Genomic DNA, 114,579 nt, shown 5'->3' with positions numbered 1-114,579 from the left:
GGAATTCACATCGCTACTTACACGAGATGTGCGGATTCCGCAAAGTCTGCTAATTATTTGGTCGCTTTTGCGCGGATTGGCACCGTTCCAGACGAAAACGCCACACAAAATCCAACGACTTTGTGTGGCTGTTTAGCAGGGTGTATAGCTTTAGAAATCTAGGTTTTCGACGCTCAACGCATTGTTTTGGATGAATTCGCGACGTGGTTCCACCACATCCCCCATCAATTTGGTAAAGATGTCATCCGCCTCAGCGACGTCCTCAACCTTAACCTGCAACAATGTGCGGGCATCGGGGTCCAGCGTTGTTTCCCAAAGCTGATCCGGGTTCATTTCGCCCAGACCTTTGTAGCGTTGCAATGTCAGCCCGCGCTCACCTTCGCCAAGAATCGATTTCAACAGGTCAAGCGGACCGTGGATCACTTGTGACCGATCTTTGCGCACCAACGTTGCAGGCATTGTGTAGGTTTCTTGCAAACTCGCGGTAAAGCTACCGGTTTTACGGGCCTCACCGGACCGCAGCATTGGACCGTCCAAGGTGCGGACCTCTTCGACGCCGCGCAAAATACGGGCCAAACGCACGCCTTTGTCCTGCGTGATACGTCCGTTCCAGCCACGTTCATATTCCAACGCAATCAGGTCCAAACGTTCCGCAACCTTATTGGCCACGCCCTGCAAATCAGCATCAACAGCGCCGGACACAAACGCGCCGGCAATTGCCGCCTGTTCCAGAATTCGGCGTGGATATTGCGTTGGAAACGCATCCAAAACGCGCTTTAGCTGGCGCGCCTCGTCAACGACACGCCGCAGATCCGCGCCCAGAATCTCTTCTCCGGATCCCAATCGCAACACGGCACTTTCCGACCCTTGTTCAACCAGATAATCGTCCATAGCGGCCTGATCTTTCAGGTAAACTTCGGATTTTCCGCGCGAAACTTTGTACAATGGTGGCTGCGCAATATAAAGATGACCATTCTCGATCAACTGCGGCATTTGCCGGAAGAAGAACGTTAGCAGCAGCGTTCGAATATGCGCCCCATCAACATCCGCATCCGTCATGATGACAATCTTATGGTAACGCAGTTTTTCGATGTTGAACTCGTCACGACCGATCCCCGTTCCCAGCGCCATCACCAGATTGCCGATCTCTTGTGATCCGAGCATCCGGTCAAACCGCGCCCGTTCAACGTTCAAAATCTTACCTTTCAGAGGCAAAATCGCCTGAGTCTGCCGGTCGCGCCCGGTCTGCGCGGACCCGCCCGCAGAATCCCCCTCCACGAGGAAAACTTCGGTTTTTGATGGATCCTTTTCGGAACAATCTTTTAGCTTTCCCGCCAAAAAATTAACGTCCATCGCTGTTTTGCGGCGGGTTAAATCACGCGCTTTTCGCGCTGCCTCCCGTGCATGGGCGGCTTCTAGAATCTTACTGACAACGATCTTGGCTTCTGTCGGGTTCTCTTCAAACCACTCGGTCAGCTTTTCGTTCATTAGGCTTTCGACCGCGGGACGCACCTCGGATGACACCAACTTGTCTTTGGTCTGAGAGCTAAACTTTGGATCCGGCACTTTGACCGACAAAACGCATGTCAAACCTTCCCGTGCATCATCCCCGGTAAAGTTGATTTTCTCTTTTTTGGCGATGCCACTGGACTGAGCGTAATTGTTAATGGTCCGCGTCAACGCACCTCGGAAACCGGCCATATGGGTCCCGCCATCACGCTGTGGGATGTTGTTGGTAAAGGGCAGGACACTTTCGTGGTAACTGTCATTCCACCACATCGCGACCTCGACGCCGATATCGTCTTTTTCGCCACGCACATAAATCGGCTCAGGCATCATTGGGTTTTTGTGACGGTCCAAATACTTTACGAACTCGTTTACACCACCGTCGTAATATAGCTCGCTGCGCAATGCTTCTGCTGGACGTTCATCCTCTAGGATAATGCGCACACCCGAGTTCAGAAACGCCAATTCCCGCAAGCGTTTTTCCAACGTCTCAAACGAATATTCCAGGTCCGAAAACGTATCGGTCGATGCCAAAAAACGCACCTCTGTGCCGGTCCGATCACCGCAATCGCCGACTTCGACCAGATGATCGGTCGTGACACCGTGACCAAAGCGCGCCAGGTGCTCTTTTCCGTTGCGCCACACACGCAGCTCCAACCAGACCGACAGCGCGTTCACAACCGAAACGCCCACGCCATGCAGACCGCCGGACACTTTGTATGAATTGCTGTCAAATTTACCGCCAGCATGCAGTTGCGTCATGATAACTTCGGCGGCGGAAACGCCTTCTTCTGGGTGGATATCCACCGGAATGCCGCGACCGTTATCGCTGACAGAAACACTGGAATCGGCGTGAATTTTAACGTTCACCGCATCCGCATGGCCAGCCAGCGCTTCGTCAATTCCGTTATCAACGACCTCATAGACCATATGGTGCAGACCCGATCCATCATCGGTGTCCCCAATATACATGCCCGGGCGTTTGCGCACAGCCTCTAACCCCTTAAGAACCTTGATAGATTCCGCGCCATACTGCTCAGAGGCTTGATCGTTATCGGACATTCAGTACTTCCTTCGTAATTTTGTGATTTTATACGAAGTTTTGGGGGGGATGTCACGCGCAACCCCCACATTTTGCGGCGGATACCGGTTCGTTTCGCTCATACAAACGGGATTGCCAGACCCACCAAAATTAATAAAAGCCCGGCGGTGATATTCGTCCGTTTTAGCGCCTGTGGCGAGCTAAGCATTGACCGCGCCCGATCGATAAACACAGCCAATATCAAGTTCCCAACCAAAGGCACCAATGCCGACAATCCCGCGATCAAAACGATGTCTAATGTGGTAAGGTGCGACAGGTCAAAAAACCCGGGCAGCACCCCCATATAAAACAGCACGGCCTTTGGGTTTCCAAAGATCACGGCCAGTCCCGCCAAAAATCCAGCCACCGCGCCCGGCCGGGTCAATCGGCTGTCGCTGGAAATGCTTTTGTCCGCTGATTTTATAATCAGATAGCCCATGGCCAGAAAAATAATCGCGGCGATCCAACGCAAAAGCTCTAGGAAACCGCCATAAATCGATAGGATCCAACTGACCCCCAACACGGCCAATACCGCCCAAACTACATCACCAATGACCACCCCCAAGGCCAGCGGCCAAGCGGCCCGAAATCCCCCCGCAAGAGAACGAGCGATCAGGGCGACCCATACGGGACCGGGCGTTAAAAACAACGCAAATAACCCACCCGCATAAAGCAATAAGTCAAACGCTGAGAGGGTCATGTCAGCGTCGTTCCTTGATCCACCTGAGACAGCCCATTTTCATCCGTGACATGAACATATTGGGCGCGGTCCCCTAACCCTTCGTACAATTCCATCCCGGTGCCGGTCATCCAAGCCTGCGCGCCCAAAGCGCAAATTTCATCATAAAGCGCAGCCCGACGATCAGCGTCCAGATGCGCGGCAACCTCATCCAAAAGCAACAAAGGCGGTGCCCCAAAATCAGCGGCCAACGCACGGGCATTTGCTAAAATCAGGGACACCAACAGGGCTTTTTGCTCTCCTGTCGAGCAATCTTTGGCAGGGACATCTTTGGCGGCATAAGTCGCGGCCAAATCGCTGCGATGCGGACCAACCAAGCTGCGCCCCGCTTGAATATCACGCGCTCTGGACTGCGCCAAAGCGTCGCGCAGATCCTCTGCATTCTGGGGTGCCTCACCTTCGACCTGGATCAAGGACAGGTTCGCCGTCGGAAAGGCCGTTTCTGCCTCGCCTTGCGCATCCTTTAGTTTTTGCAATGCATTCAAACGGTTAGAAGTTATGGCAGCCCCAGATTGGCCCATTTGCAATTCCAATGCACCGTACCAATGCGGGTCGCGCACGCAATCCTTCAACAACCGGTTTCTTTCCCGCATTGCACGTTCATAGATCAAAACCTGCTCTGCATGCCCCGGCTCAAAACTGAGAGTTGCCCGATCTAAAAACCGTCGCCGACCTTCTGCACCTTCGATCCATAGCCGGTCCATGGATGGAACCAGCCACAAAACCCGTGCAATCCGCCCTAACATCGTCTGAGCCGCTTGTTTCCCGTCTATCCGGACCTGACGTGCGGCTCCATTTTCTGAAACGGTTTCGATCTCATAAAATTGTTGCAAGCTCTGCAGCGTTGCCGTCACTTTCCAACCCAACGCTTCGGGCCTGCGGGTCATGTCTTGGGCAGAGGAACGCCGCAATCCCCGACCCGGCGACAGGATCGACACTGCCTCTAGTAGGTTGGTTTTTCCCGCACCATTGGGGCCAAATAAGGCAACAGGACGCGGATCAAGCGTCAGCTCTGCCCGTTTGTGGGACCTGAAATGTGACAGGCCCAGAGAATGCAAAAAGAGGGACGTCATATCCCTCTCCTTACGTTTCTGTCGAATTTATCGTTCAGGATCAAACCCTTAGACGCGCATTGGCATGACAACATAGACTGCGCTCGTATCATTACCTTCGCGCATCAGGGTCGGGTCGCCCGAAGAGTTGAACAGGAACACTGCATTTTCGCGATCCACTTGGCTGGCAATTTCCAGCAGATATTTCGCGTTAAACCCAATTTCCAGACGTTCATCGCCATAGGCCACGGCCAGCTCTTCTTCGGCGGCCCCGCTATCTGGCGCATTCACAGACAAGGTTAAGCTGTCTTCGCTGAGCGAAAGCTTTACCGCGCGCGAGCGTTCAGATGAAACTGTTGCAACGCGATCAACTGCTTTTGCAAATTCAGCGGCATCGACTTCTAATTTGCGGGTGTTTCCAGTTGGAATGACCCGTGTGTAATCCGGGAATGTCCCGTCGATCACTTTAGAGGTCAGGGTAATGTTCGGCGTGGCAAAGCGGATTTTGGTTTCTGACACAGACACGCTGATTTCCATGTCATCGTCATCCAGCAATTTGCGCAATTCACCCACCGTTTTGCGGGGTACGATCACGCCCACCATATCAGCGGCCTCTGCGGGCAATGGCGCATCAATGCGTGCCAAACGATGCCCATCCGTGGCCACAGCGCGCAAAACGCGGCCGTCTTCGCCATCGGAAACGTGCAAATACACGCCGTTCAGGTAATAGCGGGTTTCTTCGGTGGAAATCGCAAACTTGGATTTATCAAACAACCGACGCAAAACCGGAGCTGGCGCGGCAAAGTTGGCGGCATATTCCGACGATGCCATGACCGGGAAATCCTGACGGGGCAATGTCGCCAACGAAAAGTTTGACCGCCCCGCTTCGATGGTCAACCGACCAGAAGCACCATCTTCGGACAAAGTCACCAACGCGCCATCTGGCAATTTACGGACGATTTCGTTCAGCGTTACAGCAGAAACCGTGGTTGCACCGGCTTGTTCAACAACTGCGGGGGCTTTGTCGACCACCTCGATGTCCAAATCCGTCGCCCGGAATTGCACCTCGGCGCCCTCGGCTTCGATCAAAACATTGGCCAAGATCGGGATCGTGTTGCGACGCTCCACGACTGATTGCGCTTGCGCCACTGCCTTGAGCAGCGTTCCGCGTTCAATTGAGAATTTCATGTCTCTCGCTCCGTCCTAATCCGGCCCTGTTCAAATTGGCCCCGTGCAATTTCGGCCTTTTACCGACACCAAAGGCCGGATGGAAAACTTACCTGTTTCCCAAGCCGGCTCAAGGGCTTTTGTCAGACTGTCTAAGAGTGTTGCAGCGGGGTCAAGTCGCTTAGGCTTCTAATGCGCGGCGCAACATTTCCAAGTCATCGGCAATTTGACTATCTGTGGTTTTCAATTCTTCGATTTTGCGCACACCGTGCATAACCGTTGTGTGATCCCGACCGCCGAAACGACGTCCGATTTCGGGCAATGACCGATTGGTCATCTGTTTGCACAACCACATTGCCACCTGACGGGGCCGCGCAAAATTACGCACACGTTTTGGGCCAATCATATCCGACAAACGGATGTTGTAGTGATCGGACACTTTGCGCTGGATTTCTTCGACGGTGATTTTGCGATCGCTGGCGCGCAAAATGTCCGACAGGCAATCCTGGGCCAGTTCCAGCGACACTTCGCGACCAACCAAAGACGCGAATGCATAAAGCCGGGTCAGCGCACCCTCTAGGACACGCACATTGGTCGAAATGCGGTGGGCCAAAAATTCTAGAACGCCGCCTTGGATTTGCACCTCTGGGTAGGTGGCTGCAAATTGCAGAACCTTTGATTGCAAAATGCCAAGTCGCAATTCGTAGTCGGTCGGATGCAGGTCAACAACCAGACCACATTGCAGACGCGATTTGATCCGGTCTTCTAGATCTTTGATTTCACCGGGGGCGCGATCCGCAGAGATAATGATCTGTTTGCCCGCATCAACCAACGCGTTGAAGGTGTGAAAGAACTCTTCTTGGGTGGAATCTTTGCCTGCGATGAACTGAACATCATCGACCATCAGAACATCGACGGACCGAAACAATTGTTTGAAATCAATCATTTTCCGTTCGCGCAGCGCGGTGATGAACCGGTACATGAACTGTTCCGCACTTAGATACAGGACGTTCAATTCCGGCTGGCGCAGGCGCAATTCATTGGCAATCGCATGCATCAAGTGGGTTTTACCAAGCCCGACACCACCATACATAAACAATGGATTAAACGTCACGGCGCCGCCTTCGGCAACGCGACGGGCCGCTGCGTGGGCCAATTCGTTTGGCTTGCCGACCACAAACGAATCAAACGTAAAACGCGCATCTAGCTGCCCGCCAGACACCAGACCTGAATTGTCAGACTTGGCAGCTGGGGCCGCGGTTTCAACCGCTGGTTTGGATGTTGCAGGTGTTTTGACGGGACGATTTGCCGGGGTGGTCAAAAACCGCAACCGTTCAACCAGGGCACCCGATTTATTCAGGTGATAGATGATCTGATCGCCGAAATTCTGAGAGACATAATTGCCAAAGAAAGGGCTCGGGACTTCGAACAAAGCCACTCCGCCTTCAACACTGGAGATCGCCAGAGGCTCAATCCAACTCGTGTAATTACTCGCACCCACATACGCTTTTAAGCCTTCTTTGACTTGGCCCCAAGAATCGCCGTTCATAATGTCCCCGTGTCACTGCCGTCCCAAGGTGAAATTCTCACCCACTATTTTGCAATCACTCATCAGCAAAGCATAACCGGTCACGCGAACTGACATTCGCGTGTGGTCAAAGCTGGGGGCAAGTTGGACACATGTCCAAACTTCGCCCACCCTGATATAGACATGGCGCCCGGCACACCGATTACTCGGCTGTTGCGCAGACTAGGTTGCCGCATCTCAAAGATGCAGCGCACCCCCCACATGAATCTCGGTGACTGTCCCTCGATCAGATGCAATTCGTTGATTGCAGCCTCTCATACATTGTCGCCGATCTTCCCCATGTTCCCCCAGGAACGAGTGAATCGCAGGCACAAACTAGCAAGTTGAAGGAGCCTGCTTCAACAGAACATCACACTTGACTCTAACTTCATGCAAAAAGAATCTCTCGCATATGCAGCAGCCCTTAGAAATATAAGGTTTAAGCGCTTTGACATGAAAAAAGGCGCGCCGGATGGCACGCCTTTCGAATCTCTTGGGTGATGCAATTGCAACACGATTCCGTAAGGTCAGATCAACCTAGGGCTTTAACGCGCGCAACCAAACGAGACATTTTGCGAGACGCTGTGTTTTTGTGGAATACGCCTTTGGTAACACCGCGCATCAATTCTGGCTCAGCCGCACGAACAGCATTTGCTGCGGCGTCTTTGTCACCAGAAGCGATGGCTTCTTCTGCAGTGCGCAGGAATGTGCGGATGCGCGAACGACGTGCTTTGTTTACGGCAGCGCGGCGTTCGTTTTGACGGGCGCGTTTTTTAGACTGTGGAGTATTGGCCATGAGTTCATTTCCAGTTCGGGTGTTTCAAAATTTCGCCGCGTGCACGACACCCAACCTGGATCAGACCAACCAGTTGATTCTTGCCAAAGCGGGCATCACACGCATGTATCGGCTGCCTATACGGCATATTGGCAGCCGTGCAAAGTCAAAAAATCCGCGTTATTTGTCGCGGAATTGCGGTTCACGTTTTTCTTTGAACGCCGCCATGCCTTCGGATTGATCATCCGTCGCAAAAAGAGAGAAAAACAATTGGCGCTCAAACAGGTTGCCTTCGGCCAATGTCGTCTCATAGGCGCGGTTCACAGCCATTTTCGCAGCCGAGGCCGCCAGCGTGGATTTCTCTGCGATCTTATGAGCTGCGGCCAACGCCTCTTCTTTTAGCTTTTTCACTGGCACAACCCGGCTCACGAGCCCGGAACGTTCCGCTTCTGCGGAATCCATGAACCGCCCCGTCAGGTGCATATCCATTGCTTTGGATTTGCCCACAAACCGGGTCAATCGCTGTGTGCCGCCAATACCAGCGATCACCCCAAGGTTAATCTCTGGTTGGCCGAATTTGGCATTTTCCGCAGCAATGATGAAGTCACACATCATGGCCAATTCGCATCCCCCGCCCAGCGCATAGCCAGACACAGCTGCGATGATTGGTTTGCGAACACGACCAATCCGGTCGCCTTCATTGCCAAAGAAATTTGCCTGATACATTTCAACAAATGATTTCTCAGACATTTCAGAAATATCGGCCCCGGCGGCAAATGCCTTTTCGGAACCGGTTAATACAATACAGCGCACTTTGTCGCTGGCATCCGCCTCTTCCAATGCGGTGCACAATTCAGCCAACAGCTGGCTGTTGAGCGCATTCAACGCATCTGGTCGATTAAGGGTAATTACGCATACGTCGTCGGATGTTTCGACGATGATGGTCTCATAGGCCATGGTTTGTCCCTGTTTTCCCGTCACAGTCCCCAAGGCTTAACAAACGATTACCTTCATGCAAGCTATCTTTGGCATTGCGAACACCAAAATGTGGATCGACCGGATTGGACGAATCGCTCAATCACTGCGCCGCAGCCGGGGGTTAAACAGGGGTCACCTTCGCGTCCGTAAACCCGAAATGCGTGTTGAAAATAACCCAGTTCGCCATCTGCTTGACGATAATCCTTAAGCGAACTTCCACCCGCTTCAATTGCCTCTGAAAGGACGTCCCGAATGATTGGAACAAGGGTTAAAATTTGATCGGATGAAATCGCTCCGGCTTTGGTTTTTGGATCAATTTGCGCCCGAAACAACACCTCGCAAACATAAATATTGCCCAATCCGGCAACGATTCTCTGATCCAGCAACGCTGTTTTGATCGGCATTTTCTTACCTGATAGCCGTTCAATCAGATACGGCCCGTCAAAGGTGTTGCCCAACGGTTCAGGGCCGATTCCTGACAGTAATTTGTGCTGATCCAACACATCCGTTGCGGCCAAATCCATCGCCCCGAACCGGCGCGGATCGTGAAAGGTCACGCGGGCACCGTTTTCCATATCAAACACAACATGATCATGTTTTTCGATGTCGGGATGTTCATGATGGAACTGCCCCAATGGGTCCCCCGAAACAGTCATCCGGCCCGACATTCCCAAATGAATGATCAGGGTTTCTTGCCTATCCAGATCCATCAAAATGTATTTCGATCGCCGCCGTAGCCTTAAAATGCGCGCGCCGGTCAACCGCTCTGCCATGTTTTGCGGAAATGGCCAGCGCAGATCGGGGCGGTTCACACTTGCCTTTGTGATGATACCACCTTGCATTGATGGCTCTAGCCCGCGACGGACTGTCTCTACCTCTGGCAATTCGGGCATGGCGTGCTTTCCTATTGACGGGTTGCGTTGTAACCCCTGATTGGCCGCTATAGAAAGGCCACGAAGACATAGGATCGCAAGCCAAATGACCAAATCCGTGCACGATACCGACAACAAAACCACCCATTTCGGCTTTGAAACCGTATCCGAAGATCAGAAAGCGGGCAAAGTTCAGGGCGTTTTCACGTCTGTTGCCAGCAAATATGACATCATGAACGATGTGATGAGCATGGGCATTCACCGCGTTTGGAAAGATGCGATGATGGATTGGCTGGCCCCACGACCCGGTCAAAAGCTGTTGGATGTCGCAGGCGGAACAGGGGATATTTCTTTTCGGTTTCTGGATCGGGCGGGATCAGGTCATTCAACGGTTCTGGACTTAACAGAATCCATGTTGATCGAAGGCCGCAAACGCGCCGAAGCTCAGCAAATGAGCAAAAGCTTGGATTGGGTTACGGGTGATGCGATGGCATTGCCTTTCGCTGACAACACATTCGATGTCTACACGATTAGTTTTGGCATTCGGAATGTGACGCGCCCCCAAGAGGCCCTGAACGAAGCCTATCGGGTGCTGCGCCCCGGTGGACGTTTAATGGTGTTAGAGTTTTCACACATTCCCAATGACAGCATGCAGAAACTGTATGATTTGTATTCCTTCAATGTCATTCCCCGCATGGGTCAAGCCATCGCAGGGGATCGGGATAGCTACCAGTACCTGGTTGAATCTATTCGAAAATTCCCTGATCAGGATACGTTCCTAGATATGGTAAAACAGGCCGGATTTGGCAATGCAAAATACCGCAACATGACGATGGGCATTGCTGCTTTGCATTCTGGATGGAAACTGTAGATGCGCGGCCCTCATAACCTACTTCGCCTCATTCGCACGGGTGCCACGCTTGAACGCACCGGGGCTATGCGCGAAATTATGGAAGCCTTTGACACACCAAAACTGGTTCGCGTCGTCGTTAGGGGATTGGTCTGGCCGGTCCAATGGCTGGGCTATCGCGGGGATCAATCCGTGCCGCCCGTCACCCGCGCCCTCACCGCTTTGGGTCCTGCGTACATTAAGTTTGGCCAAGTATTGTCGACCCGCCCAGACGTTGTTGGATCAGAACTGGCGACGCAATTGACCGTGTTGCAGGACAAACTGCCCCCATTTTCAACGCAGGACGCAAAAATTGAGGTCGAACGCGAACTCAATATCACGTTGAATGAAACTTTTTCGTCTTTCTCAGATGCCGTTGCGGCCGCATCCATCGCCCAAGTTCACAAGGCGGAAGTCGCCGCAACCGGCGAACATGTCGCTATCAAAGTTTTACGACCAGGAATCGAACGCGCGTTTCAGCGAGACATCGATGCGTTCTATTTAGCGGCGCGGGCGATCGAAATCCTGTCCCCGTCATCACGGCGCCTACGCCCCATGGACGTTATTACCCATTTCGAAGGGGTCGTTGCTGGCGAATTGGACCTCAGATTAGAGAGCGCCGCCGCATCTGAGTTTTTGTCTAACACTAAAAACGACCCGGGCTTTGATCTCCCTAAAATCGACTGGAACCTATCGGCACGCCGGGTGATGACCCAGACTTGGGTTGAAGGGATCAGCGCGGGCGATATCACTGCACTTGACCTCGCGGGCCATGACCGCCCCGCATTGGCAGAACGAGTGCTGCAGTTGTTTCTGAGCCATGCTCTGAGAGACGGTTTTTTTCATGCTGATATGCATCAAGGGAACCTAAAAATCTCGCCCGCAGGTGATATCGTTGCTTATGATTTTGGCATCATGGGGCATATCGACGAATATACCCGGCGCGTTTATGCGGAAATCTTGTTTGGCTTTATTCGTCGAGATTACCAACGCGTTGCAGAAGTCCATTTTGAGGCGGGTTACGTTCCCGCAGACCAAGATGTCGACGCTTTTGCACGCGCTCTGAGAGCCGTCGGAGAGCCCATTTTTGGGATGGATGCCAGCCGGATTTCGATGGGGCGACTTCTGACATATCTATTTGAAGTCACAGAACGTTTTGGGATGGAAACGCGTACTGAATTGATCCTGCTTCAGCGAACTATGGTGGTTGTAGAAGGCGTCGCCAGAACCCTTGACCCCCACATCAATATTTGGGAAGTCGCCCACCCAATCGTTGAAGATTACATCAAAGATCGCATTGGCCCCCGCGCAATGGTTCGGGATATGAGCAAAGCCATTATGGTATTGGGACGGTTTGGTCCCAGGTTGCCAGAAGCCATTGAACAATTGCTCGTCCAGAAGTCACAGCTTCAACAACCTGCACAGCCCAAACCTATTCTACCTGCCGTTTTCTGGGCGTTGATTGGCGCAGGTATCACAGTAATGACAATGCTCGCATTGACCTAAACCAAGAAATTACGATCCATTTCTAAGTGCCGTGACACCCGACGCAGCAACATGAACGCCACTGGACAGGAGTAGAACCGTTTGATGGCCGTTGCTTTGAACTTCCATCACTTCCGTGTAAACTTCTACAGGGTCCTGCGTCACCAAATCATCGCCACTAAAATTGGCAAGCTCAAAGCTGTATAGACCCGTTGGCAGAGGCGTACCGTTGCTGTCCAAACCGTCCCATTCGTAGGGGTCAGTAGTCGCAGGAATCTCTCGACGATCAACCTCTGATCCCCATCGGTCCCGAATGACGAGCTCTGTTCGGTCGGCAACCGTCAGCGGATTGGGAGAAACAGTAACGCTATTGGTACCATCCCATTCAGCAGGTGCGATTGCACGTGCTTCTTTTCCAACCCAAGATGCCATGTCCGACATTCCTGACGCCGCCAATTGACCAGACAGAGCGCTGAGCAAGTCATTGGTCAAAACTTGCTGTTCGACCCCGGAGAATGTCGCGAGTTGAACCGCGTAATCGGATGAATCCACTGGATTGAGCGGGTCCTGGTTTTGCATTTGAACAGTCAGCATTTTCAGAAAGGTTTCGAAATCTGAACTAACTGACGAGGTTGCATTCGTCGTTGCTGAATGGGTCGTGGTGCTCGCACCAGCCGAATTTACTTCCATCGTGGGATCCTCTTAAAGTCTAATGTCTAAATCGGACAACAATGCCCGCTCGGTTGGAACTTCATCGGGTGCATCACCAGGCTCAACGGAGCTTTGTGTGTGTGATTGCTCGCTGGATTCACTATCACTGTTTTGTGAACCTTGTTGTCCGAACGCAAAATCAATTGATGTATATCCAAGCGCCCGAAATTCCTCAGCGAGCACATCGATATGGCGGCGCATCAAATCAGTGGTTTCGGGACGCTCTGTATTAATCGTCAAAACCAACGAGGTCTCCGTTGCCGAAAGGCTTAGCTTAACCCTCCCCAGCTCTTCTGGATTTAGGCTAATCTCAGTTGTTCCAGTTTGCGAAACTGAGATATTCGCAGCGATCTGGCGCGCAACGTTCGATGCCAATTGTGGATTATGAGACGATGTATTGACCGAGTTTAATCGCGCCTCTGCTGTCTTAATTTCAGTGTCAACCTGTGTCGCCTGAGCGATTAACATGTCGGAACTGGCTTCGACGTCCACTGGGGCCAATGGTGAAAACGCAACATTCTGGCTCATCGCAATTGGCGTGGCGACGGCAACGTCCGGACGTTCAGGAAGCGCGGTCGGTGTTTTTCCCACTGGGCGTTCATTTACCGCATCGCGCAGTGTACCAAACTTGATTTCTTTCCTCTCAGGTTGCTTCGCATCCACGATAGGCACTGGGTTTGCCTTACTGGTAACCAATGGTGCCGAAGGCATCGTCGCGCTAGGCGTCGAATTCTGGTGTTTGTTATCTATCGGCGGATTCAAAGGCGCTCGATCATATGTCAAATCTGTGTCAGCTGCTGACTGTACCAACGGGGCCGGTATTGTTTTGCTTTGCGTTCGTACTGGAATAGTGTTGCTAATTAGGTTCGTCGTCTCCGCTCGCACAGAACCGGCAACCTGTCTTTCAGCATTTTCCGCTCGACCTGACTGAGGAACAACATCCATTTTTTCATGACGCAGCCCACCCACTTCAACAGGTTTTTCAGCGGATATCGGCTTGACCTCTTGCGCAATCGGAGTCGCGTTTTGAACTGAAGGTTGATGCGATCGCTTTCCCAAAACGTCTGTCATCAATTGAACTGGCGAACTCGGTGATTTGGCGACTTGGGCAATCTGCTCTTCACCCTTTGCTGACGACAGACGCGGTTCATTCATAGACGTTTGCGATGCGATCTCACCCGGCATCTGCGTCCCAAGAAGGGCATGAAACCTTTGCTGCGCTACATTGATCCGGACGGGCACAGCATTTCCGTCTTCTACCGGTGCCGCAATAGCTTTACCAATTTCTACAGCTTGAACAGAATTCTCCAACTTTCGCGTGGCTAATTCTGATGTTTGACCTCGCTGATCGCCCGGATTGCCAAAACTCACATCCTGTGACTTCGTTTCACCTCTTATGGCAATAACCTCAGAATGATTTGCCTTCAGAATTGGAAAATCTTGCCGCTCAAAAGTGGTGAATTTTACCGGTTCATTTGGATTAGATGTCTGAGCAACTATTCCTGATGCATCAGTGGCTGAATGACGTCCAATGAGATTCGTCTCAGTTTCTTCGGGTTGGTTTGGCTGAGCGACCGGATCGCTATCGTTTGACACCGTTTGCATCGGAGCCAATGGATTTGGTTGCTCTTCTACGGTGGAAGTAGGGACTGAATTCTGTTCACCACTTAGCGCGATATTTGCCCCGATGGGCATATATCGCGGAGTATGCATATCAGGTTGGGCCACCAACCTGCCCTCAGAAGCGTCCTCGCTGGAGCGATCGTCGCCATCGATATCTGGCTCTTCGACCATTTCTGCATCGGGCAATTCTACCTCAGGTACGGGCTCAGGTACGGGGAGGACCGGAGTACTTTCTGCTTCAATATTCTGCAGCACAGCCAAAAAACCGGTATCGCGCAATGTTTCATTCACGGCACTTATCGGGTTGATGGTCCCCTCTGACGAAAACGGAAACACCAGACTGTTCGGCCCAATTATCGAGGAAGTTGATTCGCTTGCCATTTTATATCCATGCTTCAATTCATAAGCAGAATGACTCAAATAGCTTACTCAATCTTTACCAGTTTCAAGACACACTCAATCAAATGTAAGAATTTGGAGCACGATATGATTGTAGGTGATTCTAATAATGGATCGGTAAACGGCATCGTCCCCACCACGAATAATGACGCCCAATTGCGTGAAGCAGCGCTCCAACTTGAGGCCACTTTTCTTTCAGAAATGCTAAAATCTGCCGGGCTTGGCGAAGCGTCAAAATCATTTGGCGGAGGTATAGGAGAAGATCAATTTTCTTCTTTCTTGCGACAGGCCCAGGCCGAAGAAATGGCAAGAAGTGGCGGTATAGGATTGGCAGAATCCTTGTTCAACTCCCTGAAAGAACGCCAAAATGGATAAACGCGTGGTAAAAGATCTTCTGAACCTATTGGATGAAGAACGAGAAGTGATTCTAGAAGGTCGCTTTGAAAAGCTTGAATCATCAAGTGCACGTAAATCAGCTTTGTTTATCAAACTGAATGAAGTGTCCGCAGACGAACGATCCCTGACAATGCTCGCCGCAACGGTATCTAGGAATCAGGCGTTGCTTCGCGCAGCCATGCGCGGACTGGCCGACGCCAGCAAACGAATCAAAGACGTGCAACGCGCGCACGGAACATTGTCGACCTATAATGGAAATGGGCAAGTTTCCAATTATACACCAACAAAGCCAGCGTTTGAAAAGAAGGCCTAAAACTTTAATCAAAACCGCTGAACACGAAGCTTTGCTGTTAGTAATTCATTTATTGCTTCCCCCCAAACTCAACCTGCATCCGATTGGGATGGCGCTGATCTACCATAGTAGATGACCGCAACTGTCAGAATGACGTGTCCTGCCGCTTTGAATGAGCGGTCTATTTAAATCCGGGCGTTGAAACGCCCTTGTAAAAGGAACTCAAGAATGTCCAGCATTCTGACCAACAATGGCGCAATGGTCGCGCTGCAAACTCTGAAATCCATCAACAACCAACTGGGTGATACTCAGGGTATGATCTCAACGGGTAAATCCGTTGCATCCGCCAAAGACAACTCCGCGGTTTGGGCGATTTCCAAAGTGATGGAATCTGATGTCAAAGGCTTCAAAGCCATTTCTGACAGCCTTGCACTGGGTGAATCTACGGTTGCTGTTGCCAGCAACGCGTCCGAAACAATCACTGACCTTCTGACGCAGATGAAGGGCAAAATTGTTGCTGCACAAGAAGACAACGTTGATCGCGGTAAAATCAACGATGACGTTACTGCGTTGAAAGATCAGATTAACTCTGTTGTTTCAGCGGCGCAGTTCAACGGTTTGAACCTGATTGATGGGTCTCAAGGTGCAACAATTGATGTTTTGTCCTCTTTGGATCGTGATGCGTCTGGTACTGTAACAGCGTCCAACATCAGTGTGTCCACCCAGGATTTGTCCACAGGTGGTTACACTGCAGCGGCGGTGTTTACCGGTACGACTGGTGTTTCAACCAGCGCTGATGTGTTTGGGATGACAATTGATGACGGTTCAAGCGACTCTGTTGTTATTGTCGACCCCACTTTCGCCGCAGGTGATAAAATTTCTTTGACTGTGGGTGAAGAGGAGGTTTCGTACACCTTCACCGCAGATGACGTTGCAGCTACCACGCCAGAAGATATCGCAGCGGTTGGATTGCGCGCTGCATTGCAAGCGACTGGGCTTGCGATCGATGTGGATTTTAGTTCTACGGGTACATTGGATATCACCAACAACACTGGGAACGACCTTACAATCTCTGGTCAGTTTACCAATGCCGGTTCTGGTGGCCTTGGTGCACTTGCAGCGATTGATGTTTCAACGGCTCTTGGTGCATCCGCTGCGTTGGGGTCCATCGAAACTTTGATTGACACAGCGATTTCTGCATCGGCGTCCTTCGGTTCGGTACAAGGTCGGATTGAAACTCAGTCTGATTTTATCTCCAAACTGACCGATTCTTTGAAATCCGGTATCGGGTCAATGGTAGATGCGGACATGGAAGAAGCTTCAGCCCGTCTGCAGGCTCTTCAGGTCCAACAACAGCTGGGTACCCAGTCGTTGTCGATCGCCAACCAGGCGCCTCAGTCTATCCTGTCGCTCTTCCGTTAAGGGCAACCAGGGAGGCGTCCGCGCCTCCCTACCCCTTAGACCTGCGATAAAATCGCAGATGCCGCCACTCCGTCCCGAAAGGACACCGACGTGAACGCCATTTTTCAAGCTCAACAAGCTTATGCGCCAAAAAACTCTCCTTTTCGCACAGGGCGATCAGCAGAAGTTCAACTCTTTGGCCAAATCACCAATCGCTTACGCAAAGCATCACAAAATCTTCCCGCTTCCTTTCCAGACCTTGTGACCGCGTTGCACGAAAACAGACGTATGTGGCACCATTTTGCCGCAGAAGTTGCGGATGATGACAACGCCCTTCCCCGGGATCTGCGCGCTAGGTTATTCTACCTCGCTGAATTCACGGATCATCACTCCAGACTGGCCCTTAAAAACGAAGCAGACGTTTCGCTGCTCATTGAAATCAACACCTCTGTTATGCGTGGTTTGAATTCACAGGAGGCAAGCTAATGTCCGGATTGGTCTTAAAGCTTGGTCCCAAAGAGCGCATTCTTGTGAACGGAGCGGTCATTGAAAATGGAGAGCGGCGATCCCGCCTCTCTGTTTTGACGCCAAACGCAAACATCCTGCGCCTTCGCGACGCAATTCGTCCGGACGAGGTCAACACCCCAGTTCGACGAGTGTGTTACATTGCTCAGCTCGTTTTATCCGGTGACGCCTCAGAAGAAGAAGCTGAGCTGCAACTCATGCGCGGAATAGAACAGCTTAGCTTGGTTCTAACCGACACCGACAGCAAACTATACTTAGACGCTGCGACTCAAGCCGTCCAAGAAGGCGAGTTTTATCGTGCATTAAAACAATTGCGTGCACTTCTTCCGAGAGAGGAACGTTTGCTCGCGACAGCCCCGAGATTGTCATGACCTATCAACCCGTTGTTCCCATTTCCGGTTATGCTGGCTGGCGATTCCTAAATAGAACGTTGGATATGCAAAAGCAGGCTTTCGAAGAAAGCAGCACCATTGTCCGAAAAAGCGACTATTTCCGTGAGAACATAACCAAGATCAAGTCCGCAGAGGAGTTGGTTGGGAACCGCCGGTTGCTAGAAGTTGCCCTTGGGGCCTTTGGGCTGGATGACGATATAAACAACAAGTTCTACATCGAGAAAGTTCTTTCTGAAGGAACAATCAACGATGATTCCCTTGCAAATAAGTTGTCCGACAAACGCTATGCTGCGTTTTCAGAAGCGTTTGGATTTGGAAATATGGGGGGGGCAGGTCGCGTACGATTTGACGGCTTCGCCGATGAAATCCTAGAAAAATACGACGACAGACAGTTCGAATTGGCGGTAGGGGAACAAGATAACTCAATGCGGTTAGCACTAAACATGCCATCCGCATTGGACGAAGTTTTGTCCAACTCATCGACGATTGATGGCCAATGGTTTTCATTGATGGGGAACACCCCAATCCGAACGATGTTTGAAACTGCACTTGGTTTTTCAAGTAGCTTTGGGTCATTGGACATTGACCTCCAACTTTCGAACTTCAAAGAACGCTCTGAAAGTGTTTTTGGCACCAGTGACCTTTCTGAATTTCAAGACAGCGAAATGCAGGAAAAACTCACACGCTTGTTTTTGGTGCAGTCAGAAATCAATGCGATTGGCAACTTGGGAAGCAACTCAATCGCATTGACTTTGCTACAGTCTGCACCTCGATATTATTAAATCTACCTTTGACTGGTTGGATGCAACGCACGGCGTAATTCCGCAAAGCTGGCTGTAATGTTGGGCTTTTGTGCCATTCCAATAAACGCATCCAGCTGTGGATAGATTTGAATGGCTTCATCCACCTTTGGATCTGTACCACTCACATACAATCCAGACTGGATCATCAATTCAGAACGATCATACGACCCCAAGGTGGAACGAGCAGTAGAAATAAGTGCGTTTTCAGTGTCTGTCGCAACAGAAGGCAACGATCGCGACACTGACCGCAGTAGATCCACGGCCGGAAATCGACCTCGTTCTGCAATTTCTCGATCAAGCACAACATGCCCGTCCAAAACCCCACGTAACATGTCGGCAACTGGCTCATCCATGTCAGATCCTGCGACCAAAACGCTAAAAACTGCCGTTATGTCACCTTGGTTATGCTCTCCTGGGCCGGCGCGCTCGCACAGGCTTGCAATCGCGGGACCGGTTGACGCCGGATAACCGCGCAAAGATGCAGGCTCTCCACCTGCAACAGCAAGCTCGCGATGTGCCTCCGCAAATCGAGTTACTGAATCCACAAGCAATAAGACCTGTAAGCCCTGATCCCGGTAAAACTCTGCAACTGACATTGCCGCCCATGCACAGCGCCGTCGGATTTGAGGCGCGCGATCAGATGTTGCCGCCACCACGACCGACCGTGCAAGCCCTTCTTCCCCCAATACCGTTTCAACAAAATCTCGAACCTCTCGACCGCGTTCACCGACCAGGGCAATTACAATTACATCGGCCTGAACGCCCTTGGCAAAGTTTCCCAACAATGTTGATTTCCCCACACCTGAACCTGCGAACAAACCGATACGTTGTCCTTTCGCAAGAGGTAACAAAGTGTCAAACACTGCGAGCCCGGTCGGCAATCGTTCCCCCATTGCGCGTCTATGATTTGGCGCGGGCGGAGAAGCCTGCAACGGCCGTTTCTGTGTTCCCGGCAGCAAGGCACGTCCATCAAGAGGATTCCCATCGGGATCAATCACCCGACCAATCCAGTTCATATGAGGTCGAAACGGAGCGGGCGGGTCAATTCGCACCATGTCGCCGACACAAACACCATCAACCGGACCTTCGGGCAGCACAATCGCACGCCCTTCAATTAGCTTGATGACTTCGGATCGAATAGAAACATCGGATAAAATCCGCGCTCTATCCCCAAGTTTTACGCGGTCGCCAAGACCTTCTACTGCAATTCGCCCACCTGACGCGCTCACGACTCTGCCCACGGGATGGACAATTCGATGGGCGCTAATTGCAGCTGCGGTTTGTTCAAAAAGACATTCTGTCATCGTGCTATTCCTTCTGCCGACAACTCGATCTTAAGGAATCACCCTTAAAGCATAATTTATATCGCTCGAGGGAGAAGCCCCGATGTTTAAAAACCTGGAAGTATTCCGGACAGCAATGTCCCTCGCTCAACATGCCGGCCAAAATCAGGCCGTTGTTGCGCGCAACATTGCCAATGCCGACACACCTGGATTTCAGGCGCAATCTGTTTCGCATTTTGCAGAAATATATGATGCGCCCATGCAAAGCGCGTTACGCCAAACACGCGCCGGTCATTTCGAATCCACGCACACAAATGCGACTTCATTTCTTACCAATTCTCAATCTGAATCCTCCCCAAATGGAAACTCAGTTTCCGTTGAGGAAGAGATGCTGAAGTCCGTCGAAATTCAGCGGGAACACAGCCGCGCACTCGCCATTTATCGCCATTCACTAGATCTAATGCGCATTTCCATCGGACGGAAATAGGGGCCATTCATGACAGATTTTTCAGATGCACTTGGAATTGCTTCCAGCGGAATGCGTTCCCAATCACAGCGGTTACGGCATGTTTCAGAAAACATTGCCAATGCAGATACCCCTGGATACCGCCGCAAAACGGTTAGCTTTACCGAAGCGGTAGAGGGTGGGCGCACGACCGGAGCTGTAAGAACTGGCCGCGTTCATCTGGACCGGACAGATTTGCCCATGCTTTTTGATCCCTCACATCCGATGTCAGACGACACCGGTCATTATGCGGGATCAAATGTGAACCTTTTGGTTGAAATCGCCGACGCCCGTGAGGCCCAGCGCAGCTATGAGGCCAATGTAAAATTATTTGATCAGGTGCGGCAAATGTCCGCTTCGCTGATGGATTTACTTCGTCGATAGGAGAGTAACATGGAACTAGGTGCTTTGCGCGTCGCGCAACAATATGCAGCGAACCGACCTGCAACATCCCCAAGCGAACAAGCTGCTGGGGACAGCAACTTTGGCGCAGCCGCCAGCGATTTTATGGCCACATTGCGTGCAAGCGAACAAGCCTCGATGGATGCAATGACGACCGGGTCGGATCCACATGCATTGGTTCAGGCTTTGGCTCAGACAGAGTTGGCTGTTGAAACCGTTGTCACCGTTCGTGACAAAGTCGTTGAGGCCTATCAGGAAATTCTGAGGATGCCTATCTGATGAATGAAGCGCTTTTTTATGACACTCTTCGTCAAGGTTTGTGGGTTGCGGTGGTCACCTCGATGCCAATTCTTTCCGTGGCTTTGGTCGCGGGTTTGACGGTTGGATTGTTTCAAGCGCTGACTTCAATTCAGGAAATGACACTGACATTCGTTCCGAAACTCGCGGCGATTGTCGCCGTGTTTTGGGTTTCGATGGGGTTCATGACCGAATCCCTAGTGTCCTTTTTTCAAGACACCCTGATCCCACTGATCGCCGGAGGATAGAATGGAAAATGCTACATATACCGCGCTGACACGACAATCAGGATTGATGCGTGAAATGTCGGTCATCGCAAATAACATCGCAAACGCTTCTACCACCGGTTATCGAACCGAATCCGTCATTTTTTCTGAGCACGTAAAGTCGCTTGAGCATAATCAAGAATCCATTTCGATGGCGACTGCCTCTGTCAGAAACACAATTTCCATTCAGGGCAGCCACACGCTCACAGGTGGGACCTTTGATCTGGCAATCGAAGGCGATGGTTTCTTTTTGATCGACACCCCCCAAGGGCAGAGATTGACGCGTGCCGGGCATTTCACACCAAATGGTGAGGGTGATTTGGTAACCCCTGATGGTTATCCTGTTCTAGATGCAGGTGGCGCACCGGTTTTTATCCCACAAGGCGTTGATAACATTGGCATCGCACCGGACGGAACCCTAAGTGCAGATGGCCAACCCGTCGCGCAGGTCGGCTTGGTAATACCCAATGATCCAACTGAAATGACGCGCGAAGGCGGCACAATGTTCCGCGCAGATGCCGGATACGAAGAAGCGACCGACGGCAGAATGATGCAGGGATTCTTAGAAGAATCCAATGTGGATTCCGTATTGCAGATCACACGCATGATCGAGGTTCAGCGAGCCTATGAATTAGGTCAGAGCTTCCTTGAAAAAGAAGATCAACGACTTCGCAGCGCCGTCGAAGCGCTTGGTCGGTCTAGGTAATGGAGTGAACTTATGAGAGCCTTAAAAATTGCCGCCGCGGGCATGACCGCGCAACAAATGCGGGTAGAGGTTATTTCCAACAACCTCGCCAACATGAACACAACCGGATACAACGCCCGGCGCGCCGAATTTGCGGATTTGCATTACCAACAGCTGACACGTCCTGGTACGATTAACTCTGCGGACGGCACCGTTTTGCCAACCGGTGTTCAATTGGGCCTGGGCGTCCGTCCGACAGCGGTATCTGTTATGCTATCACAAGGGTCTCTTGCTGCGACAGGCGGCGATCTCGATCTTGGGATCGAAGGTCAAGGTTTCTTAGAAGTTACCCTACCCGATGGCCGGTCCGCATTCACCAGAGATGGCGGGTTAAAACGATCTGCAGACGGGTTGATAGTGACTTCGGATGGTTACTCGGTATCACCTGACATCACCATTCCCAGCGACGCGCGATCTGTTTCTATCAACGCAGAAGGTGAAGTTTACGCCTATTTCGCAGATCGCGTAGAGCCTGAACTATTGGGTCAATTCAGCCTGTCAGGATTCACCAACCCAAAAGGCCTAGAAGCCATCGGTTCAAATCTCTTTTTAGAAACGCCTGCCTCGGGGCCATCAACGGTTTCCAATCCCGGTCAGAATGGTTTGGGTTTGTTGCGGCAGGGTTATCTCGAAGATAGCTCCGTCGACGCAGTCAAAGAAATCACTGATTTGATTGAGGCTCAGCGGGGATATGAACTGAATTCAAAAGTGATCACAGCATCAGATCAAATGCTCGGATCCATGGTGCAAATCAGATGAAATTTGTATTTTTCCTTCTTTTTGCCTTCAGCTCTGCGCCTGCATTCTCTGAAACCTTATTGGCGTCACGTACAATTCGTTCGCAAGAGATTATTGGCCCCGAAGATGTTGTTTTGGCGGCCGGAAATTATGCGGGTGGTGTTTCTGATCCTTCGTTACTCATCGGAATGGAGGCGCGCGTTGCACTTTATGCAGGCCGGCCCATTCGCTTGGGCGATGTTTCAACCCCTGCTGTCGTCGAACGAAACGCCATAATCACGCTAATTTATGATCGAGCGGGGCTGGTCATTAGCACCGAAGGGCGGGCCCTCGAACGGGCCGCAGCTGGCGATTACATCCGCGTGATGAACCTAGCATCACGGACAACGATTACGGCGCGGGTCGAAGAAAACGGCAGCGCAACTGTATCAAACTGAGGACAAGCCATTGAAAAAAATTATCCTTTTCGCCCTTATATCAGTAACGGCATGTGCTCGGTTGGAAAATGTGGGACAAGAACCGGAATTTAGCCCCCCTCAAGCCACGCAAGAACACACCGCAATGATGACGCCTGGCTTGCCACTTGCCGCTGATACGGCCCCCATTACGCCAGCAGCGCCGGCATCACTTTGGTCGGGGACCAGGGGATCATTGCTTGGTGAACGGCGCGCGGCCATTCGCGGTGATATCATGACTGTGGTTATTGAAATCGACGACCGAGCTGAGATTTCTAATTCAAGCGCGCGCTCACGTGCTGGATCTGAACAGATGTCCGTTCCGTCACTGTTTGGCATTCCGCAACGTATTGACGAAAACCTACCAGAAGGCGCCAGTATGAGCGCCGCCGTGGGTTTAAATTCATCAAGCAGTTCCAGCGGGGATGGGTCGGTCAGCCGCAATGAAAAACTAACATTGCGCGTTGCAGCAACCATCGTAGATGTCCTGCCCAATGGCGTTTTATCGATATCAGGCAGCCAAGAGGTTCGCGTGAATTTTGAGATGCGGGAATTGCTGGTCACGGGATATGTCAGACCAGAAGACATCAGCCGCCAAAACGAGATTACTTACGACAAGATCGCCTCAGCGCGGATTTCTTATGGTGGGTCTGGTCAGATTACTGACATGCAACAACCAAGATACGGCCAGCAAGTCGCTGATATCATTTTGCCATTCTAAGGACTGACTCGATGAAAAAACTTCTCATTCCATTGATCTTGCTCATCGTCGGAGTAGGGGGCGGAGTCGGGGCAGGATTGTTTCTTTCTCCTCCTCCTGAACCTGAGCTGGCACAATCTGACAACCCCTGCGGAGATGTTCCGCATGTGACCGAGCAAGTGGAACACGCAGCGGCAGAACCAAGTCCCGATCCAACCGAGGAAGTTGAGGGGCGTGAATATGCAAGGCTCAACAACCAATTCGTTGTGCCTGTCGTTGTGGATTCAGCTGTCGATGCGCTCGTTGTTTTGTCTCTTAGTATCGAAGTGCCCGCAGGTGGAAAAGAAGCCGTCTTTGCCCATGAACCCAAACTACGGGATCACTTTCTCCAGGTGTTTTTTGAACATGCCAATCAAGGTGGTTTCAGTGGGGCGTTTACCAGCACAACCAACATGCGCATTCTACGCGAAGCGCTTCGTGACGCCGCATTTGAAATTATGGGGGACCGGATCGTTGATGTTCTAATTATCGACATTGTCCGGCAAGATGTCTGATCAAACGATCGTTTGAACCTACATATTGTTTACTCGGGCCTGCTAGCGATCAGCAAGCCCGAGTGGTTAGATTTTAGGTAAAGCACAGTTCAGCTTTCCGGCTCTAGATCAAGCGAATGCAAATAGGCGTAAATATCATAAGCATCGCTTTCCTCCCTAACTTTGTATGACATCTTTCCGCGTGCACTGGCATCGCCGGTCGCGTCTCTTAGCCACGCCGTCGGATCCTGGATATAGCCAACAAACCCTTCTTCGTCCCAGTGCAATCCTTGCTCGCCCAGAGAGAGAATTGCGGATCCATATCTATATCCTTCAACCGTTCCGATCGGACGCAAAGTCGATCCAAACAAGTTCGGACCAGTGCGCGCACTGCGCCCAGCAAGCGTTTCGCCTGCGTCATTCACAACCACATGACATGCCACGCATTGGCGCGCAAAAAGTGTCTCACCATTTGCAATATCGCCTTGCAATGGCGTTTCGTGGCTTTCCGCTATAGAGTTGGATGCCGCTGTTAACAACGCCCCAACCAGAATCATAGTTTTCATAATCTCGAACCTCTTGAACGATGCGCTAGGTGCTGCTGACAGCAGTTTAGCGACAGGTTTGCGATGGTCCAGCACTTCGCACATCACCATCAACCGTTCGGGATTCGGTATAGCTGCTATAAATAGCTACGCACGAGGCTCTGCGCGATCAACGCCCATCCGTCAGCAATCACAAAGAACGCCAACTTGAACGGCAATGAGACAATTGCAGGTGGAACCATCATCATCCCCATCGACATAAGAACAGCCGCAACCACTAGATCGATGATCAAAAAAGGCAAGAATATCAGAAAGCCAATCTGAAATGCGCGTTCAAGTTCACTTAATAAAAATGAAGGAACCAAAACGGAAAGTGGAGATTCTGGAATTGCCATCCCGGGATCAACATCGCCGCGCAACGACGCGAGCGCCTCAAACGTACCAGGGTCAATCCTATTGCTCATGAACTCACGAAATGGCTCTATCGCACGGACAAATGCCTCTTCTATATCGATGGCTTCTGCAATCAACGGCGCCACGCCATTCGCCCAAGACGTTAGAAACACGGGTTCCATAACAAAATACGTAAGAAAAAGGGCAAGTGTCACAATCAACATATTCGGAGGTGACTGTTGCAGGCCAATCGCTTGGCGCAGAATGGCCAGAACAGTCACAACAAAAGGAAAACACGTGATCATCATCAGTAATCCGGGCGCTAAGCTCAGAACTGTGATTAAAGCAATGAGTTGGACGGATCGGGTTGCCGTTGAACTATCTGCCCCTAAAGAAAGCGACAGATCTTGTGCTGAGGCTGGCAGCGCCAAAGCAAACAAAAAGACTAAAATTAGACTTATGTGCTTCATTTAGCCGAGTTCGCCTTTCAGCGATGCAACTTCAGTTAGTTTTACCGCCAATTGACCGGGTTCACCGCCTTCGGCCTCTTGCAATTCACCTCGCGCAATTAACTTGTCACCAATAAACAATTCGACTGGATCATCGATACGACGATCAAGTGAAAGAACAGCGTTTTCACCTAAATCCAGTAGTTCCCCAATCGATGGGCGCGCGCGCCCCACAGATATAGAAATTTCAATAGGAACATTTCGAAGCGGGTTTGCATCATTTTCATTCATTTGAATATCCACTCTGTTTCAGGTCGTTTTGGCTTTCACGAAGTGCGGAAAGAGAAACAATTATGTTCTCAACAGCCTCAGTCATATCTATGATCGTCTCGTTTTCATTGTGTTTCAAAAGAACCTGACCAACTTCAAATGAGCCATCAGGCTCAAACTGAATTGGCGCGTCAAACTGCGCATTCAAATGGGACTTTAGCGCCGCCACCTCTGATGGGTGAGCCGAAACGACTAGCGCCGGATCTGCGCTCAGATCCCGGGCATTTTGCAATAAAAACTCTACCAGCTGTGGTCCAAGTGATGACTGGGCAAGCGCAGGCAACAATGCTGTGCAAATTGAATCAAACAAAGGTTCCAATGACTTCAGCAGATCGTGACGCGCCTGCGCATAGGTAAAGCTGAGATCTGACAGGACCTGCAGCATTTCAGAGGATATCGCATCCTGCGTTGCTTGGGCTTGGGCAATCCCTGCCTCAAAGCCTGTCGAATATCCGTCCTCATAGGTCAAAGACGGCTCAACTTCTTCTACTTCAGTTGAGGTGAAATCCTCAAATAAGATGGTATTCCCCATGTTAAACCTTCTCTACTTCGTCGGCGGGATCATCCATCCAGTTTTGCAAAATCTGCATAGTTTCATCCTGCCGTTCTTCGATCATCTCACGTAGGCGATCGACTGGATTTTCTTCCATAAAATCGCCACCACCCATCATCATATCTGGGTCGCCAAAGTCGGCCATTCCCAGCATCGGGGCGCCCGGCAGAGCAAGTGGTACGTCTTCTAACGGTTCAGATGCCTCACCCAATTCAGCTTCGGAATCATCGTTCGGCAACGCAAGAGGTTCAGGCAAAACCGTCGCACCACTTGTCAAAATTGGCCGCACCACAAACAGGCCCAAAATCAGGGCAACTATTGAAATGACGCCCAGCTTTATCAGCGACATGACGTCCAAAGGTGCACTGGTTGAGACAATTGGCCCTGCTTCAGAACCTACAGGCTCAATCGGCTCAAAGCTCATGGACTGAAGTGTTATGACGTCTCCGCGGGCTTCATCAAATCCCACCGCCGAGGAAACCAATTCGCGCAGTGCCGTCATTTCATCCTCTGAACGCGGCTCGGTGATTTCGTTTCCATCCTCATCTGTCGTGACGGATTCGTTTATGAGAACCGCAACGCTCAACCTTCTGATTGCGCCCGGTGCTTTGATAATTTCCCGTTGAGTTTCGGACACTTCATAGTTCGTTCTTTGGCGCGTTTCTGAATTTTGGCTCGACGAATTCCCGTCCCCGCCCGCACCATCACCATCGGGTAGATTTGAAGCGACAGTCACCCCACCGCCGCCGACATCTTGGGCGGTGTTTGTGCGTTCTTCGACTTCGGTGCTAATGGCAACGCGGCCATCTGGGTCAAACCGACGTTCGACGATCGATTCGGTTTCCGTCACCGTATCAACCGCAACTTCAACTACAGCGTTCCCATAGCCAACGCGCGCCTCTAGCAGCCTTTGAACGCGATCCCGAATTTGCTGCGCGCGATCACTGGACGAATTTCCTGCGCCTGCTTCTTCGCTAGCGCCGATTAAGCCACCTTCGCCATCAATCACCGCCACATCATCAGGCGCCAGTCCCGGAACAGAAGACGCCACCAAATATCTGAGCGCTCTGGCCTGAGAGACCGACAGATTTCCACCTGCGGTCGCCACCGTTACCGCGGCTGTCGTTTTTTGGTCGCGCTGAAAGCTTCGTGAACTTGGCGTTGAGATGTGCACACGCGCAGAACGAACATGTGGGCTCGCAAGAATCGTTCTTGCCAACTCCCCCTCTTTGGCGCGCCAATAAGCGGCATTAAACATCTGGGACGTGGTGCCAAACCCAGACAGATTATCCAGCAATTCGTAACCTGATCCACCATTCGCCGGTAATCCCTCTCCGGCCAAAGTCATGCGCAAAGAATCACGTTTTGATGTTTCTACGTAAATCGCTTCGCCGCGAATTTCATAGATCACCCCTTGCGCCTCAAGCGAGGCAACAACTTCCCCCGCTGTTTTTGATTCTAGGCCACCAAAAAGCAAAGACATGTCACGGCTTGGACCTAATCGCCCAAGTGAAATGACTGCTGCAAATACAGCAATGGATGCAAGAACTACGATCAATTTCTTCGACGAAGAAAGATTGTTCCAAAGGGAGCTTATGCCGTCCAAGGGATCACCTCTAATTAGAGACGAACTTTCTGTCCGTCTGAATTCCTAAATGATCGAACAGCCTTAACAATCGGTTAGTGGATATCGGTTTATGAATTGTTTCGAACGAATTGAACAAAATGCACGAGGCTTGGCATGTCCGACGAACCCGAGGCCACAGAAGAAGAACCAAAAAAGGCGTCTAAACTACCGCTCATTCTTGGCTTGGTCTTTGCCATTGTCGGGGGTGCAGGTGGTTTTTTTGCTGTGCAAATGGGCCTAATCGGCGGCAGCGATCACGTGGAAGTTGCCGAAGATCATGCCGAAGAACCGCCTCTCGATCCCTTAACACCCATGAGCTTTATCGAGCTAGATCCATTGATGATTGCGATGCCAGGGTTGACTGGCGGATCACATTTGCGATTTCGCGCTAGTCTGGAGGTGCCTCCAGAATATGCGGACGAAGTTCAGGGCGTAGCACCGCGAATCATTGATGTGTTGAATGGCTATTTGCGGGCTGTAGATGTTGCCGATCTTGAAGATCCGGCCGCCCTTTATCGATTGCGTTCTCAAATGCTGAGACGCGTAAAAATCGTAACCGGAGATGGACGAGTTTCAGACTTGCTCATCATGGAATTTGTACCAATTTGAGGATGAAAATATGATCTACATCGCGGATGTATTGCTTGGCGCTGGAGCGTTTGGCGCAGCACTTTATTGTTATGTTTTGTCCCGCAGACTAAGACGTTTTACCGATTTAGAAAAAGGTGTCGGAGGGGCAGTTGCTCTCTTGTCGGCACAGGTTGATGATTTGAACAAAATGCTTGTCAAAACGCGGGCCCAAGCACGTGATTCAGGGACAACTTTGGTTTCCCACACGCAAAGAGCAGAAGCCGTCGCCAAAAGAATTGAATTGCTATTGGCCTCTATGCACGACCTGCCAGACCCAACACCCAAGCCTACGCGATCACCGAATGCGCCTTTGTTTGTGCGCCATCCTGAAACGAATGGAGAATCACGATGAAAAGGCGGCTCCGTCAACGCCGAGGAGCTTTGTTTATCGTCACAGGGTTACTCATGATGTCAGGAATGTTGCGCGTCGGGTCCGAAGCGTCACAAGCGTACGCTCGCGACAGCGTAGATTTACCTGAAGCAGTTGAGGTGAGCGATTCGGAAACCGGGATCTGTGAAGGCGGAGAAAACCTGGAAGGGCTCATCACTGCGTTCCAAACACGGGAAGAACGCATTCGGCAACGTGAAGGTCAACTCGAAGATCGATTGCACGCTTTGACACTTGCTGAACAAGAGATCGACGAAAAACTTGCTCAGCTCACAGCCGCTGAACAGAGTCTGCGCGACACCATTGCCTTAGCCGATAGCGCTGCAGAAAACGACATCGACAGATTAACTAGTGTCTATGAGAACATGAAACCCGCTGAAGCGTCGTTATTGTTCGAAGAAATGGCACCCAATTTTGCCGCTGGTTTTCTTGGTCGAATGCGCCCAGACGCCGCCGCATCAATTATGGCCGGATTAGAACCATCCACCGCATATGCGATCAGCGTAATTGTTGCCGGCCGCAATGCAAATGTTCCTACGGAATAAGAAATGATCAGAAAGCTTTAAGGGTTTTCTGCAATCCTTCTAACCACGAGGAAACGTCTTCCTCAATAACATTATTAAAGTTGGAGTGTCTGAGAATGGTGGGTCTGATTGGCATCGCGATCATCTTTATCATGGTGTTTGGCGGATACCTTTTGGCGGGGGGCAAGATGGGAATTATCCTTAAAACCCTGCCATTTGAGATGATCATGATCGGGGGCGCTGCCGTTGGCGCATTTGTCATCGGCAATGATGTTCCTGCCATCAAACATACGATCAAAGATGTTGGGAAAGTTTTCAAAGGTCCCAAATGGGCTGCAGAAGATTATCGCGACCTGCTTTGCCTGTTATATGAGCTTATTCGGGTCGCTCGGTCGAGCCCTGTTGCGCTTGAAGAACACATTGAAAACCCACCTGAATCGAGCATTTTTGGACGTTATCCCAAAGTGTCTGCAGATTCAGAGGCGGTTGCTCTTATTTGTGACACTTTGCGTTCAGTTTCGATGAATTACGATGATCCTCATCAAGTGGAAGAGGTGCTCGAAAAACGCATCGAAGCAAGCCTGCATCACAAGATGCACTCGACTCATGCATTGCAAACCATCGCAGACGGGCTTCCCGCTCTTGGAATTGTTGCGGCGGTTTTGGGGGTGATTAAAACGATGGGTTCTATTGATCAACCACCCGAAGTTTTGGGAAAGTTGATCGGTGGCGCGCTCGTCGGAACGTTTCTGGGCGTGTTCCTCGCTTATGGCCTAGTTGGCCCTTTCGCCGTTAAAGTCAAAACCGTAATTGAAGAAGATTCGCATTTCTATCAACTCATTAGGGAAGTCCTGGTTGCCAATCTGCACCAACACGCCACGAATATCTGTATTGAGGTTGGTCGCCAGAATACTCCAGGGCATTTCCGGCCAAGCTTTTCAGATTTGGAAGAAGCCTTGAAATCAGCCAAGCAGGAAGCAGCATGAAGCGGCTGTTTCTCCTCTCAGTTCTTACAGCTTTCCCCGCGATAACCAACGCTGAGACTTATGAAATCCGAAGCGGAGATCATGACAGCTTTGCACGTCTTGTTGTATCGATACCAACTGGTTCCGACTGGATTCTTGGCAGGACCAACCTCGGATATGGACTCGAGATAAATCAAGAAAACGTTCTATTCAACACTTCGCAAGTTTATGAACGAATTCAAAATGATAGATTGGCCTCAATTAGTGCTGACGACGGTGAACTTTCTTTGCAACTTGGTTGTGATTGTCATGCAACTGCATTTTTATGGCGCAACGACAGACTAGTCATAGATATCGTTGACGGTCCTCCCCCTGCTTCTTCCGAATTCGAAGCCTTGTTGTATCCCCGAGAGTCTGAGCCTGTTTCAGAACAAAGGCATCTTGCAAGAACACGGCCTGAAAATGCAATTACACTTCCCATTGTAATCTCAAACACAGTGCAAAATAGGGAAACAACAGACTTTTTTCAAAACCAAGCGTTAGAGCCAAATTTTGAACGCGTGGGTGAGGTTGAAGAACAGCTCGTCGAAGGCCTCGCACGAGCCGCCAGTCAGGGGTTGCTCGCCGCTTCTGATTTTCAAAGCATCGAAAATGAACAAATACAGACCAGCCCGGCAGAACAAGCAGAATCAATTGATGTCATCCCCACCAGCGGCGTTTCAACGCGCACAACAATTGAACGCGACAGCCCGATTTACGGCGGCTTCGAGGGCGTTGAGCGCAGCCTGTCTGGTTGTCTAGATAACTCTCAATTTGATGTGAGCAGTTGGCTTTCGGAGGAGGCAGAATTTGATGCTCAGGTTCGCGAGGACCGCCTCAATTTAACCTCTGAATCCGGGTCACTGCAGAGTGATAGCGTAATTCATCTTGCGCGAACCTACATCTATTTTGGATTTGGCGCAGAAGCGCTCCAAGTTTTGGCGCTTTTGGACTCTGATTCAGATGAAACCGCATTGCTATCGGAAATGGCACTAATTGTAGATGGTCATAAGACATCAAAGATGGATTGGAATTCACAACTAAGTTGCAAATCAAGTTCTTCATTGTGGGCCGTTCTTGCGCTCCAAGACATTCCAAGCGACTACAACGTAGACCACGCGGTTTTGGTGCGCACTCTGAGAGCTTTGCCAAAACAGCTGCGGGGGCATCTTGGAACAACATTAGCTGAGCTTCTGGTAGAAGCAGGGGACGGAGACTCCGCAGAAAATTCATTGAAACAGGCCCTTCAAAGCGGTGTTACCGAGCCTGCTCAAATTGGTTTGGTCTTAGCTGAAGTTAGCGTAGAGCAGGGCAATGAACTTGAAGCTGTTGATCAGTTATCAGAGCTCGCAGAAGAGAGCCCTCGACTAACCGCAGATGGTGTGTCGAGGTTAATCGAGTTGTCTCTTGCTGAGGGTCAAAATGTAGATGCCTCCATTTTGTCACTCGCTGAATCGCTTCGATTACAAGGTGCAGAAAAATCAGCCTCTAATCGCTTATTAGCTGCTGAAATATCCGCAAACGTTGCCAACAGCAACTTTACGCGGGGATTTGAGTTGTTGAATCAAGCCGAACACGACTTCCATGAGCCCGAATTTGAGACAACGCGACATAGTTTTTTTCAAGCCTTTGCAGAGAATTCCAATCAAGGCGAATTCTTGGAATTTACCTTCGAAAACAATCTTGATTTCCTCCCCCCGGACGTCGGCAACGAATTTGCCGAGCGTCTAATTTCCTATGGATTTCCTGAGCGTGCCTTGGATGTTCTAAGAACAGCCGCAACACGTGATGACATGCGTGAGAGAAGGTATATTCGCGCTGAAGCTGCGGCTATTGTCGGGGACATAGAATTAGTCGACAGAGTTTTATCTGGCCTCTCTGACACTCGATCTCAGCAAATCCGCGTTAACAGCCTAATCAACCAAGGTGCGTATAAAGAAGCACATCAAACACTAGAGATCGCTGAGTTGGAAGATAACTCAAATCTGGCTTGGAGAGCTCAGGCGTGGAACCGCATTGCGCAATCTGAAGATCAACTCCTTCAAACCGCAGCGGCGCGTATGAACAACGTAAATTTGGATCCAATAAACTCTACTGCATCCCTAACCGCACGTTCGCAATTGCTAGAGGAATCCTCACAGACTCGCGATTTTGTGTCAGCTCTTCTTGCTAGGTATCCTTCCGAAAGCTCCCCAACATCTGATGAATAGCTGAACCCTCTCTATAGATAACCAATTATAAACATTCTCAATTTACTAAAACTATAGATGCAGCAGAAGGTGCAGCTATGGCTTTTCGTCCAAATACATACTTTAATTTACCAAACTCCGACATCAATATGATCAAGGTTTACGCGCAAGTTAGTAAAACAAAGTTGGCCCATCGTTCTTTCGTAACAATACCGGAGGGAAACGATGAATAGTTTTTCGCTGAAAAACCTGTTTCAGCCAACAATCCTTTTGTCCCTGGCTTTGATGGCCATCATCGTAATGATGATCCTCCCAATGCCAGCTTGGGTACTTGACCTTGGATTGGCAGTTTCGTTTTCACTTGCGATTTTGATATTTACCGTCACGCTATTCATCGAACGTCCGCTTGATTTTTCTTCGTTCCCGACGGTTTTGTTGGCATCCTTGATGCTGCGTTTGTCTTTGAATGTCTCGTCAACGAAACTCATCATTGGAGAAGGTCACACCGGCACAAACGCCGCCGGGGAAGTCATTGAAGGGTTTGCCAACTTCGTCATGGGGGGCAACGTCTTTCTAGGCCTTGTCGTTTTTTGCGTCCTGCTCATTGTAAACTTTATCGTCATTAACAAAGGCGCGACGCGTATGGCCGAAGTTGGGGCGCGCTTCGCCCTTGATGGCATGCCCGGAAAACAGCTCGCTATCGACAGCGATATGAGCGCTGGCGCAATCAATCATGAAGAAGCAAAGCTGCGTCGAGAAACCGAACAAGCCGAAACCACTTTTTTTGGCTCACTTGACGGTGCTTCCAAATTTGTAAAAGGCGACGCAGTCGCTGGCCTGCTTATCACGGGCTTGAATTTGATTGTTGGCTTAATCATCGGCGTGACGATGCATGATATGGCGATTGGAAAGGCATTTGAAACCTATTCCATTCTAACAGTTGGCGATGGGCTGGTCAGCCAAATCCCTTCCGTCATTATCTCGATTGCTTCGGCATTGCTTTTGGCCAGGGGCGGTGCAAAGGGCGCAACCGACCTCGCGATGGTATCTCAGCTCGGCCGCCACCCTTCTGCTCTTACTACAGTAGGGGTGTTGATGGCGCTCTTTGCACTGGTGCCTGGATTGCCGTTTGTGCCGTTCATTATCGGTGCAAGCGTGTTGTTTGCTTGCGCATTTTTAGTGCGTCGAAAACAGTTACAAGAAGCCGCATTGGCACAATCCACTGAAGTCGGCGAGGTTCAACCTCAGATTCACACGTCGATGGGCGACGTGCTTGACCTTGACGACATCCATGTCGAATTTGCTCCTGATTTGGTTGAAATGGTACTTGATCAAGGAACCGGGCTGGATGCGCGGATCGCCAATATGAGGAACCATGTAGCAACTGAATTCGGGTTGTTGCTACCTGAGATCCGATTGACCGACAATTCGGCGCTTTCAATGGGTGAATATATCATTAAAATTCAAGGCGTTGAGCAAGCCAGAGATGTGCTTAGACCAGACAAACTCCTTGCGCTACTTTCCGGCCCGGTCGACGACAGCATCGCAGGCGAAGATGTATCTGAACCGGTTTATGGCGCCCCAGCTCGTTGGGTTTCATCGGGCGAACAAGAGGCCACCGCCATTCGCGGCATGACAACGGTTCTGCCCACCGAAGTATTGGCAACGCATCTGCTTGAAGTCATCAAAAGAAACTTTCGGCGGCTTCTTACTCTCAAGGCGCTCAGGCGCTTGTTAGATGAAATGGTCAACCTCTCGGACGCGTCGCGTGCAGAAGCAAATCGGAAAATGCTGGATGAGTTGATCCCAGAACGTGTTTCGATTGATGTTTTGTTATCTGTCCTCAGATTGCTGCTCGAAGAGCGTGTCTCGATCCGTAACCTTGGCTTAATAATCGAGGCCTGTGCAGAGGCACGTCAAATCCACACCACTTCAGAAGGCATTGCAGAACACGTGCGTCAAAGGCTCGGCTTTCAGCTTGTTGCGGAACTTCGCCGCCAAGATGGGACTATTCCCTTGATCCAACTGGCGCCAGAATGGGAGGACGTGTTCACGACCTATCAACTCAACAACGATCGCGGGCCCGCTGATGTCGCGCTACCGCCTGATGACTTCAACAGACTTGCAAATGCCATTTCGGCAAAACTGTCTCTTGCCGCTGAAAACGGGAATTTCCCTGCAATTGTCACTTCAATGCGCAGGCGGCGATTTGTGCGAACGGTTATGTCCGCCAAGGGGATATCGAACCCCGTGCTTTCATTTGAAGAAATCGGTGTCGATGCGCGTCCCGCATTGGTGGGCATGGTTCCTGCTGCATGACGTTTGAATTGCTGCAATTCATCGAAAAATACAATGACAGCGCAGCTGGCCTGTTCCTGGTTTTTCTAAGAGTGTCTGGCGCTATGTCTCTAGTTCCTGCGTTCGGGGACCAAATGGTGCCTGTGCGGGTTAAGCTCGTAATGGCCGTTATGTTTACGTTGGTTGTATATCCTGCCATCGCCCAAACAGCTTACTTACCTATTGACGCTGGAATTGGATTCATCCCAATCATCCTTTCAGAGATTGCTGTAGGGCTCTTTTTCGGTTTGTTTTTGCGTATGTTTATTTTGACATTGCAAATGGCGGGCACAATGGCGGCGCAATCCACGTCGCTGTCGCAGATTTTTGGAGGAAGCGCCGGCAACGACCCCCAGCCCGCGATGGCGCATTTACTTGTTATTTCAGGTGTCGCACTCGCGACATTACTGGGGCTGCATGTTCATATCGCCAATTATTTGATCCTCACCTACGGATTTGTCCCTGCGGGAGAGTTTCCCTCCTCGGAAATTGTCGCAGAAATCGGCATTTCCCAAATCACAACAGCATTCGCGAGCGCCTTCACACTTGCCGCACCCTTTATCATCGCATCGTTGTTATACAACGTGACACTGGGCATAATTAACCGTGCCATGCCCCAATTAATGGTCGCTTTTGTGGGCGCCCCTGCGATTACCGCCGCTGGGCTCGCACTGCTCATGATTTCAAGTCCTTTAATCTTGTCCGTTTGGTCTGCGACTTTCTTAGATTTCATGTCTTCCCCATTTGGTGGCACCTATGAGTGAAGAGGACAGTGACAAGCAACACGAAGCCACCCAAAAGAAGCTCGATGACGCACGCAAAAAGGGTGATTTCCCTAAATCGACCGACTTAAATACCGCTGCTTCATATGCAGGCTTGTTAATTGCGTTGCTCGCCGTCGGGGGCAGCACGGTCAATGCCATGGGGGCCGCTCTGCAGTCTTTGATAGAAGGTGCAAACGCTCTATCAATTCAAGCATTCTCTGCCGGGCATTTTTCTCAAATGGGTGATCTGCTCTCCACGCTTTTGATGGCGCTCCTGCCGCTTTTTATCATTCCAGCTGTCGCAGTTTTAGGAAGCCTGTTTACCCAAAAATCAATTGTTTTTGCACCAAGCAAGCTTGAATTTAAGTTATCCCGGATATCACCCCTTTCGAATATGAAGCAAAAATTTGGAAGATCCGGCCTATTCGAATTCTTCAAGAGCTTTGTCAAACTTTCAATTTATTCCTTTATTCTAGGGTATTATCTCAATGACCAACTCCCTCGGATTATGTCTTCAATTGGCACGTCACACCGGCTGGTAGTTGTCGAACTTGCCAACTTGGTCATCGGACTTCTTTCCATTGTTTTGGTTGTTGCTGTCACGATCGGCATCATCGACTTTTTGTGGCAAAAAGCCGAACACGCGAGGAAAAACATGATGTCTCGCAAAGAGCTAACCGATGAAATGAAAAACTCAGACGGTGACCCGGCGATGAAGCAGCAACGTCGCCAAAAAGCTGTTGAAATTGCAATGAACCAAATGCTGGCTGACGTACCAGATGCAGACGTCATAATCGTCAACCCGACCCACTATGCCGTTGCATTAAAGTGGGATCGAATGAGCCTCGGGGCTCCACTTTGTGTCGCAAAAGGCGTGGATGAACTTGCCGCTAAAATTCGAGAAATCGGAACCGATAATGCGATTCCCATTTTTTCGGATCCACCGACGGCGCGGGCGTTGTTTGCCACCGTTGAGGTTGGAGAAGAAATATTACCTGATCACTATCAAGCAGTTGCCGCAGCGATCCGTTTTGCAGAAAGCATGGCAGGAAAATCAAAATGAGACATAAGGCAGACAAGAAAAAACTGGCGACATTACACAGACTCGCTGATGCGCATTACACTAAAATACAATCTCAAATGTCGATACTGAACAGCCGTGAAGCCGAATTGAACACCTTGTTGGGCCAACTACAAATGTCCATTTCTGGTCGTGCGGCAACAATTGACATTGAAACAGATGCATCCGTTTTCAGTGGTGCTGACCCTTTGTGGGAAGGGTGGGTTCAGGCACGTCGCACAGAGATTAACCAACAAATTTACGCCATTCGTGTGGAAAAGCAAAACTTGCAATTACAACTTTCAAAATCTTTTGGCCGCACAGAAGTTCTTAAAAACCTTCGCCAAAAAAGTTCAAATCGACAATGGGTATCGGAGTGAGAAAGTCACATTGACCCCACAATTGCGACGGTTCATGTAACGCTGCAGTTTAGCAATGCAAATGAAACTATTCCCATCATTTGAAATGGGAATAACATCTCACTTCGGACGTAGATCAAGTCAGCGCTAGCCACTTGTGCCCTTTATTGAACGATGAAATCCGCATGCAGCGCACCACTTGCCTTGATCGTCTTAAGGATATCGATCATATCCCTTGGTGAAACCCCTAGGGCGTTAAGGCCGGCAACAACTTCTGAAAGCGAAGTGCCTTCACGTACTTCAGCCAACCCAATTCCAGGCTCTTCCTCGATTCCAACACGGGTTCGGGGAACAATTACAGTTTCTCCATCTGAAAACGGGTTCGGCTGTGCGACCAGTGGTGCTTCTTCGATCCGCAGGGTTAAGTTTCCCTGACTAACGGCCACACTGCTAATGCGGACATCCTCACCAATGACGATTGTCCCTGAACGTTGATCGACAACAACCCGGGCACGGCGCTCTGGCTCCACTGCAATATTTTCAATCCGTACCAAAGCGTGCGACGGCGAACGCATTCCCGTTGCCTCAATGTCGACCGCCACTGTGCCGGCGTCCGTCATCAACGCGACACGTCGTCCAAATGCTGAATTGATTGCAGTTTCAATGCGTGCCGCAGTGGTGAAATCTGGTGTACGCAATGCGAGTCGAATTTCTTGTAAATTTGAGAAATCGAAGTCAACTTCCCTCTCCACGGTGGCTCCAGAAGGGATCATTCCAGAAGTAGGAACGCCTTGAACTACGCGCGCAGCATCCCCCTCTGCCGACGCACCCCCTGCGATGATTGCACCTTGTGCCACGGCGTAAATCTCTCCATCGGCGGCGTTTAAGGGCGTCATAATCAACGTTCCACCTAACAAACTGCTGGCATCCCCAATTGCAGAAACACTCACATCGATAGGACTGCCCGTCCGGGCAAAGGGAGGTAGCTTTGCTGTCACAAGAACTGCTGCAACATTTCGCGGCCTGAATTGTTCGCCGGTCACATTGACACCGAGACGTTCAAGAATATTCGACATGATTTCTTCGGTGAAAGGGGAATTTCGGAGGCCATCCCCTGACCCATTCAAGCCAACGACCAATCCATAACCTACCAGTTCATTGGTTCGGACGCCGTCGAATTCCACCAAATCTTTAAGTCTGATTGGCGTGGCAAAAACTTGAGATCCGATTAGCAGAAAGACCAATGCTTGAATTAATGTTCTCAACGCAAATACTCCGTGAGAGAAAGCCGCGATAACCTTGCTGTGAGTGTATAATGCGTTTCGAGCTGAATCTGAGTTTGTTCAAGCGCAGTCGCCGTTTCGAATGGATCAGTGGAAACCATGTTGTTCCTCGCAATCGACAGCGCTGCAGCTTCGCTTTCATACTGAACAAGGTTTTCATCAATGCGTTGTTCGCTTTGCCCGACAAGAGCCTGCATGCCGACTATTTCTTGACCACTGCTAAGAAGAAGCTCGCTCGCATGCTTCAACAAAGCGACTTCATTTGCAGAGCCAGTAGCGCCACCCGCATTTGTTGCAATTGCTGCAATTACCGTGCCCTTCAATACATTTCGCACCTCGTCTGAATTTGCGCGAAAGTCGCTTGAGATTTCGGTACCATCACCCAATTTCTGTTCAACTTGGGCTCCGGTTCCCCCAAGATATCCCATCGAAGCAAATCCACCGGTCGGAGAATCAAACCAATCGTCGACTGCAGTGATTACGTCTGATGCTGATGTAAGAGCCCCGATATTCGCCTGGATATCAGCCAACATATCTGATGCATCAGCCAATACCGGTCCATTCGTTTGCGCACCGCCAAACAAAGAACGGCCACCAAACTGAACATTCATCGAACTGACCACTTTTTCAAATGCATCCTGACCATTGCTACTGGCCAAGTCGCGAGTGTTTTGGGAGCTGCCAGAATTGATTGTTATCAGCTTATTGGTCAGATCGGATCGTGCGGTTTCCACTGCGCCCAATGAAAGTTGCATTGCCCCTAGGGTATTTGAAAGTTCCTTCCCCGAAAGTTCAAATGCACCTAGTAGCGTCAGGCGATTGTCGAGGTGAGCCAACCGACCACTGTCCAATCCTACGGCGCGGGCGATATCACTCTTTTTGCCCGTGGACAGCTCATTTGTCAGGGTGTTCATTTGTGTTCGCAACCGGACATTGTTGCGTTGCGTCAAAAAATGTTGCGACATTGTTCCAATGGTTGTTCGAGGCATCTATCAAATCTCCATTAATGTCTGCATCAGCGAATTGATGGTCTGAATAACTTTGGCATTCGCTGCATAGGATTCTTCAATCACGAGCAGGCGCTGCATTTCGTAATCTGTGTCGACACCATTTGCGAGTTCTGCATTTTTCAATGCTCCCCATCGCGCAGATGACACCGCAACGTCACTTTCTTGATTGATCCGCATGGCACCGATCGATGTGTGTACGGCTGACCCGTGAGACGCAGCTGACCCGGTCATACCACCAGTATGTAAGCTTCTCGATTCTTGTAATGCAGATAACCAACCATTTAGCATGCTCGTGTCCCCTACCGGCCCAACGGTCGCCGCTTGGACCCCGTCGCGAAGTCGGGAAAGCAAGCCTCCTTGGTTAGGGTCAATATTGGGATTTATACTAATGCGCCCAGCTAACCCTACGGTGTCCAGCACATCAAATTGAGCCCCACGATCAGTCAAAAGCCCGGCGTCAGTTGCTCCTAGAGACGGGTCAACTGCTGGATCTTGGAACCTCTCAATCAAATTTCTTGCGACCGCGTCCAAATGATCTTGGACTCCTACCAGTTCTTGATCCCTCAGTTCAAATGCCGCGCCTAGGGTCCCCCCCTCAAACGGGCCGGCAGCCTCGCCCGATGGAAAGGGCACGCCATCAATTGTCAAACCTGACAACGCACCTGAACCATACGTCATGTCTGGTGTGATGACGGCGGTTGGAGTAAATTCAATTTCTGCCGATGTACCATCAACCAGCTGAAACCCCGTGGTGGTCATCAGAGCAATTTGACCATTTGAACGATCCATTTGGCGCAAAGGTACGATGCCTGAAATCTCATCGACCAATCTTTGGCGCTGATCAAACAACGCTGTCGCATCATAGCCAGAGTTCAGCGCCCGACTGATATCACCATTCAACGCCTCTACATTTCGCAGCGTGCGATTCAAGGTATCTACTTGAGACGCAATGCTTGCGTCTGCCTCTTCCCGCATTTGCTGAACTGAATCAGACGCGGTGTTTAATGTCGTTGCAAGACTGTCAAACCCCGACACAACCTGTCGTAGCCGCTGATCCGACGATGGATCGCTTGCAGCAAAAATGAGGGCTTGTTCAACCTGACCGACCCGGCTGCCAATTGAGTGAGCGTCGTCAATTCCGCCAAGTGCATCCTCCATTCGAACAAATGCATCATGCAACATACCGTTACGCTGATGGTCAGCGTCAGAAATGCGACGATCCGCCAGCAAGCCACGATCGACAAGCCGGACAACGCCATCAATTCGAACACCAGCGCCATGGCCGCCAACATTCATGCTCGATAATTCGAGCTGCCTTGGACCGTAGCCTTCGGTCATCACGTTGGCCAAGTTCGCCGAAACAATTTCGGCGGCGCGTGCATTGGCGTTCAATCCGCTGAGTGCGTTTTGAAGAGATTGTGAAATACTCATTGTTCAATCCTTTCAGGCGCCGCCTTTTATGGCTTAACGTTTGATATTTGTGGTTTCTTGCAGCATCTCATCCACTGTTTGGATGACTTTTGCATTTGAAGAATAAGCCCGTTGCGTTTGGATCAGTTGGGTCAATTCACCCGCGACATCCGTGGCGGATTCCTCGCGTGCAAATGAAACGATATCCCCAGTTGGCCCATCGCCAGCATCCCACAAAAAGATGTCGCCGCTTTCAGTTGTGGCCCGATAGCTCTGTTGATCCAGGGATTCCAAACCATTGACATTCGGCACGTCGATCAACGGGATCTGATACAGGACGCGGCTGATCCCGGTGTCAAATGACGCGCTAATGAAACCATTTGCGTCCACTTCGATTGCGGTCATGTTGCCAACCGATGTGCCGTCCTTGTTGATCGAAACCGGTCGGAATGCATCCGACAGCTGGGTCAATCCGTCAGGTTCGCCAATAACCCCAATACCAACATCCAATGGGCCACCGGCAACAGTCATGCTGAGACGCCCGGTAACCGGATCATATGGATTTGTCCCGATATTATCGACCACAGATAGCAGCGTACCACCCGCGGCACGCGTATCGTCAAAGGTCAACGTATAATCACCAACGATGGCCCCGCCAGACGCACTGTCACGCAACACCAACTGCCATTCGTTGGACGCCCCGGTCCCAGGGATCGTCGGAATGAATTCAGCAGTGATTGATTCCGATTTCCCTAGATTGTCAAAATACTCAATTGACAATTCTTCGGGTGTACCGGCCGCAGTAGACTCGGTCGATGTGGCCGGCAGATTGACGGTCATTTCCATGAACGTCGTTGCCTCACCTGCAAACTGGTTTGCGTTGATGCGAATGGGTTCCAGCCCGTCGGCGGTGTCTCGCGGCATAGTTGGAATTGTTCCGCTTGGATCTGCGGGCCATCCCATCAGGATCAGTCCACTTTCAGACTTCAAATACCCGTTTTCATCTGTACGAAACGATCCAGTGGTCGACATCAGAAGCGGAGTTTCGCCCGCGCCAACGGATGATTCACTGGTGACAGGAAGCAATCCGCGACCACGAACGGCCAAATCTGTCGAATTACTTGTTGAAACGAGCGACCCGCGCTGGTCGATCATCCGGGATGTTGTGACCCGCACCCCACCAGCAGAATAGGTGCCGTTTCCGCCATCGATCACCATCGAATGAAAATCTGCTACTGATCGTTTATAACCATACGTGGATGAGTTCGCGATGTTATCTGCAATGGTCGCCAAACGGGTCGCGTTAGAGGCAAGCCCCGCAACGCTGGCGTTCAGAGATGAGGAAATCGTCATTTTTCGAGCCTTTCTGCATCAAGAAAATCTGTTGTCCCCTCAGGCTTACGCTGAATGCGCTTAACAGCCCCCTAACAGATAAAATCTGAATAACTCCGCCTTGTTTTTCCTTACTGATCACTGCGTAGAACCACGATTTCGATGCGGTTGTTGCGCGGCGAAGTCGGATTCGATGTCAGGATTTTGCGATCTGCATAGCCAACAACCCGTTCGATTCGGGTGCTTTCAAATTGCGCGTTTTCCAGCAGCATTCGGATTTGTTGCGCCCGCGAGGTCGACAATTCCCAAACCGGGTTTTCACTGACCACCAATGCCCGTGATCGCGTATGACCTTTGATCGCCAGATCGTTTTCAACCATGCTGAGGACCCGTGCAAACATCGACACCAATTCAACTGTGGTTTCGGTTGGCATATTGGTTTCCCCATCAAAGAGGGGCGCGCCCGGCAGGTCAAAAATCTCGACGATCAAACCTTCGTCCGTGAGACGCGTCAGAACGTGCCGCATGGCCCGATCTGAAACAAGGCTTTCTCCACCGATGCCAAGCAGTTGCTGTTCGACATTTTCAAGTGCAGCAACCTGCGCCGGTGTTTGACCACCATCCGCCTGCACATCGGAATCACCGGGGCGTACAGTATCACCCGAGAAATTCCCGGCACCACCGGTGCCATTTTCCGCCAAACTGTCCTGAGAAAAGACACTGCTGCCCCCAAAGGCACCATCGCCCCCGCCAGAAATCCGATTGATCGGAATTGTAGGGGAAAAATAATCTGCGATACCTTTGCGCTGCTGTTCGGTCGTTGCGTTCAACAGCCACATAAGCATAAAAAACGCCATCATCGCGGTCACAAAATCCGCATAGGCCACTTTCCAAGCGCCACCATGATGACCGTCCCCACCGACGACCTTCTTGCGCTTGATAATTACTGGTGCCTCATTTGACATGGTAACCCCACCACTTTGACTTGATCAGCTCCTAGGATGAGAACAATCGGGGCAGAAGTGGGGCATTTGGTTGCGAAAAACGGCCTAATTGGCCCTATCAAGGTTAACAGCACCTCTATCGTGGTAAATATCGTCTTTACCGCAAAATTCAATCAAATCGTATCCGTTTTCACGCATGATTTCAGGGATTTCCGAGCTTTGAGCGTTATTTTCAATCGACCAGATTCGCGGCCTGAATCGCCCAAATGGGAACGCTTTTAGAACGGCCACTTCGCCGCCTTCGATGTCCAGCGACAATAGGTCAGGTGTTTCCAAACCCGCCTCGTCCAGGATCATTTCCAGCGTTTGCGTTTCAACCCGGTGCACCTTTTCTTTGTGCCGGGGATCTGATCGAACGGCGTCCAACAGGCCCGGGTCATAGGTGCCCGACAGCCCGCTCATCTGGGTGTAGCCTTCGCTGATTTCAATAAATTCCGCATCGCCATTTTGGGCCGCGACGGCCACGCCAATGCAGGAACATCTTCGAACTCTGCGGGCCTTTTCCAATTGCGCCGGGACGGGTTCCACCAGAATGCCGGTCCAATTGCGAAACAGTTCCAAAAAGAACGTGTTTGATCCAGTGACCCCATCATAGCCGCCAATATCTACAAAGGTGCCGCCGCGTTTGCCTTTGAATATCCGGTCAATGACCGCGTCCTGACCAGCCTGCGACGAATACCGGTAATCAGGGTTCATCGCGCGTCGGACTTCGTGCAGATGCAAGTTCAGCGCCCCGCGCGCCCGGCTTTTGTCTGCGTTCAACGCTTCTCTGAGCTCTGTCTCAGCGGATTTCAGGCTGGAACGGGCCATGTTTAGATGCGCTTTGACGTTCATGAGGCACCGCCAGTGTAATCGGCATAGGATTTTTCCTCGATCAGGTCCGATCCAAGATGAAGGTTGATCCGTTTTTTCACATCAGACCGTTGGTCATTGGTCACATAAACAGCTCGGGCCAAATCGATAAAGGTTTGCCCAAAATCCCCGGCCGCCTCGCAATCGCGAATGTCGTCTTCGATTTTCCAAAGCGCAGCGTTGACCTGATACAATTCGTCCCACAGGGCGGTCAGGGTTTGCGACGGTGGCAGCTTCGACTGCGCCGTTTTGGTCAGCACAGTTTGTTCATGCCGAACATTGGTCAGCTTTGCCGGGTCGGTGATGTGTTCGGTCTTTAGCCGCAGGATCGTCAACTTGTCGATCAATTCACCGGGCGAGGTTGGGACTAAAATTGTTTCCACCTTCACCGCTCCTTCTTCCAATCTTTAATACACTTAATCAATTCAGGCTGTACCTGATCGAAAACGCTGCCCCAATCATGGGGCGCAGTTTGACGAAACAGCCGCATCGACGGATACCATGGCATCGTGTCACCTGTATGGCCAAAAAACCAAAACGGATCCCAATGCAGCAACGTCCAGACAGGAACGCCAAGTGAACCGGCAATATGGGCCGTTGCAGTGTCAGACGTAATGACCAAATCCATGTCCTGCATCATCGCCGCACAATCGGCAAAGTCCCGATCCGTGCTGGCCGCATCAACGATGAATGCAGCGCTACCATCCGCCTGAAACGCCTCTAATGCGGGACCTTTGTAGAGTGAAAACAGCTGCACATCGTCCAGATCAACCAGTCTGAGGAATTCCTGATGGCCAAACGACCGGAAACTGTTTCCCTTGAACGTCACAGAGCCGCTCCAGACGATGCCGACCTTAAACACATCCTTATAGGGCGCGACGATCTGAGCCGCGCGGTGTTTGGCATCGGTGGGCGTATTCAATCGCGTTGGCGGGGGAATGTCCCCGACGGTTTTCAAACCGACACGGGGCAGGTCCATAACCGTCATCCAGACGTCAAATTTCTCATCCTTTGAGACAACTTTGCCGATCCAATCGATTCCTTCGGCGGTCTCAAACAATCGGGCCATGGGTTTTTCCGCCATGACATGAACGCGCCCGGCAATTTCACGAAGCTGGGGCAAAAATCGCATCATCAGCACCGCATCCCCAAACCCCTGTTCAGGAACAACCAGAACCTTTTTGCCGGTTAGATCGCCCCCGTCCCATTTCGGATAGGGGATCGATATTGGTTTGGCCTCTGCGGTGTCCCAACGGGCTTCGTAATTTTGCAAACCCGCCTCGAATTGACGATCCGCCAGCTGGGCAAATCCCAATTGCAGCTTTATCTCTGCGTCGTCAGGATGCATGCCCAGCGCGGCCTCTAGATGGGTGATTGCATCTGAATATCGCCCCAAAGACCTGAGTGATTTGCCAATCAGCGCCTTTTGTTGCGTGTCATTTGGGGTCTGTTCCAGAATTTCGTGGCGCAGCGCGATGCTTTCTTTGTGGAACCCAACATCGTTCAGGATATTTGCCAGATTATTGCGCACACCGGCCATTTCTGGCTGTACCGCATAAGCGCGTCGTTGGGCACGTAATGCCTGATCATGTCGTTCCGTAGACCGATATAACGCGCCCAGATTGGTCCAAATTCCTGCATCTTTTGGACGCGCACTTAGATACCGGCAATAGGCATCCTGGGCTGCTTTGATATCCCCTTTTTGATGCGCATTGATGGCCCCATGACGCAGCGCCGCCAACTGATCGTTTGATAGAGTTTGCACATCTTATCCTTTAGATCGCCGGATGGGTTTGACCAGAGTTTCAGGGCGACGCTCTTCGGCGGCTTGAAACAGGGAAAACGTCTGATTGACGAAATTCACAGCGCCAGAAATCATGTCCATATATTCAAGTAGTTCTGGGGTGCGTTCCGTTTCGGTTAAGACAACAGCGCGGTCCTGCGGCATGGTTTCGAAATACACATAAAACCACGGATCCCCACGATTGATTTTCAGCGGCTTATCCGTGTCATGCCATTCAAACGCCCACATCAGCGGGCGCGGCCAAACATTGATCGGATACCGTCCGCCAAAAATTGTGCCCGGCAATTGATCGCGTTGATAATGCATAAAGCACGACAATTGCGTCACATAAACCGGCTCATCACTGATCATCACATAAGGCGTCATGACCTGAATGGTTGGCACCCCCGGATAACGCCATTCATGTTCTGGGGTGATGTGAATTTGCTGGGACAGTTTATTGGCGCGAATGCCGCTCATGTTGCCATTCAAATTCCGCAGCGCTGGCTTGCCTTCGTTATCACGGACAAAGGCCAGATGAATATCAAACGGCGCCTTCACCATGAAATAGCGGCTTTCCATGTTGATAACCGCAGGGCAGCGTGACGCGCTTTTGGCATGCGATTTGTTCTGCTCGACGCTGCGTACACGTTCAGGCGGATCGTAAATGATGCTGCCTTTGGTCGTGTTTAAAAACCACCCAACGGTCACCGGACCGGATTTGGGGGCCACATCGCGTGTATTTTCAAAAGAAACTGACAATTGCATTTTATCTATCCTGACCAAGGCATTCGCCTGAAATATCACGTAAATCAATCGCAATCCGGCCGCCATGTCAAAGCCCCCATAGTTGACAGGGCTTCGATTGCGCCGTTTTACTCGGCAAGTGAACGAATGTTCATTTACCTAATAGGGGTTAAATGATGCTGACCAAAGGTGCAGATATCACCGAAACCCGCTCTGGGTTTGGGTGGAACATTCCGACGCATTTCAACATTGGCGTCGATATTTGTGATCGCCCTGCTGCGCAGCATCCCGACAAAATTGCGATTATTGACGTTGATCCGGATTTTGCGGTGACCCGATACAATTTCAGACAGCTGCGCGACATGTCAAATATTCTGGCAAACGCCCTGTCACGGCATTGCCAAGAACAAGACAGGATTGGCGTGCTCTTGCCCCAAGGGATCATTACCGCAACCGCCCATGCTGCGATCCCCAAACTGGGCTGTATCGCATTGCCTTTGTTCACTTTATTTGGCCCAGAGGCGTTACAGCACAGGTTACAGGATTCCGGGACCAAAGTGTTGCTCACCAATGCGATGGGCGCGGCCATGATCGCCAAAATCCGGCCAAACCTGCCTGATCTGGCGCTGGTCATATCCGTTGATGGCCGCGACGATAACGCCATAAGCTATGCCGATTTCACCCACGGAATGGCGACCACTTTCACCCCTGTTCAGACCCGCGCCGATGACCCGGCTTTGTTGATCTATACGTCTGGGACCACCGGAAACCCCAAAGGCGCGCTGCATGCACATCGGGTGTTGCTCGGACATTTGCCGGGCGTCGAAATGAGCCATAATTTTTTTCCTCAATCCGGGGATTGCATCTGGACGCCTGCCGATTGGGCCTGGATTGGCGGTCTATTGGATGTGCTGATGCCCGCATTGCATCATGGCGTGCCGGTCGTGGCCTGTCGGTTTCGCAAATTCACCCCCGAAGCCGCGTTTCGATTGATCCAAGACCACAATATTCAAAACACCTTTTTGCCCCCTACCGCGCTCAAAATGATGCAACTGGCGCCCGCCGACCTCCAGCCGAAATTCCAGCTGCGCAGTGTCGCCAGCGGCGGTGAGCCGCTTGGCAAAGAATTGATTGCATGGGGTCGAACCGTTTTCGGAACCACGATCAACGAATTTTACGGTCAGACCGAATGCAACATGATCGTTTCATCCTGTGCTGACTTGGCCCCCGCAGAGCCGGGGATCATGGGATTTGCTGTCCCGGGCCATCACGTGGACATAATCGAAGAAACCACCCAAACCTGTTTGGGTCAGGATCAGGTCGGAACCATCGCGATCCGGGCGCCTGATCCCGTTATGTTTCTAAAATATTGGAACAATCCTGACGCAACTGACGCAAAATATCTGACGATCGATGATCAGAAATGGCTGCTGACCGGCGACAAAGGTTACAAAACACAATCGGGGCGTATCGGTTTTTTGGGTCGTGATGACGACATCATCAGTTCCGGTGGCTATCGCATTGGCCCTGCCGAAATCGAAGATTGCATCCAATCCCATCCCGCCGTGGAATTGGTTGGCGTTGTGGGCAAACCCGATCCCGTCCGTGGTGCTGTTGTGGCCGCCTATGTTCAGTTATCAGCCAATCACGCCCCCAGCGACGCACTGGCAGATGACATCGCCGCCCATGTCAAAACCCAGCTTGCCGCATATGAATTTCCCCGCATTGTTCGGTTCATTGATCAGATGCCGATGACCACAACCGGGAAAATCATCCGATCACAGCTGCGCCAGCTTGCTGAGAAAGAAGCCAAAGATGACCACTGACGCACCCGTCCTTTTGGATATTTCTCATCATATTGCGCGGGTGACACTGAACCGGCCACAAAAACGCAATGCCGTTGATGCAACTATGTGCGCCGCGATCACGCAGGCCTTTGACACGATCGAGGCAGACCCAGATGTCCGCGTGACGGTGTTGTCTGGAAAGGGTTCTGTTTTTTGCTCTGGGATGGATCTGCGAGCGTATCAACAGGGGCAGTCGGACCAGATTTTGTTTGGGCAATACGGGTTTGCGGGGTTCGTAAAACGCCGCAGACAAAAACCAGTGATTGCCGCGGTATATGGGGCCGCATTGGCCGGCGGATTTGAAATTATGCTGGCCTGCGATTTGGCCGTTGCCAGTGAAAATGCCGTATTTGGATTACCAGAGGCAAAGCTTGGCCTGATCGCAGGTGGCGGTGGCGCATTTCGACTGGCCCAGCGCATGCCGCGGGTTTTGGCCAATGAAATGCTTTTATCCGGTCGGTCTGTTTCAGCTCAGGTGATGCAGCAATATGGAATGCTCAATCACGTGACGTCCGACGGTGAAGTAATTGACAAAGCACATGAAATAGCGACGGACATCGCCAAAAATGCACCTCTCAGTCTGGCGTCCAGCCTCGCATTGTCGGATCAATCCTGCGCTGTATCAGAACCTGATTTATGGGCGCAAAGCGATGCAGCACTGTCGAAATTGGGCCAATCTCATGACGTCCAAGAAGGCATTTCGGCCTTCTTGGAAAAACGTGCGCCAAAATGGCAGGGATCCTAACCCTTTGCGCCCTGCCCGCGTGCATAAACATCTTCGAGGCGCACAATGTCATCCTCACCCAGATAGGACCCGGTTTGAACTTCGATCAAAACCATGGGCACTTTGCCGGGGTTTTCCATGCGGTGCACAGCGCCCAACGGGATGTAAACGGACTGGTTTTCGGACACCAATTTGACCTCATCATCGATGGTCACTTTGGCGGTGCCTTCGACAACAATCCAATGCTCAGAACGGTGGTGATGGCTCTGTAAACTCAGGGCAGCGCCGGGATGCACATGAATGCGTTTCACCTGAAATCTGGACCCAATAACCAAGCTTTCAAACCACCCCCATGGGCGGTGATCCTTGGGAAAATCGGTTGCCTGCGCGGACCCTTTGGTTTTCAGGGCGGCAACGGCTTTTTTGACGTCTTGGGCGCGGGACATGTCAGCGATCAGAACCGCATCATTCATCGCCACCGCCATCACATTATCCAGCCCTACACCAACCAGTTCCAACTGATCGCTGTCGGATCGCAGCAACGTGTTGTTGCAATCAATGGCCGTCGCGTCCCCAGAGGTGACAACGCCGTTTTCGTCTGGTCCAAATTCCCGCCAGACCGCGTCCCAGCCCCCTAAATCGGACCAGCCGCCGTCAAATGGCACAACCGACAGATTATCAGACCGTTCCATAACTGCGTAATCGATTGAAATGTCTTCGGCTTGGCACCAATCGTCGGGTGCCAGACGCAAGAACCCCAAATCAACCTCGGCATTGGTCACGGCATTCCCAACCGGCCCCATCAGAGCAGGCGCATGAGATTTAAATGCCTCAACAATGTCGCGCGCTTTGAACAGGAAAATGCCCGCATTCCACAGGAAATGACCCGCCTCAAGCATTTGAACCGCATGATCATGATCTGGCTTTTCAACAAATTGCTTTAGGTCAATCGCGGTGCCATTTGCGTCCGGTTTTGCGGACAATTCCAGATACCCATAGGCGGTTTCTGCATGGGTCGGCTGGATGCCAAATGTGACCAGCTTTCCGTCTTGGATCGCTTCCAAGCCCTTGGTGACGGCTTTGTGAAATGCGGCTTTGTCCAGAACCACGTGATCTGATGGGGCAACCAACATGATCGCTTCCGGGTCTTTTTCCAGTAAATACAACGCAGCGGCCAAAACGGCGGGTGCTGTATTTCGCCCCTCTGGTTCGATCAATATTGCATTGGGATCGATGCCGATTTCGGTCAGTTGTTCCGTCACAATGAACCGGAAATCTGACCCGGTTAAAATAACCGGCTTGTCAAATTCGATACCGTTTTCGGCCCCGCTTAGCCGATGTGCAGACGCCTGAAACAGGGTTTCCTCGCCCACCAATGGCACAAATTGTTTGGGATAGCTTTTTCGGGACAAAGGCCAAAGCCGCGTCCCTGATCCGCCACAAAGGATGACCGGTGTCACCATGGAAATTCTCCCTACTCAAATGCGCCGCAAGGAAGCAGCCTCGCTGGTCTCAATAACTTATGTTCATGGTCAAAGATCGGAATACGCGCAACCTGTCATGACCGACTTTAGATCATCGTATCCCGGAAATTGAACCAAAATATGACCGAATTGACGTCACCAACCGGTTTCGGAAGACGGTTTTATCACCCTGTTGCCGTTCCGCGGATGATCAGTTCTGCTTTGAAGCTGAAAACTTGGGCGGGATGATCAGCCCCTTTGAGGGCGATCAGATCAACGGCTTGCTGCGCCAAAGCGTCCACCGGAATTTGCACAGTCGAAATCCCGCCATTGATCCACACGTAGTGGCTTGGGTCCCCATACCCAACAAACGCCAATTGATCCGATCTCGCTTGATCCGAACCCATATAGGCGTTCAATGCCCCGTTAGAAATTTCAAAACCACCGCAGACCAACGCTGTGGCTGGGCTGTTTTGAATGATATCCCTTGCCTGATCACGCCCCATTTCAAAAGAAGGTTTGCCCGTCCGAATGAGATCGGGGATCTTGGTCAATCCAACCTGTTCCAGTCCCTTTTCAAAGGCTGCAAGCCGACTGCGACCAGAGGACAATTCAGCGTCTGCCCCGATATAGGCGATCTGCGAATGCCCCTGCTTTGCAAGATGTCGCACAGCGTTTTCCAAGGCCGGACCGTCATCCACCAACACTGCATCGGCGTCTTTTGTCATGGTCCGTTGGCGGATCAATTGCACAACGCGCATTGCGTCAAAATGCGCCGGTTCAACATGTGACTGACCGGGGGATGGCACCATGACAACAGCCTGCGCTTGCACTTCTCTTAGACGATCCAGTGCCAGTTCTTCGACGGCTTTGTCATCGTTGGTCAAATGGATGATCAACTGAAATGCATTTTGGTCACAGGCCAGCGCCATCGCATTTGCAAATCGGGCGTAAAACTCATTCACAATATTGGGCAATAGCAAGCCAACAATTTGGGTTCCGTCCCCCCGCATCGCCATGGCCGCCGCGCTTTTGACATAACCCATATCACGGGCGTGTTTCAGAACAGATTCTCGGGTTTCTTTTTGAACATTCGGATGATTCGACAATGCCCGGGATACCGTCATATGGGAAATTCCCAGATCCTTAGCGATGGACTTGATAGTAACGCGACCTGACACCTTAACCCCTTTGAATTTCGAACCTTCTAGCATTTTAGCACAACCCATCTTGACACAAAATCAATTCCAACGCAAATTGTTCACGTGAACAAAAACGCCGATGAAAGACGCAAATGACAACGCAACTCAATGATCGATGCCTGCAATTGGTCCGGGAATTGGGCCTGGGATGTGTCGACGAAGTTTCCGACATTACCCCCCTGACAGGCGGTGTCGCATCAGACATTGCCGCCCTGACGCTGCGCGGGCGCCGAATTTGTGTGAAATTTGCGTTGCCCAAGCTGAAAGTTGCAGCAGATTGGTACGCCCCTGTGCATCGCAACGCGGCCGAATATGCGTGGCTGGAAACAGCCGCCAAGATCACGCCGAATAGTGCGGTAAAACTGTTCGGCCGTTCAGAAAAGGCCCACGGATTTGCGATGGAATTTGTCGCGGGGCCAGATGTGTACCTATGGAAAACCGCGCTGTTGGATGGTCAGATTTGCAAAGGCGAAGCAGCCCGTATCGGCGGCATGATTGGCCAAATTCATGCAGCGTCCACCAAGCCGGGTTTTGAGGATACGCCATTCCAAAACCAAGAAGATTTTCGCGCCTTGCGGATCGAACCATACTTATCGTTCACCGCCTCAAAACATCCAGATATTGCGGGCGCTTTAACCAAATTGGCCGACAGATTGTTTGTCAGCAAGCAAGTCCTGACCCATGGCGATGTCAGCCCGAAAAACATCCTGATCCGTCCAGACGGGCCTGTCATTTTGGACGCGGAATGCGCGACCATCGGGGATGCAAGTTTTGATCCGTCTTTCTGCCTCAATCACCTCGCGCTCAAAGCGTATCATCTGCCGAATTCCCGTCCCGGATTGTTGGCTGAAATGCTGGCGTTCTGGCAGGGATATATGCCCCATATTTCGTGGGAATCCCGATCCGATTTGGAAACCCGCATCTGTCTGCTTTTACCAGCGTTGATGCTGGCGCGGATCGACGGGAAATCCCCGGTAGAATATTTGTCTGAACGAGAACGTTCAAACCTGCGAACCATCGCAATAGATATGATCAAAGCCCCTGAAACAACGTTGTCAAACTTCGTTTCCACGCTCGATCACCACATGAAGGAACGAAGTGTATGACCGTCATTTCAGACGTCAAAGCCCGCCGCGTATGGGATTCGCGCGGGAACCCCACCATCGAGGTGGATGTGATTCTACAAAACGGCGCACGAGGCCGTGCGATTGCACCCGCCGGCGCGTCCCGTGGCACCAGAGAAGCAATCGATTTGCGCGATGGCGGACCGGCTTTGCGGGGTATGAATGTCAGCACAGCCCTAAACGGAATTCAAACCCGTATCGCGCCAGCGTTGATCGGGATGGATGTGCAGGATCAGCAGGGTGTGGATGCGGCAATACTCGCGCTGGATTCATCCCCCCTAAAAAGCGATCTGGGCGGCAATGCCACGGTTGCAACGTCGCTGGCGGTCCTACATGCCGCCGCGGCTGACGCCCAAAAACCGCTGTGGCGCCATGTTGCGGACCATTATGGCTGCGTTCCCTCATTGCCTCTGCCGGAAATTCAGATTTTTGGCGGTGGTGCCCATGCGGGCCGTCGCGTCGATATTCAGGACTTTATGATTATGGTCCCCGGCGCGGATAGTTTTGACGACGTTATGGAAATCACAAACGAGGTCTATTTTGCCGCCGGGGATATCATGGCCAAACGCGGAAAACTGGCCGGAGTTGCAGATGAGGGAGGCTGGTGGCCCAACTTTGACAGCAACGAAGAAGCATTGGAAACACTGGTCCAAGCGATTGAACTGGCGGGCGAAAAGCCCGGCGAACGGGTCGTGATTTCACTTGATATTGCGGCCTCTGAGTTTGGAAAGACCGGGGATTATCGGCTCGCTCTAGAGGATCGCCAGCTGGATAGCGGCGATTTGATTGATCTGTTGGGGCGCTGGCTGGATGCCTATCCGATTGTCTCAATCGAAGACCCGGTGGCAGAAGACGACGTTGACGGTATGCGTGAATTTACTGCCCGTTTTGGCGATCAGGTACAAATCATCGGGGATGATTATCTGGTCACCAATGCAGCATTGGTGGATCAGGCCATTCGCGATCAAACCTGCAACGCCGTGTTGGTCAAAGTGAACCAGGCCGGCACGGTCAGTGAATCCATCGACACCTTTCATGCGGCTCAAAAACAGGGTTGGGGCGCTATCGTGTCTGCCCGATCCGGGGAAACCGAGGACGTTTCTATCAGCCACTTGTCAACCGGATTGGGCGGTGGCCAATTAAAGGTTGGGTCGTTTACGCGATCTGAACGCATGGTCAAATGGAATGAATGTCTGCGCATTCAAGATGAGCTCGGATCGGCGGCTTTTGTCGGCGGCGCACCCTTGGCTCAGACTTGGTGGGGCAAAACAAATCAAAAGGACGCACAGAAATGAAGCTTGCACGATATGGGCCCCGAAACGCACCCAAAACCCCATGTATATTGGACCAAGACGACGCCCCAAGGAATGCATCTTCGCTGGTTGATGACTTTGGACCCAACAGCCTGTCACCCGATTTGATCACAAAGCTGCAATCGGTTGATCCAATGACACTGCCGCTGATGGATGTGTCGGATATGCGGCTGGCCCCGCCGATTTCGCAGCCCAAAAACATCTGGTGCATCGGGTTGAACTATTCTGACCACGCGGCCGAGGCAGGCATGGACATCCCCCAAGAGCCGATCCTGTTCAACAAATCCAGCGGCACCTTTTGCGGGCCAAATGACGACATCTTGTTTTCCCCCAAAATGACCAAACTAGATTGGGAAGTCGAGCTGGGCATCGTCATCGGCAAACCCGCATTGAACATTTCCAAATCAGAGGCAATGGATCATGTCGCTGGTTTTGTGTTGGTAAATGATCTGTCTGAACGCGCATGGCAGCTAGAACGGTCCGGCCAATGGGTCAAAGGCAAATCATTCCCCAACTTCTGCCCCACGGGGCCGTTTTTGATCACCCCAGACGCAGTTGGCGATGTCCAAAGCTTGGGCATGTGGCTGGATGTAAATGGTCAACGGATGCAGACCGGTAATACCGGCACGATGATTTTCGACGTGGAAACCATTGTCAGCTATATGTCCGAATTTACGCGACTAGAGCCGGGCGATCTGATCTGCACCGGGACCCCGCCGGGTGTCGGCGCAGGCATGGATCCACAGACATGGCTTCAGGTCGGCGATCAAGTGTCCCTTGGGATCGATGGTTTGGGTGAACAATCCCAAACCGTTGTCGCATTATAGAGATCGATGCGATGACTGTTGCCCCCCCGTTAAAACTTTTGGGAAAAGTTGCTGTCGTGACCGCAGCAGGCCAAGGGATTGGCCGTGCCGTGGCCGAACGATTGCGGGACGACGGGGCAACGGTTTTTGCCAGTGACCTGAACGCTGATTTAATGGCTAATCTGGCTGGCGTTGACAAAACCCAGCTGGATGCGACCGACGAAACCGCTGTGCAAACCTATTTTAGCCGGTTTGATCACATCGACATTCTGGTTCACGCCGTTGGATTTGTTCATCAGGGCACTATCGAACAATGCAGCATCGAAGATTGGCGTAAAACCTGTACCATTACGATGGATAGCGCGTTTCATATCGCCAAAGCTGCGATCCCCCACATGAAGGAAAACGGCGGCAGTCTGACCACAATCGCCTCGGTTGCCAGTTCCCTGAAAGGGTTCCCCAAACGGGCCGCTTATGGGGCCGCCAAAGGGGGCGTCATTGGCCTGACCAAAGCCATGGCCGCAGATTATTTACCAAATAAAATCCGATGCAATGCGGTGTGTCCGGGCACAATTGACAGCCCAAGTTTGCAAGACCGCGTTCAGGAATTGTCGCTAGACTTAGGCAGCATTGAGGCCGCGTGGAATTTCTTCTTAGAGCGCCAGCCATCTGGCCGTTTGGGGACCCCAGAAGAAGTTGCCGCAATCTGTGCATTTCTCGCATCTGATGATGCGGCATTTATCACAGGCCAATGTCTGCAAATCGACGGAGGAATCACAATTTAACATCGCACGGCGTTTTTTTGACGCGCGATGTTCACGTGAACGAAGAATTACGAACGGGTTAAACACCCACCCCAAGTGAATGCGTCATACTGATGAGGAGGATCAAATGACACGAATTTTGAAAACAACATTGGCAAGCGGTGTCGCCGCAATTGCCTTGGCCGCATCCGGAACAGCGATCGCTGAGCCAAAGACAAACATGTTGCACCAATGGCATTCCGGAGCAAATGCCGCAGCCATCAATGTGCTGGGCGAAATGTACACCGCAGCCGGAGGACTTTGGAATCAAACGGCAATTCCGGGCCACACATCCAACACGATTGCACGCCTGCGGTCCGATGTGATTTCTGGCACGCCCCCATCAGCGGTTCAATTGAAAGGTCCGGAAATTGGCGAATGGGCCAATACAGGCCTGACCGCGAACATGAATGATCTGGCGGCAACCGAAGGCTGGGATGATGTTGTCGCGCCAGAACTGGTCAGTGTCATGAGCCCCCATGGTGAATGGGTGGCCGTGCCGATGAACATCCACCGTATTGACTGGATGTGGGCCTCTAAATCCGCGATGGACACAATCGGCGCGACCGAAATGCCCAAAACTTGGGATGAGTTTAACGTTCTGGCCGCGCAAATGGCCGATGCAGGGCTGATCCCTGTTGCCCATGGCGGGCAGGATTGGATCGACGGCACTCTGTTTGAAATTATCGTTCAAGGCATCAGCACCGATCTTTATCGGGCAGCGTTTATTGACCTCGATTTGGACGCGCTTCAGGGCGATGACATGATCGCGGCATTTGACCAATTGCGTCTGATGGTTGGCTGGATGGACCCGGCATTCCCTGGGCGCGGCTGGGAAGAACCCTTAAACATGATGGTCACAGGCGAAGCGGGTTTCTATTTCCATGGGGATTGGGCGATCGGCACCATGAACGCTGCGGGTTACGAACACGGTGTGGACTATCTGTGCGCTGGTGCGCCGATGAATAGTGGTGAACCCGGTTACATCCTGAATTCGGATTCCGTTGTGTTCTTTGAACAGGATGATCCAGAATATATCGAAGGACAGGCCCTGCTGGCGTCCACTATTATGACCCCAGAGTTCCAGCGCGTATTCAACGTTGCCAAAGGGTCCATCCCCGCGCGCATGGATGTTGAATTGGGTGATGAATTCAACCCATGCCAACGTCTGAACCTAGAGGACCTGCGCGCGGCGGCTGAATCAGGCACCGTGGTGCGGTCCATGGCCCACAACATGGCCGTGCCAGAAAAGTTTCGCAAAGCGATGTTCACGGTCATTTCCGAATTCATCACCAGCGATATGAGTTCTGCCGATGCGGCCCGCCAAATGGCCGAAGCCGTCATCAACGAATATTGATCTAAGGGCTTGGGATGGCTGGATTTCTGGCCATCCCGAACAATCCCGTCCTGATCGGAGATCCCAATGTCACATGCCTCTGCCCCGCCAACGTTTAAGCCGCGCCCCAAAGGTCGCGCTGCGCGGATTGCCCAGATCATTCCGTTGGCCGTGCTTTTGCCAACCATCGTTACGACGGGCATTTATATTTTCGTTTTTGTCGGTTGGAACATCTATTTGTCCTTGTCGACGTCCACGCTGCTGCCGGTATATGATTACGCCGGATTTGACGCCTATACGCGGCTCTGGCGCAATCCCCGTTGGACAACGGGTGTCTGGAACCTGGCGCTGTTTGGGGCGCTTTACATCATCTTATCCACCATCGTTGGTATCTTTTTGGCCATTCTCATGGATCAAAAAATCAAAGGCGAAAACCTACTTCGGTCCATCTTTTTATACCCAATTGCGATTTCCTTTGTTGTGACCGGCACCACGTGGCAATGGATTTTGAACCCGTCGACCGGGCTTGAGGCCTTTATGCGTAATCTCGGTTGGGAAAGCTTCACGTTTAGCCTGATTACCAATCGTGAAACGGCACTTTATGCGGTTGTGATCGCCGCCGTCTGGCATGCCTCTGGATTTGTCATGGTGATGGTATTGGCTGCCCTGCGCGGCGTGGATCACGATATGGTCAAAGCAGGTCAGATTGATGGGGCGGGAATGATGAAAATCTATCGCCGGATCATTTTGCCCGCTATCTGGCCGGTGATGATTTCTGTGGTCATTATCCTTGTGCAATTCGCGATCAAGACCTTTGATCTGGTGCTGGCATTGACCCATGGCGGACCGGGTATTTCGACGACCTTTCCGGCCATGTTCGTTTATGACCGCTTGTTTGCAGCAGGCGAGCTGGCCCAAGGCGCCGCCGCCGCAGTCTGGATGCTGATCGGATTGTTCGTAATCTTTCTACCGGTTTTGACCCTGTCTTGGATTGTGCGTCGCCAAAAAGGAGCAACCCAATGACGTTGGTTTCTGAAAACATCCCGGATTTAGACCGCAAACGCCCGCTTGGAGCCAAGAAAATCCTGGGTCGCATTGCGCTCTATTCAACGTTGTTGGTTCTGGCGGCATTTGTTTTGATGCCTCTGGCCGTCATCGCGCTTAACTCCCTCCGATTTAACGAAGATATCCTACGCGAAAGCTTCATCGGATGGCCGAGCCGTTTAACCTTTGAAAACTGGTCCGTCGCATGGGGCGAAGCCTGCATCAATGCCAGTTGCACAGGGGTTAAACCTTATTTTGTGGCGTCCATGTTGATGGTCGTTCCCGCAACGCTGATTTCAACGGCCGTTGGTCTGATCAATGGATTTGCGTTAACCAAATGGAAAATGCCCTTTGCCGGTCTGGTCTTTGTGGCCATCACGATTGGTGTTTTCTTGCCCCCACAAGTTGTGTTGCTGCCTTGGGCCATTACTTTGGCCTGGTTGGGGCTTTCAAAATCCTTGGCGGGTCTGGCACTGGTTCACATCATTCAAGGCACTTGTTTCACCACCCTATTTTGCCGCAATTATCTGATCAATCTACCCGATGACCTGATCAAGGCGGCACGGATCGACGGGGCGGGATTTTTCCGCACGTTTTGGAAAATTGTGGTCCCATTGTCGCCGCCAATCATCATTGTCACGATCATCTGGCAATTCACGTTTATCTGGAATGAATTCCTGTTCGCGGTGACGTTCAGCTCTTCTGATTATCGCCCGATCACTGCTGCGCTCATGTCTCTGAATGCCGATGATACTGGTGTCAGTGAATACGGTTTTGGCTCTGCTGCTGTTCTGATCGCAGCCATTCCCCCCCTCGTTATCTACTTCCTCGGCGGACGCTACTTTGTCCGGGGTCTCACTCAAGGAGCCGTGAAATAAATGGCCAGTCTCAACATTGAAACAGTTTGGAAAAAATACGGCGATGTCATCGCCCTGCGTGATGTGAACCTCGACATTCAGGACGGCGAATTTGTCGTACTTGTTGGACCATCGGGTTGCGGAAAATCCACGCTTTTGTCGATCATCGCCGGCCTCGAAGACAGCTCTTATGGGACGCTGACATTGGGTGATCAGGATGTGACTGAACTGTCTGCCAAGGACCGCAATATTGCAATGGTGTTCCAGTCATACGCTCTTTATCCAACAATGACGGTGCGCCAGAATATTACGTTTGGCATGGAAAATCGCCACGTGCCTAAAACAGACCAGAACGCCGCCGTCGCTGAGGTTGCAAAGCTGTTGCAGATAGAGCCGTTGCTGGATCGAAAGCCCAGTCAATTATCCGGCGGTCAACGTCAACGGGTTGCGATGGGGCGTGCATTGGTGCGCGATCCGCAGCTGTTTTTGTTTGATGAACCCCTGTCAAACCTAGACGCCAAGCTGCGCGTTGAAATGCGGACCGAAATGAAAAAGCTTCATAAACGGTTGGGGCAGACCATTGTGTACGTCACCCATGACCAAGTCGAAGCGATGACCCTGTCGGACCGCATCGTTGTGATGAATGGCGGTGTAGTTCAGCAATTTGCTGACCCGGACACGATTTATCAGAAACCGGCAAATACCTTTGTGGCCGGGTTCATGGGATCGCCATCGATGAATTTCATTCCGGTCGAAATTTCGGGTAACGATCACCAATTGATGGCGACCTATCACAGCCCACAGGGTGATGTTGTGTTTCCAGTAGGTCACCAACACCCTGAATTAGCTGCATATGTTGGAAAAACCGTCACATTGGGTGTGCGTCCTGAACATTTCTTGCCCCCCGAAAACGCTGGGGCGGATATGATCGCATTAAACGTCAATGTCGATGTCGTCGAACCAACCGGGCCGGATACAATGGTGGTTTTTACCTTATCCGGCCTATCGTTGGTTGCTGTATTGCCAGCCAAGTTTCGCCCCGCAGAGGACGAACAAATTAACCTAGCGCTGAACCTTGCCGAGGCGTGTTTTTTCGACGCGGATACAGGTGATCGGATCGCTGTGTGATGCGAGCGAATTCAGCTAAATATCCAAGTTTGGAAAACGCACGTGTTTTCATCACAGGTGGTGCAACAGGGATCGGTGCGGCGATGGTGCGCGCCTTTGTCGATCAGGGCGCGCAGGTTGGATTTATCGACATTGCTGAGGATGCCGGTCAAATGCTGGCGGCAGCGTTGCCGAAAACATGGTTTCGTGTCGTAGATGTCACCAACACCGATGCATTGCGAGCCGCTGTTCATGCATTCATCGCAGACAGGGGCGGCGTGGATGTGTTGATCAACAATGTTGCCAATGAAACGCGACATGATTGGCGGGATGTGACCGAACGCTCCTGGGATCAAACAATGGCGATCAATTTGCGACCGGCTTTTTTCACCATTCAGGCGGTCGCAGATCATATGATCGCCCAGAAATCCGGTTCCGTGATCAACTTTGGTTCCATATCCTGGAAAGCGAAACACGACGGAATGCCCGGTTACACCACGGCAAAGGCAGCCCTGCATGGTCTTACACGGTCGTTTGTGAAACCGTTGGGCATCGCGCATGTTCGGATCAACACAATCACCCCCGGTTGGGTGATGACCGACCGTCAAATGTCAGACCACTTCGATTCCCAAGGCGCACAAATGCTGGCGCAGAACCAACCTTTGGCAGGCCACATACAGCCTCAGGACGCCGCTGCGCTTGCGCTGTTTTTGGCGGCTGATGACAGCGCGATGTGCACCGGCCAAGAATTTACCATCGACGGCGGCTGGTCATAGCCCCCGGTCGCGATTTCAAGGAGACAACAATGAACACACTTGATCTAAACGGACGTCGTGCCGTGATAACGGGGGGCGCACGTGGCATGGGGTTTGCCTTTGCCAAACGGTTTTTGCAAAGTGGGGCTTCGGTCGCTCTCTGGGATGTTAACGACGACGCCCTGCAGCGGGCCCAAAACGCTCTGTCACAATTTGGAAAGGTGATCCACCACCGGGTGGATGTGTCTGATTACAACAATGTCGAACAGGCCGCCGCAGAAGTTGAAGCCGACCTCGGCGGGATCGACCTGTTGGTCAATGCGGCCGGTATTGCAGGGGTTAACACGCCAGTAACAGACTATCCGCTAGAGACATGGAATGCGGTAATGAACGTCAATCTAAACGGCGTCTTTCACACCTCGCGCGCCATTGTGCCAATCATGCAAAAAGGCAATTACGGGCGCATCGTCAACATTGCGTCGATGGCGGGTAAGGATGGCAACCCAAATGCCTCTGCCTATTCAGTATCCAAGGCCGGGGTGATCGGATTGACCAAAAGCCTCGGTAAGGAATTGGCCACCAGCAATATCCGGGTCAACGTGGTCTGCCCTGCTGTAATCAAAACCGAAATGCTGGACGACGTCACAGAGGAACAAATTGGGTATATGCTCGCTAAAATTCCGATGGGCCGTATGGGAACGGTAGAAGAAATTGCATCAATGGTGGGATGGATGTGCAGCGAGGAATGTTCCTATTCAACAGGGGCTGTGTTTGATTTATCCGGCGGTCGCGCCACTTACTAATTTCCGACGGCACCGTATTTTTGGAAAATATGGTGCTGTTTGGACAGCTTGCGCGCCGCTGCTTGACTTGCTTTGTTTTATATAATTAAAAACAAATATCTCGTCTGACAAGGAAGCCCCGTCCATGCGCACCCCTATTCTTCAGTTTGGTACCAGCCGATTTTTGCAGGCTCATGCCGACCTATTCATTTCGGAGGCGATGGCAGAAGGTCAGGATGTCGGCCCAATCACCGTTGTCCAAAGCTCTGGCGACGTAAGCCGTGCCCAGCGCTTGGACGGATTGGCCCACCCGTTTCCCGTTCAAATAGAAGGGCTGATAAACGGCGAACAATCTTCGACGCTCACCTATGTGAACAGCATCAAACGCACGCTATCAACGGCGGGTGATTGGCAGAAAGTGATCGACGTTTTCGTCAACGAGGCTGAAATCGTTTTATCAAACACGGGTGATGCCGGTTTTCTGGCGCGACCCAGTGATGAAAACCCGGTTTTTGATCAATCCATGTCCTATCCTGCAAAATTGATGTTGCTGCTGCGTCAACGATTTGAACAGGGGGCCAAGCCCATTCAGATCATGCCAATGGAACTGATCACAAACAACGGTGACACGCTAAAAGCGCGGGTGTTGGAATTGGCGAACGGCGCGAAAGCAGACTTTGTTGATTATCTAAATACCGATGTTCACTGGGTAAATTCCCTCGTGGATCGGATTGTATCACAGCCGCTGGAACCCGCTGGGGCCGTCGCAGAACCCTACGCATTATGGGCCATCCAAGACCACGCAAATCTGCGCGCGCCCTGCCGCCACCCGGCGATCCAAATTGTCCCATCTCTTGAAACGATAGCATCACTCAAGCTTTTTGTTCTGAATTTGGGGCACAGTTTTTTGGCCGATCGCTGGATGCAAACAAACGGTGTGCCTGATCTATTGATGCGCGACGTGATGAATATGTCGTCCGAAAAAACAGCACTGATCCAGATGTTAAAATCAGAGGTCGCCCCTGCTTTTGGCGCGGCAGGGCTGGCAGATGAATTCACCCCCTATTTGGCAACAACGCTTGATAGGTTTGCCAATCCGTTCCTGGAACATCGCATATCTGACATCGCCCAAAACCATTCCCAAAAGGTAGAGCGCCGCATGGGCGCATTGCTAAAATGGGCCGCGTCAAAGGGTGACTTTTCGGAAAAACCCACCTTGTCCCGCATCGTCAATCGCCAACAGAAAGCAACATCATGACCTTTCCGCGCAATCCAATTGGCAACACCGGTATTGAGGTGACGACGCTCTCTTTTGGGGGATCAAGCTTGGGCAATTTAGGGGGCGTTGTCAGCGATGCGGATTGCAACGCGGTCATGGACGCTGCGTGGTCATCGGGCATTCGATATTTCGACACAGCGCCCCATTACGGACGCGGATTGTCGGAACAGCGCATGGGCCAGTATTTGCGCACAAAACCCTGGAATGCCTACACAATTTCATCCAAAGTTGGCCGTGTTTTAACCCCCGGCACGCAACAATCCGACGCCGATGGGTTTGTGAACCCTCTGCCCAACGACGTGCATTACGACTATTCCGCCAAAGGGATACTTGCCAGCTTTGATGGCAGTTGCGACCGTCTGGGCGTTTCGAAAATCGATATCGTATTTGTGCATGACATTGGGGATTTAACACATGGCAAACAGGCAGGCGCACGACATCTGGCCGATCTGTTTGACACCGGCTTGCCCGCGTTACACGACCTAAAGGCCCAGGGGCGTATCGGCGCCATTGGGTTGGGGGTTAACGAAACCCAAATCTGCCTAGATGTGATGAAATCCTTCCCGCTTGATGTCATCCTATTGGCCGGACGCCTAACGCTATTGGATCGCGACGCTGAAAACGAATTGCTAGATGTCTGTGCCCAAAACGGAACCCAGTTGATACTGGGCGGTATTTTCAATTCTGGCATTTTGGCCACCGGCCCCGTGGATGGCGCAACCTTTGATTACGCCCCCGCATCGCCCGAAATTCGCGATCAGGTCGCAACGTTGCAGACCCAAGCCGAGGCGGTCGGCCTGACATTGGCGCAGGCATCCATCCAATTCGCGCTGCGTCACCCGGCTGTGATTTCAACGTTGATTGGCACGGGCAAAGTGCGCTCTCTTATTCGAAACTTAGACGCTGCAAAGCTGACTTTGACGCCCGACGCCGTCCAGTTTGTCACACGCTAAAGCGCATGGGCGTTGGCCTTTAGGGAATTTAGCAACGTGAGTTTTGACGTCGTTAAATGCGCCTGCGCCGCGGCAACGGCACGATCCGCATTCCGGCTCATGAGAGCGTCAATATAAGCCAAATGTTCGCGTATGGCGTCTTCGTTGCGAATACGTTCATCGGCCTTGTTCCATTGAAAATGATAGTGGAACACAAGGGAAATGACCTTTTGGAACTCTTTGACAAACCGGTTTGTAACCACGCCATTGATGGCTTCGTGGAATGTCTCATCGAGCTGAGAAAAGTCGTGGTAATCCACGTCGATGCGATCCAACAACGACAGGTGTTGCTGCTTCAACTCGGCCAACTGGATCCAGATGGGATGGTCGTCCGACAGCGTCACCAAATGACGTACCGAGTTCAGCTCTAACACCGTTCTGAAATCTGACAATTCCACCGCATATTCCGCAGTGAAGCCCAGCAAAACCCAACCCCCCCGCGGACGGCGGGCGACAATTCCGAACCGGCTGAGCGACGAAAAAAATTCCTGCAATGTATGGGCGGCAACGGTGAAATTTTTGGACAATTGCGCGATATTCAAAACGGTTCCGGGCGGCACATCCATGCGCAAAACCCAATCCAAAAACCGGCCTTCCAGTTCTTCGATCGTTAATAATGATTCCGGCATCGCCAGTTGGTCATCATCAACCGACCGCCGGGTCACCACCTTTTCGCGTCCGTTCAACGCGATGATGCCTTGCTCGTTTAACTTGGCTAAAACATGCCGGATCACGGTACGGCTGACGCCAAACTGAGTTGCCAGCGCGTTTTCGGACGGTAGAAACTGTCCAATTTTCATTTGGTCACAATGCGTTAACATCTGCCCATGCGCGGTGATAAAACGGGTGTTTGTGCGGGCCATTTACGCTCTTTTCCTCTTAGTCTTTGGGCGGTTTATATCGGTTTTTTTGATCTGTGCAAAAATAATTAAAAACATTTGACGCTGACAAGAACGCTGATTACGGTTTATTATTATTAAAGCCTAAGCGGGCTTTTTAGGAGAATACCAACAATGCCCGACGCCCCAAAACCCCAACGTTTACGGTTCTTGCCAACAGGTGCAACCCTGCACAAGCTGTCTGCCTTGATGACGTTGTTGTTGCTGATTTTGGCCTTTTCGTTCACCAGCCCAGCCTTTTTGTCCATCAACAACGGGCTGACCGTGCTGTTGCAGACCACTGTGATCGGGTTGCTCGCGATTGGCATGACAATGGTCATTATTACCGGTGGCATCGATCTGAGCGTCGGCTCCGTTCTGGCGTTGTCCGGGGTCGTTACCGGATTGGTCATCAAGGCAGGCCTTCCGGTTTTGCCCGCCATGGCGCTTGGGATTTTTACCGGTGCGCTATGTGGGTTTGTGAACGGGCTGGTGATCACCAAAATGCGGATTACGCCGTTTGTAGCGACCCTGGGAATGATGATGATCGCCCGCGGGATTGCACTGCAATTGACGGGCGCCGCACCGATCAGTCGGTTGGGCGACGCCTTTGGGAAACTTGGCAATGGGTCGTTTTTTCGCATCGTTGAAATGCAGGATAACGGTTTTCCCAAGGTCATTTTCCCCGGCATCCCCTATCCTGCGGTTCTGCTGTTGGTTGTGGCGATCTTTGGCGCTTATCTGCTGCAAAAACGTCAAATCGGGCGACACATTTTTTCCGTCGGCTCTAACGAAGAGGCCGCGCGGCTGTCAGGCGTCAACGTGATCCGCACCAAAATCTGGGCCTATACCGCATCCGGTGCCTTGGCGGGGTTGTCAGGCATGGTTTTGATGTCCCGTCTGGTCACCGTGCAACCCAACGAAGGCGTCATGTACGAACTGGACGCCATCGCCGCATCTGTGATTGGTGGCGCATCCCTGATGGGCGGTGTTGGGTCGATTTCCGGCAGCATGATCGGCGCGTTCATCATCGGCGTTCTTCGAAACGGCCTGAACATGGCCGGCACATCCGCATTCATTCAGCAGATCATCATCGGGGTTGTCGTCATCGGCGCCGTTTATATCGATCAGATCCGCAACCGAAACTAACCAAATCAATAAGATCTTCACCAGGGAGGAAACCATGAAGAAACTTATCTCAACCGCAGTCGCGACCAGCGTGATTGCCCTATCCGCATCCTTTGCCACGGCTGGCGAAATTGCAGTGATCGTCAAAACCACCAATTCCAGTTTTTGGCAGAACGTCAACAAAGGTGCGACCGCCGCCATCGCAGGCCATGCTGAACACACAATGACGTTCAACGGTCCTGCCTCTGAATCTGCCATCGCAGACCAAGTGGCGCTGGTTGAAAATGCGATCAACCGGGGTGTGGCGGCGATTGTACTGGCCCCATCCGACCCAGAGGCTCTGGCCCCCGTCGTTCAACGCGCCTACGAAGCTGGCATTCCCGTTGCCATCATCGATAGCGGTTTGGCCGAGGGCAGCGAGCAGTATTACCAAACGTTCCTGTCCACCGACAATTGCGCCGCGGGCGAACAAGCCGCGCAATTGATGATCGAGTCAGCCGGGTCCACAGGCAAAGTGGCAGTGATGTCCTATGTGGCAGGTGTTGGCTCTGAAATCGGGCGGGTTGGTTGCTTTGTTGATTATCTGGGCGACAATTCGGACATCGAAATCGTTGGGCCGTTCTATTCGCAATCCCAAATGGCGACTGCATTGAACCAAACCACCGATATTCTGGCTGCCAATGGCGATTTGGTCGGGATCTTTGGTGCGAACGAACCCACAGCGATCGGCATGGGCCGCGCAATCGAACAGGCGGGCAAAGCCGGTCAGATCACGGCAATCGGCTTTGACGGCAATGCCGACCTGCAGGACATGGTCAAAAGCGGCACATTGCTATCCACCGCCGTTCAGGGGTCATTCCAGATGGGTGAACTGGGCGTGAACGCGGTCGCCGACATTCTGGCGGGCAACTCAGTGACTGACTTTATCGACACAGGCGTCGTGATGGTCACAGCCGACAATATCGACACACCCGTTGCTCAAAACGTTCTCTACTAAACAGCTTTGGTCAGCGTTTTAACGGCGCTGACCATCACATTTCATTTTAGGATTCAGCATGTTAGACGACACACGCCCAGTTGCACCTCTGATTGAGATGTCCAACATTTACAAACATTTCGGCGGCGTCCACGCAGTCGAAGGCGTGTCGGTTGATCTATACCCCGGAGAAGTGGTCGGCGTTCTGGGTCACAATGGCGCTGGTAAATCCTGCCTGATGCGCATTTTATCCGGGGCGATGCTGCCCAACGAAGGCGAAATTCGGGTCAATGGCGAACGCGCAGACCTGCACACGCCACAAGATGCCAAAAAATACGGTATCGAAACGATTTATCAGACATTGGCGCTGGCCAATCATCTGGATGCCGCCGCCAATCTGTTTCTGGGGCGCGAGCTAAAAACCCGGTTTGGCAATCTAGACGAAACCCGCATGCATGCCGAAGCCAAAGACGCCTTGCGCCAGTTGAACCCGAACTTCAAAAACCTCAAAGATCCGGTCGCCAAACTGTCTGGCGGTCAACGTCAGGTCATCGCCATCGCCCGTGCGATCTATTTTCAGGCCAAAGTGCTGATCATGGATGAACCGACGGCCGCGCTTGGCCCGTCTGAAACCGCGATGGTGGCGGACCTAACCCTGCGCCTAAAAGCCGAAGGGATCGGAATTTTCCTAATCAGCCACGACATGCATGACGTGTTTGATTTGTGCGATCGCGTCATGGTGATGAACAAAGGCGCCAATGTCGGTACCTTTAAAATCGAAGACGTCAACAAAGACGATATTCTGAGCCTGATCATCAAAGGCACCCTGCCCGGTGGCTGGACCCCACGGGGGCAGAACACATGAGCACAGACATGATGCAAGTTGGTGTTGTGGTTGCACCCGGTTCCTTTGAAATTCAGCACCGCACCCGTCCCAGCGACATACCTGATGGCTGGGTCCTGATCGACATTTGCGCGGTGGGTTTGTGTGGTACGGATTACCATATTCTAGAGGGCAAACATCCCTATCTGGAATATCCCCGCGTCATTGGACATGAACTGAGCGGGCGCATCGCGGAAACCGGAAACGGATGGGCCAAGGGCGATTTGGTGGTCGTCAATCCCTATCTGTCCTGCGGAACATGCCGGGCTTGTTCCCGTGGCAAACCTAATTGCTGTTACAATATCGAAGTATTGGGCGTGCATCGCGACGGCGGCATGGGCCACCAATTGGCTGTTCCGTCCGGCAATCTTTATCCTGCCGACGGCCTGTCCCCAATTGATGCCGCCATGGTCGAATTTCTCGCGATTGGCGCACATGCGGTCCGGCGATCCAACATCACCAAAGGCGACCGGGTTTTGGTCACTGGTGTCGGTCCAATTGGGATCGGGACCGCCCTGTTTGCGCGGCTCAAAGGGGCCAATGTCGAATTGCTGGACCTCAGTCAGGCGCGGCTGGATATGGCGGCCGACAAATTCGACCTGACCCAAGGGCATAACACAGTTCAGGCCGCAATCGATGCAACTCAAAACCAGGGATTTGATGCTGTTTTTGATGCAACCGGACATAGCGGCGCCATCGAATCCGGGTTCCCGGCCGTGGCCCATGGCGGTTCATATATTTTGGTCAGTGTGGTCAAAGACACCATTTCCTTTAGCGATCCGGAATTCCACAAACGGGAAATGCAATTGATCGGAAGCCGCAACGCGCTAACGTCGGACTTTGACTGGGTGCTCAGCGCGTTTCGTGACGGGCAAATCGATGGCAAAGCGTTGTGTTCCGGTGTGATAGATATCGCCCAACTTGCGGATACATTTACCTCGCTTGCAGCGGACCGATCCGATCTGATCAAGGTCATTGTCAAAATGCAGGACTAGCAAAATGTCGGATACCTTGAAGCTGCACGCATCAGATAACGTTGCCATTGCCTTAAACCCTTTGGTAACCGACGTTGGCGGCATCAAAACCCAGATCCCAAAGTCCCACAAAGTGGCGTTGACCGACATCCCAGCCGGTGAAACCGTGCTGCGATACGGCCAGATGATCGGAAAAGCGTCGTGCTTTATTCCCAAGGGTGCGCATGTTCATGACCATAATCTGGAAATGGGTGCACATGCGGTAGACTATGATTTCAGCGCCGCAGCAGACCCGTTACCCGAAGCCCCCAAATCCCGCATATTTCAGGGCTATCGCAGGGACAATGGCCGATTTGGCACGCGAAACTATCTCGGGATTCTGACGTCTGTGAATTGTTCAGGCTCTGTTGCGCGTTTCATCGCAGAGGCCGCGGAAAAGTCGGGACTGCTGGATGATTATCCAAATGTCGACGGAATCGTGCCAATTGTTCATGGCACGGGATGCGGCATGTCCAATCGCGGCGATGGCTATGACGTTCTGCTGCGCACATTGGCCGGTTATGCAAAACACCCAAATTTTGGGGGCGTTTTATTGGTTGGATTGGGCTGCGAAGTTCTGCAATTGGCGGACCTGATTGGTGGCCAAACACTATCCACCCAAGGCGCTTTGCGGTATATGACAATCCAGCAAAGCGGCGGCACCAAACGCACTATCGACAAAGGATTGGCAGAGCTCGCTTCGCTGGCTGACTTTGCGAATGCCGCATATCGAACACCTGCGCCCGTTTCAGAATTGGTTCTGGGCATGCAATGTGGCGGCTCGGATGGCTATTCCGGCTTTACGGCCAATCCCGCATTGGGGGTCGCGTCGGATTTGTTGGTGCAACATGGCGGAACCTCTATTTTGTCCGAAACATCCGAAATTTTTGGGGCCGAACATTTGCTAACACGGCGCGCTGTTTCACCTGATGTTGGACAAGCATTGATAAACAAGCTGGAGTGGTGGGTCGCATATTGCGATAAACACGACGCAAAAATGGACAATAATCCCAGCCCTGGCAACAAACGCGGAGGGTTAACAACCATCCTCGAAAAGTCACTTGGTGCAATTTCCAAAAGCGGTCAGGCCCCCCTGAATGGCGTGTTTCAATACGCAGAGGAATTGACGGAAAAAGGGCTTGTTTTTATGGACAGCCCCGGCTTTGATCCATGTTCTGTTACGGGGCAAATTGCGTCGGGGGCCAATCTCATTGCCTTTACCACTGGGCGCGGTTCGGTGTCGGGGTACATGCCGACACCTTGCGTTAAATTGGCGTCCAATTCCGAACTGTTTTCGCGCATGCGCGATGACATGGATATAAATTGTGGTGATGTCGCGCATGGCACTTCGCTGGCGCTAAAGGGGCGTGAAATATTTGACATGTTGATCGACGTTGCCAGTGGTGCGCGCACCAAAAGCGAACACCTGGGATATGGCGGAGTAGAATTCGTGCCATGGCAACAAGGTGCGGTTTTGTAGCCAGTCACATTTCTATTTAGTCCAACCCCGATGCTTTTGTTCGCAGAAGTTGGGTAAAGCGTACAGTTTAGACGCGCTGTCAGGACCAAATGGAACTATCATTATCGCACCCTAAGAGGTTAAAACCGCCGGTTTTCTGACCTTTCAACAAGCTCTCCGCTTCAACGCAGATTTCGCGCTTCTTTGCTTAGCTAAGTGGCAGCTTGTTAAAATGATCAGGTCGCGCTCCCAAATCTATTCAACTGGGCGCGGGTTAACGATTGGCCATTGAGTTTCTCAGTCGCTCCAATGCAATATTCACGGTCGCGCGAGAACAGCCGAGATTAACCCGCATATATCCATGTCCCTCAGCGCCAAATTTTTTACCAGAATCTAGCCACAACCGCGCCTTGGTCAGCATAAAGTGATGCAGCTCATCTGCGTTCAGCTCCAAACTACGACAATCCATCCACGCAAGATAAAGAGAATTTGCAGGCAACACCTGCAAGCCGCCATTCAGATCACTGACGCCTTCTGCAAAATATTGGTGATTGGCCCGAAGATGGTTCAATAATCCTTCGAGCCAGATTTCGCCATGACGATAGGCGGCCTCTGTTGCGATCATATTGCCTAAGGAATTTTAGGCGAATGCCTCCCCAAGGCTGGCAAAAGGGATGTGCTTGGTGGTCATGTTCAGGATGAGGTCTTGGTGGATTTCATCTGCGATCACCCAAATGCCATGTCGCGCACAGATCTCTCCCATCATATGCAGTTCGTCCTCGCGCCAGACATTGCCAGTGGGATTGTGCGGGTTTGACAGGATAAAGATTGACGTGTTCGGTTGGATTGCGTCTTCAAATACCTGCGGGTCAAATCGGTATCCGTTTTCCGTGCGAACCCGCGGTGCATCGACGGGGAAACGGCCAGTCAACAGCACATCGTCGCGAAAATGCGCATAGACTGGTGGCTGGATAAGAATGCTATCGCCAGACGAAGAAAAAGCCTGAATAATCGTTTTGATGGCCGTAATAATGCCGGATGTCTGAACAACCCATTCTGGTTCGACCCGCCAACCAAAACGCTTCATCTGCCAATCAATAACAGCTTTCACATAGCTTTCCGGTGCGCAATTTGGCTAACTAAATACGCCGTTTTGCGCGGTCTCAACCAAGGCGTCTATCACAGGCTGCGGGGCACGAAAGTCCATATCAGCAACCCACATGGGCAGTGGATCCGCCTGAGCCTGTTCTTTTGAAAGCATCGTATTCACACCGTCCCACTTCATTGAGTTGGACCCGCGGCGGTCCATTGTTTCGTTAAAACAATGAGAGATATCCTGAGTGTTCATCCTGTGCTCCGAAATTGACATGGCGCTGACTGACACACAAAGAGAGTGCTAGATGAACAAAAATGGTCATTCCTCGCCAACCCTTGAAAACGATGCATAATGATTGATCGACAGCATTTGATGGCTGTTCGCGAAGTCGCGCGCGCTGGCGGGGTGAGTGCCGCTGCAGAGCGGCTTAACCTTAGCCAATCTGCCGTCAGCCATTCGATTGCCAAGTTAGAAAATCGGCTTCAGGTTAAGATATGGCAAAAGAAGGGGCGTCGCGGTGCCCTGCGCATCGGGATGGAATGCCATCCTTGTGAAAAATGGCTCATGCAAGTCGCCGGACCATATCTGACAGAATGGCCGGACGTTAATCTCGAACTGCGCACGGATTTCACATTTGACGGGGTGGCCGCGCTCGCATCGGCGAGAAGGGATAGAATCTACGGATCTGATGCTTCAGCTTGTTGCTGCCGGACGCGGCGTTTCGGTTTTGCCTGACTGGCTCATCCGAGAGGACGCGCATGACATGCCCATATCGATGCTGCGGATTGGTAAAGCCGGGCTACACAAGAGCATCAATTTAGGGACCAGACGCCAAGATTTTCAGAGTGACTATGTCAGTGCCTTTTTTGAAATGGCGCTTCGGGTTGGCCCAACGCATTCGCTGACTTGAATGAACCGCTCCGATTGCGCGTAATCGGAACGGTTCCAAAACCGAGCTGTCGCCACCGGACTTCGAAAACACACAGCGTTTGGCCCGCATACCAAGAGCAACCCCGAAGAATTTTTGGTGATCCAAATCACGGCCATATTTCACGATGCCGTGAGCGCGAAGCGCTTGGGTCTAATTTTCTTGCCAAACCACCTACCTATCAGTAGGCAGTTAATCATCAGATTTAACATGGAGATGATCGCATGAAAATTTATGACACTGAAGGCTTCCCGAACCCCGCACGTGTGCGCATTGCGTTGGCTGAGAAAGGCGCAACAAACGACGTGGAATTCATCGCGGTTGACGTCATGGGTGGTGAGCACCGCACAGACACATTCAAAGCCATGAACCCAGATGCGGTTGTCCCATGCCTCGAACTGGCGGATGGCACACATATATCCCAGTGCAACGCGATCACTGAATATATTGATGGTCACTTTGAGGGCCCATCGCTGACCGGCAAAACCCCAAAGGAACGTGCCCAAGTGTCGATGATGAACCTACGTGCTGAAAACGGCCTGCTGAACGCAGTTGGGGCTTATTTTCATCATGCGACACCCGGCCTTGGTCCTGATCTGGAAACCGACCAATGTGCCGAATGGGGCAACAAACAAAAAGAAGTTGCAGGTCAGACGATGCGCTATCTGAACGAGGTTCTGGCTGACAATGCGTTTCTGGCTGGCAGTGAATTCTCTATTGCAGACATCACGGCTTTTGCGGGCTTGGCATTCGCTGACTTTGCCAAGGTAGAAATCCCTGAAAGCCTCTCAAATCTTAACGCTTGGCGTGCCAAAGTTGCAGCTCGTCCCAGCATCGCGGGTTAAGCCGCCTCCACTCAAGTCGAAAGGACACTACAATGGAACTTAACGCTGACTTTTCGCAACGTGTCGTTGTTCACTCTGATCAGCTTGAGTGGAGCCCATCGCCCATGCCGGGCGTGGACCGGCGCATGCTAGATCGCATTGGCGGCGAAGTTGCACGGGCGACGACCATCGTGCGGTATGCGCCCGACAGCAAATTTTCTGCTCATACGCATTCAGGTGGAGAAGAATTCATCGTTCTTGATGGTGTGTTTCAAGACGAACATGGTGATTTTCCCGAAGGAACCTATGTCCGCAACCCGCCCACGACATCCCACACGCCGGGCTCAGAATTGGGTTGCACAATCTTTGTGAAACTTTGGCAATTTGACATGGAAGACCGCAATCAATTTCGCAAAACCATGGCGGATGAATTGGCCTCACCGGTTGATGGTGTTGCCACGGCCCAGCTGCATAGCGATGACCGTGAAACAGTGACCTACAGCCATGTCGACGCAGGCGCTGCGCTAAACATGTCGGATGTTGGCGGAATTGAGATGCTTATCATTTCAGGATCACTGACCGAAGGCGGTGAATCACTTGGCAAAGGCGCGTGGTTGCGTTTGCCAGAAGGGCAGCCACTGACCGCGATTGCCGGGGCCGACGGTGCCAAAGTTTGGGTCAAGACCGGCCATTTGCCATACGCCAAGCCACCGGCGGTCTAACGGCGGTGCAAATATGCCGGCGCTCGTCATCGGCGCGATCGCTGGCTTTGATCGCCTGTTGTTAACCGCTAGGTGGAAATACATTTTTGTTGAACCACGCATCCCTTTGGGCCATCGGCCGCGGTACCTGGAGGGATCGAAAAGGCCCCGTGATTTGGCAGCTTTTTCAAAGGCGCTTTAGAAGCAGCAGAAAACGTACTAGCATAGCACAAGCCTAACGAGACATGTGGTACAGATGCGAATTGACACAAAAACCGCTTTGCTTAACTCTGCGGAACGGGCGGCGCGCACGCTTGGATTTGATGGGTTCAGCTATGCTGACCTTTCAGAGGATGTCGGCATTCGTAAGGCCAGTATCCACCATCATTTCCCGACCAAAGCCGCCCTGTCTGTCGCTTTGATGGAACGATATTACAATGATCTGAAAGCGGTCTGCGAAGAAATCGACCTGAGCCAGGATTCGGGCGGCGCGCGGCTTACAGCGTTGATCGACCGTTATAGATCCGCTCTTGATGGTGGCAAAAGCCTCTGCCTCTGCGTATCCTTTTCGACCAGCCGCGAAAGCCTGCCCGCTGAGGTTATCACCCAAATTGGCCGCTTTCGCGAAATGATTATTGCATGGGCAGAAACAGTGTTTGTGGCTGGGCAAACTGACGGAAGTATCGCCAACGTCACGGACCCGGCGATCGAAGCGGCAGCGGCACTTCCACTTTTAGAAGGTGCGCAGCTTGCGGCAAGGGTGGAAGAAAACCCAGCATTGTTTGACAGTGCTGTGCGTATTTTGACCCAACGTTTGTAGTCATCTGAGCAGCAAATCAGCGCACAAAGGGCAATGCCGCCCGGTCGCATGGCAGGAACATCTTAGGGGTTCCTCCTGTTGAGCCGTGCTTAGCGTTCGGTCTAGGTCGCCCGTATCATATCGGGCGACCCAATTGGTGCATAATTAGGACGCGGCTTCGATCTGAGCGACGGCTTCTTCTGTCGACCAGACTGCGTTTGCCATGTAGCGGAAGTTGATCAATGCGGCGAGGTATCCGTCACCTTCGGGCAGCATGGCGGCTGCGGTCGCATCACGGACGACGGCCACTTCGAATCCGTCTTCTAGAAGTTCACGCATATGAGATTCCGTACACAGATTCGCGGACATTCCGGCGAGGATCACTTGATCAACACCTTGCTTGCGCAATTGCAACGACAAGTCATTTGTGTCGTTGCCGTACACTTTGTGCGGCGATGTCACGATGGTTTTGCCGTCGTTGATATAGGGCTTGTATTGCGGCATCCAATCGGCGCCTGACCCTTCGAACCCATCAAGGTTCAGCGGACCGGGGCGGTCAAACATACCGATATTGTGCATCAGCTTTTCCAGCGCGCCTTCAAACTTCCAACCGTGATCGGTGGGGTAGTAATAATGCGGGGATACGGCAACAGTCAGGTCAGCAGCCTTGGCGGCTTTAAACAAGGTCTCAATGTTGTTGACCGTGTTATGTTCCTCAACGCTGGCACCAATCACGCCCCATGTCACGCCATCTGGGTGCAAAAAATCGACCTGCGGGTCCGTCACAACAAGTGCTGTTCGGCTAAGGTCCAACTTCATTGTTGATGGAGGCAATGCGGGTTCAGCAGGTGGTGCGTAGGGACTGGCAGTTTGTGCTTGGGCTGCGGTTGTTGCGGCGACCGCGGTTGCAGCAGCAACCGAAGTTGCGACACCGCCGCGCAAGGCGGCCCTGCGCGTCATTCGACCATGGTTGTGATTTGGATCATCGCATTGACACATAATCTATTCCTTTCAGTGGTTGTGTGACATCAAACTATGGCCCCCTATGTGCCTTTCCGTCTTTGATCCGTGCCTTTGACCCAGAATGGGTGCCCTTTCGTCCACAAAACGGTTAAAGATTTGACATGAGATATGATCACATTTTCGACGAGCTTGAGATAAAGACCGATCCGTTCGCTCTGTGCGAATTAAACGGAGCCTGCAGCCTTGGGCTGGGGCGGGAGGCTTCGGCGACGCTGCACTATATTTTATCCGGAGATGGAGAGATCACGTTCAAGTCGCGCCCACCATTGAAAGTCGCGCGCGGTTCGCTGGTTTTCATTCCGGCATTGCAAAAACATAGCTTAAACAACTTTGGAACCGGCGGGGACCCCGCCCCTGATTGCAAACCTGCTGAAATGAACCTGTCACGTTTGATGGCAGGAACTTGCGAAACGCAGGTCGGGCAGATGACCGCGCTTTGTGCACATATTGGCGTCGGGTTGCGCGGTGTGACCGACATCATAGACCTGATCAAAGAACCGTTGGTGGAACATGTTTCATCGTCCCACAGAATGCGTCCAACGTTGCAAATGTTGTTACAAGAACTGTCTCATCCGGGGCTGGGAAGCCGCGCGATGATCAAGGCTTTGCTAATGCAATGCATGATCGCGATGTTGCGTGAACGCTTATCGTCACAGGATGCCGCATTTCAATGGATGGCCGCACTTGCCGATCCATCGGTCTGGAATGCGCTTCGGCTCATGCTGGATGCTCCGGGCGACACGCACACCGTCGAGAGCCTTGCAGATAGCGTAAGAATGAGCCGATCTGCCTTTGCCAAACGCTTTGCTGCTGCCTATGGGTCTGGTCCGATGGAGCTATTGCGAGAGCTGCGTATGCGCCGCGCTGGCGTTTTGCTGCGTGATACAGACCTGCCCGTAAAACGTATCGCTGAAATGGTCGGTTTTGCGTCCCGCAGCGCCTTTACCCGTGCTTTCGAAGCCCAAGCCGGGCTGTCACCACGGGCATTCAGAGCTGCGCAGCAACCCTAAGATAGTTTTGGGCGTCTTCTGTATCTGTCAGTCACGCCTTTTAGTATGAATCGGGACAGGTCCAGCACATTTTATCATTTAAGACATCAATGAACGGGCATTGATCACTACAGCAAAGCCAGTGCTGTAACGTATAACCCGTACCCACATAAGCAAGCAGCCCCTTCTCGGCGTGAAAGTGTCCAATCCGTTCTAAGCATCAACAATGTTGCAGCACTGACAGCTAAGAGGAGCGGTACAGAGAATGTCAGAAGCTCGGACGGCACTGCGATGCCAACGAACAACGCTGGGACTCCGATACATGCAAGGATGTTGAAAATATTGGATCCGATAATGTTCCCAACCAGCATTCCACCTTGATTGCGTCGCATACAAACAAGAACCGTCGCCAACTCTGGCAAACTGGTGCCCAGCGCAATAATCGATAGGCCAATAACGGCTTCGCTAACGCCGAGAAACTCTGCAAGCCCAACCGCGCCATAAATGGAAACTTCTGACCCCAGTGCTATGCCGATCAAAGCCAGCAATATAATTCCTGCAGTTTTCAGGTGCTCGTTTTGCCGCAGCTGCCCGGCCTCTTCGGCGTCTGTTTCCAGATCGTCAGACCCATCGGATGTTTCTGCGAGAATATCGTTTTTGACGAGCAGGTAGAGATATCCAACCAATGTAAACAAAAGCAGCGCACCACTTAAGGCACCAAGATAGCTTTGAGTGTAGATAAGCACGACGAAAACGATGGTTGATATCGCCCAGACTGATCCATCACGCCAGATTAATGCTTGCGTGATGTTAAGAGGACCAATCATCGCCGCAATGCCGAGAATGAGTAATGAATTGGTAATGTTGCTGCCGATTATGTTGCCAATCGCCAATCCACCGCTGCCGTTTAAACTTGCACCTGTTGTAAATACCAATTCAGGGAACGACGTCCCGAATGCAACAACGGTCAGCCCGACAACTATTGGGGATAATCCAAATTTCTCGGCAATCTCGACACTCTTGTCGACGAGTTTGTCCGCAGAAAAAACAAGAAGCCCAAGCCCAACAATTGTCAGAACGGCGTAATAGATCATCATTTGCTCGCTTGATAAACAGTTCCGACCGGATGGTCACAAATGGGGTCGCGCGGTATACGCGCGCCCCCGGTTAGGTCCAAACGCCTTTACTCGGCCCAGAACCACGCTTGAGGCATGAAAACATTGGCCGGGCTCGGGAACTGCCCTGTGCTCTTCATGCCTTCCATGACATTCATCAGATCATTCTTTCGCACACCATATGTCGATGCGTTCTGTGCAATGCCGAATGCCTCGAACTGTTCCGCTGCAATGTCAGCCAATTGATGGTAACGGCGGATTTGCTCTTCTGGATCTGCGGTCGCATAGATCGTTTCCCAAATGCGGTAGCGTTCCATGACGTGCTCGGGCGGCTCGATTCCGTCCTGACCGTCGGTTTCGTACCATGCAGTCCACAAAGGTGCGTGACGCGAGCTGCTATCGATCGGCAGAAGTGCAGACGGAAGTTGTCCGGGCAACCAGGTCGCGTTCCCGCTATCGGCCGTCATGTCATGATCACCCTGACGGGACCGCTGACGGTGAACAGAACGATCAACAACGTTGAGGTTGATCTGAATGCCTAAAACCTCTTCCCATTGCGGTTTTACGATCGTCATCATGTCGATGATATGGGGGTGGCCGTTTCGAATATCGATCAAGAATTCAGCAGGACGGCCATCCGACAACAGGCGAATACCATTGTCGTCACGCTCTGTTAGGCCCAATCCGTCAAGAAGCTCGTTTGCTCGGTCCGGATCATATTCCAAATGCTGGGTCGAAATCTTTTCATGGTGAAGAGGGCTGTCTTCGAATGGACCTGTTTGCCAAGGAATGCCAACACCAAGAAGTGCCGTATCAATGACCTCTTGACGATCCGTGCCAATGGACAGCGCAATCCGGAAGTCACGTTCATTAAACAATGCGTGGATTACGGGATCCTTGTGGTTCAGGTTCGGCTGAATCCAGTTATAGCTCCCACCAGCGGCAGTCACTTCATATAGCTGATAGTCACCCGCTTCGCGGTTCTCTGCCAGAACGGGCCGGTTGCCTGGGGCATCGATGCGACGATACTGAAAGTCGAAGTCGCCAGAAATCGCAGCAATCAACATGGCTTCGGCATCCTGATAGATGGTCGCTTCCATGTCGCCGATATAGGGCAACTGGTTTCCTGCTTCGTCAACCTGCCAGAAATAGGGGTTGCGCTCGAACAGGACTGTGGTTGTACCGCCCCGCAATGGTGTGGCCAGAACCCAAGGGTCCAGAACCGGACGTTCTGTATTGATCCACCGAACTTCGTCGCGCACATCGCCACATTTCCGGTACATCAGGTCTTGCCAACTTTCGACGTCTTCTTCGGCAAGAAGCGCATCCAAATCGTCATTGTAATCCGGGTGGAACTGGCTGCAATAATGCGCCGAATAATGGTTCAGTCGGGCCCCTTCTTCGCGCGCCATTTGGCCTAGAAAGCCACCATTTGGATGCTCAAAACGAATAATAAACGTATATTCATCAACCACTTCTAGGCTTAACGGTTCGCCACCTGATTTGTAGCGGGTCGAAATTTCTTCCCATTCAGGATTAAGCAAGAGATCGTTGATACTAAAAGCGATATCTTCGGTGGTGAAATCGTGACCGTCAGACCATTTCATGCCTTCGCGCATGTTGAATGTGAATTCGCGCGCATCTTCGGATACTGAATATTCACGAATGACGTTTGGAACCAGATCCGATAGGTTATGGTGCCACCGCACCAGCCCGTTTGTGCCAACCGCTTGGCGCAATGTGCCTTCATCCGATACACCACGCATCCCAAATCGGATCTTACCTCCATAGGTTCCGACTTCGCCGTAATTGATGACTTCCGGCTGCAGAGATGCACGATCTTCAACCGGAGGCAGCGCGCCTTGAGCAACCAATTCTGCCAGCTCGGGCGCCTCCCCGGTCGCCTGCGCCAACGCGCCCGTCGCGGTTAACACCGAGACTGCGGTCATAATTAATCCGCGTCTAAAATCATAGGTCATCGATTTCCTCCAAATGAACTTCCCAGATCGGCGGGCCAATCTGTGCGCAGAACCAGCTGCATCGTCCTCGGGATCGCTGGCCACGCAGTTTCGACTCACCCGTCTCCATATTAGACTGGGTGCAATTTTTGCATTTTTCAATACTAAAATGCAAAAAGAACGTCGACATTCATTTTTTTCTGAGTAAACATACAGGTGTTCAGTGCTAGAAATCAGCAGCAAAAGTTTTTTTATACTCTAAAAACCAAATCTGCCGCGCTGGATAATCGAGTTGCCGCATTGAGGATGTGATTGCGCGCAACTTCAGGGAGGAAAAAAATGTTCGTCTATATCCTGCGTCGCCTTGGCTGGTCGATACCGTTCTTGTTCGCCGCCTCGTTCCTTGCATTCACCATTATTCAAACGCCCCCGGGCGATTATGTTGAAAGTTATGCTGCAAAACTTGAGGCTGACGGCCGTCAGGTTGACGAAGCGCGGCTGCGGTCGCTACGTGATCGGTTTGGGCTCGATGAACCGATGCTCACGCAATATTGGAAGTGGATAAAGGGGATATCGAGAGGCGATTTTGGGCTCTCGTTTCAATGGCAGCAACCCGTATCCGAGTTGATCGGAGATCGCATGATCTTATCGGTGATACTCGCCACGTCGACGCTATTATTCACCTGGGCCTTAGCATTACCCATAGGAATTTATTCGGCCGTCCGACAATACAGTTGGGGTGATTATTGCGTTAGCATCATTGGGTTCATTGGTCTGGCGACGCCAAATTTCTTGGTCGCGTTGATCTTGATGTATGTCGGTGTTGTTCATTTTGGAACCAATGTGACCGGGTTATTTTCGGCGGAATATGTGAATGCCGAATGGTCTTGGGCCAAGTTCGTAGATTTGGTCAAACACTTGATTATTCCGGTGGTGATCATTGGGACATCGGCTACTGCCAGCCTTATCCGTATTATGCGCGCCAACTTGTTGGATGAATTGCATAAACCCTATGTGACCACTGCGCGCGCCAAAGGCCTGAGCGAATTCAAGACCATCCTCAAATACCCCGTCCGCATCGCCCTGAACCCCTTTGCGTCAACGATCGCATGGGTGTTTCCGCAGATTATCTCAGGCTCAACTGTGGTGGCGGTCGTATTGTCGCTGCCAACGGTTGATCCTCTCATGCTCGACGCTTTGTTGACACAGGATATGTATTTAGCCGGTGCCTTCATTTTGCTTCTCAGCGTCATGTCCATCATCGGGATGATCGTGTCAGACATTGTTCTGGCCATGATCGACCCTCGCATTCGGTACCGCTAACATGACAAATTCTGTTGACCATACCGACCCTCGTCTTCCTGTAGATATCGCCGAAGCTTCGCAGTGGCGGTTGATGTGGCGGAAATTCAAGAAACACAAGCTGGCGCTCATCAGTCTCTATTTGGTAGGCTTTTTGTACGTGGTTGCCCTGTTTGCTGAGTTCTTTCAGCCCTTTGAGCCTGATCTGACGTCGCGTAGCGATGTGTTTCATCCCCCTCAGATGGTGCAGTTCCTGGATCGAACAGAGGATGGAACGCGTTTCCGCCCTCACGTTCTGGGCACCAAACTGATCCGGGACCCTGAAACGCTTGCCACGTCGTATGAAATAAATCCGGATGAAAAAATCTACATTTCGTTCTTGGGCAAATCAGAGCCCTATCACCTCGCCGGATTCATCCCCATGCAGCGGCGCTTGATCACATCAACCAACCCAGACGAACGGTTCTACCTGTTTGGCGCCGACCGTTTGGGCCGCGACATGCTGAGCCGTTCCATCGCAGGCACCCGCATTTCAATGTCGATCGGGCTTGTTGGGGTCGCCATCAGCCTGTTCTTGGGCACGTTGATTGGTGGCATGGCCGGGTATTTAGGGGGCTGGTTTGACTCGCTTTCAACCCGCGCGATCGAACTGATCCTTTCCATGCCAACAATCCCAATCTGGCTCGGGCTGAGCGCCACAATTCCTGCAAACATTGATCCATTGGTCCGATATTTTGCGATCACGGTGATCCTGTCGCTAATTGGCTGGACCGAACTTGCTCGGGTCGTAAGAGGACGATTCCTAGCGCTTCGGACAGAGGATTTCGTCACCGCCGCACGCTTAGATGGGGCGCGGCCACGAAGGATCGTTTTCCGCCACATCATGCCGTCGCTTGTCAGCCACATTATTGCATCGGTTTCTCTGGCCATCCCCGCGATGATCCTCGCAGAGACTTCGCTATCCTTCTTAGGGTTGGGGCTTTTGCCGCCCTCGATATCTTGGGGCGTCCTGCTCAAAGAAGCGCAGAACATTCGGTCAATTGCTCAGGCACCTTGGCTGTTTGTTCCAGGTTTATTCGTTCTGGTCGCTGTGCTTGCCCTGAACTTCCTTGGGGATGGCCTGCGTGACGCGGCCGACCCCTATTCACAAGATCAGTAAAGAGGATGACAGCCATGACCGATCAAAAGGGGCTCGGCCAAACTCCGATACTCGAAATCAAGAACCTGGTAACAGCGTTTGAAACACGCCACGGAACCTTTACCGCCGTTGATGACGTCTCGCTTTCTTTGGTGCCCGGCCAAACCCTGTGTTTGGTCGGCGAAAGCGGGTCCGGCAAAAGCGTGCTGTCACGATCCATCCTGCAATTGGTAGACAAGCCCGGACGCATCGTATCCGGCGAAATTCTGCTGCATGAAGCGCATCCCGACCCAGAGAACCCAAGCACGCAATCGCTTGATCTGGCCCAGTTGGATGCCCGATCTGGCATCATCCGGAACATTCGTGGTCGCGATATCGGCATGATTTTCCAGGAACCAATGAGTTCTTTGTCACCCGTCCACACGATCGGCAGCCAAATTACCGAAAGCCTCACTTTGCATGAAGGTCTCAGCAAAAAAGAGGCGCGCGGCCGCGTGATCGAAATGTTGCGGCGGGTTGAAATCCCAAATCCAGAAAAGGCGATCGATCAGTACCCGTTTGAGTTTTCTGGCGGTATGCGGCAACGGGCCATGATCGCTATGGCTCTGATCTGCAACCCTAAAATCCTAATTGCCGACGAACCAACGACCGCGCTGGATGTCACAATTCAGGCCGAAATATTGGATCTTTTGCACGAATTGAAAGTGCAAAATGACATGGCAATCCTGTTCATCACCCATGACATGGGCGTGGTCGCAGAAATTGCCGATCACGTCGTGGTTATGCGCCACGGCAAAGTGGTCGAAAACGGAGACGTGCAAAACGTTTTCGAAAAGCCACAACATGACTACACGAAATTGCTGCTTAAATCCGCGCGCGATTCCCAAACGGCGTCGCCAGATCGGATTGCCCAACGCAAAATCCGCCCCGTCGGGGACCCCATCCTAGAGGCACGCGGGCTGCGCAAAGAATACTACGGTAAAACCGGTTTTTTTGGCATGACTAAAACAACCTTGGTCGCTGTGAACGATGCCGATTTTACGCTGCACGAGGGTGAAACACTTGGTGTTGTCGGGGAAAGCGGATCCGGCAAAACCACGCTTGCGCGATGCATTCAACGGGTACATGATTTTCAATCAGGTGAATTGATTTACACGGACAGAACCGGCCAAAAAACCGAAATTTCGAAGCTGAATGATGCTGAGTTGCAGCCCACATGGCGCGATATGCGAACCGTTTTTCAGGATCCGTTTGCGTCACTCAATCCGCGTATGAATGTGTCACAGATAATCGGCGAAAGCCTGTTGCTGAATGGCATGACATCAAAGGCTGATCGTCGCAAACGCATTCTGGAACTGTTGGACCTGGTGGGCCTGCCATCCTCAGCGCTTGATCGGTTTCCTCATGCGTTTTCAGGCGGGCAACGGCAACGGATCAGTATTGCGCGTGCCATCGCCCCCAATCCGCGGATCATTATCGCGGACGAGGCGACATCAGCGCTTGATGTCAGCATCCGAACCCAAATCATGGACCTGCTGCAAGATCTGCAAAAAGAGCTTAGCCTGAGCTATGTATTCATCAGCCACGATCTTGGGCTGGTGCGGTATTTTTGCGATCGGGTCTTGGTCATGTACAAAGGTGATATCGTCGAAGCTGGCGACGCCGAGCAGGTTTGCAGCATGCCAAAACATGACTACACCAAAGCGCTCTTGTCGGCGGTACCAATCACCCATCCAGAACAACGCGGGCATCGACAACGGGTGCGATACTCTCCCCAATGATCGAAAGGTTGAATTGGAGGCGTCGCAAACTGGGTTCGCATAAACCTTTGAATTAATAGGAACAGTGTCTCAGGGCGCCCTTTTCCCATACCGTCCTTTTGATCTATGGTCAGCGTTGCATCTGACCCTAAGCGCTGGCGCCTAGCAGATGAATGCGAAGTACCGGTTTCAAAGCTTTGATTGATGCAAATGGCACCAAAATCCACAGGGTTTTTGGTGCCATTTTGGTCAAATCACAGCCCGTTCGATCACCCGCTCTCCCTTGGCAAACCGCTCATACAGAAACGGGGATAGATCCATTTCCCGGAACTCACCGTAGATGATCTGTTCAGCGACACCGCGCCCTACGGATGGTCCCTGTTGCGACCCATGACCGGATGACCCGTTGGTAAAGTGGAAATTCGAAACGTCGTCATGGGGTCCGATCACCACGTTGAAATCAAACGTGTTAAAGTCGTAATGCCCCATCCAAAAATCGACAATCTCAACATCTTTGAACTGCGGAATGCGATTTGAAATGATCGGATATACCTTGTCCTGCCAGATTGTTTCTTCGGCGCTGAAATCGTCCTGCGCAACGGTGGCATCGTCCCCCAATGGCGGGCAGCCAACCAGATAATCATCCCCAAACTGCCGGAAATGCACACCTGTAGGATCAATGGTCAACGGCAGATCGCGGTCCAATTTCTGTTTGGCGCGAAAAATAAATGTGTAGCGACGTTTGGGTTGAATATCGAGCTTGAGCCCCGCCATATCCGCGACGATCCCAGCATAGGTGCCGGCCGCGTTCACGACGGCACCGGCCTTGATCACCTGACCGGATGCCAAGGTCACGCTAGTGACTTTATTGCCGTCGCGGCCAATCGCGTGCACTTCGTTTTCTACAAATTCAGCGCCTTTTTCGATCGATTTGCGCAGCAACCATTCAACCATCAACGGCGCGTTATAAAAACCCTCGTCCACCGTGTTCAGGCTACCTGCTTCGATGTCGGTCAGGTTATAAAATGGATAGGCTCTGGCAATGTCATCCGGTGCAACCATTTTGGTCCCCGCCCCGGCTGCTGCCTGAACGCTTTGATCCCGCTGCAACACCTCTGTCAGGTCAGGATTATCCGAAAGATACAGATACCCAAAGTTGCGGATTGTCAGCTCTGGTATGGCGGGATCCCCACCCAAATTTTCGCGGAAATTGCGCACAAAATCGGCGGCATGCTGACCAATTTTTACGTTGATCGGATTTGCAAATTGCTGACGCATGCAATTGTTCGACGCCGCCGTTTGCGACTGCAGATAGGATTTATCCTTTTCTACAATCAGGATCTTGCCGCTGAAATCCGGGTTCGACGCCAAAAACCAAGCCGTGCAGGCCCCCATGGTTGCGCCGCCAATAATAACCACATCATAGGCGTCATGTTTGGGGATGCTATCAACGTTTGGCAGATCAATTTTGAACTGTTTGTCATGTGAAGTTGGTTTCATGGTTTGCTCTCTTGTTAATGTAACCGGATCAAACGGACCGGGTGATGCCGCCATCAACGCGGATGTTTTGACCGGTGATATATGCCCCGCCTTCAGAGGCGAGAAACGCGACCGTTCCGGCGATCTCGTCGTAAGACTTGCCATAGCGGCCCATCGGAATTCTTGCTTTGAAATCCGCATTTTCTGGCAGGCTATCAATAAAGCCGGGCTGCACGTTATTCATGCGCACATTGTCGGCGGCGTATGTGTCGGAGAACAATTTGCTAAACGCCGCCAACCCCGCGCGCATCACTCCTGAGGTCGGAAATACCGGATCAGGTTCGAACGCGGCAAAGGTGGAAATATTAATGATCGTCCCAGATTTTTGGGACTGCATGATGGGGGTGACCAACCGGGTCGGTCGCACAACATTCAACAAATAGACATCCAACCCAGCATGCCAATCATCATCTGTCAGCTCTAAAACAGGCGCGCGCGGGCCGTGCCCGGCTGAGTTGACCAAGACGTCAATGCGCCCCCATTTTTCCGTAGTTGCGTCCACCAAACGGGACAAATCGTCATTGGATTGATTTGACCCTGTTATGCCGATCCCACCCAGTTCATTGGCCAACGCTTCGCCCTTGCCCGACGACGACAAAATGGCAACCTTGAAGCCGTCGGCCGCCAAACGGCGCGCGCTGTCAGCTCCCATGCCACTTCCTCCTGCTGTGATGATCGCCACTTTGCCGTCAGTCATTTTAATCTCCATCAATTCGAATGCGGTTTCTAACGGCACCATGAACTGTGGCTTGTACTTTGACTAATCAGATATTCTGCTTTATGAGTGTAGAAAAACTGTAGGCTTGGATTTTTGCTATGCGTGATCTTCCTCCGCTCAATTCTTTGAAAGCATTCGAAGCAGCTGCGCGGAACCTGAATTTCAGTCACGCCGCCCAAGAGTTAGGCGTCACACAGGGTGCTGTTGCGCAGCATGTGCGATCTCTGGAATTACTGTTAGAAATCAAACTATTCAACCGTCATGCCCGCGGGTTAACCCTGACCGATGAAGGTCGCAAATATTTTCCGGCTATCCGGCGGGCCTTCGACATGATATCCGAAGCAACAGGCGGATTGTCACCACAAGATACCGTTGTAACGATCAGTTCCACACCGTCATTCGCCACCAAGTGGCTAGTACCAAAACTAAGTTCTCTGGCGCGGGACCATCCCGAAATCAGGGTTCGTTTGGACGCGTCCAACTCGCTTGCCAACTTTCAGACGGATGGGGTCGACATCGCGATTCGACAAGGCAAGCCGCCATTTGGGCCAGGACTTGTTGCGACCCCATTATTTCCGGCCAGATTGGTTGCAGTCTGTAGTCCCGATCTCATTTCTGGGGCGGCGCCTATTCATGGTCCTAATGACCTGTTGGGGCATGTTTTGTTAGAGGATACGCACGGGCAATGGCCTATTTTTCTAGAAGCAGCATTGGGGGAACAAAACGTTTCCGGGATTAGGACGATGACCTTCAGCCAAACCTCTTTGGCCATTGATGCCGCCATTGCACGTCAGGGGGTTGCGCTCGCAAATCGTGAGCTGGTCAAAGCCGATCTGCGGGCCGGGCTGTTGGTTCAACCCTTTGAATTTTCAATGACATCCGAAAATGGGTATTATGTTGTTGCCCCGCGCGCACCTAGAAAAGCGTCCGTAGTTGCAACTCTCAGCGCCTGGCTATTCGCGCAGGTTTCATCCGCGTAACAAGGTCGGGCAGCATAAAAAGCCGCCACAGGTGACCTGCGACGGCTTGGGTTTTCTCAGACGTTTCAGCTTAGAAAATGAAATCGCTTGCGGTGTAGTTGGCCAATGCGGTGCCTTCGATCAAAAGGTTCAGCCCGCCGCCATTAAACGACACTTCGGTTGGGCCCGACTCGCTGGCCCCGGCCAAGAAGTCAGCGAGCGAATTGATCGTACTGTGACCGGAAAAATCAAACTGGTCCTGCCCCGCCGTAAAGTCGAGGATGTTTCCTGTGCTTGCGCCATCCACAAACACAAACACATCCGCGCCATTGCCACCGGTCATTTCCTGAAAGTTGGACACGCCTGTATTGGCGATCAAACGATCATTGCCATTGCCTCCAAACATCGTATCGATCCCGCCACCACCTGTGATGGTATCGTGGCCGTTGCCGCCGCTTAGCTGATCATTTCCGGTACCGCCATACAGATTATCCGAACCGCTACCGCCATCTAGCTGATCATTTCCACTGCCACCAAACAGTTGATCCGAGCCACTGCCGCCATAGATAAAGTCGCCGCCTTCATCCCCAAACAGGGAATCGATGTTGCCCCCACCTTCGAGCGTGTCAGAACCAGTTCCCCCATAAATGAGGTCATTCCCCCCCTGACCGCTAAGAGTGTCATCCAAAGCACCGCCATAAATGTCGTCCGATCCGGCATTGCCTAAAATCGAGTCAGCACCGCTGCCGCCATAAATTGTATCAAGCCCGAGCCCACCATCAATGGTATCTGCCCCAAGGCCGCCATCAATCCGATCGAACCCGTTGCCACCCAGAATGGAATCGGTTCCATCGCCCCCCAAAATGCTGTCGGACCCGGCCACACCGTTGATGACGTCTGCCCCCGATCCACCTTGGATCGTGTCATTGCCACCACCGCCATTCAGACTGTCATCACCGGAGCCGCCAAACAGTTCGTCAAACCCGGCGCCGCCATTCAACGTATCGTTATTCGCCCCACCATATAGATCATCCGCGTTGCCCTGACCGTTTAGCGTGTCATTGCCATCGCCTCCGTTCAGGATGTCATTGCCCGCGCCCGCATTAAAGACATCATCACCGTCAGTGCCCGCGACCTGATCAACAGCGGAAACCGTGGTGCCGGGGATGTTCAACAGCGGAATCGCGGCGCCTGATTCAAACCCGCTTCCTGCGGTTGGCGTAATGACGTCGTCGCCCACGGCACCTGCAAATGCGTTGAACTCTGCCAACGACGCAAAGCTCGGAAGCGGATCGCCCCCCAATTGAAGATACCAGTTATTTTCATTTGTTTGATCAAACGCCCCCATCAGAAAACTGGTTCGCGGTGTCCCCGCATCATCCCAAGGGATTTCATAAATTTCCATGTCAAACGGGCCAGTTGGGGTAAAATCAACAACCGTGCCATTTAGCCGAATTTCCAAGGCATTGATCACAAGGTTCGAAAACGGAAACCCTGAATCCCCGGCAAAGTCACCATTGTGAACATGTGACACTGTTGTCGTGCTGGCAGGAGTTACCAATTCAAATGTCGCTGGCGTGAAGCTGCTATTGGTCTGTAAAAAACCGGTCATTGTATATGTGGTCAATTGAAATACTCCGTCAGAATGAAACCTGAATTGATAAAACCTGTGGTGTTTGTTTACCTTTTCTAAACTTTTTCAAATTGTCCATCCTTCAATGCCTAATTCGTTAACCCCTAAAAATAAGCGATATGCGCTGGATTCCTGGCCGCAGAAGTGTCGATCGCCAATGTGTGCGTCGTTTGATCGGCGACAGTTTGGTTGACATGTCCACCAAATGCGGTGACTTTTCCAGCGAAAGGAACCCAATGGACGATCCGTTTAACATTGATGTCGAATTGGGGTTTTTGTTTGCGCAATTGCACATAGCTTTAAACGCCCAAGCACGCAGTGTGATCGCACGCCACGGAGATTTAACCCTCGCTCAATGGCGCATCATTCGTCTGGTCGCATCCGGACAGTTCCAAGGATCCACCGGCATTCGCAAAGCAGCCTGCATCGACAAAAGCCAATTCAGTAAAACTGTGCATCTCCTTGAAAAAAATGGTTATTTGCTGGTGTCGGAACATTCAGACGACAAACGGCAATTCAATTTGGCACTGACCCCAAAAGCGGAACGCGCCCATACCAAGCTGGTTCCTGATCTGAGCAAACGCAACGCCCATTTAATGAACGCCCTGCCGCCCGAGCAGCGCAAAACCATTGTTCAAACCATAAAAACCCTGATCACAGCCGCGGACGTTTCTGATTTTTCATCACACTCTGCCCCACCAGACCAAGACAGCGAAATCCACCTGTCCTCAAAGGAAACATGATGCAAATTCAATCCCGTGATGCCGTCATCAAAGCGTTAACAGACTTGCTTGGGGATCGTCTGTCGACGGGGTCTTCGGTTCTGGCGCTACATGCGTCCGACGAAGGATACCAAGCACCAGCCACCCCTGACGCAGTGGCGTTTCCCTTATGCACCCAAGACGTTTCCGACATCATAAAAATCTGCGCGGCGCATCATTGCCCGGTCATCCCATATGGTGTCGGCACATCCCTAGAAGGCCACGTTATCCCCTATTCCGGGGGCGTGACCATCGATATGAGCCGCATGAACACGATCCTCAAAGTCAATGACAGCGATCTGAATGCGGTGGTGCAACCCGGCGTCACGAGAGAGCAGTTAAACACCGACCTGCGTGCATCTGGTCTGATGTTCAGTGTCGATCCCGGTGCAAATGCAACTTTGGGTGGCATGGCGGCCACGCGTGCCTCGGGCACCAATGCCGTGCGATATGGAACCATGGCGGAAAACGTGCTGGCCCTCGAAGTGGTGATGGCGGATGGCCGGATAATCCGCACAGGCAGCAAGGCGCGCAAATCGTCAGCCGGGTATGATTTAACGCATCTGTTTGTCGGCTCCGAAGGCACGCTTGGGATCATCACCGAACTGACCGTTCGACTATTTGGCCAGCCCGAAGCGATTTCATCAGCGACATGCGCGTTCGATACGGTCGCAGATGCAGTGAATGCGGTCATTTTGGCCATTCAGTCCGGCCTGCCAGTGGCGCGGATCGAATTGCTGGACGCGACCCAGATGTCAGGTATGCAAAAGGCCTATCCTGAATTGGATTTCGCAGCTCAGCCGCAATTGTTTCTGGAATTTCACGGCACGGATTCCGGTGTGACTGAGCAAACAAAAACCTTTGCCGAAATTTCACAGGAATTTGGCGGCTCGGCCTTTAAATGGGCAACCAAGGCCGAAGAACGTAACGCTCTGTGGCGTGCGCGTCACGAAGCATTCTACGTCGGCAAAACCCTGCGCCCCGGCAGCACCGCCTTGGTGACAGATTGTTGCGTCCCTATTTCTGCACTGGCACCCTGCATCGAAAAAGCACAGGGATTGATCGCACAATCCGGGCTGATTTCACCCATCGTTGGCCATGTTGGCGACGGAAATTTCCACATGCTGATCCTTGTTGAACCCGGCAATCTTGATGAAATGAAACGCGCAGAAAACCTGGCCCATCAGGTCAATATGACTGCGTTGGAATTTGGGGGAACCGTGACGGGCGAACACGGTGTTGGTGTCGGCAAAAAGAAATACATGGCGGATCAACACGGTGATGCCTTTGGGATCATGGGCGATATCAAACGGGCGATGGACCCCCTCAACATCATGAATCCCGGCAAAATCGTCGACACGAATTAGGCCATCGGCCCAGCGGATTTGACTGGTAATCATCGGTTCACGCGCCATGTCAGGCTCGGGGTTGAAACGACGTAGGGCCCGGTTCAAATCGCAAAATTTCCGGGGCGGGATAAAAAATCTGTCACACATTTGGATCGGCATGTGTCTAACTATGTAACGTCACCAAAGGCGGACAAACACATGACCCATATCACCGGACCCACAATTCAATTGGCCCAAGACGGGAATGCCACCGCCCTAGAAGACATCATTCGTGGCATCCAGAAACAGGTGTATCAGTTGGCCATTCGCATGTTGGCGGATCCTGATGCGGCGCAGGATGCAACTCAGGAAATTTTGATCCGCGTTGTCACCAAACTATCGACATTTCGCGCGGAATCCCGATTTGAAACATGGGTTTATCGGGTCGCAACCAATTACCTGATCCGGGCGCGAAAAATCCGGGTCAATGACCCAAACCTGACTTTCGATGCCTTTTCCCAAGACCTGATAGACGGGCTGTCCGACGATAATAACAAAGCGCCAGATGAGCATGTTATGCTGAACGAATTGCGGATCAAATGCACCATGGCCATGTTGCTGTGTTTGGATCGCGAACATCGCGCGGCTTATATTCTGGGTGATATTCTAGAATTTGACCACAGCATTGCCAGCGACATTTTGGAAATTTCCCCTGCAAATTATCGCAAACGTCTGTCGCGCGCACGCGATCGCGTTCAGACATTTACCGCGGCGACATGTGGGCTGGCGAACCGCTCTGCCGCTTGTTCCTGCCGCAAACGATTGCCCGCTGCGATGGCATCTGGTCGTATTGGCATCCAGCCCAGCGCCGCATTGGCAGATGCCCCTCGTTTTGCCGATGCCGCAGCAGAAGTGTCCGATATCCAATCCAGCCTGATCGCCGCCAAATTACAGCGTTCAACCGGCGCGCATGTGCCGCTGCGCGACTACGCAAGTGCGGTGTTGAACATCATAGAAACGACCCAAACCTAACCACAAACCCAAAAGGAAACTTCATGAAACACGCATTTGCGTGGCTGATCACGCTTGCCTTGATCTCACCTCAACTTTCTATCGCACAAGGACAGACAATGACCGAAGACCAACAAAACGTACTCAGCAGCACAATGGGCATGGCAGAGGCCTTTCAACAGGGCGACATTGCGGGCGTCATGCGCCATTACGAACCAGAGGCAACGGTCCTGTTTGAACCCGGAGCGCCGGTTTCAAATGTGGCCCAACTGGAACAGATGTTTGCAGAAATGTCCGCACTTGGCCCGCAGTTCAGTTTTTCTGAGGGGCATGACGTGATCGTCAACGGGGACATCGCAATCCACATTGCGCCTTGGAATATGGTTGCTCATCTGCCGGATGGCCAGGAAATCACCCAATCCGGGCTGTCGGTCGCAGTGTTGCGCAAACAGCCCGACGGACAGTGGAAAATGGTGATCGATAATCCCCATGGCGCACGGCTTATGTCTGGGTCCTAACATCTTAGGGCTGGCCCCAAAGGCCGGCCCTTTTGCCCCATACAAATTTCGTCACTCAAAGATATTTGTTTTGGGCGCAGCATCCAGTGCGGTCAATTCCTGCATCATATGCGCTTCCCAAGAGGCAGCCAATTGGCGCGACAACGTGGTCAGCCGCCGCATTTTGGGCACCAGAATAGCGTAGTCATAGGGCACAGGCTGGGCCAGTTTGCAGAACTTGATCTCTTGGCGGGTCACACCGGTTAACCGCGCAGACAGCACCGTCAGCGGATCCACAATCGCGCAGCATTGCCCGGCGCTGACAAATTTAAGTAACGGCAACACGGTTTGACTGCGAAACCGCACATGGGTTCTGGCATTCGCATGGGCTAGGGCCAATTGAACGCGCATTTCAAACCGGTGATCGGGCTGCATCCCGCCAAACGTCAACCCATCCAGCGCCGCTAAGGGAACCGTTTCGCATTGCGCCAGTTCATGCCCCGCAGGCACCGCCAAGAACCCATTCGCACAGATCCGCGTGATCCGGGTTTGTTCGGTGCGGCTGTTGTCTTCGTCGTAATCACCAAACCCAAAATCCACGCCCTGACTGCTGACCAATTCACGCAATTGCGTTGAACTGCGCGTGTGCATCGACAGGTTTATATCTGGCCGTGTTTCGGCAAATTTACTCAGGAAATCAGGGAATAACACCGTTGCCACACCGGGCATAACGGCCAATTGCACCTCGCCTTTGTCGCCGATCTGCATCCGTTTCATCGTGCGTCGCAGCCGCGACATCTGCCCCAGCATACTGTCTGCCTCGGCCAGCAGATAATAGGCTTCGGGGACGGGTTTTAGGTTCCGGGTGTCCCTGTCAAACAGCGTAATCCCCAAAGAATCCTCAAGACTTTTCATCGCGAGGCTGATCGCCGGTTGGGTCCGACCCAGATTTTGCGCCGCTTCGGACATAGACCCGGTTTTCATTACTTCGCGAAAGACGGACAGGTGATGCAAATTCATGCACATTCATAAATCATGCTTATGAATAGTAAACAACTTCAAATTTGCCTTAATAGACAAACCCCATATCATCCCCCCATCAAACAAAAGCAGGCAATGACCTGCGACCAGCTGGGAGACCGACATGACATTTCTGAAATCACTATCCGGCGCTTTGATTTCTGCCACGATCGTCGCAGGCCCTGCCGCAGCGCAGGACCCGACCTTTTTCCGCATCGGCACCGGCGGTGCGGGCGGGACCTATTTCCCCATCGGGGGCACCATCGCCAACGGCATTTCGTCACCCCCGGGCAGCCGCGCCTGCGAAGATGGCGGCCAATGCGGTGTGCCGGGTCTGATCGCAATTGCGCAATCCACAACGGCGTCGGTGTTCAACAACGCCGCCGTCCAAAACGGAGAGCTGGAAGCCGGGCTCGCTGCGGCGGACGTCACCCGGTCCATGTATCTGGGCGAAGGTAAATTCGACGGCAAACCGCATCCTAACCTGCGCATCGTCGCCAATCTGTTCCCAGAGGATCTGCATCTGGTTCTGCCCGAAGGCACCAGCATCGCCAGCTTGGCCGATCTAGAAGGTCAGCGTGTTGGCATTGCGCAGGCCGGGTCCGGCACCCAGGTTGCAGTTCTGCAAATGTTGAACGAATGGGGCGTGACCCGCGATAACATGGACGAGGCAGAGCTGAACAACAGCCAATCCGCCGAACGTCTGGCAGATGGTCAGATTGATGCCTATTTCTACGCCGCTGGCTGGCCTGTTGCTGCGATGGTTCAACTGTCCTCGACCAAAGGCATGTCATTGCATTCCTTCTCTGACGAAGATTTGCAGCGCATCAACGATATCATCCCGGCCTATATCCCATCCGAAATACCCGGCGGCGTCTATGAGGGCGTAGATGAAGCGGTCAAAACCCCCGCTGTGTCTGCCTTGTTGGTTGTGTCATCGGAACTGAGCGACGAATTGGTTTACGGCATCACCGAAGCGATGTGGAACGAAAATACCCGTCGTCTGCTGGATAATGGCCATGCCAAAGGTCAGCAAATCACCGTCGAATCCGCATTGGACGGCATCGCCACATTGGGTGTGCCACTGCATCCGGGTGCGGAACGTTTCTACCGCGAAGCTGGCTTGATGGACTAACCCTCGCGCTGGGGCAGCACGGTTTGTGTTGCCCCGTTTTTATTCGACATCCCTAGGGGGCAATACCGTGACCGATCCCATAAACCAAGACGTGCGTGACCTGACCGCAGAAGAGCTGGCAGCGATCGAAGAGAAATACGACGAAGGGGCGGCCACACGACCAGTCGGTGAATTGGCCGGATTGCTGCTGCGGGGGGTGGCGATTGTTTTTGCCAGCTACCACTACATCACAGCCGGGTTCGGCCTGCCTGCGGACCACTGGCACATGGGCTGGCACCTGTCCGGTTTGTTTATCCTCACCTACGCATTCTACCCGGTCCTGAAATCCAAAAGCAGTTTCAATCTGAAAACCGGGATCATGCATATGGGCGGCATTCCGTTTCCGGATGTGATCCTGATGATCCTGGGGGTGGCGGCTGCGCTTTATGTGGGTCTGGCATGGCGCGGGATCCCGTCACTGGGCATCGAAGAACAGACGTTTCGCATGGGCAATCCCAACAATTACGACATGTTTTTTGGGGTTGTTATCATTGTTCTGGTGTTGGACATCGCGCGGCGCACATTGGGCTGGGTTCTACCTGCGATCATTTCGCTCTTTATCGTCTATGCGTTGTTTGGGCCTTATTTTTCTGGCCTGTTGCAGCATCCGGGTGTCAAATTCCGCACCTTTGTGTCGTCGATGTATTTCCCCCAAGAAGGCATCTTTGGTGTCACCCTGTGGGTTGTGTCGACCATCGTGTTCCATTTTGTGCTGTTTGGCGTGATCGCCCAGCGCACGGGGTTGGGTCAGTTGTTCATTGATAACGCCACCATCCTCGCGGGGCGCTATACGGGCGGCCCCGCCAAAGTGTCCGTCGTGTCATCGGCGTTCTTTGGGACGATTTCGGGGTCTTCGGTGGCCAACACCGTATCCACCGGCGCGCTTACCATCCCCAATATGAAACGGTTGGGCTATCCCGGCCATTTCGCCGGCGGCGTCGAAGCGGCCGCATCGGCAGGGGGGCAGATCACACCGCCGATCATGGGGGCTGCGGCCTTTATCATGGCCGAGTTTCTAGAGCTGCCCTACACAACCATCGTGATCGCGGCGATTTTTCCGGCGATACTGCATTATGTCGGTGTGTTCACCGTCGTGCACCTGATGGCGCGTAAATTGGGCCTGAAAGGTCTGGCCAAGGAACAATTGCCGCAATTGGCCCATGTCTGGCGCGAAGGTTGGGCAAATATCATCCCCCTGATCGGCCTGCTTTGGGTGCTGTTCAGCGGCTACACGCCGTTTATGTCGGCATTCTGCGGGATTTCGCTGGCCATCGTCGCGGGCATGTCCCGGCTAAAGGAACCGCCATCCCTGATCTACGCCGTGGCATTTGGGGCCTTTGTGATCTGGAAATTCATCGGCGGCGGATTTGAACCCTTCACCGCGTTGATTTTGCTATCTGGTACGGCGGTCGCAACCCTGAACCCGCAAAACCGCATCCTGCTGCCCGAAATGTCTGAATCCGTTGAAACGGGTGTGAAATATGCGCTGGCCGTTGGCGCGGCTTCGGCGGCGGTGGGCATCGTCGTTGGGGTGATCAACACGACCGGCATCGGGTTCCGCATCGGGTTTATGGTCACACAAGGCGCGGGCAATCTGGCGACAGATATCTATAACCTGCTGAGCTTTGGCGACTTTGCCCTGTTTGCGGTCGAAGACCTGCAATTGTTCCTGTCGCTGGTGTTTATCGCGATTGCCTGCATCCTGATGGGGGCCGGTATTCCGACAACCGCGCTTTATATCATGTTGGTTTCCGTGGCTCAGCCCGCCTTGGCGCAGCTAGGCATCCCACCGATCGCCAGCCATTTGTTTGTGCTATATTACGGAGTTGTTGCCGAAATCACGCCACCGGTCTGCACGTCGGCCTATGCGGCGGCGGCGATTGCCAATTCCCCCCCGTTCAAAACCGGGATTTCGGCGTTTACGCTGGGGTTGGGCAAAATCGTAGCGCCCATGGCCTTTGTCTATGCGCCGGTGCTGTTATTTGTGTCCTCAACCGGGTTTGATTTGTGGACATTCACCTATTCGGCCGCCAGCTGTATCGCCGGGGTTGTCGCCCTATCGGCCGCTGTAGTCGGCTATTGGTTAGCACCGATGGGGGCCATCAATCGCGTCCAATGTGCCCTCGCCGGGTTGGTGTTCATCGCCCCAAGCCTGTCTGCCGATCTGGTTGCGCTGCTGATTGCCAGCCCCGCCATCATCCTGCAGTTTCTGGCAAAGCGGCAAACATCAATGGCTGCTGCCTGACATGCAGGACAAACAACATGTGGGCGTGATCGGGGGTGGGATCATCGGGATTTGCGCCGCCATTTCGCTGCTGGACACGGGGCATCGTGTGACGCTGATTGAACGCGATGCCCCCGGTCAGGCCACGTCATTTGGCAATGCCGGGATCATCTCGCCTTGGTCGATTATTCCGCAGGCCATGCCCGGAATCTGGAAACAAATCCCGGGCATGTTGCTGCGCCCCAATGGTCCGGCGGGCGTGTCGATGCGCCAAGGGCCGGGATATTTGCCCTGGTTGATCCGGTTTCTACGCGAAAGCCGCCTTGACCGTGCGCAGGCCAATTCCGATGCGATGCAATTGCTTTGCGGCGATGCGGTGACGCTTTATCGGGAATTGCTGCGGGGCACGGGCCACGATGACCTGATTGCCGACGCGATGTATGTGCATGCTTTTCGTGATGCGCGTAACGCTGACCTGTCATCGCTTGGCTACAAAATGCGCCGCCAAAAAGGGGCCGATCTGGAACGGATCGACGCCGCTGATCTAAGGGATCTGGAACCCAACCTGTCACATGATTTTCAAGCCGCGATCCTGATCAAAGGGCAGGCCCGCGCGCGCGATCCGGGGCGTCTGGGCACGGTGCTTGCTAACAAAATCAAGGCTCTGGGTGGGCAGATCTGCCGCGAAACGGTTCGGGACCTGACGCCTGTTTCTGGCGGCTGGGACGTAATCACCAATATGGGCACGCATCCCTTTGACAAAGTGGTGCTGGCCGCCGGCATCTGGTCCGCTGAATTGCTGAGACGGTTCAACATATCCCTGCCTCTGGCGGCGGAACGGGGATACCACGTGTCCTTTGGCGATGCGGATTTGCATCTGAACAATTCGATCATGGATACGGATGCCCATGCGGTTGCCAGTTCAATGGATGGCGGAGTGCGCATTGCGGGGGTGGCGGAATTTACCGGGATCGACGCGCCACCAAACCCGGGCCGACTGCGCGCGCTGAAACAGATCGCCCAATCCATGATCCCCGACCTAAAGCACAAAACCCCTGATACGTGGATGGGCATCCGGCCGTCCTTTCCAGACAGCCTGCCTTTGATCGAAGAATGCAAGGATCTACCCGGATTGATTTGCGCATTTGGCCACAGCCATTATGGGCTGATGATGGCGCCCAAAACCGGTCGTATCGTGGCTGATATCGCCACGGGCACACCCACCAATATTGACCTGTCGCCCTTTCGTGCGGCCCGGTTCTAATCCTGTGCGTAAATATAGTCGCGCGTGATGGGGGCCGCCATCGGATGATGGGTGATTTGGTATTGGAAAATACACATGCCCAATTCGGTCAGGCTGATTTCGCTGGCGATCAGGTAATACCGCCACATGCGCAAAAACCGATCGTCATACATGTCGCGGATTGGGTCCAGATTGGCTTCGAACCGATCAATCCAATGTTGCACCGTGCGCGCATAATGGCTGCGCCACACTTCGACATCCGTGACCACCAAACGCTTTTTCTCAATCTCGCGGGACACTTCGGACAGGGCGGGCGTGTATCCGCCCGGGAAAATATATTTATGCAACCAAGGGCTCGTGCGGCCGGGCGGCGTGCTGCGGCCAATGACATGCACCATCGCGATCCCGTCTTGTTTCAGGTTTTGCTTTATTTTGCCGAAAAAAGTCCCGTATTGCGGCTGACCCACATGTTCCAACATGCCCACAACAACGATCCGATCAAAGGTTTCGGACACTTCGCGGTAATCCAGCAGCTTGAACTCGACCTTATCGGTCAGACCTTCGGCTTGGGCGCGGGCGCGGGCGTATTTCACCTGCTCAATCGACAGGGTCACGCCGGTCACATGCACCCCGTAATCACGCGCCAGAGTCAGCGCCATCCCCCCCCAGCCACAGCCGATATCCAGCACGCGCATTCCCGGTTTCAGGCATAGTTTGCGCGCGATATGGGCCTTTTTGGCATCCTGAGATTCCTCTAGGGTCATGCCCGGATCTTTGAAATATCCGCAGGTATATTGCAGGTCTTTGTCCAGAAACAATTCGTACATGTCGGTCGATAAATCATAGTGGATTTCGACGTTTTTTCGGGCAACCGGCAGGGGGTTATTCTGGGCAATCTGGCGTAAAATCGTGCGAGCGCCTGTGGCTGCGGTTTTCATATGGCCGACCCCATGATCGCGCGCATTTGTAGCAACCAGCGTCATAAACCCGGCCAAATCCCCCTCAGCGATGGTCAGGGTTTCGTCCATATACGCTTCGCCGATGGCCAGTTCAGGGTTCAACACCAATTTGCGGGCCAAAGCGGGATCATGGATATGGATCGCCGAAAAAATGCCGACCCTATCACCGTATTTTGCCTCTGAGCCGTCCGGCCACGTGATCCGTAATTCACCATTTTTGATGATTTTGCGCAAAAAATGGTCTGCCAGTTTGGCCCACATAATGTTTCTCCTGATGGCGCGTTGCGCGCGGTCGGGTTTAAGATTGGGTGTGTTTTGGCCGGGTGCTGTTGATTGGAAAGGCCGCCAACAATTCCTGATCACCGCGCCCTTTGATGACCCAGGCAGATGAAAACGCCCAAACGCCAATCGCTTCGACCCAGAACACCACATTGTTTTCCAAAACAAACGCCGTCAAAGCCGGCGGTCCCATCTGTTTCCAATAGGATGCGATCGCCAGCATCGTACCACAGGCAACGATGGTCCACCCACAGGCGATGTAATATTTACGGCGCCCCGGATGTTTGGTTTTGGAAAAGCGGAACAAACAGAAATGCCCCATACAGTAGAAAAAGATAAGGCAGCTCGAATAATGAATGATTGGGCTGATGCCGATCCCCACCAATTGCTGGGTTAGAGCGGCCACTTGACCGGATGGGCTTTCATTTGGAAAGAGCGCCACGCCAAACACCGAAAGTCCGGCCACCGTCGCCAGCCAATTATCGGTAAAGGTTTCGCCCGGTTCGCGTTCATATCCTTCGTAAATGACCAAAAAGGTTCCGATTGCAAACAACACGCCGACAAACACGTCGCGCGAAATCGTGTGGAAAAAGTCGCTGAGAGACGGTTCCAGTTCGGCGTTGCTGACCGCGCTGCTCAGCATCAGCAGAAAGGGCAGCGACACCCCCAGATATCCTAGGGTCTGGCGTACGCGGTAATAGGAACGGATGACCTCATGCCGGGTGTTTTCCGCATGCGCATGGCGGTCAATTGCACGTTCAAATTCTGATATACGGGGCGTTTCAGTCATCCCGGTTTCCTTCTACGTTCAGCAGGCCAAGCCTTACAAATATTTAGTCCACAGCAGTCTAACCCGTTGGGTCATTGTGCGGGGGTCAAACCTTACAACAATAAAAACGACGTTTTCGCAGAAACAACGCGGCATGCGTTATGCCGGAAAAATGCCCGGCCGGTGTTGCCACCATTTCCACCAATGTCTGCGTGGCAGCGTACCGGAAAGCAGGGGCATCCGTCCAGAATGATTAACATTATGTTAAATGGACGGATTTCAATCAATCAGCCCAGCGCATGGATCACTTATCGTGGCAGGGCTTAGGGTGCGCGACGCACCTCTAAAATGGATGTCTCAGACAGCTTTTGAATCAGACTTTGCTCGACATCTTCTAGCACGCTTGAAACCCGTTGATGCAACGCATTTTCAACCGAACAGCTGGGGGCGTCTTGGGTTGTGTTGCTGGCGACCAGCCGTTCATCCAGCGCCAGATACACATCCGCCAGACTGATTTCTGCCGGATTTCGAGTCAACCGCCACCCCCCGGCATGGCCTTTTTCTGACGTTAACAAACCGGCCTCGCGCAGTTTGCCTAGCACCCGCCGTACAACAACCGGGTTTGTGCCCGCGTGATCGGCAATATCGGCCGATGTGCGCATTTTATCCGGGTCTGAGGCCATGTGGCTCAGGGTGTGCAAAGCCAATGACAGACGGCTGTTTCGTTTCACGGCTCTACTCCTCGCGCTTTGACATCACGCAACATTCACTGTTGCGAGCATTCAGTAACTTAGCTAGTTACATAAGCGACATTTTCCATTCTCGGCCAACACCATGACCATTCATCGCTCTGGCAATTTGGGGCAAACAAGCCTGCGCGGCAAGCGCCGTGCGCGCAATTCAATGCAAACCTATGACACTTTACCGCCTGTGTTGCGTGCTTGGCTCTGTCAGGCGGCGCTGCCTTGGTCGCCCAGTTCAGCGCGTAAAATCTGGCAGCGCGCTCAGGCCAAAGGGCTCAGTGCGGATGACACGCTTGCTTTATTACAGCGCTCCGAGCGGCAAACGCTTGCGCGGGATGAACATGCTCTTTTCTTTTCCGACAAAATCTGTCAGAAAACGATGAGCTAACAAAATTTGGCCCCTGTCGCGGGTCACTTGCACCTGATTACGCCCTATCAAAGGAAAATCAAATGGCCGTGCCCCCGAAACGCCCCCCGCGTGTGATGCGTGTCTGCGCAAAGACATGGGTGACGCCCCATATGATCCGCGTGACCTGTGTGGCCGATTGGATCGCACCGTTGGGGGAGGGTATCGAAGGCGCACATTTTAAGCTGTTCCTGCCACGTCCAGATCAGAGCGAAGCTGATTTTAGCACCCAGCTGGCGACGGGGCCGCGCCCTGATATGCGCACCTATACGATCCGCCACATTCGCCCCCAGAAAGGCGAAATCGACATTGATTTTGTGGATCATGGCGATACCGGCCCCGCCAGCGCGTGGGCCCGTCGTTGTCGCGTCGGTGACGTTGCTGGGTTTGCCGGGCCGGGGCCGATAAAGCTCGCTCATTTTCACGCTGATACCTATGTGATTGCGGCGGATATGTCCGCCCTACCCGTCGCGGCGGCCACCCTGAATGCGATGCCTCGTGATGCCAAAGGCGTGGCCTTCTTTGAGGTTCTTTCCCTGGATGATCGCCAAGAGCTACAGGCTCCAGAGGGCGTCGAGGTGCATTGGATTTTGCACACAGACCCCGCCCAGCCCGCAACCCAAAGCGTTGATTTAATTGCCGCCTTGCCGGAATTTGACGGCAGCGTACAGACCTGCATCGCCGGAGAAAGCAGCATGATCAAAGCGTTGCGCCGCGAAATCATCAACCGTCGGGGCGTGCCAAAGGCAGATGCTTATATATCCGGTTATTGGAAAATCGGGCTGATCGAAGACGAACATCAGGAAATGAAACGCGCCGAAGCCGCAGCTTAGACCAAGACCACCGGCACATCGTCAATGTGGTGGATATCCGCATCGGTGCGAAAAACATCCCTTAAAAACTGGGGGGTCACAGTCTGTTTTGGCGGTCCTTGTGCAACGATCCGGCCAGCATCCATCGCCACCAACCAATCCGCATAGCGGCTGGCGACATTGATATCATGCAACACAATCACGATCGTTTTGCCATGTTGATCAGACAATTGTCGTAGCAGCGCCATCAACGACCGCGCTCCGGCAATGTCCAGATTGTTCAACGGTTCATCCAGCAGCATATAGTCGGTGTCTTGGGCAAATATCATTGCGATCTGCGCACGCTGTCGTTGCCCCCCCGATAGGGCCGCAATCGGTCGATTGGCAAATTCGGCCAATCCAAACACATTCAGCGCGGCGTCCACCTTTTGCCTCTCCTGCGGGTTGGGGCGGCCTTGGTGATAGGGATAGCGGCCAAACGACACCAATTCGCGGATCGTTAAACGCGGCACCTGATCCGGCATCTGAGGCAAAATCGACAGATATTTGGCCAATTCCCGGTTGGAACACGCCCCAACCGTCAAAGGCCCCACGGTGACCTGCCCGTTTGGCCCCACCAGCGCCGTGACCTTGCCCTGCGGAATGTCAACGGAAATATCGTTTAGGATCAAACTGTTGCCGATCTGATGGGATAGGTTGCGCACGCAAATCATCAGCGATGTCCTTTGAGGAGGAGAAACAGGAAAAACGCACCGCCCATCAGGTCAATCACAACCGACAAAGGTGAGGCCAGTTGGAAAACACGTTCCAAAATGGTTTGCCCACCGACCAATGTGATGGCCGAAATCAGCGCGCCGCTGCAAAGCAGGACGCCGTGATTTTCAACCGGTGTGGTCAGCCGCGCCAAACTGACCACCAACAGTCCCAAAAACGCGACAGGCCCAACCAAAGCGGTGGATACAGCCACCAAAAGGGCCGCTAAAATCAGCGCCTGCATTTGCACATTGCTGGCGTCTATTCCAAGATTTACAGCCGTTTCCCGGCCCAGCGCCATGACATCCAATGAGAATCGCATCCGCCATGTACACAGCATCGCCCCGCCCAAAATCAACGCCGCGACCAACAGTAATTCCGTTTCGATCAATGAAAATCTGGCATAGGACGCGCCTTGGACGACGGAAAATTCATTGGGGTCGATCAGGCGTTGCATGAAATCTGTCAGCGCTCGAAACAAGGCCCCAAAAACGATCCCCGTCAGGATCATCCTCAAAAGGTTGTTTTGCGCTGACCGCAACATTGTCGAAAACAGCAAAAGCGCCGCCAAAGTCATTGCTCCTGCCGCCCCCACAAAGATCACCTGGTCCGACATCCCCGCAAATGTCATCCCCCCCAGATAGAACACAGCCGCCGTCAGGATCAGGACATAGAGCGCGTCAAATCCCATGATCGACGGTGTTAAAATGCGGTTCTGTGTGACCGTTTGAAACAGAATGGTTGAGGTTGAAATCGAAATTCCCACCAATATCAATGCCGCGAGCTTTGATCCGCGAAAAGCCAGCACAAACCCGATGGGGCCTCGTGCGCCAAGCGTCATATACGCCGCGCAACAGAGTAAAAACAGTGAGGCCAGCCAAAACAATCGCCTATTCATAGGATGGCGCCCGATAGATTAACCACAGGAAGATTACAGCCCCCGTGACCCCCAAAACGGTCCCAACTGGGATCTCAAACGGTGCGCGGATCACCCGCCCTAACATGTCAGACCCGAGCGTCAGAACCGCGCCCAACACTGCCACCAAAGGCAAGGTACGGCGCAGGTTATCGCCACGCAAACGCGAGATGATATTGGGCACCACCAGCCCGACAAAAGGAATGATGCCCACTGTTGTCACCGCCTGCCCCATGCCCACAGTCGCAAACTGATCTGCGGCAAAATAGGTCAGAACCGCCCCGGCGCCAGTCAGCCATAACAATTCGTAGCGCCCGCGCAAAACGCCCGAAAATTCGCCGTTCAGCCAGACGGAAATGTACTGTAGCAGGTCCGCTTGGTACGCGACAAACAACACACCAGCGCCGATGATCCCGCCATAAACCAAGCCAACCAAAGGCACCAATAGGGGCTGGCTGGGGGGTAAACGGCGCACAATCGCCAGAAAACCAAGGCTCGATATCAACGCGGTCACAGATGCCAGTGCCATTTTGGTGAAAATCGTCGCCTGCGGCATCCAGATCGTGACCAGTAAGACGCCCAATGCTGCGCCCTGCCCGGTTCCGGCCGTCATTGGTTCGACAAACCGGTTGCGCACCAGCATTTGCATCACGCTGCCCGCAACGGCCAATGCGCCGCCTGAAATTAGCGCGGCAGCTGTGCGGGGAAACCGGCTGATCCCGATCAACCGCACCGCCTGTGGATCGCGCCATATATCCGTAAATGTCAGGTCAATCACCCCGACGAAAAGCGACCCAATCGATAAAAGAGCGAGTATAAAAACACCCGCCCCAAACCAGTATATATCCGTCATTCAGCCATCCGAAAACGTCGCTGCAAATTGGGAAACGATTTGTGTCATCGACTGAATGCCGCCACCGGAAATATAGACATTTGCGCTGTTCAGATAAATCACGTTGCCATTGGCCCAAGCCGTCGTTTGACGCACCAGTTCATTGTCCAACGTCACGGCTGCGGTGACACCGTCCTGGCCAATTGCCGCGGCGCGATCGATGACGATTAACACGTCCGGATTTGCATCCAGAATGAACTCAAAGCTGATCGCTTCGCCATGGGTGGCCTGTTCTACTGCGGCGACGGCTTCTGGGATGTCCATGGCTGTGTGCAGCCAACCAAACCGACCATTGGCCCCATAAGCAGAGATTGTTGGACCGTTTGTCATGACAATCAACGCGTTACCTTCGTCTGACATCGCCTGTTTTGCCGTATCCAACGCGTCTTGGAATGCGGATCGCAATGCAGCTGCCTCGGCTTGTTTGCCAAAAACATCCCCATAGGCGTCCAGCCGGTCGAGCCCCTGCCCGACGGTATCTTCCCAGATTGTCATATCGATGGTCGGTGCGATTTTTGTCAAATCGAGCGCCACACGGGATGATCGCCCCCCGGCAATCAGCAGGTCGTAATTGCCTGTGGCGATGGCTTCGAAATCGGGTTCAAACAACGTGCCAACATTGTCCGCATTTTGCACCGAATGTTGGACATAATCGACATAAAGCGGCGATACGACGCCGTGCACGGCCACGCCCAGCGCATCAAGCGTGTCCAATGCAGCAATATCAAACACCGCAATTCGGTCGGGCAAAACGGATACGTCCATGGGCCCGGCATAGGTTTCGATGGTCGTCGTTTCTGCAAAAACAGGGGCCGCCATCGTCATAAAACAAAGGGAAATTGCGCGAAGCATATCAGTCATCCTTGATCAAAGGCATGGCTGACCAAAATGGTTGGCTTTGCGAACGCCCCTTGCATAGGCAGGACCAATTGGGTTGTCCAGCGCGTTTAAGCCGCGTCCTTAACTTATCCGACTATTTTAATCGGCTTATCTGCCCACGCTGTCAGACTTGACGCGCCCGCCCAGATATTTCAAAACACCCACAGATGGTTTCCAGCCGGCGAATATGCGTCTGGGATGAAAAGGGAATACGGTAAGGAAGAGCTCAAAAGCGCCAAATCCGTAACTGCCCCCGCAACTGTAAGCGGAGAGTTGACCCGAAGAGCACCACTGAGCCGCAAGGCCCGGGAAGGTTCGGGAAAACGCTGATCCGCAAGTCAGGAGACCTGCCATCGGGCGACATTTTGGTGTCGTCAATGCAACTCAACCCAGACGGGGTGTCTGGTTAGGAGATCATGATGGCGGCTCGAATAACGCGCGTTGGTCACGACCTATCTGCTTTGCATCCCGCATATTTGCGGAGGGCGAAATGGATTGGCGACCTTGTCACACTCTGGCCCTAGGGGCTGAAATTTCATTTTTGTTTGGCCGTGAAACGGTTCTGAATGCGCGGCAAACAGTCCGCGTATCCGGCGCGTGTTGTGGCACTGCCCTGTTGGGCGAAAAGGGCTGTTTCACCAATCAAGGATGCCGATCATGACCGTCGCGCAGCTTGAAGTGGTCGACGTGAGCTGGGCGCCCACGAAATCATCCCAACCTGTTTTGCATGCCACCACGTTTCGCGTTGCAGCGGGGCGTGTGTTGGGCGTTGTCGGGCCCAACGGCGCTGGAAAATCCACGTTGTTGCGGCTGCTTTACCGGTTTCAGAAACCGCAAACCGGTCAGGTGCGCATCGATGGCCAAGACATCTGGGCCATGTCCGCCCGTGACAGCGCACGGCGGATCGCAGCCGTGCTACAAGAGCAGGCCTCTGCATTTGGATTGACGGTGAGGGAAATCGTGCGGCTGGGCAGAACGCCGCATTTAACCCGGTTCACCACCGGCAGAACCGGCGACGAAACCATCATTGATACGGTTTTGACGACGCTGAGCCTGCAAAACCTGGCAGATCGCGATTTTGGCACCTTATCCGGCGGTGAACGACAGCGGGTCATGGTGGCGCGCGCATTGGCGCAGGAACCACAAGTTTTGATTATGGATGAGCCCACAAACCATCTGGACGTACGTCACCAGCTCGAAGTGGTTTCCCTGATCCGCAGTCTGGGACTGACCATTGTTGTGTCGCTGCATGATCTGAATATGGCCGCGAGTGTCTGCGACGATGTGCTGGTTCTAAAGGATGGCCACCCACAGGGATTTGGCCCGCCTCAGACTTTGCTCACGGATAGGTTGGTTTCCACCACGTTCCAAGTTGACGCCCAGCGCGATCACCTCGCTTTGAGTGGCGAGTCCCATTTTTCGTTTAATCTACCAATTTGAATAGGATACCTGATGAAACAAACCGTTCTGACATTGGCGGCGTTGTCCATTTCCAGCGCCGCCATGGCCCAAACCACCGTGCAAAGCTGTGCACGTGATGTGACGTTTGAAACGCCCCCTCAGGCCGCGATTTCAAACGATGTGAACCTCACAGAAATGATGCTGGTTCTGGGGCTTGCGGATCGTATGGTTGGCTATACGGGCATTTCCGGATGGAACAAGCTGGACGCCGAAATGACCCAAGGCGTGGCCGAACTGCCCGAATTGTCATCGCAATACCCCTCCAAAGAGGTTCTGATCGGCGCGGATGCTGATTTCTTCTTTGCGGGCTGGAATTACGGGATGAAAGTGGGCGGCGAAGTCACCCCCGAAACGCTGGAACCTTTTGGCATCCAAGTTTACGAACTAACCGAAAGTTGCATCCATATCGGTGAAAAAGACGCCGCATCCATGGAGGATATGTATGCCGATCTGCGCAATCTTGGGGCGATTTTCGACGTTTCCGACCGGGCCGAACAGCTGATCGAAACCTACCAAGCCGAGCTGGATACATTCCTTGCGGAATTGCCCGCAATGGACTCCCCCCCACGTGTTTTTGTGTATGACAGCGGCGAAGACGTCCCGTTTACCGCCGGCCGTTATGCCATGCCCAATGCGCTGATCGAAGCGGCAGGCGGCACAAACATCATGAACGACTTTGAGAAAAGCTGGGCCACGATCGGTTGGGAAGCTGTGGTTGAACGCAACCCAGAAGTCATCGTGATCGTGAATTACGGCGAAGTGACCGCCGACCAGAAACGCGCATTCATGATGTCAAACCCTGCCTTTGCCGACATGGACGCCGTGCGCAATGATAGGTTCGTGGTGCTGGAATATGTTGAGGCAACACCGGGGCCGCGCAACATCGACGCTGTCAAAACCTTGGCCGCGGCGTTTCGGGCTGAGTAACCGATTATGACGCTGTCACCGCAATCATCCCGACCCCGCCCACCAAAGCCGCGCGGCATGTGGGGGGCCACGATCCTAGGGGGTCTGGTCCTGTTGGGGTCTTTGTCGATTGCGGTCAGCGTTGGGGCGGTATCGGTTCCACTGGGCACGGTCTGGGGCATTTTGATCAACAAGATTGCCCCAGACACGATCACGCAGGATTGGTCCAGAGGCCGTGAAGCCATCGTCTGGGACATCCGGTTTCCACGCGCCATCCTTGCCTGTTTTGTGGGGGCTGGCCTAGCGATGGTGGGCGCCAGTTTGCAGGCGGTGACCCGCAATCCATTGGCGGATCCTCATTTGCTCGGGATTTCGGCGGGGGGGGCGTTCGGCGCGATCTTGGCCCTTTTGCATACCGGGTTATTCTTGGGTCTGTTGACGGTGCCATTGCTGGCCTTTTTGGGGTCCCTTGGGGCGACGCTCATTGTTTTGGCGGTTTCGCAATTTGCGGCTGCAACCAGCGCAGACCGTTTGGTTCTGGCGGGTGTGGCTGTGTCGTTCATCGTCATGTCCGCCGCCAATGTCTTGATTTTTCTCGGCGATCCAAGAGCCACACATACGGTGGTTTTCTGGATGCTAGGCGGGCTGGGATTGGCACAATGGGACCAACTGATTTATCCGGCGACCATCCTGTTCATCTGCGGCGCTTATTTATGGCTCAAATCTGGCACATTGAACGCCATGACCATCGGGGATGAAACCGCCACCACGTTGGGCATTCCGGTCGCGCGGTTCAGGTTGACGGTGTTTGTCATTGGCGCATTGATCACCGGTGTGATGGTCGCGTTTTCAGGGATCATCGGGTTTGTCGGATTGATGATCCCCCATATCGTGCGCCTGTTGGTCGGGGGCGATTACCGCCGGTTATTGCCCGTATCCTCGCTCTGCGGCGCGGTGTTCCTGGTTTGGGCGGACATCATTGCCCGCACGATCATGGCACCAGATGATATGCCGATCGGCATCGTTACGGGCCTGATTGGCGGGGTGTTCTTTGTCTGGTTCCTACGGCGACGATTGTCACATACCTAAACCCACTTTGGGGCACCGCTGATGCAACCGTTTCTGCCGCTATCCTGATGTAAATATAATGCGACCCTTAGACATTGTCTGCGTGTGCGTTCTCACTTGGACACTTTGGACGAGCCGGAATTCGCAGGGATTATATCAACGGACGACTTCTGCAAAAGTATGGATGGGTTGGCTGCGATCTTTTGGAATGAATTTGATCTCGACGCTTTCAACGGCGCAGTCTTCATCCTTCGTTCTAAACCTGCCGATCGTTTGAAGCCTATAGTCTGGGATGGAATTGGGTTGATCATGACTTACAAGCGCATCGAAGGGAAAGGCTTTAGATAGACGGGCTTGTTGTGTGGAACTGTGGGGCGGCCATGTCCGTAGCTTGTCACAGCTCCGGATCGGTAGATTGAGCTGGGGCCGTATGGTCTGCCGCCGCCATGCGTCTACATGTTCCCGTCATCCGTCCCAGCGCCGAGGAACAACGCAGCGCCACACCCGCAGCGAGTTGGCAATGTCGGGATGCCGTTTCGAGCCCTCAAGCGGCTTCTCTTCACGGAAACTACAGGCAAGACGATCGTTCGCCCGTCCAAGCGACCAGTAGCGTGTTGGCTTGCCTTGCAAGAAGACGGGATATTTGAACGCTTGCGAGACAATGAGCCTGCTCTGAACTTGGGTGAAGGTGACCCAGAATCGCTAACGCAAATACAGAGAAATCAAGCTCTTCGCGCCTACGCTGAGCGTTGCGGCCCTGGTGGCTGGAGAGGCCTTCAGGTGCCCCACATTCAGGTCCATCGTTTTGCATTGTAAGAGTTGGCAGATGAATTCGGCAGGATTTGGCGTAACCACACTTGGAAGGTTGTGGAAGCAACGATTTCTGTGAGGGGTGTTAGGTGGCCACGTAGCCACTGGCCAGCGCCTTTTCAGTGGTAAATTTTATGATACGATCCATTTTGTCCCACCATTGCGCAAAATCCGCTCTAGCGGCGCGGGCAACTGGGGCAGGTGCAAGCCCGACGATTTCACCCTGCACCAATTCTTGGTAAGTTCGCCCGTCATTAAATCGCCTGCCATCCTGCACAAACTCTCTGTGTACGCCCGAACTGCCGTTGCCATCATAAGCGCTTATCCAAATCGCTATTCGGTCATAAAAATCAGACAAGGAAAGCACCGTGATCTCGTTTCCTTCGTCTGGGAATTCTTCACGCAGAACATTGACAAGAATTGGTAAATGAACGGATTTATTGTGCGCAACTTGGCGAGGTATTTAGTCAATCTTCCGTTGATGGCTCGCGGCTAAAGTTTCATGCTAATGTGCGTTAGAGGAAAACGCACGAAAAGCAAAGAATGCAACACCGACAAGCCCGACTAGAACCCATCCAACAAATCCCATTATATACTCCTACTCATCAGACAGCTTAGCCGCACGATCACGCAAAAGCAGGGAAATGGCTTCCTCAAGCAAGGCTTGTATGCTGGTGTCTTCATGCGCCGCGATGGTCTTTAGTTCGCGTTTTATCTCAGGGTCAAAATGCGCTCCTATGAGCGTCTTTCCCTGTCGGCTCGGTGCAACGTAGCTCATTGTTTTTTCCTTAGGCATGGTAACATGTATACATGAGCGGCGGCGGTCGAATCCATCCTATAGATTTGAATAATACCCACGGGAAAAGCCGCGCATTTCCTTAGCGTGGCCGCTTTGGATCATCAGCGCCCCAACGTCGCGCCCGTCTGGAAGATAGCAACGGGCAACCGTGCGCCCGTATTTGTCACGGGCGATAATCTGGCAACGGTTTTTTTTACCATGCACAAGGCGCTTTAGCTGGCTGGTTGCGGCCAGAAACCCATATTCGCCATTTTCAGGCGTGTTAACGCCTCAGAGACGCACAGAGGAGCGATGTTTGGCAATATAGAGGGTGTCACCATCCACAACATGCTTAACGCGCCCAGTGAAGCTCTTTGAGGCAAAAGGGCGGGTGTCTGGGTGCGGTGGTAGCCAGAGGAAAACAACAGCGGCGAAAATTGCGCCGATAACAATTAGAGGGACAAAATCATTCATTCGGGTTTAGCCGCTGTTGGTGAGGTTCACCGCGCATGTCTTGTTTCGCAGCTTACCCTTCTTTCTGCACCTTTTCCGTAGCACTGTTGTAGCACTGTGATTTAGGGTACAAACGCGAATGCCGCCCTAAGGGGCGTTTAAGGTGTTGAATGTAATAATAAGGTGTTGAATGTAATAAGATTATTCATTGGTTGCGGGAGTAGGATTTGAACCTACGACCTTCAGGTTATGAGCCTGACGAGCTACCGGGCTGCTCCATCCCGCGCCAAGGATGTATTCCCCAGGGTGTTTGATTGGGGATTTTGATATCGTTTAGAGAGAATTTGTTCTTTTCTAGGTTTGGCGGTGACTTACTCTCCCACACCTTAAGATGCAGTACCATCAGCGCAACGGTGCTTAACGGCCGGGTTCGGAATGGAGCCGGGTGTTTCACTCGTGCTATGACCACCAAACCAAGGAAAGAACACGGGCGACTTTTTGGTCGCCCTTAACATCAGTTCCAAGTTTCGTACATTGTTTGTGTATGCTTTTGTCCGAGTAATGCCTTGCTATTACTGGATCAAATCAAGCCTATCGGACCATTAGTACCAGTCAACTGAACGCCTTACAGCGCTTACATCTCTGGCCTATCGACGAGGTAGTCTACCTCGGTCCTCAGGGATACCTTGTTTTGAGGGGGGCTTCCCGCTTAGATGCCTTCAGCGGTTATCCTGTCCGTTCATAGCTACCCAGCACTGCCGTTGGCACGACAACTGGTCCACCAGTGGAACGTTCACCCCGGTCCTCTCGTACTAGGGGCAACTCCTCTCAAGTATCCTACACCCACGGCAGATAGGGACCGAACTGTCTCACGACGTTCTAAACCCAGCTCACGTACCTCTTTAAATGGCGAACAGCCATACCCTTGGGACCTGCTCCAGCCCCAGGATGAGATGAGCCGACATCGAGGTGCCAAACGGTGCCGTCGATATGGACTCTTGGGCACCATCAGCCTGTTATCCCCGGCGTACCTTTTATCCGTTGAGCGATGGCCCTTCCACTCGGGACCACCGGATCACTATGACCGACTTTCGTCTCTGCTCGACTTGTCAGTCTCGCAGTCAGGCTGGCTTCTGCCATTGCACTCAACGACCGATTTCCGACCGGTCTGAGCCAACCTTCGCGCGCCTCCGTTACTATTTAGGAGGCGACCGCCCCAGTCAAACTACCCGCCACGCATGGTCCCGGATCCGGATAACGGACCGCGGTTAGACATCAAGCAGAATAAGGGTGGTATCTCAAGGGAGGCTCCACAGAAACTAGCGTTCCTGCTTCAAAGCCCACCACCTATCCTGCACATATTGTGCCTGATGCCAGTGCGAAGCTGTAGTAAAGGTGCACGGGGTCTTTCCGTCTAACCGCGGGAAGCCTGCATCTTGACAGGCAATTCAATTTCGCTGAGTCTATGTTGGAGACAGCGGGGAAGTCGTTACGCCATTCGTGCAGGTCGGAACTTACCCGACAAGGAATTTCGCTACCTTAGGACCGTTATAGTTACGGCCGCCGTTTACCTGGGCTTCAATTCGGAGCTTGCACTCCTCCTTTTAACCTTCAGGCACCGGGCAGGCGTCAGACCCTATACGTCGTCTTGCGACTTCGCAGAGCCCTGTGTTTTTAGTAAACAGTCGCCACCCCCTGGTTTGTGCCCCCAGCTTCCAGTTGCCTAGAAACCGGGCCTCCTTCTCGCGAACTTACGGAGGTATTTTGCCGAGTTCCTTCAACATAGTTCTCTCAAGCGCCTTGGTATTCTCTACCAGTCCACCTGTGTCGGTTTAGGGTACGATCTCATGTAGGGCTATTTCCAGGAACCTCTCAGCAGCCCATTCAATCCGATAAGGATGAACTACCTTCGAGATCCGTCACGTCCTACTGGCTCAGGAATATTAACCTGATTCCCATCGACTACGCCTTTCGGCCTCGCCTTAGGGGTCGGCTTACCCTGCTCAGATTAGCTTTAAGCAGGAACCCTTGGACTTTCGGCGACAGGGTCTCTCACCCTGTTTGTCGCTACTCATGTCATCATTCTCACTAGTGATCTCTCCACCGGATGGCTCACGCCCCGGCTTCATCGAAAGCTCCTTGCGTCCAACACCTTCCGAAGAAGGTTAAAGACGCATGGAACTATGTCACACTACGCTCTGCTACCATGCAATAAATTGCATCCTAGACTTCGGCTCATGGCTTGAGCCCCGTTACATCTTCGCCGCAGGACAACTTATTTAGACCAGTGAGCTGTTACGCTATCTTTAAAGGATGGCTGCTTCTAAGCCAACCTCCTGGTTGTTTTGGTCGTCCCACCTGCTTTCCCACTTAGCCATGAATTAGGGGCCTTAGTCGTAGGTCAGGGTTGTTTCCCTCTCCACTACGGGCGTTAGCACCCGCAGTGTGTCTGCCGGATATTACTCCTCGGTATTCGGAGTTTGGTTAGGATCAGTAAGACGGTGAGTCCCCATTACCCATCCAGTGCTCTACCCCCGAGGGTATTCGTCCGACGCTCTACCTAAATAGATTTCGCAGAGAACCAGCTATCTCCGAGTTTGATTGGCCTTTCACCCCTAGGCACAACTCATCCCGACCTTTTTCAACAGGTGTGGGTTCGGACCTCCAGTTAGTGTTACCTAACCTTCATCCTGGTCATGCCTAGATCACTCGGTTTCGGGTCTAATGCATCTAACTCAATCGCCCTATTAAGACTCGCTTTCGCTGCGCCTACACCTAACGGCTTAAGCTTGCTAGATACACTAAGTCGATGACCCATTATACAAAAGGTACGCTGTCAGCTCTCAAGGAGCCTCCAACTGATTGTAGGCGTTCGGTTTCAGGTACTGTTTCACTCCCCTCGTCGGGGTGCTTTTCACCTTTCCCTCACGGTACTGGTTCACTATCGGTCAGTAAGGAGTACTTAGCCTTCGAAGGTGGTCCTCCGATGTTCAGACAGAATTTCACGTGTTCCGCCCTACTTAATACGTCCATG

116 protein-coding genes, 1 tRNA gene, 2 rRNA genes and 1 riboswitch (1 of these 120 running past the window's edge) are annotated in these 114,579 nt (G+C 52.4%); of the genes, 68 read left to right on the top strand and 51 right to left on the bottom strand.

Annotation, left to right across the window (positions count from 1 at the left end; all coding sequences use genetic code 11):
- Nucleotides 1-150 precede the first annotated feature (150 nt).
- From gyrB to mutM, 8 genes are all read right to left on the bottom strand, one after another.
- Nucleotides 151-2,568, bottom strand: coding sequence for a DNA topoisomerase (ATP-hydrolyzing) subunit B (gyrB, locus tag AB1F12_RS00725; RefSeq protein ID WP_368185821.1), 2,418 nt, complete (start codon nt 2,566-2,568; stop codon nt 151-153).
- A 98-nt stretch (nt 2,569-2,666) separates the two neighbouring features.
- The gene (locus AB1F12_RS00720) at nt 2,667-3,287 is read right to left on the bottom strand and encodes a LysE family translocator (protein ID WP_368185819.1); all 621 of its coding nucleotides are present in this window, start codon (nt 3,285-3,287) and stop codon (nt 2,667-2,669) included.
- A complete protein-coding gene (recF, locus tag AB1F12_RS00715; RefSeq protein ID WP_368185817.1) occupies nt 3,284-4,399 on the bottom strand; it encodes a DNA replication/repair protein RecF in 1,116 nt (371 codons plus the stop codon). Before recF ends, AB1F12_RS00720 begins: the two co-directional genes overlap by 4 nt.
- A gap of 48 nt (nt 4,400-4,447) precedes the next feature.
- The gene (gene dnaN / locus AB1F12_RS00710; protein WP_368185814.1) at nt 4,448-5,566 is read right to left on the bottom strand and encodes a DNA polymerase III subunit beta; all 1,119 of its coding nucleotides are present in this window, start codon (nt 5,564-5,566) and stop codon (nt 4,448-4,450) included.
- A 160-nt stretch (nt 5,567-5,726) separates the two neighbouring features.
- Nucleotides 5,727-7,094: a chromosomal replication initiator protein DnaA gene (dnaA, locus tag AB1F12_RS00705; protein ID WP_368185812.1), complete on the bottom strand. Its 1,368-nt coding sequence runs from the start codon at nt 7,092-7,094 to the stop codon at nt 5,727-5,729.
- Nucleotides 7,095-7,644: 550 nt separating this feature from the next.
- Complete coding sequence (gene rpsT / locus AB1F12_RS00700) at nt 7,645-7,908, bottom strand: 30S ribosomal protein S20 (protein WP_368185809.1); 264 nt, start codon at nt 7,906-7,908, stop codon at nt 7,645-7,647.
- Between the two features lie 159 nt (nt 7,909-8,067).
- On the bottom strand, nt 8,068-8,844 hold the full coding sequence (locus AB1F12_RS00695) for an enoyl-CoA hydratase (RefSeq protein ID WP_368185807.1): 777 nt from the start codon (nt 8,842-8,844) through the stop codon (nt 8,068-8,070).
- 62 nt (nt 8,845-8,906) lie between these two features.
- Entirely contained in the window at nt 8,907-9,758 is an 852-nt protein-coding gene (gene mutM / locus AB1F12_RS00690) for a bifunctional DNA-formamidopyrimidine glycosylase/DNA-(apurinic or apyrimidinic site) lyase (protein ID WP_368185805.1), read from the bottom strand.
- 97 nt (nt 9,759-9,855) lie between these two features.
- Between mutM and ubiE the strand changes: the two genes are divergently transcribed.
- Nucleotides 9,856-10,608: a bifunctional demethylmenaquinone methyltransferase/2-methoxy-6-polyprenyl-1,4-benzoquinol methylase UbiE gene (gene ubiE, locus AB1F12_RS00685; RefSeq protein WP_368188202.1), complete on the top strand. Its 753-nt coding sequence runs from the start codon at nt 9,856-9,858 to the stop codon at nt 10,606-10,608.
- Nucleotides 10,609-12,132, top strand: coding sequence for a 2-polyprenylphenol 6-hydroxylase (gene ubiB / locus AB1F12_RS00680; protein WP_368185802.1), 1,524 nt, complete (start codon nt 10,609-10,611; stop codon nt 12,130-12,132).
- Nucleotides 12,133-12,141: 9 nt separating this feature from the next.
- On the opposite strand, the gene AB1F12_RS00675 is transcribed toward ubiB, so the two are convergent.
- Together AB1F12_RS00675 and AB1F12_RS00670 are read right to left on the bottom strand one after the other, a co-directional pair.
- On the bottom strand, nt 12,142-12,801 hold the full coding sequence (locus AB1F12_RS00675; RefSeq protein ID WP_368185800.1) for a flagellar hook capping FlgD N-terminal domain-containing protein: 660 nt from the start codon (nt 12,799-12,801) through the stop codon (nt 12,142-12,144).
- Between the two features lie 12 nt (nt 12,802-12,813).
- Nucleotides 12,814-14,826, bottom strand: a complete 2,013-nt coding sequence (locus AB1F12_RS00670; protein WP_368185798.1) for a flagellar hook-length control protein FliK — start codon at nt 14,824-14,826, stop codon at nt 12,814-12,816.
- A 105-nt stretch (nt 14,827-14,931) separates the two neighbouring features.
- On the opposite strand from AB1F12_RS00670, the gene AB1F12_RS00665 reads away from it, so the two are divergent.
- The 6 genes from AB1F12_RS00665 to AB1F12_RS00640 all read left to right on the top strand — a co-directional run bounded on the left by AB1F12_RS00665 (nt 14,932) and on the right by AB1F12_RS00640 (nt 18,632).
- Nucleotides 14,932-15,219, top strand: a complete 288-nt coding sequence (locus AB1F12_RS00665; RefSeq protein WP_368185796.1) for a rod-binding protein — start codon at nt 14,932-14,934, stop codon at nt 15,217-15,219.
- Nucleotides 15,212-15,553 (top strand): hypothetical protein, encoded by a 342-nt coding sequence (locus AB1F12_RS00660; protein WP_368185795.1) that lies wholly within the window; start codon nt 15,212-15,214, stop codon nt 15,551-15,553. Before AB1F12_RS00665 ends, AB1F12_RS00660 begins: the two co-directional genes overlap by 8 nt.
- Nucleotides 15,554-15,760: 207 nt before the next feature.
- A complete protein-coding gene (locus AB1F12_RS00655) occupies nt 15,761-16,954 on the top strand; it encodes a flagellin (protein WP_368185794.1) in 1,194 nt (397 codons plus the stop codon).
- A gap of 90 nt (nt 16,955-17,044) precedes the next feature.
- The gene (gene flaF / locus AB1F12_RS00650; protein WP_368185793.1) at nt 17,045-17,419 is read left to right on the top strand and encodes a flagellar biosynthesis regulator FlaF; all 375 of its coding nucleotides are present in this window, start codon (nt 17,045-17,047) and stop codon (nt 17,417-17,419) included.
- Nucleotides 17,419-17,829 carry a flagellar biosynthesis repressor FlbT gene (gene flbT / locus AB1F12_RS00645; RefSeq protein ID WP_368185792.1) on the top strand — a complete coding sequence of 137 codons (411 nt, stop codon included), beginning with the start codon at nt 17,419-17,421 and terminating at the stop codon, nt 17,827-17,829. Before flaF ends, flbT begins: the two co-directional genes overlap by 1 nt.
- Nucleotides 17,826-18,632, top strand: coding sequence for a DUF1217 domain-containing protein (locus tag AB1F12_RS00640; protein ID WP_368185791.1), 807 nt, complete (start codon nt 17,826-17,828; stop codon nt 18,630-18,632). Before flbT ends, AB1F12_RS00640 begins: the two co-directional genes overlap by 4 nt.
- Nucleotides 18,633-18,634: 2 nt before the next feature.
- Here the strand turns inward: AB1F12_RS00640 and AB1F12_RS00635 are convergent, their stop codons facing one another.
- Nucleotides 18,635-19,957, bottom strand: coding sequence for a FliI/YscN family ATPase (locus AB1F12_RS00635; protein ID WP_368185790.1), 1,323 nt, complete (start codon nt 19,955-19,957; stop codon nt 18,635-18,637).
- Nucleotides 19,958-20,039: 82 nt separating this feature from the next.
- Here AB1F12_RS00635 and AB1F12_RS00630 point away from each other — a divergent pair, with 82 nt between their 5' ends.
- The 9 genes from AB1F12_RS00630 to AB1F12_RS00590 are packed head-to-tail and all read left to right on the top strand — an operon-like array spanning nt 20,040 to nt 24,598.
- A complete protein-coding gene (locus AB1F12_RS00630) occupies nt 20,040-20,423 on the top strand; it encodes a FlgB family protein (protein ID WP_368185789.1) in 384 nt (127 codons plus the stop codon).
- A gap of 9 nt (nt 20,424-20,432) precedes the next feature.
- Entirely contained in the window at nt 20,433-20,825 is a 393-nt protein-coding gene (flgC, locus tag AB1F12_RS00625; protein ID WP_368185788.1) for a flagellar basal body rod protein FlgC, read from the top strand.
- A gap of 9 nt (nt 20,826-20,834) precedes the next feature.
- The gene (fliE, locus tag AB1F12_RS00620; protein WP_368185786.1) at nt 20,835-21,122 is read left to right on the top strand and encodes a flagellar hook-basal body complex protein FliE; all 288 of its coding nucleotides are present in this window, start codon (nt 20,835-20,837) and stop codon (nt 21,120-21,122) included.
- Nucleotides 21,119-21,388 (top strand): flagellar biosynthetic protein FliQ, encoded by a 270-nt coding sequence (locus tag AB1F12_RS00615; RefSeq protein ID WP_368188200.1) that lies wholly within the window; start codon nt 21,119-21,121, stop codon nt 21,386-21,388. Before fliE ends, AB1F12_RS00615 begins: the two co-directional genes overlap by 4 nt.
- Nucleotide 21,389: 1 nt before the next feature.
- Entirely contained in the window at nt 21,390-22,112 is a 723-nt protein-coding gene (locus AB1F12_RS00610) for a flagellar hook-basal body complex protein (RefSeq protein WP_368185784.1), read from the top strand.
- 12 nt (nt 22,113-22,124) lie between these two features.
- The gene (gene flgG / locus AB1F12_RS00605) at nt 22,125-22,910 is read left to right on the top strand and encodes a flagellar basal-body rod protein FlgG (protein ID WP_368185782.1); all 786 of its coding nucleotides are present in this window, start codon (nt 22,125-22,127) and stop codon (nt 22,908-22,910) included.
- Nucleotides 22,907-23,326: a flagellar basal body P-ring formation chaperone FlgA gene (gene flgA / locus AB1F12_RS00600; protein ID WP_368185780.1), complete on the top strand. Its 420-nt coding sequence runs from the start codon at nt 22,907-22,909 to the stop codon at nt 23,324-23,326. Before flgG ends, flgA begins: the two co-directional genes overlap by 4 nt.
- A 10-nt stretch (nt 23,327-23,336) precedes the next feature.
- Complete coding sequence (gene flgH / locus AB1F12_RS00595; protein WP_368185779.1) at nt 23,337-24,065, top strand: flagellar basal body L-ring protein FlgH; 729 nt, start codon at nt 23,337-23,339, stop codon at nt 24,063-24,065.
- Between the two features lie 11 nt (nt 24,066-24,076).
- Nucleotides 24,077-24,598 (top strand): flagellar basal body-associated FliL family protein, encoded by a 522-nt coding sequence (locus AB1F12_RS00590; RefSeq protein WP_368185777.1) that lies wholly within the window; start codon nt 24,077-24,079, stop codon nt 24,596-24,598.
- A gap of 89 nt (nt 24,599-24,687) precedes the next feature.
- On the opposite strand, the gene AB1F12_RS00585 is transcribed toward AB1F12_RS00590, so the two are convergent.
- From AB1F12_RS00585 to fliF, 5 genes are all read right to left on the bottom strand, one after another.
- The gene (locus AB1F12_RS00585) at nt 24,688-25,143 is read right to left on the bottom strand and encodes a cytochrome c family protein (protein ID WP_368185776.1); all 456 of its coding nucleotides are present in this window, start codon (nt 25,141-25,143) and stop codon (nt 24,688-24,690) included.
- Between the two features lie 116 nt (nt 25,144-25,259).
- Nucleotides 25,260-25,985, bottom strand: coding sequence for a flagellar type III secretion system pore protein FliP (gene fliP, locus AB1F12_RS00580; protein WP_368185774.1), 726 nt, complete (start codon nt 25,983-25,985; stop codon nt 25,260-25,262).
- Nucleotides 25,986-26,255 (bottom strand): FliM/FliN family flagellar motor switch protein, encoded by a 270-nt coding sequence (locus AB1F12_RS00575; protein ID WP_368185772.1) that lies wholly within the window; start codon nt 26,253-26,255, stop codon nt 25,986-25,988.
- The gene (locus tag AB1F12_RS00570; RefSeq protein WP_368185771.1) at nt 26,248-26,826 is read right to left on the bottom strand and encodes a hypothetical protein; all 579 of its coding nucleotides are present in this window, start codon (nt 26,824-26,826) and stop codon (nt 26,248-26,250) included. Before AB1F12_RS00570 ends, AB1F12_RS00575 begins: the two co-directional genes overlap by 8 nt.
- Before the next feature lies 1 nt (nt 26,827).
- Nucleotides 26,828-28,405, bottom strand: coding sequence for a flagellar basal-body MS-ring/collar protein FliF (gene fliF, locus AB1F12_RS00565; RefSeq protein ID WP_368185769.1), 1,578 nt, complete (start codon nt 28,403-28,405; stop codon nt 26,828-26,830).
- A 183-nt stretch (nt 28,406-28,588) separates the two neighbouring features.
- On the opposite strand from fliF, the gene fliL reads away from it, so the two are divergent.
- From fliL to AB1F12_RS00520, 9 genes are all read left to right on the top strand, one after another.
- Nucleotides 28,589-29,083 (top strand): flagellar basal body-associated protein FliL, encoded by a 495-nt coding sequence (fliL, locus tag AB1F12_RS00560; protein WP_368185767.1) that lies wholly within the window; start codon nt 28,589-28,591, stop codon nt 29,081-29,083.
- A gap of 10 nt (nt 29,084-29,093) precedes the next feature.
- A complete protein-coding gene (locus AB1F12_RS00555; RefSeq protein ID WP_368185765.1) occupies nt 29,094-29,456 on the top strand; it encodes a hypothetical protein in 363 nt (120 codons plus the stop codon).
- Nucleotides 29,457-29,485: 29 nt separating this feature from the next.
- A complete protein-coding gene (locus tag AB1F12_RS00550; RefSeq protein ID WP_368185763.1) occupies nt 29,486-30,037 on the top strand; it encodes a MotE family protein in 552 nt (183 codons plus the stop codon).
- Nucleotides 30,038-30,132: 95 nt separating this feature from the next.
- Nucleotides 30,133-31,002: a flagellar motor stator protein MotA gene (gene motA / locus AB1F12_RS00545; RefSeq protein WP_368185760.1), complete on the top strand. Its 870-nt coding sequence runs from the start codon at nt 30,133-30,135 to the stop codon at nt 31,000-31,002.
- Entirely contained in the window at nt 30,999-33,230 is a 2,232-nt protein-coding gene (locus tag AB1F12_RS00540; RefSeq protein ID WP_368185759.1) for a hypothetical protein, read from the top strand. The genes motA and AB1F12_RS00540 overlap by 4 nt, the downstream gene beginning before the upstream one ends.
- A gap of 204 nt (nt 33,231-33,434) precedes the next feature.
- A complete protein-coding gene (flhA, locus tag AB1F12_RS00535; RefSeq protein ID WP_368185757.1) occupies nt 33,435-35,528 on the top strand; it encodes a flagellar biosynthesis protein FlhA in 2,094 nt (697 codons plus the stop codon).
- Nucleotides 35,525-36,310: a flagellar biosynthetic protein FliR gene (locus AB1F12_RS00530; protein WP_368185756.1), complete on the top strand. Its 786-nt coding sequence runs from the start codon at nt 35,525-35,527 to the stop codon at nt 36,308-36,310. The genes flhA and AB1F12_RS00530 overlap by 4 nt, the downstream gene beginning before the upstream one ends.
- Nucleotides 36,303-37,373 carry a flagellar biosynthesis protein FlhB gene (locus AB1F12_RS00525; protein WP_368185754.1) on the top strand — a complete coding sequence of 357 codons (1,071 nt, stop codon included), beginning with the start codon at nt 36,303-36,305 and terminating at the stop codon, nt 37,371-37,373. Before AB1F12_RS00530 ends, AB1F12_RS00525 begins: the two co-directional genes overlap by 8 nt.
- Nucleotides 37,370-37,750 (top strand): hypothetical protein, encoded by a 381-nt coding sequence (locus tag AB1F12_RS00520; RefSeq protein ID WP_368185753.1) that lies wholly within the window; start codon nt 37,370-37,372, stop codon nt 37,748-37,750. Before AB1F12_RS00525 ends, AB1F12_RS00520 begins: the two co-directional genes overlap by 4 nt.
- A gap of 143 nt (nt 37,751-37,893) precedes the next feature.
- Here AB1F12_RS00520 and AB1F12_RS00515 read toward each other — a convergent pair whose 3' ends face one another.
- The 9 genes from AB1F12_RS00515 to AB1F12_RS00475 all read right to left on the bottom strand — a co-directional run bounded on the left by AB1F12_RS00515 (nt 37,894) and on the right by AB1F12_RS00475 (nt 47,171).
- The gene (locus AB1F12_RS00515; RefSeq protein WP_368185752.1) at nt 37,894-38,994 is read right to left on the bottom strand and encodes a flagellar basal body P-ring protein FlgI; all 1,101 of its coding nucleotides are present in this window, start codon (nt 38,992-38,994) and stop codon (nt 37,894-37,896) included.
- On the bottom strand, nt 38,991-39,926 hold the full coding sequence (locus AB1F12_RS00510) for a flagellin (RefSeq protein WP_368185750.1): 936 nt from the start codon (nt 39,924-39,926) through the stop codon (nt 38,991-38,993). The genes AB1F12_RS00515 and AB1F12_RS00510 overlap by 4 nt, the downstream gene beginning before the upstream one ends.
- Before the next feature lie 78 nt (nt 39,927-40,004).
- Nucleotides 40,005-41,453 carry a flagellar hook-associated protein FlgK gene (flgK, locus tag AB1F12_RS00505; RefSeq protein ID WP_368185749.1) on the bottom strand — a complete coding sequence of 483 codons (1,449 nt, stop codon included), beginning with the start codon at nt 41,451-41,453 and terminating at the stop codon, nt 40,005-40,007.
- A gap of 33 nt (nt 41,454-41,486) precedes the next feature.
- The gene (locus tag AB1F12_RS00500) at nt 41,487-42,785 is read right to left on the bottom strand and encodes a flagellar hook protein FlgE (RefSeq protein WP_368185748.1); all 1,299 of its coding nucleotides are present in this window, start codon (nt 42,783-42,785) and stop codon (nt 41,487-41,489) included.
- Between the two features lie 110 nt (nt 42,786-42,895).
- On the bottom strand, nt 42,896-43,729 hold the full coding sequence (locus tag AB1F12_RS00495; RefSeq protein WP_368185746.1) for a flagellar motor protein MotB: 834 nt from the start codon (nt 43,727-43,729) through the stop codon (nt 42,896-42,898).
- Between the two features lie 84 nt (nt 43,730-43,813).
- Complete coding sequence (locus AB1F12_RS00490; protein WP_368185745.1) at nt 43,814-44,602, bottom strand: FkbM family methyltransferase; 789 nt, start codon at nt 44,600-44,602, stop codon at nt 43,814-43,816.
- Complete coding sequence (locus AB1F12_RS00485; protein ID WP_368185743.1) at nt 44,599-45,003, bottom strand: DUF6165 family protein; 405 nt, start codon at nt 45,001-45,003, stop codon at nt 44,599-44,601. The genes AB1F12_RS00490 and AB1F12_RS00485 overlap by 4 nt, the downstream gene beginning before the upstream one ends.
- A 2-nt stretch (nt 45,004-45,005) precedes the next feature.
- Nucleotides 45,006-46,385: a tetratricopeptide repeat protein gene (locus tag AB1F12_RS00480; protein WP_368185742.1), complete on the bottom strand. Its 1,380-nt coding sequence runs from the start codon at nt 46,383-46,385 to the stop codon at nt 45,006-45,008.
- A gap of 3 nt (nt 46,386-46,388) precedes the next feature.
- Nucleotides 46,389-47,171, bottom strand: coding sequence for a hypothetical protein (locus AB1F12_RS00475; protein ID WP_368185741.1), 783 nt, complete (start codon nt 47,169-47,171; stop codon nt 46,389-46,391).
- Nucleotides 47,172-47,326: 155 nt separating this feature from the next.
- On the opposite strand from AB1F12_RS00475, the gene AB1F12_RS00470 reads away from it, so the two are divergent.
- Nucleotides 47,327-48,976 (top strand): AMP-binding protein, encoded by a 1,650-nt coding sequence (locus AB1F12_RS00470; protein WP_368188198.1) that lies wholly within the window; start codon nt 47,327-47,329, stop codon nt 48,974-48,976.
- Nucleotides 48,966-49,742, top strand: a complete 777-nt coding sequence (locus AB1F12_RS00465) for an enoyl-CoA hydratase-related protein (protein WP_368185739.1) — start codon at nt 48,966-48,968, stop codon at nt 49,740-49,742. Before AB1F12_RS00470 ends, AB1F12_RS00465 begins: the two co-directional genes overlap by 11 nt.
- Here the strand turns inward: AB1F12_RS00465 and AB1F12_RS00460 are convergent.
- Nucleotides 49,739-51,184, bottom strand: coding sequence for a mannose-1-phosphate guanylyltransferase/mannose-6-phosphate isomerase (locus tag AB1F12_RS00460; protein ID WP_368185738.1), 1,446 nt, complete (start codon nt 51,182-51,184; stop codon nt 49,739-49,741). The genes AB1F12_RS00465 and AB1F12_RS00460 overlap by 4 nt on opposite strands.
- Before the next feature lie 185 nt (nt 51,185-51,369).
- The gene (locus AB1F12_RS00455) at nt 51,370-52,311 is read right to left on the bottom strand and encodes a LacI family DNA-binding transcriptional regulator (protein WP_368185737.1); all 942 of its coding nucleotides are present in this window, start codon (nt 52,309-52,311) and stop codon (nt 51,370-51,372) included.
- Between the two features lie 167 nt (nt 52,312-52,478).
- On the opposite strand from AB1F12_RS00455, the gene AB1F12_RS00450 reads away from it, so the two are divergent.
- From AB1F12_RS00450 to AB1F12_RS00395, 12 genes are all read left to right on the top strand, one after another.
- Nucleotides 52,479-53,492 carry a phosphotransferase family protein gene (locus AB1F12_RS00450; RefSeq protein ID WP_368185735.1) on the top strand — a complete coding sequence of 338 codons (1,014 nt, stop codon included), beginning with the start codon at nt 52,479-52,481 and terminating at the stop codon, nt 53,490-53,492.
- Nucleotides 53,489-54,805 carry a phosphopyruvate hydratase gene (gene eno, locus AB1F12_RS00445; protein ID WP_368185733.1) on the top strand — a complete coding sequence of 439 codons (1,317 nt, stop codon included), beginning with the start codon at nt 53,489-53,491 and terminating at the stop codon, nt 54,803-54,805. The genes AB1F12_RS00450 and eno overlap by 4 nt, the downstream gene beginning before the upstream one ends.
- Complete coding sequence (locus AB1F12_RS00440) at nt 54,802-55,650, top strand: fumarylacetoacetate hydrolase family protein (RefSeq protein ID WP_368185732.1); 849 nt, start codon at nt 54,802-54,804, stop codon at nt 55,648-55,650. Before eno ends, AB1F12_RS00440 begins: the two co-directional genes overlap by 4 nt.
- A gap of 11 nt (nt 55,651-55,661) precedes the next feature.
- Nucleotides 55,662-56,414, top strand: coding sequence for an SDR family oxidoreductase (locus AB1F12_RS00435; RefSeq protein ID WP_368185731.1), 753 nt, complete (start codon nt 55,662-55,664; stop codon nt 56,412-56,414).
- A gap of 106 nt (nt 56,415-56,520) precedes the next feature.
- Nucleotides 56,521-57,789: an ABC transporter substrate-binding protein gene (locus AB1F12_RS00430; protein ID WP_368185730.1), complete on the top strand. Its 1,269-nt coding sequence runs from the start codon at nt 56,521-56,523 to the stop codon at nt 57,787-57,789.
- Nucleotides 57,790-57,855: 66 nt separating this feature from the next.
- A complete protein-coding gene (locus AB1F12_RS00425) occupies nt 57,856-58,791 on the top strand; it encodes a carbohydrate ABC transporter permease (protein WP_368185728.1) in 936 nt (311 codons plus the stop codon).
- Nucleotides 58,788-59,690, top strand: coding sequence for a carbohydrate ABC transporter permease (locus AB1F12_RS00420; protein ID WP_368185726.1), 903 nt, complete (start codon nt 58,788-58,790; stop codon nt 59,688-59,690). The genes AB1F12_RS00425 and AB1F12_RS00420 overlap by 4 nt, the downstream gene beginning before the upstream one ends.
- On the top strand, nt 59,691-60,797 hold the full coding sequence (locus AB1F12_RS00415; protein ID WP_368185724.1) for an ABC transporter ATP-binding protein: 1,107 nt from the start codon (nt 59,691-59,693) through the stop codon (nt 60,795-60,797). It begins immediately after the preceding gene.
- The gene (locus AB1F12_RS00410; RefSeq protein WP_368185722.1) at nt 60,797-61,552 is read left to right on the top strand and encodes an SDR family NAD(P)-dependent oxidoreductase; all 756 of its coding nucleotides are present in this window, start codon (nt 60,797-60,799) and stop codon (nt 61,550-61,552) included. The genes AB1F12_RS00415 and AB1F12_RS00410 overlap by 1 nt, the downstream gene beginning before the upstream one ends.
- Nucleotides 61,553-61,581: 29 nt before the next feature.
- Nucleotides 61,582-62,334 carry an SDR family NAD(P)-dependent oxidoreductase gene (locus AB1F12_RS00405; protein ID WP_368185720.1) on the top strand — a complete coding sequence of 251 codons (753 nt, stop codon included), beginning with the start codon at nt 61,582-61,584 and terminating at the stop codon, nt 62,332-62,334.
- A 124-nt stretch (nt 62,335-62,458) separates the two neighbouring features.
- Nucleotides 62,459-63,571 (top strand): mannitol dehydrogenase family protein, encoded by a 1,113-nt coding sequence (locus AB1F12_RS00400; protein ID WP_368185719.1) that lies wholly within the window; start codon nt 62,459-62,461, stop codon nt 63,569-63,571.
- A complete protein-coding gene (locus tag AB1F12_RS00395; RefSeq protein WP_368185717.1) occupies nt 63,568-64,545 on the top strand; it encodes an aldo/keto reductase in 978 nt (325 codons plus the stop codon). The genes AB1F12_RS00400 and AB1F12_RS00395 overlap by 4 nt, the downstream gene beginning before the upstream one ends.
- Here AB1F12_RS00395 and AB1F12_RS00390 read toward each other — a convergent pair.
- Nucleotides 64,542-65,447: a GntR family transcriptional regulator gene (locus tag AB1F12_RS00390; protein ID WP_368185716.1), complete on the bottom strand. Its 906-nt coding sequence runs from the start codon at nt 65,445-65,447 to the stop codon at nt 64,542-64,544. The two genes, AB1F12_RS00395 and AB1F12_RS00390, sit on opposite strands and share 4 nt — an antisense overlap.
- A 150-nt stretch (nt 65,448-65,597) precedes the next feature.
- Between AB1F12_RS00390 and AB1F12_RS00385 the strand changes: the two genes are divergently transcribed.
- From AB1F12_RS00385 to AB1F12_RS00365, 5 genes are read left to right on the top strand one after another with little or no spacing between them, the layout of a single operon-like run.
- On the top strand, nt 65,598-66,611 hold the full coding sequence (locus AB1F12_RS00385; RefSeq protein WP_368185714.1) for an ABC transporter permease: 1,014 nt from the start codon (nt 65,598-65,600) through the stop codon (nt 66,609-66,611).
- A 34-nt stretch (nt 66,612-66,645) separates the two neighbouring features.
- Nucleotides 66,646-67,587: an ABC transporter substrate-binding protein gene (locus AB1F12_RS00380; protein ID WP_368185712.1), complete on the top strand. Its 942-nt coding sequence runs from the start codon at nt 66,646-66,648 to the stop codon at nt 67,585-67,587.
- Nucleotides 67,588-67,645: 58 nt separating this feature from the next.
- Complete coding sequence (locus AB1F12_RS00375; RefSeq protein WP_368185711.1) at nt 67,646-68,431, top strand: ATP-binding cassette domain-containing protein; 786 nt, start codon at nt 67,646-67,648, stop codon at nt 68,429-68,431.
- Complete coding sequence (locus AB1F12_RS00370; RefSeq protein WP_368185709.1) at nt 68,428-69,444, top strand: zinc-binding alcohol dehydrogenase family protein; 1,017 nt, start codon at nt 68,428-68,430, stop codon at nt 69,442-69,444. Before AB1F12_RS00375 ends, AB1F12_RS00370 begins: the two co-directional genes overlap by 4 nt.
- 4 nt (nt 69,445-69,448) lie before the next feature.
- Nucleotides 69,449-70,942, top strand: a complete 1,494-nt coding sequence (locus AB1F12_RS00365) for a UxaA family hydrolase (protein ID WP_368185708.1) — start codon at nt 69,449-69,451, stop codon at nt 70,940-70,942.
- A gap of 253 nt (nt 70,943-71,195) precedes the next feature.
- Here AB1F12_RS00365 and AB1F12_RS00360 read toward each other — a convergent pair whose 3' ends face one another.
- Genes AB1F12_RS00360 through AB1F12_RS00350 form a run of 3 tightly spaced genes read right to left on the bottom strand, consistent with a single transcriptional unit; the run spans nt 71,196 to nt 72,269 of the window.
- Nucleotides 71,196-71,546, bottom strand: coding sequence for a hypothetical protein (locus AB1F12_RS00360; protein WP_368185706.1), 351 nt, complete (start codon nt 71,544-71,546; stop codon nt 71,196-71,198).
- Between the two features lie 15 nt (nt 71,547-71,561).
- Entirely contained in the window at nt 71,562-72,032 is a 471-nt protein-coding gene (locus AB1F12_RS00355) for an aminotransferase class I/II-fold pyridoxal phosphate-dependent enzyme (protein WP_368185705.1), read from the bottom strand.
- 24 nt (nt 72,033-72,056) lie between these two features.
- Nucleotides 72,057-72,269: a hypothetical protein gene (locus AB1F12_RS00350; protein ID WP_368185704.1), complete on the bottom strand. Its 213-nt coding sequence runs from the start codon at nt 72,267-72,269 to the stop codon at nt 72,057-72,059.
- A 99-nt stretch (nt 72,270-72,368) separates the two neighbouring features.
- On the opposite strand from AB1F12_RS00350, the gene AB1F12_RS00345 reads away from it, so the two are divergent.
- From AB1F12_RS00345 to AB1F12_RS00325, 5 genes are all read left to right on the top strand, one after another.
- Nucleotides 72,369-72,752 carry a LysR family transcriptional regulator gene (locus tag AB1F12_RS00345; RefSeq protein ID WP_368185702.1) on the top strand — a complete coding sequence of 128 codons (384 nt, stop codon included), beginning with the start codon at nt 72,369-72,371 and terminating at the stop codon, nt 72,750-72,752.
- On the top strand, nt 72,706-72,927 hold the full coding sequence (locus tag AB1F12_RS00340) for a LysR substrate-binding domain-containing protein (RefSeq protein WP_368185701.1): 222 nt from the start codon (nt 72,706-72,708) through the stop codon (nt 72,925-72,927). Before AB1F12_RS00345 ends, AB1F12_RS00340 begins: the two co-directional genes overlap by 47 nt.
- Nucleotides 72,928-73,169: 242 nt before the next feature.
- On the top strand, nt 73,170-73,790 hold the full coding sequence (locus AB1F12_RS00335) for a glutathione S-transferase family protein (RefSeq protein WP_368185699.1): 621 nt from the start codon (nt 73,170-73,172) through the stop codon (nt 73,788-73,790).
- Between the two features lie 32 nt (nt 73,791-73,822).
- Nucleotides 73,823-74,491: a cupin domain-containing protein gene (locus tag AB1F12_RS00330; RefSeq protein ID WP_368185698.1), complete on the top strand. Its 669-nt coding sequence runs from the start codon at nt 73,823-73,825 to the stop codon at nt 74,489-74,491.
- A gap of 235 nt (nt 74,492-74,726) precedes the next feature.
- Nucleotides 74,727-75,290 carry a TetR/AcrR family transcriptional regulator gene (locus AB1F12_RS00325; protein ID WP_368185696.1) on the top strand — a complete coding sequence of 188 codons (564 nt, stop codon included), beginning with the start codon at nt 74,727-74,729 and terminating at the stop codon, nt 75,288-75,290.
- Nucleotides 75,291-75,434: 144 nt separating this feature from the next.
- On the opposite strand, the gene AB1F12_RS00320 is transcribed toward AB1F12_RS00325, so the two are convergent.
- Nucleotides 75,435-76,229: a cysteine hydrolase gene (locus tag AB1F12_RS00320; RefSeq protein WP_368185694.1), complete on the bottom strand. Its 795-nt coding sequence runs from the start codon at nt 76,227-76,229 to the stop codon at nt 75,435-75,437.
- Between the two features lie 164 nt (nt 76,230-76,393).
- On the opposite strand from AB1F12_RS00320, the gene AB1F12_RS00315 reads away from it, so the two are divergent.
- Complete coding sequence (locus AB1F12_RS00315) at nt 76,394-77,302, top strand: helix-turn-helix domain-containing protein (protein WP_368185693.1); 909 nt, start codon at nt 76,394-76,396, stop codon at nt 77,300-77,302.
- 107 nt (nt 77,303-77,409) lie between these two features.
- On the opposite strand, the gene AB1F12_RS00310 is transcribed toward AB1F12_RS00315, so the two are convergent.
- Entirely contained in the window at nt 77,410-78,378 is a 969-nt protein-coding gene (locus tag AB1F12_RS00310; protein ID WP_368185691.1) for a calcium/sodium antiporter, read from the bottom strand.
- An 86-nt stretch (nt 78,379-78,464) separates the two neighbouring features.
- Nucleotides 78,465-80,345, bottom strand: a complete 1,881-nt coding sequence (locus AB1F12_RS00305) for an ABC transporter substrate-binding protein (protein ID WP_368185689.1) — start codon at nt 80,343-80,345, stop codon at nt 78,465-78,467.
- A 348-nt stretch (nt 80,346-80,693) separates the two neighbouring features.
- On the opposite strand from AB1F12_RS00305, the gene AB1F12_RS00300 reads away from it, so the two are divergent.
- The 3 genes from AB1F12_RS00300 to AB1F12_RS00290 are packed head-to-tail and all read left to right on the top strand — an operon-like array spanning nt 80,694 to nt 84,575.
- Nucleotides 80,694-81,677 (top strand): ABC transporter permease, encoded by a 984-nt coding sequence (locus AB1F12_RS00300; protein ID WP_368185687.1) that lies wholly within the window; start codon nt 80,694-80,696, stop codon nt 81,675-81,677.
- Nucleotide 81,678: 1 nt separating this feature from the next.
- Nucleotides 81,679-82,815, top strand: a complete 1,137-nt coding sequence (locus tag AB1F12_RS00295) for an ABC transporter permease (protein WP_368185685.1) — start codon at nt 81,679-81,681, stop codon at nt 82,813-82,815.
- Nucleotides 82,816-82,829: 14 nt separating this feature from the next.
- Complete coding sequence (locus tag AB1F12_RS00290) at nt 82,830-84,575, top strand: ABC transporter ATP-binding protein (RefSeq protein WP_368185682.1); 1,746 nt, start codon at nt 82,830-82,832, stop codon at nt 84,573-84,575.
- A gap of 228 nt (nt 84,576-84,803) precedes the next feature.
- On the opposite strand, the gene AB1F12_RS00285 is transcribed toward AB1F12_RS00290, so the two are convergent.
- Nucleotides 84,804-86,054 carry an NAD(P)/FAD-dependent oxidoreductase gene (locus AB1F12_RS00285; protein ID WP_368185680.1) on the bottom strand — a complete coding sequence of 417 codons (1,251 nt, stop codon included), beginning with the start codon at nt 86,052-86,054 and terminating at the stop codon, nt 84,804-84,806.
- 28 nt (nt 86,055-86,082) lie between these two features.
- Complete coding sequence (locus AB1F12_RS00280) at nt 86,083-86,790, bottom strand: SDR family oxidoreductase (RefSeq protein WP_368185679.1); 708 nt, start codon at nt 86,788-86,790, stop codon at nt 86,083-86,085.
- Nucleotides 86,791-86,909: 119 nt separating this feature from the next.
- Here AB1F12_RS00280 and gcvA point away from each other — a divergent pair, with 119 nt between their 5' ends.
- Nucleotides 86,910-87,791 (top strand): transcriptional regulator GcvA, encoded by an 882-nt coding sequence (gene gcvA, locus AB1F12_RS00275; protein WP_368185678.1) that lies wholly within the window; start codon nt 86,910-86,912, stop codon nt 87,789-87,791.
- Nucleotides 87,792-87,861: 70 nt separating this feature from the next.
- Here the strand turns inward: gcvA and AB1F12_RS00270 are convergent, their stop codons facing one another.
- Nucleotides 87,862-89,397: a calcium-binding protein gene (locus AB1F12_RS00270; RefSeq protein ID WP_368185676.1), complete on the bottom strand. Its 1,536-nt coding sequence runs from the start codon at nt 89,395-89,397 to the stop codon at nt 87,862-87,864.
- 125 nt (nt 89,398-89,522) lie between these two features.
- Between AB1F12_RS00270 and AB1F12_RS00265 the strand changes: the two genes are divergently transcribed.
- The 4 genes from AB1F12_RS00265 to AB1F12_RS00250 all read left to right on the top strand — a co-directional run bounded on the left by AB1F12_RS00265 (nt 89,523) and on the right by AB1F12_RS00250 (nt 93,021).
- A complete protein-coding gene (locus tag AB1F12_RS00265; RefSeq protein ID WP_368185674.1) occupies nt 89,523-90,146 on the top strand; it encodes a MarR family winged helix-turn-helix transcriptional regulator in 624 nt (207 codons plus the stop codon).
- Nucleotides 90,143-91,531, top strand: coding sequence for an FAD-binding oxidoreductase (locus AB1F12_RS00260; protein WP_368185672.1), 1,389 nt, complete (start codon nt 90,143-90,145; stop codon nt 91,529-91,531). The genes AB1F12_RS00265 and AB1F12_RS00260 overlap by 4 nt, the downstream gene beginning before the upstream one ends.
- A 180-nt stretch (nt 91,532-91,711) precedes the next feature.
- Nucleotides 91,712-92,524 carry an RNA polymerase sigma factor gene (locus AB1F12_RS00255; protein ID WP_368185671.1) on the top strand — a complete coding sequence of 271 codons (813 nt, stop codon included), beginning with the start codon at nt 91,712-91,714 and terminating at the stop codon, nt 92,522-92,524.
- Nucleotides 92,525-92,547: 23 nt separating this feature from the next.
- On the top strand, nt 92,548-93,021 hold the full coding sequence (locus tag AB1F12_RS00250; protein WP_368185669.1) for a DUF4440 domain-containing protein: 474 nt from the start codon (nt 92,548-92,550) through the stop codon (nt 93,019-93,021).
- Between the two features lie 51 nt (nt 93,022-93,072).
- Here the strand turns inward: AB1F12_RS00250 and AB1F12_RS00245 are convergent, their stop codons facing one another.
- Nucleotides 93,073-94,020 carry a LysR family transcriptional regulator gene (locus tag AB1F12_RS00245; protein ID WP_368185667.1) on the bottom strand — a complete coding sequence of 316 codons (948 nt, stop codon included), beginning with the start codon at nt 94,018-94,020 and terminating at the stop codon, nt 93,073-93,075.
- 124 nt (nt 94,021-94,144) lie between these two features.
- Here AB1F12_RS00245 and AB1F12_RS00240 point away from each other — a divergent pair, with 124 nt between their 5' ends.
- From AB1F12_RS00240 to AB1F12_RS00230, 3 genes are all read left to right on the top strand, one after another.
- A complete protein-coding gene (locus AB1F12_RS00240; protein WP_368185666.1) occupies nt 94,145-95,155 on the top strand; it encodes a TAXI family TRAP transporter solute-binding subunit in 1,011 nt (336 codons plus the stop codon).
- Nucleotides 95,156-95,222: 67 nt separating this feature from the next.
- The gene (locus AB1F12_RS00235; RefSeq protein ID WP_368185664.1) at nt 95,223-97,439 is read left to right on the top strand and encodes a TRAP transporter permease; all 2,217 of its coding nucleotides are present in this window, start codon (nt 95,223-95,225) and stop codon (nt 97,437-97,439) included.
- Nucleotide 97,440: 1 nt separating this feature from the next.
- Complete coding sequence (locus tag AB1F12_RS00230) at nt 97,441-98,682, top strand: NAD(P)/FAD-dependent oxidoreductase (RefSeq protein ID WP_368185663.1); 1,242 nt, start codon at nt 97,441-97,443, stop codon at nt 98,680-98,682.
- Here the strand turns inward: AB1F12_RS00230 and AB1F12_RS00225 are convergent.
- From AB1F12_RS00225 to AB1F12_RS00215, 3 genes are all read right to left on the bottom strand, one after another.
- Nucleotides 98,679-99,881 carry a class I SAM-dependent methyltransferase gene (locus AB1F12_RS00225; protein WP_368185661.1) on the bottom strand — a complete coding sequence of 401 codons (1,203 nt, stop codon included), beginning with the start codon at nt 99,879-99,881 and terminating at the stop codon, nt 98,679-98,681. The genes AB1F12_RS00230 and AB1F12_RS00225 overlap by 4 nt on opposite strands.
- A gap of 37 nt (nt 99,882-99,918) precedes the next feature.
- Nucleotides 99,919-100,689 carry a hypothetical protein gene (locus AB1F12_RS00220; protein WP_368185659.1) on the bottom strand — a complete coding sequence of 257 codons (771 nt, stop codon included), beginning with the start codon at nt 100,687-100,689 and terminating at the stop codon, nt 99,919-99,921.
- A 302-nt stretch (nt 100,690-100,991) separates the two neighbouring features.
- Entirely contained in the window at nt 100,992-101,399 is a 408-nt protein-coding gene (locus AB1F12_RS00215; protein ID WP_368185657.1) for an Rrf2 family transcriptional regulator, read from the bottom strand.
- A gap of 103 nt (nt 101,400-101,502) precedes the next feature.
- Here AB1F12_RS00215 and AB1F12_RS00210 point away from each other — a divergent pair, with 103 nt between their 5' ends.
- Together AB1F12_RS00210 and AB1F12_RS00205 are read left to right on the top strand one after the other, a co-directional pair.
- The gene (locus tag AB1F12_RS00210; RefSeq protein ID WP_368185655.1) at nt 101,503-101,799 is read left to right on the top strand and encodes a DUF6525 family protein; all 297 of its coding nucleotides are present in this window, start codon (nt 101,503-101,505) and stop codon (nt 101,797-101,799) included.
- Between the two features lie 62 nt (nt 101,800-101,861).
- A complete protein-coding gene (locus tag AB1F12_RS00205) occupies nt 101,862-102,650 on the top strand; it encodes a siderophore-interacting protein (RefSeq protein WP_368185654.1) in 789 nt (262 codons plus the stop codon).
- On the opposite strand, the gene AB1F12_RS00200 is transcribed toward AB1F12_RS00205, so the two are convergent.
- Genes AB1F12_RS00200 through AB1F12_RS00185 form a run of 4 tightly spaced genes read right to left on the bottom strand, consistent with a single transcriptional unit; the run spans nt 102,647 to nt 106,042 of the window.
- A complete protein-coding gene (locus AB1F12_RS00200) occupies nt 102,647-103,342 on the bottom strand; it encodes an ATP-binding cassette domain-containing protein (RefSeq protein ID WP_368185652.1) in 696 nt (231 codons plus the stop codon). The two genes, AB1F12_RS00205 and AB1F12_RS00200, sit on opposite strands and share 4 nt — an antisense overlap.
- A complete protein-coding gene (locus AB1F12_RS00195; protein ID WP_368185651.1) occupies nt 103,342-104,223 on the bottom strand; it encodes an iron chelate uptake ABC transporter family permease subunit in 882 nt (293 codons plus the stop codon). Before AB1F12_RS00195 ends, AB1F12_RS00200 begins: the two co-directional genes overlap by 1 nt.
- Before the next feature lie 49 nt (nt 104,224-104,272).
- Nucleotides 104,273-105,151, bottom strand: a complete 879-nt coding sequence (locus AB1F12_RS00190; RefSeq protein ID WP_368185650.1) for an ABC transporter permease — start codon at nt 105,149-105,151, stop codon at nt 104,273-104,275.
- Nucleotides 105,152-106,042: a siderophore ABC transporter substrate-binding protein gene (locus tag AB1F12_RS00185; RefSeq protein ID WP_368185648.1), complete on the bottom strand. Its 891-nt coding sequence runs from the start codon at nt 106,040-106,042 to the stop codon at nt 105,152-105,154.
- A 178-nt stretch (nt 106,043-106,220) separates the two neighbouring features.
- Nucleotides 106,221-106,439, top strand: a riboswitch (cobalamin riboswitch).
- A gap of 287 nt (nt 106,440-106,726) precedes the next feature.
- Here AB1F12_RS00185 and AB1F12_RS00180 point away from each other — a divergent pair.
- The 4 genes from AB1F12_RS00180 to tnpB all read left to right on the top strand — a co-directional run bounded on the left by AB1F12_RS00180 (nt 106,727) and on the right by tnpB (nt 109,852).
- Complete coding sequence (locus tag AB1F12_RS00180) at nt 106,727-107,509, top strand: ABC transporter ATP-binding protein (RefSeq protein WP_368185647.1); 783 nt, start codon at nt 106,727-106,729, stop codon at nt 107,507-107,509.
- Nucleotides 107,510-107,521: 12 nt separating this feature from the next.
- A complete protein-coding gene (locus AB1F12_RS00175) occupies nt 107,522-108,457 on the top strand; it encodes an ABC transporter substrate-binding protein (RefSeq protein WP_368185646.1) in 936 nt (311 codons plus the stop codon).
- A 57-nt stretch (nt 108,458-108,514) separates the two neighbouring features.
- Nucleotides 108,515-109,525, top strand: coding sequence for a FecCD family ABC transporter permease (locus AB1F12_RS00170; RefSeq protein WP_368188196.1), 1,011 nt, complete (start codon nt 108,515-108,517; stop codon nt 109,523-109,525).
- Between the two features lie 159 nt (nt 109,526-109,684).
- On the top strand, nt 109,685-109,852 hold the full coding sequence (tnpB, locus tag AB1F12_RS00165) for an IS66 family insertion sequence element accessory protein TnpB (RefSeq protein ID WP_368188194.1): 168 nt from the start codon (nt 109,685-109,687) through the stop codon (nt 109,850-109,852).
- Between the two features lie 547 nt (nt 109,853-110,399).
- Here tnpB and AB1F12_RS00160 read toward each other — a convergent pair.
- The 6 genes from AB1F12_RS00160 to AB1F12_RS00135 form a co-directional block, all read right to left on the bottom strand.
- A complete protein-coding gene (locus AB1F12_RS00160) occupies nt 110,400-110,672 on the bottom strand; it encodes a hypothetical protein (protein ID WP_368185644.1) in 273 nt (90 codons plus the stop codon).
- Nucleotides 110,673-110,912: 240 nt separating this feature from the next.
- Nucleotides 110,913-111,092: a ribbon-helix-helix domain-containing protein gene (locus AB1F12_RS00155; RefSeq protein WP_368185643.1), complete on the bottom strand. Its 180-nt coding sequence runs from the start codon at nt 111,090-111,092 to the stop codon at nt 110,913-110,915.
- A 57-nt stretch (nt 111,093-111,149) separates the two neighbouring features.
- Complete coding sequence (locus AB1F12_RS00150) at nt 111,150-111,347, bottom strand: thermonuclease family protein (RefSeq protein WP_368188192.1); 198 nt, start codon at nt 111,345-111,347, stop codon at nt 111,150-111,152.
- 407 nt (nt 111,348-111,754) lie between these two features.
- Nucleotides 111,755-111,831 (bottom strand) — tRNA-Met (locus AB1F12_RS00145).
- A gap of 72 nt (nt 111,832-111,903) precedes the next feature.
- Nucleotides 111,904-112,018: ribosomal RNA gene (rrf, locus tag AB1F12_RS00140) — 5S ribosomal RNA — on the bottom strand.
- 108 nt (nt 112,019-112,126) lie between these two features.
- A 23S ribosomal RNA gene (locus tag AB1F12_RS00135) occupies nt 112,127-114,579 on the bottom strand (it continues 377 nt past the right edge of the window).

Origin of the sequence: Aestuariibius sp. HNIBRBA575, assembly GCF_040932005.1 — a bacterium.
Classification (GTDB): domain Bacteria; phylum Pseudomonadota; class Alphaproteobacteria; order Rhodobacterales; family Rhodobacteraceae; genus CANLNM01.
The sequence above is the reverse complement of the archived record's forward strand: the minus strand, read 5'-3'. Positions and strand labels throughout refer to the sequence as shown.

Bases quoted from the DNA above. Each gene is read 5' to 3' on its own strand.
- gyrB (WP_368185821.1), bottom strand. From the start codon at position 2,568: ATGTCCGATAACGATCAAGCCTCTGAGCAGTATGGCGCGGAATCTATC.
- AB1F12_RS00720 (WP_368185819.1), bottom strand. From the start codon at position 3,287: ATGACCCTCTCAGCGTTTGACTTATTGCTTTATGCGGGTGGGTTATTT.
- recF (WP_368185817.1), bottom strand. From the start codon at position 4,399: ATGACGTCCCTCTTTTTGCATTCTCTGGGCCTGTCACATTTCAGGTCC.
- dnaN (WP_368185814.1), bottom strand. From the start codon at position 5,566: ATGAAATTCTCAATTGAACGCGGAACGCTGCTCAAGGCAGTGGCGCAA.
- dnaA (WP_368185812.1), bottom strand. From the start codon at position 7,094: ATGAACGGCGATTCTTGGGGCCAAGTCAAAGAAGGCTTAAAAGCGTAT.
- rpsT (WP_368185809.1), bottom strand. From the start codon at position 7,908: ATGGCCAATACTCCACAGTCTAAAAAACGCGCCCGTCAAAACGAACGC.
- AB1F12_RS00695 (WP_368185807.1), bottom strand. From the start codon at position 8,844: ATGGCCTATGAGACCATCATCGTCGAAACATCCGACGACGTATGCGTA.
- mutM (WP_368185805.1), bottom strand. From the start codon at position 9,758: ATGCCCGAATTGCCAGAGGTAGAGACAGTCCGTCGCGGGCTAGAGCCA.
- ubiB (WP_368185802.1), top strand. From the start codon at position 10,609: ATGCGCGGCCCTCATAACCTACTTCGCCTCATTCGCACGGGTGCCACG.
- AB1F12_RS00675 (WP_368185800.1), bottom strand. From the start codon at position 12,801: ATGGAAGTAAATTCGGCTGGTGCGAGCACCACGACCCATTCAGCAACG.
- AB1F12_RS00670 (WP_368185798.1), bottom strand. From the start codon at position 14,826: ATGGCAAGCGAATCAACTTCCTCGATAATTGGGCCGAACAGTCTGGTG.
- AB1F12_RS00665 (WP_368185796.1), top strand. From the start codon at position 14,932: ATGATTGTAGGTGATTCTAATAATGGATCGGTAAACGGCATCGTCCCC.
- AB1F12_RS00660 (WP_368185795.1), top strand. From the start codon at position 15,212: ATGGATAAACGCGTGGTAAAAGATCTTCTGAACCTATTGGATGAAGAA.
- AB1F12_RS00655 (WP_368185794.1), top strand. From the start codon at position 15,761: ATGTCCAGCATTCTGACCAACAATGGCGCAATGGTCGCGCTGCAAACT.
- flbT (WP_368185792.1), top strand. From the start codon at position 17,419: ATGTCCGGATTGGTCTTAAAGCTTGGTCCCAAAGAGCGCATTCTTGTG.
- AB1F12_RS00640 (WP_368185791.1), top strand. From the start codon at position 17,826: ATGACCTATCAACCCGTTGTTCCCATTTCCGGTTATGCTGGCTGGCGA.
- AB1F12_RS00635 (WP_368185790.1), bottom strand. From the start codon at position 19,957: ATGACAGAATGTCTTTTTGAACAAACCGCAGCTGCAATTAGCGCCCAT.
- AB1F12_RS00630 (WP_368185789.1), top strand. From the start codon at position 20,040: ATGTTTAAAAACCTGGAAGTATTCCGGACAGCAATGTCCCTCGCTCAA.
- flgC (WP_368185788.1), top strand. From the start codon at position 20,433: ATGACAGATTTTTCAGATGCACTTGGAATTGCTTCCAGCGGAATGCGT.
- fliE (WP_368185786.1), top strand. From the start codon at position 20,835: ATGGAACTAGGTGCTTTGCGCGTCGCGCAACAATATGCAGCGAACCGA.
- AB1F12_RS00610 (WP_368185784.1), top strand. From the start codon at position 21,390: ATGGAAAATGCTACATATACCGCGCTGACACGACAATCAGGATTGATG.
- flgG (WP_368185782.1), top strand. From the start codon at position 22,125: ATGAGAGCCTTAAAAATTGCCGCCGCGGGCATGACCGCGCAACAAATG.
- flgA (WP_368185780.1), top strand. From the start codon at position 22,907: ATGAAATTTGTATTTTTCCTTCTTTTTGCCTTCAGCTCTGCGCCTGCA.
- AB1F12_RS00590 (WP_368185777.1), top strand. From the start codon at position 24,077: ATGAAAAAACTTCTCATTCCATTGATCTTGCTCATCGTCGGAGTAGGG.
- AB1F12_RS00585 (WP_368185776.1), bottom strand. From the start codon at position 25,143: ATGAAAACTATGATTCTGGTTGGGGCGTTGTTAACAGCGGCATCCAAC.
- fliP (WP_368185774.1), bottom strand. From the start codon at position 25,985: ATGAAGCACATAAGTCTAATTTTAGTCTTTTTGTTTGCTTTGGCGCTG.
- AB1F12_RS00575 (WP_368185772.1), bottom strand. From the start codon at position 26,255: ATGAATGAAAATGATGCAAACCCGCTTCGAAATGTTCCTATTGAAATT.
- AB1F12_RS00570 (WP_368185771.1), bottom strand. From the start codon at position 26,826: ATGGGGAATACCATCTTATTTGAGGATTTCACCTCAACTGAAGTAGAA.
- fliL (WP_368185767.1), top strand. From the start codon at position 28,589: ATGTCCGACGAACCCGAGGCCACAGAAGAAGAACCAAAAAAGGCGTCT.
- AB1F12_RS00555 (WP_368185765.1), top strand. From the start codon at position 29,094: ATGATCTACATCGCGGATGTATTGCTTGGCGCTGGAGCGTTTGGCGCA.
- motA (WP_368185760.1), top strand. From the start codon at position 30,133: ATGGTGGGTCTGATTGGCATCGCGATCATCTTTATCATGGTGTTTGGC.
- AB1F12_RS00540 (WP_368185759.1), top strand. From the start codon at position 30,999: ATGAAGCGGCTGTTTCTCCTCTCAGTTCTTACAGCTTTCCCCGCGATA.
- flhA (WP_368185757.1), top strand. From the start codon at position 33,435: ATGAATAGTTTTTCGCTGAAAAACCTGTTTCAGCCAACAATCCTTTTG.
- AB1F12_RS00530 (WP_368185756.1), top strand. From the start codon at position 35,525: ATGACGTTTGAATTGCTGCAATTCATCGAAAAATACAATGACAGCGCA.
- AB1F12_RS00525 (WP_368185754.1), top strand. From the start codon at position 36,303: ATGAGTGAAGAGGACAGTGACAAGCAACACGAAGCCACCCAAAAGAAG.
- AB1F12_RS00520 (WP_368185753.1), top strand. From the start codon at position 37,370: ATGAGACATAAGGCAGACAAGAAAAAACTGGCGACATTACACAGACTC.
- AB1F12_RS00510 (WP_368185750.1), bottom strand. From the start codon at position 39,926: ATGAACACCCTGACAAATGAGCTGTCCACGGGCAAAAAGAGTGATATC.
- flgK (WP_368185749.1), bottom strand. From the start codon at position 41,453: ATGAGTATTTCACAATCTCTTCAAAACGCACTCAGCGGATTGAACGCC.
- AB1F12_RS00500 (WP_368185748.1), bottom strand. From the start codon at position 42,785: ATGACGATTTCCTCATCTCTGAACGCCAGCGTTGCGGGGCTTGCCTCT.
- AB1F12_RS00495 (WP_368185746.1), bottom strand. From the start codon at position 43,729: ATGTCAAATGAGGCACCAGTAATTATCAAGCGCAAGAAGGTCGTCGGT.
- AB1F12_RS00490 (WP_368185745.1), bottom strand. From the start codon at position 44,602: ATGAACGTCAAAGCGCATCTAAACATGGCCCGTTCCAGCCTGAAATCC.
- AB1F12_RS00475 (WP_368185741.1), bottom strand. From the start codon at position 47,171: ATGCAATTGTCAGTTTCTTTTGAAAATACACGCGATGTGGCCCCCAAA.
- AB1F12_RS00470 (WP_368188198.1), top strand. From the start codon at position 47,327: ATGCTGACCAAAGGTGCAGATATCACCGAAACCCGCTCTGGGTTTGGG.
- AB1F12_RS00465 (WP_368185739.1), top strand. From the start codon at position 48,966: ATGACCACTGACGCACCCGTCCTTTTGGATATTTCTCATCATATTGCG.
- AB1F12_RS00460 (WP_368185738.1), bottom strand. From the start codon at position 51,184: ATGGTGACACCGGTCATCCTTTGTGGCGGATCAGGGACGCGGCTTTGG.
- AB1F12_RS00455 (WP_368185737.1), bottom strand. From the start codon at position 52,311: ATGACGGTATCCCGGGCATTGTCGAATCATCCGAATGTTCAAAAAGAA.
- AB1F12_RS00450 (WP_368185735.1), top strand. From the start codon at position 52,479: ATGACAACGCAACTCAATGATCGATGCCTGCAATTGGTCCGGGAATTG.
- eno (WP_368185733.1), top strand. From the start codon at position 53,489: ATGACCGTCATTTCAGACGTCAAAGCCCGCCGCGTATGGGATTCGCGC.
- AB1F12_RS00440 (WP_368185732.1), top strand. From the start codon at position 54,802: ATGAAGCTTGCACGATATGGGCCCCGAAACGCACCCAAAACCCCATGT.
- AB1F12_RS00435 (WP_368185731.1), top strand. From the start codon at position 55,662: ATGACTGTTGCCCCCCCGTTAAAACTTTTGGGAAAAGTTGCTGTCGTG.
- AB1F12_RS00430 (WP_368185730.1), top strand. From the start codon at position 56,521: ATGACACGAATTTTGAAAACAACATTGGCAAGCGGTGTCGCCGCAATT.
- AB1F12_RS00425 (WP_368185728.1), top strand. From the start codon at position 57,856: ATGTCACATGCCTCTGCCCCGCCAACGTTTAAGCCGCGCCCCAAAGGT.
- AB1F12_RS00420 (WP_368185726.1), top strand. From the start codon at position 58,788: ATGACGTTGGTTTCTGAAAACATCCCGGATTTAGACCGCAAACGCCCG.
- AB1F12_RS00415 (WP_368185724.1), top strand. From the start codon at position 59,691: ATGGCCAGTCTCAACATTGAAACAGTTTGGAAAAAATACGGCGATGTC.
- AB1F12_RS00410 (WP_368185722.1), top strand. From the start codon at position 60,797: ATGCGAGCGAATTCAGCTAAATATCCAAGTTTGGAAAACGCACGTGTT.
- AB1F12_RS00405 (WP_368185720.1), top strand. From the start codon at position 61,582: ATGAACACACTTGATCTAAACGGACGTCGTGCCGTGATAACGGGGGGC.
- AB1F12_RS00400 (WP_368185719.1), top strand. From the start codon at position 62,459: ATGCGCACCCCTATTCTTCAGTTTGGTACCAGCCGATTTTTGCAGGCT.
- AB1F12_RS00395 (WP_368185717.1), top strand. From the start codon at position 63,568: ATGACCTTTCCGCGCAATCCAATTGGCAACACCGGTATTGAGGTGACG.
- AB1F12_RS00390 (WP_368185716.1), bottom strand. From the start codon at position 65,447: ATGGCCCGCACAAACACCCGTTTTATCACCGCGCATGGGCAGATGTTA.
- AB1F12_RS00385 (WP_368185714.1), top strand. From the start codon at position 65,598: ATGCCCGACGCCCCAAAACCCCAACGTTTACGGTTCTTGCCAACAGGT.
- AB1F12_RS00380 (WP_368185712.1), top strand. From the start codon at position 66,646: ATGAAGAAACTTATCTCAACCGCAGTCGCGACCAGCGTGATTGCCCTA.
- AB1F12_RS00375 (WP_368185711.1), top strand. From the start codon at position 67,646: ATGTTAGACGACACACGCCCAGTTGCACCTCTGATTGAGATGTCCAAC.
- AB1F12_RS00370 (WP_368185709.1), top strand. From the start codon at position 68,428: ATGAGCACAGACATGATGCAAGTTGGTGTTGTGGTTGCACCCGGTTCC.
- AB1F12_RS00365 (WP_368185708.1), top strand. From the start codon at position 69,449: ATGTCGGATACCTTGAAGCTGCACGCATCAGATAACGTTGCCATTGCC.
- AB1F12_RS00360 (WP_368185706.1), bottom strand. From the start codon at position 71,546: ATGATCGCAACAGAGGCCGCCTATCGTCATGGCGAAATCTGGCTCGAA.
- AB1F12_RS00350 (WP_368185704.1), bottom strand. From the start codon at position 72,269: ATGAACACTCAGGATATCTCTCATTGTTTTAACGAAACAATGGACCGC.
- AB1F12_RS00345 (WP_368185702.1), top strand. From the start codon at position 72,369: ATGATTGATCGACAGCATTTGATGGCTGTTCGCGAAGTCGCGCGCGCT.
- AB1F12_RS00340 (WP_368185701.1), top strand. From the start codon at position 72,706: ATGCTTCAGCTTGTTGCTGCCGGACGCGGCGTTTCGGTTTTGCCTGAC.
- AB1F12_RS00335 (WP_368185699.1), top strand. From the start codon at position 73,170: ATGAAAATTTATGACACTGAAGGCTTCCCGAACCCCGCACGTGTGCGC.
- AB1F12_RS00330 (WP_368185698.1), top strand. From the start codon at position 73,823: ATGGAACTTAACGCTGACTTTTCGCAACGTGTCGTTGTTCACTCTGAT.
- AB1F12_RS00325 (WP_368185696.1), top strand. From the start codon at position 74,727: ATGCGAATTGACACAAAAACCGCTTTGCTTAACTCTGCGGAACGGGCG.
- AB1F12_RS00320 (WP_368185694.1), bottom strand. From the start codon at position 76,229: ATGACGCGCAGGGCCGCCTTGCGCGGCGGTGTCGCAACTTCGGTTGCT.
- AB1F12_RS00315 (WP_368185693.1), top strand. From the start codon at position 76,394: ATGAGATATGATCACATTTTCGACGAGCTTGAGATAAAGACCGATCCG.
- AB1F12_RS00310 (WP_368185691.1), bottom strand. From the start codon at position 78,378: ATGATGATCTATTACGCCGTTCTGACAATTGTTGGGCTTGGGCTTCTT.
- AB1F12_RS00305 (WP_368185689.1), bottom strand. From the start codon at position 80,345: ATGACCGCAGTCTCGGTGTTAACCGCGACGGGCGCGTTGGCGCAGGCG.
- AB1F12_RS00300 (WP_368185687.1), top strand. From the start codon at position 80,694: ATGTTCGTCTATATCCTGCGTCGCCTTGGCTGGTCGATACCGTTCTTG.
- AB1F12_RS00295 (WP_368185685.1), top strand. From the start codon at position 81,679: ATGACAAATTCTGTTGACCATACCGACCCTCGTCTTCCTGTAGATATC.
- AB1F12_RS00290 (WP_368185682.1), top strand. From the start codon at position 82,830: ATGACCGATCAAAAGGGGCTCGGCCAAACTCCGATACTCGAAATCAAG.
- AB1F12_RS00285 (WP_368185680.1), bottom strand. From the start codon at position 86,054: ATGAAACCAACTTCACATGACAAACAGTTCAAAATTGATCTGCCAAAC.
- AB1F12_RS00280 (WP_368185679.1), bottom strand. From the start codon at position 86,790: ATGACTGACGGCAAAGTGGCGATCATCACAGCAGGAGGAAGTGGCATG.
- gcvA (WP_368185678.1), top strand. From the start codon at position 86,910: ATGCGTGATCTTCCTCCGCTCAATTCTTTGAAAGCATTCGAAGCAGCT.
- AB1F12_RS00265 (WP_368185674.1), top strand. From the start codon at position 89,523: ATGCGCTGGATTCCTGGCCGCAGAAGTGTCGATCGCCAATGTGTGCGT.
- AB1F12_RS00260 (WP_368185672.1), top strand. From the start codon at position 90,143: ATGATGCAAATTCAATCCCGTGATGCCGTCATCAAAGCGTTAACAGAC.
- AB1F12_RS00255 (WP_368185671.1), top strand. From the start codon at position 91,712: ATGACCCATATCACCGGACCCACAATTCAATTGGCCCAAGACGGGAAT.
- AB1F12_RS00250 (WP_368185669.1), top strand. From the start codon at position 92,548: ATGAAACACGCATTTGCGTGGCTGATCACGCTTGCCTTGATCTCACCT.
- AB1F12_RS00245 (WP_368185667.1), bottom strand. From the start codon at position 94,020: ATGAATTTGCATCACCTGTCCGTCTTTCGCGAAGTAATGAAAACCGGG.
- AB1F12_RS00240 (WP_368185666.1), top strand. From the start codon at position 94,145: ATGACATTTCTGAAATCACTATCCGGCGCTTTGATTTCTGCCACGATC.
- AB1F12_RS00230 (WP_368185663.1), top strand. From the start codon at position 97,441: ATGCAGGACAAACAACATGTGGGCGTGATCGGGGGTGGGATCATCGGG.
- AB1F12_RS00225 (WP_368185661.1), bottom strand. From the start codon at position 99,881: ATGTGGGCCAAACTGGCAGACCATTTTTTGCGCAAAATCATCAAAAAT.
- AB1F12_RS00220 (WP_368185659.1), bottom strand. From the start codon at position 100,689: ATGACTGAAACGCCCCGTATATCAGAATTTGAACGTGCAATTGACCGC.
- AB1F12_RS00210 (WP_368185655.1), top strand. From the start codon at position 101,503: ATGACCATTCATCGCTCTGGCAATTTGGGGCAAACAAGCCTGCGCGGC.
- AB1F12_RS00205 (WP_368185654.1), top strand. From the start codon at position 101,862: ATGGCCGTGCCCCCGAAACGCCCCCCGCGTGTGATGCGTGTCTGCGCA.
- AB1F12_RS00200 (WP_368185652.1), bottom strand. From the start codon at position 103,342: ATGATTTGCGTGCGCAACCTATCCCATCAGATCGGCAACAGTTTGATC.
- AB1F12_RS00195 (WP_368185651.1), bottom strand. From the start codon at position 104,223: ATGACGCTTGGCGCACGAGGCCCCATCGGGTTTGTGCTGGCTTTTCGC.
- AB1F12_RS00190 (WP_368185650.1), bottom strand. From the start codon at position 105,151: ATGACGGATATATACTGGTTTGGGGCGGGTGTTTTTATACTCGCTCTT.
- AB1F12_RS00185 (WP_368185648.1), bottom strand. From the start codon at position 106,042: ATGCTTCGCGCAATTTCCCTTTGTTTTATGACGATGGCGGCCCCTGTT.
- AB1F12_RS00180 (WP_368185647.1), top strand. From the start codon at position 106,727: ATGACCGTCGCGCAGCTTGAAGTGGTCGACGTGAGCTGGGCGCCCACG.
- AB1F12_RS00175 (WP_368185646.1), top strand. From the start codon at position 107,522: ATGAAACAAACCGTTCTGACATTGGCGGCGTTGTCCATTTCCAGCGCC.
- AB1F12_RS00170 (WP_368188196.1), top strand. From the start codon at position 108,515: ATGTGGGGGGCCACGATCCTAGGGGGTCTGGTCCTGTTGGGGTCTTTG.
- tnpB (WP_368188194.1), top strand. From the start codon at position 109,685: ATGGATGGGTTGGCTGCGATCTTTTGGAATGAATTTGATCTCGACGCT.
- AB1F12_RS00155 (WP_368185643.1), bottom strand. From the start codon at position 111,092: ATGAGCTACGTTGCACCGAGCCGACAGGGAAAGACGCTCATAGGAGCG.